This window comes from Micrococcus sp. Alg238-R198 (assembly GCF_900537135.1).
In the GTDB taxonomy this organism is placed as follows: Bacteria; Actinomycetota; Actinomycetes; order Actinomycetales; family Micrococcaceae; genus Micrococcus; species Micrococcus luteus.
Genome location: NZ_UNRH01000006.1, coordinates 57,672 through 173,014 on the forward strand (window position 1 = coordinate 57,672; position 115,343 = coordinate 173,014).

Here is a 115,343-nt window from a genome sequence, read left to right on the forward strand (position 1 = left end):
GTGCAGCTCGGCCAGGGTGCCGAACTGCTCGGCGATCACCAGCGGCGAGTGGTTGGGCAGCATGACGCCGCCGGAGCCGAGGCGGATCGAGTCGGTGTGGGCGGCCACGTGCGCGATGAGTACGGCCGTGGCGGAGGAGGCGATGGAGGGCATGTTGTGGTGCTCCGCGTACCAGACGCGCCGGAAGCCGGCGGCCTCGGCGACGCGGGCCTGCTCCACGGATTCGGCGAAGGCTTCGCCCATCGGGGCGCCGTCGCGGACGAGGGCGAGGTCCAGCAGGGACAGCGGCAGGGGGGTGGGGGCGGTGTGCTCGGTCATGGTGCTCCTGGTCTGCGGGCCGCCCGGCCGGGCGGAGGTCTCCACAGATCCAGCGACCACCGGCCCCGGACTATTCCGCGGCCGGGCACGACGACGGCCGCCCGCCTCCGGCGTGGGAGACGAACGGCCGTCGTCGGGGCCGCGGCGGGCGGATCAGACCGAGTAGTACAGCTCGAACTCGTAGGGGTTCGGGCGCAGGGCCAGCGGGGCGATCTCCATCTCGCGCTTGTACGCGATCCAGGTCTCGATCAGCTCTTCGGTGAACACGTCGCCGGCCAGGAGGAACTCGTGGTCCTCCTCGAGGGCGTTCAGGGCCTCGTCCAGGGTGGCGGGTGCCTTCTGGATGTCGGCGGCCTCCTCCGCCGGCAGCTCGTAGAGGTCCTTGTCGATCGGCTCGGCCGGCTCGATGCGGTTGCGGATGCCGTCCAGGCCGGCCATCAGCTGCGCGGCGAACGCGAGGTACGGGTTGCCCGAGGCGTCCGGGGCGCGGAACTCGATGCGCTTGGCCTTCGGGTTGGAGCCGGTGATCGGGATGCGGATGCCCGCCGAGCGGTTGCCCTGCGAGTAAACCATGTTCACGGGGGCCTCGAAGCCCGGCACCAGGCGGCGGTAGGAGTTCACCGTGGGGTTGGTGAAGGCCAGGACCGCGGAGGCGTGCTTCAGCAGGCCGCCGATGTACCAGCGGGCGGTGTCCGAGAGGTTCGCGTAGCCCTTCTCGTCGAAGAACAGCGGCTCGCCGCCGTTCCACAGGGACTGGTGGCAGTGCATGCCGGAGCCGTTGTCGCCGAAGACGGGCTTGGGCATGAAGGTCGCGGACTTGCCGAACATGTTGGCGACGTTCTTGACGACGTACTTGAACTTCTGCAGGTCGTCCGCCGAGTGGGTCAGCGTGTTGAAGCGGTAGTTGATCTCGGCCTGGCCGGGCGCGCCCACCTCGTGGTGCGAGCGCTCCACGGTGAGCCCGACCTCGGCGAGGACGGCGCAGATCTCGTCGCGCAGGTCGGCCTGCTTGTCCGTGGGGGAGACGGGGAAGTAGCCGCCCTTGAGGCCGGTCTTGTGGCTCAGGTTGCCGCCCTCGTCCTCGCGGGAGGCGTTCCACCAGGCCTCGTCCGAGTCCACGGCGTAGAACGAGCCGCGGGGGGAGGACTCGTAGCGGACGTCCTCGAAGATGAAGAACTCGGCCTCGGGGGCGAAGAACGCCGTGTCGGCGATGCCGGAGGAGCTCAGGTAGGCCTCCGCGCGCTGGGCCACGCCGCGCGGGTCGCGCAGGTAGGGCTCGCCGGTGCGGGGGTTCACGATGGAGAAGTTCATCGTGAGGGTCTTGCGGACCCGGAAGGGGTCCACGAAGGCCGTCGCGACGTCCGGGATGAGCTGCATGTCGGACTCGGCGATGCCGGCGAAGCCCCGGATGGAGGAGCCGTCGAAGAGCTGGCCGGTGACGAAGAAGTCTTCGTCGACACTCGAGGCGGGCACGTTGAAGTGGTGCTGCAGCCCGGGGAGGTCGGTGAAGCGGACGTCGACGAACTCGACCCCCTCTTCCCTGATGTACGTGAGGACTTCCTGGGGGGAGGTGAACATGGTTCGCTCCTGGCCTTCCTGTGTGTGGCGGCGACGCCTGCGACGGCGGACGCCTCTATACTACGCGCCCGGCGTGGCCCCGCCAGACCGGCGCGCGTGCCGTGGTCGCGCACTACGCTGGTGGGGTGGCACGCAGAGCACCCGACCCCCAGGACCGCACCGAGACGACCGGCCGAGCGGAGCCGCTGATCACGCGCCGCGATCTGGCCGGCTGGGTGGACGGTCCCGGCGGGGGGCGCGCCGGCGGCCGCTGGCCGGGGGACCTGCTCGGCCTGCCGGAGCGCGGTCCGGCCTCCATGGCGACGGCGGCCCGCCGCATGGGCGCCCTCGTCCTCGACTGGTTCATCGCCCTGGGCATCTCGTGGCTGGCCTTCGACGCCGACGCGATCGCCACCCTCCTCGTGTTCGCCGCGATGCACGTGATCGGTCTCACCCTGCTGGCCACCACGGTGGGCAAGGCCGTGTGCCGCATCCAGGTCGTCCGCGTCGGCGGCCGCCCGGCCGGCCTGCTCCGGATCCTGCTGCGCACGGCCCTGCTGTGCCTCGTGCTGCCGGCCGTCGTCGTCGGGCCGGACGGGCGCGGCATGCACGACAAGCTCGCGGACACCGTCGAGATCCGCATGTGACCGTCCCGCCCGCACACGACAGGGGCGCCCCGCCGTGCGTCGGCGGGGCGCCCCTGTCGTCTGCGGCCGGTTCAGCGGCCGCGCATCGCGCGGCGGCTCGGGCGCACCTTGTTCGGGTCGACGCCCTTGGGGATGGGCAGTCGGTTGGTGTTGAGCGCGGTCAGGCGCTTGTCCACGGCCTGGACCTCCTGTGCCGTGAGGGCCTTCTTCATGCCCTTGAGCGTGCCGGGCAGCTCGTGCAGCGGGACCTGGCCCTGGCCGTTGCCGGACTCCACCACGGTGACGGGCACGCCGGGCAGGAAGCGGCGCATGGCCTTCTCCTCCTTGACCACCAGCGCGGCGACGCGGGGGGAGGGGCCCTCCGTCACCAGCACGACGCCCGGCCGGCCCACGGCGCGGTAGACGAGGTCCTGGGTCTTCGGATTCACGGCGGCCGGCTGCTCGGACACGATCCAGCCGCGGCCCAGCGTGGAGAGCGCGGCGCCGGCGGCGCCGGGGCGGCCCTCGAGCTGGGCGAACCCGGCGCGGCGCGCCTTCCGGTTCAGGATGACGACGGCGGCGAGCACACCGAACGGGATCGCGATGAGCAGCCACGTGATCCAGTTGTCCAGGAGGAAGCCGATGACGAGGCCGACGACCAGGGCGCCCAGGAAGGCCAGCAGCATCCACAGTCCGACCTTGGGGTCGTGCGCCTTGGTCATGGCGTAGGCCTGCTTGAGCTGGGAGATCACGCCCGGGCCCTTCGTGGCGCGCTTGTCCCGGCGCTGGGCCTTCGCCTGCTCCTTCTCGCGGAGGCGACGCTCGCGCTGCATGGCCTTGACCTCCTTGAGCGTGGCGGAGGTGGAGCCGGAGGAGGACGCGGGGGGCTGGCTGTTCTTCGTCATGACGGGGTCCAGTCTAGTCGGGCGGCTCAGGACATCTGGGCGACGACGGCGGAGGCCTCCTGGCGGGCGGTCTTCTCCCCGGCCAGGTGCGCCAGGTTCTCCGGCAGGGTCCGGCCGAGGCGCTGCATGGCCTGCGCGTAGAGCTTGCCCGCGCGGTACGACGAGCGCACCAGCGGGCCCGCCATGACGCCCTGGAAGCCGATCTCCTCGGCGCGCTGGGACCACTGGACGAACTCCTGCGGCTTCACCCAGCGGTCGATGGGGTGGTGCAGCTTCGAGGGCCGCACGTACTGCGTGATGGTGATGATGTCGCAGCCGGCCTCGTGCAGGTCCACCAGGGCCTGGTCGATCTCGTGGTCCTCCTCGCCCATGCCCAGGATGAGGTTGGACTTGGTGACGAGCCCGTCGGCCTTGGCCATCGTGAGCACCTTGAGGGACTTCTCGTATGTGAAGGCCGGGCGGATGCGCTTGAAGATGCGCGGCACCGTCTCCAGGTTGTGCGCGAACACCTCGGGCCGCGCGTCGAACACCTGCTGGACGAGCTCCGGCACCGCGCCGAAGTCCGGCGGCAGGATCTCGACGCCGGTCCCCGGGTTGAGCGCGTGGATGCGGCGGATGGTCTCCGCGTAGAGCCACGCCGCGCCGTCCTTCTGGTCGTCACGGGCCACGCCCGTGACGGTGGCGTACCGCAGGTCCATCTCGCGGATGTTCTCGGCGACCTTCTGCGGCTCCTCCATGTCCAGGGGACGCGGCTTGCCGGAGGTGATGTCGCAGAAGTCGCACCGGCGGGTGCAGATGTCGCCGCCGATGAGGAACGTGGCCTCGCGGTCCTCCCAGCACTCGAAGATGTTGGGGCAGCCGGCCTCCTCGCACACGGTGTGCAGGCCGGCGGACTTGACCTTGTTCTTCAGGCCGATGTACTCGGGGCCCATGTGGACCTTGGCCTTGATCCACTCGGGCTTGCGCTCGACGGGCACCTCGGCGTTGCGCGCCTCCACGCGCAGCAGGCGGCGGCCTTCGGGGGCGAGGCTCATGCGGGGATTCCTTCCGTGGGGGTGACGGCGATGTACGCCGGCCCGAGCTCGTCCAGATGACGGGTGAGCACCGGGACGACGTCGGCCGGCGTGATGGTCCGGCCCGTCTCGACCGACAGGGTGGTGGTGGCGGCGTCCGTGATGCCGCACGCGATGATCCCCTCGTAGGGGGCCAGGGAGTTGGAGCAGTTCAGCGCGAAGCCGTGCATGGAGACGCCGTCGTGGATGGACAGGCCGATGGCGCCGACCTTGCGGTCCGGGCGGGCCGTGCCGTCGTCGTCCCGGTCCGCGAGGACCCAGATGCCTGCCCGCCCGTCCACGCGGACGGCCGTGACGCCGAACTCGGCGGCGGTGCGGATCAGCAGCTCCTCGAGGAACCAGACGTAGTCCTTGACGTGGGCACGGTCGCGCAGCCGGACCACGGGGTAGCCGACCAGCTGGCCCGGCCCGTGCCATGTGATCTTGCCGCCGCGGTCCACGTCCACGACGGGGGCGCCGTCCGTGGGGCGCTCGGCGTCCTCGGTGCGACGACCGGCCGTGTAGACGGCTTCGTGCTCCAGGAGGAGGAATTCGCCGTCGGAGCGGCCGGCGACGACGTCCGCGTGCAGGGCGCGCTGGGCGTCCCAGGCGGCGTGGTAGTCCACCAGGTCGGGCGCCAGGCCGAGCACGCGCAGGGGCGGCAGGGGTGTCTCGGGCATGACGTCCACTGTAGTCCTCGGGCCCGGACCTGTGGACAACCGCCGTGACGCTCGGGGACATGCGGCACCCTGGGCTGGAACGGACGGCGCGGCGGAGAGGGGAGACCGATGCGGGACTGGGACGAGGCGGACGGCGGCGCGGCCGGACGCGTCGGCGGCGGGCCGGAGACCGAACCGGAGAGGTCGTCGGAGCCGGGCACGGCTGCGCCGCGCGCCCCGGGCTGGGAACCCGTCCGGCTGCTCGGCGCGGGCGCCCAGGCGGAGGTCTGGCTCGTCGAGGACGGTCGGGGCGTCCGGGCCGCCCTGAAGGTGCCCCGTGCCGGCGCGGCGCCGGACGCCCTGGCGGCGGAGGCGCAGGCCGGACGGGTCGCGCATCCCCATCTGCTGCGCGTGCTCGGCGTGGTGGAGACGGACCGGGGCCTCGGGGTCCTCACCGAGCACCGCGCGGCCGGCACGCTGCAGGACATGGTGCAGCGGGTCGGACCCCTGAGCCCGGGGCAGGCCGTCACCGTGCTCGTCCCGATCGCCCAGGCTCTCGCGTGCCTGCACCGCGAGGGGGTGGTGCACGGCGACGTGTCCCCGGCGAACGTCCTGTTCGGCGTCGACGGCAGCCCGGCCCTCGCCGACCTCGGCGTCGCCCGGGTGGTCGGCGGGGCGTCGGGGGCCGGGGCGACGCCGGGCTTCGCGGCCCCCGAGGCGCTCGCCGCGGTGGAGGGGGCCGGGGCGGAACCGGGGGCGTCTCCGGCGGTGGGGGCGCCGAGTGACGTCCATGCGTGGGCCGCCCTGGGCTGGTACGCGCTCACCGGTCGGGCGCCGGGCGCCGCCGGGCATCGGGCGCCGCTGCCCGTCCTGGTCCCCGAAGCGTCCCCCGAGCTCGCGCTGCTGCTCGATGCGGCGCTCTCCCCGGACCCGGCGGCGCGGCCGAGCGCGGAGGAGGCCGCCGCAGCCGTATACGCGACGGCCCGGCCCGAGCCGGTCCCGCTGGGAGAGGCCGCCCCCGCCGAGGTGGCGCACCTGCTGCCCACGGTGCTGCCGGGCTCCGGGCCCACGCGGCGACGCCGGGGACGACGCGCGGCTCCGAGACGGCGCGCGCTCGCGCGCCGACGGGGGGCGGCGCCACGCCGGGGCGTCCTCGTGGCCGCCGGGCTGGCCACCGCGCTGGCCGTCGGCGGCGGCACCGCCGGGCTGTGGTGGCCGGCGTCCCTGGGCGACGCGACGGAGGGGGCGCCGGAGCCGGCGGGCGCGGTGCCGGCCGGCACCTCGGTGGACGCGGCGCGCCCGGCGGACGGGACGCCGGAGAGCGGGACGCCGGCGAGGGTGCCGGACGCGGGTGCCCCCGGGGAGGACGCCGCCGGGGAGGACGCCGTCGACGTGGGCGAGGCGCTGGCCGCGGTCGGCCACGCCCGGACTGCCGCGCTCATCGACCCGGAGCCTGCGCGACTGGACGCCTACGCCGTGCCCGGGGGACCGGCGTGGGAGAACGACCGGGATCTGCTGCGCCGGCTGACGGACGAGGGGTTCGCCTTCTCCGGCCTCGAGGTGACGGTGGAGCAGGCCGGACCCGCCCGGCGGGCCGGGGACGACGCGCTGCGTGTCGACGCCGTGCTCCGGACGTCGGCCCACACCGTGCTGGACCGCGCGGGACGCGTGGCGGCGCATCGGGAGGCGACGGCCGAGGAGGTCGTGCTGGTCCTGCGCAGCGGCCACGGAGAGGGCCCCGAGGGGCGGGACGGCGGCGCGGCGGGTCGGACGTGGCGGGTCGAGACCGTCGATCCGCGCTGACCCCGGGCCCGGATCCAGCGCCGGAGGCCGGCGGTCCAGACGGGGGGACGCCGCGGGCCCCGGGGAGAAGCTCCCCGGGGCCCGCGGCGTGGTGCGGCGTCAGCCGCCTGGGCTGATCACTGCCAGAGGACGGCGACCAGGATGTTCACCAGGCCCAGACCGCCCACCGCGTGGGCCAGGCCCGTGGGCACGACCTCCCCGCGGTTGGACTTGCGGCGGCCGATCAGGGCGGCCACGAAGACGATGACGCCGATCAGGAACTTGACGCCCAGCTTCATGTGGTTCGGCTCCCCGCTCATGGCGAGGCCGAAAAGCACCACGCCGGAGACGATCATGCCCACGGAGCCCCACCACTGCGAGGTGGTGACGGTCGGGTTGCGGAAGTGCGCGAACCAACCGCCCACGATCGCTGCGGCGGACACGATGTGCACGGCCACCAGGATGCTGTGCAGGATATCCACAGTCCTTCTCCCTTTCCGTCAGAGACCCAGCTCGTTGGCGAACTCGCCGCCCTCGAGACGCTGACGCAGCGTCGTCAGGAAGCGGCCCGCGTCGGCCCCGTCCACCAGGCGGTGGTCGTAGGTCAGGGACAGGTACATCATGTGGCGGATGGCGATCGAGTCGTTGCCGTCCGCGTCGGTCACCACCATGGGGCGCTTCACGATCGCACCGGTGCCCAGGATCGCGACCTGCGGCTGGTTGATGATCGGCGTGTCGAACAGCGCGCCCACGGAGCCGATGTTCGTGATCGAGAACGTGCCGCCCGAGAGCTCGTCCGGCGAGATCTTGTTCGTGCGGGTGCGCTCGGCCACGTCGGCGATCTTCTGGGCGAGGCCCGTCAGGTTCAGGGAGCCGGCGTCCTTGATGACGGGAACCAGCAGCCCCTTCTCCGTGTCCACGGCGATCGCGATGTCCTCGGACGCGTGGTAGGTGATCTCCTCGTTGTCCTCGGAGAACGACGCGTTCAGCTTGGGGTGCTGCTTGAGGGCCTCGGCGACCGCCTTGGTGATGAACGGCAGGTACGTCAGGTTCACGCCGGCCTGCTGCTGGAAGGAGGCCTTGGCCTTCTTGCGCAGCTGCACGATGCGGGTGACGTCCACCTCGTGCACCTGGGTGAGCTGGGTGGACAGGTCGAGGGACTCGCGCATGCGCTGGGCGATGACCTGGCGGATGCGCGGCGCCTTCTCCACCTCGCCGCGGACCGAGGGGTCCACGGAGGAGCTCGCGGCCGGGGCGGACGCAGCGGCCGGGGCCGACGACGGGGCGGCAGCCTCGGAGGCCTGCTCGGCCGGAGCCTCGGACCCGCCCGCGGCGGCCTGCGAGGCCAGCGCGGCGGCGAGCACGTCCTGCTTGCGGATGCGGCCGCCGACGCCCGTGCCGCGGACCGTGGACAGGTCCACGTTGTTCTGGTGGGCCAGGCGGCGCACCAGCGGGGTCACGTAGCCCTGGCCGGGCTCGGTGGCGGAGGGCGCCTCGGCGGACTCGGCCTGCGCGGAGTCGCGCTCAGCGGACTCGCGCCGGGAGGCCTCCTCGGACGGGGACGCCTCGGGCGTCTTCTCCGACTTCTCGGCGCCGGCGGCCTCGGCGGCCTCCTCGGTCTCCTCGGGGGCCTCGGCCTCGGTCGCCTTGTCCTCGATCTCCTCGGCGGACGCCTCGTCCTGACCGGAGGAGCCCTCCGACGGGGCGGAGCCGCCGCCGGCGGAGCCGGAGCCGACGAGCGCGAGGACGGCGCCCACCTCGACGGTGTCGTCCTCCTCCGCACGGATCTCCAGGAGGGTGCCCGCCACGGGGGAGGGGATCTCGGTGTCGACCTTGTCGGTGGAGACCTCGAGCAGCGGCTCGTCGACCTCGACCTCGTCGCCGACGGACTTCAGCCAGCGGGTCACGGTGCCCTCGGTCACGGACTCGCCCAGCGCGGGCAGGGTGACCTCGGAGGCCTCGCCGCCGGCCGACGGGGCCTCGTCCGAGCCCTGGTCGGTGGAGGCGCGCTCCTCCGGGGCCGGCTCGCCTGAGGGCTCCTGCTGGGCGTCGTCCTGCTGCGCCTCCTCGACGGCGGGCTCCTCGGCCGCGGCGTCGTCCTCCGACGCGTCGGCGGAGCCGCCGCCGGAGCCGTCGCCGATCGTGGCCAGCGGGGCGCCGACCTCGACCGTGTCGTCCTCCTCGACCAGGATCTCCTCGAGCACGCCGGCCACGGGGGACGGGATCTCGGTGTCGACCTTGTCGGTGGAGACCTCCACCAGGGGCTCGTCGACGGCGACCTCGTCGCCGACGGCCTTGAGCCAGCGGGTCACGGTGCCCTCGGTGACGGATTCGCCCAGGGCGGGCAGGTTCACGGTTTCAGACATGGTTCCGATGCTCCTCATGAGGGGTGGGCGCCGGGGGCGCCCACCCGGGGTTGCGAGGTGGGCCCGACGCACGGGCCCGGGATGGTCAGTGCGGTGGGTCAGCTGTGCAGCGGGTGGCCGAACAGGGCCATGGCGGCCTCGCCCAGGGCCTCGTTCTGCGTGGGGTGCGCGTGCACGAACTGGGCGACGTCCTCGGGGTAGGCCTCCCAGTTCACGATGAGCTGCGCCTCGCCGATCTGCTCGCCGATGCGCTTGCCGATGCCGTGCACGCCCACGATCGGGCCGTTCTTCTGGCGGATCATCTTGATGATGCCGCCGGTGCCGAGGATCGAGGACTTGCCGTTGCCGGCCAGGTTGTACTCGGCGACCTCGACGTTGTCCTTGCCGAACTTCTCCTCCGCCTTGGGCTGGGTGTAGCCCACGGACATGATCTCCGGCTCGGTGAAGGTGACCTTCGGGATGTTGATGTCCTCGACGACCATCGGCTTGTTGCCGGCGATCTCCTCGGCCACGAAGATGCCCTGCTGGAAGCCGCGGTGCGCCAGCTGCAGACCGGGAACGATGTCGCCCACGGCGTAGATGCTGCCGACGCCGGTGTGCAGACGCTCGTCGGTGAGGACGAAGCCGCGGTCCATCTTGACGCCCTGCTCCTCGTAGCCGAGGCCCTCGGTGTTCGGGCCGCGGCCGACGGCGACGAGGCAGACCTCGGCCTCGAACTCCTTGCCGTCCGCGAGGGTCACCTTGACGCCCGAGTCGGTCTCCTCGACCTTGTCGAAGAACGTGCCCAGGTTGGTCTTGATGCCCTTCTTCTTGAACTCGCGCTCGAGGACCTTGATGATCGCCGGGTCCTCGTTGGGGACCAGGGTCTTCAGGCCCTCGATGATGGTGACGTCGACGCCGAAGGAGTTCCACAGGGACGCGAACTCGGAGCCGATGACACCGCCGCCGAGCACGATGGCCGACTTCGGGGTGTAGTCCAGCTCGAGGGCCTCCGTGGAGGTCATGATCTTCTTGGAGATGGGCAGGCCCATGGTCTTGGCCACGGAGCCGGAGGCCAGCACGATGTTCTCCGCCGTGTAACGGGTGCCGTCGACCTCGACCTCGTTCTTCGAGACGAGCTTGCCCTCGCCCTCGATGACCTGGACCTTGCGCATCTTCAGCAGGCCGGCCAGGCCCTTGTGCTTGCCGGCGACGATGCCGTCCTTGTAGTCGCGCACCTTCGCCATGTCCACGGACTCGAGGGTCGCGTTGACGCCGAACTTGGCGGCGTTGCGGGTCTCATCGGCCACCTCGGCGGCGTGCAGGTAGGCCTTCGTGGGGATGCAGCCCCAGTGCAGGCAGGTGCCGCCGACCTTGGACTTCTCCACGAGGGCGACGGACTTGCCGTACTGCACGGAACGCAGGGCTGCGGCGTACCCGGCGGAGCCACCGCCGAGGACGAGGACGTCGAATTCCTGAGCGGTTGCCTTGTCGGCCACGGTGTTGCTCCTTGGTGCTGGGGTCGGTGGATCGTGGTGGTGGTGCGTCACCGCCACCCCCGGCCGTCGGCGGCGGGCCGCGCGGCCGGGGACGCGGTGGACATCGGGACCAACCTTACCGGGCACGCCCCTCGATGAGACCCACCAGGGTCCGCACCATCACGCCGGTGGCGTCCTGCGGGGTGTAGCCGTACGCGGCCGACTCGTTGAAGGAGGGGCCGGCGATGTCGAGGTGGGCCCAGGGGGTCCGTGCGGCGGCGTCGCCCTCCGACCGTCCGGCGTCGACGAATTCGCGCAGGAAGGTGGCGGCGGTCATCATGCCGCCGAAGCGGTCGCCCATGTTGGAGATGTCCGCGACGCGCGAAGTGAGCGAGGCGCGCAGCTGCTCCGGCAGGGGCATGCCCCACGCGAGCTCCCCGGCCGCGTCGGCCGCGGCGACGACCTCGTCGCGCAGCGCGTCGTCACCCATGACGCCCGTGTGGCGCACGCCGAGGGCGACCAGCTGGGCACCGGTGAGGGTGGCCACGTCGAGCACCGCGTCGGGTCGCTCGTCGGTGGCCGCCACGAGGGCGTCGGCCATGACGACGCGGCCCTCGGCGTCCGTGTTCATGACCTCCACGGTCTTGCCGCCGTACATCGTGATGACGTCGGACGGGCGGATGGCGGTGCCCGAGGGCATGTTCTCGGCCAGCGCCAGCCAGCCGGTCACCTTCACAGGGACGTCCAGGGCCGCGGCGGCGCGCACGACGGCGAAGACGGTGGCGGCGCCGGCCATGTCCGACTTCATCGTCATCATCGAGGCGGCGGGCTTCAGCGAGATGCCGCCCGTGTCGAAGGTGATGCCCTTGCCCACCAGCGCGATGTGCGCGGCGGCGTCGGCCGGCGCGTGCTCGATGCGCACGAGCCGCGGCGGGCGGGAGGAGCCCTGGCCGATCGCGAGGATGCCGCCGAAGCCCTCGGCGCGCAGGCGGTCCTCGTCCCACACGTCCACGCTCACGGACGAGTCCGCGAGGTCCTCCGCGACGGCGTCCGCGAACGTGGCCGGGTAGAGGTGCGAGGGGGCCGTGTTCACCAGGTCGCGCACGGCGCAGACCGCGTCGCCCACGACGGCGGCCCGGCGCAGCACGGGGTCGGCGTCCGCGGCGGCGAGCGGGGTGACGACCTCGACCTCGCGGACGGGACGGGACGTGTCCGTCTCGGCGCGGGCGCGCTCGGACTTCTGGGCGGTGAAGGCGTACGCGCCCAGGACGGCGCCCTCGGCGACGGCGGCCAGTCGGGCCGGGGTGTCGGCCGGCAGGGCCAGGGCCACGGCGTCGGTGCCGGCCAGGGAGCGCACGGCAGCCCCGGCGGCGCGGCGCAGGGACTCGTCCGCGGCCTCGCCGTCGTCGTCCAGACCGCCGACGCCGGCCAGGACCAGCAGCGGCACCGGCACGCCGCCCAGGCCCGGCAGGCGATGGACCTCGTCCTCGGCGCCCCGCACGCCCAGCAGCTCGAACGAGGCCTCGAGGGCGGTGGCCGCCTCGGCCGGCAGCGCGTCCGTCAGGAGCACGGGGCCGTCCGGGCCGGTGCCCACCCCCACCACGAGGGCGGAGGCGGTCAAGTCCTCCAGGGCGCGGGCGGTCAGGGTCGGGCGGTCCAGGGTGATCACGGACGGGCCTCTCTTCCGGGGGTGGGGGATGCGCCCGGCGGGGTGGGCCGGGCCGTCCCGCGTCATCCTAGCCAGAGGGCTCGCGCGCCCGTCCAGGGCGCGCGGGCGCGGAATAGGAGGGTGCCGTGCCGTGGTTGACTGACGCCAGAGGACAGGGAGGGATCCGCGTCCGCCGCCATCCGGGCGGCGGGGACGGCTCTCCCGCAGACGGACCACCGGAAGGGGAACGAGACGTGCAGGACGCCGCGCCGCTGTACACCCGTCATGAGGGGGCGCCCGTGCCCCCCGGCCTGGGCATGCTCGTGGCCCTGACCGGGCACATGGACGCGGGCCGGGTCGCTCGGCAGGTGCGGGCCGCGCTGCACGAGCACCTGACCCATCGGACCGTCGTCTCCTTCGACGTCGACTCGATGTTCGACTACCGCGCCCGGCGTCCCCGGCTCCGGTTCGACCGGGACCGCTACCGTGATCTGCGCCTGCCCGCGCTCGAGGTGCAGCTGGTCGAGGACCTGCTCGGCCACCCCTTCCTGCTGCTGTCCGGCCCCGAGCCGGACTTCCGGTGGCAGGCGGTGACGGAGGCCGTGCTCGGCCTCGCGCAGGAGTGGGAGGTGGACTCGCTCACCTTCCTCGACGCGGCCCCGCTGCCCGTGCCGCACACGCGGCGGCTCGGGGTCACGACCCACGGGTCCCGCGCCGACGCCGTCGAGGGGCTGTCCACCTGGAGCCCGGAGGCGGACATCGTCGCGGGGCTGCTGCAGATGCTCGAGCTGCGCGCCGAGGAGGCGGACCTGCCGACGGCGGGCTACACCGTCCATGTGCCGCACTACGTGGCCGAGGCGTCCTTCCCCCAGGCGGCCGTGGCCGCGCTCGAGTACGCGGGGGCCGCCATGGGGCTCATGCTGCCCTCGGACGACCTGCGAGACGCCTCGCGGGACATCGAGGCCGAGCTGGAGCGCCAGGTCTCCGGGTCCGGGGAGATCCAGCAGATGATCGCCGGCCTGGAGCGCAACTACGACCAGAACGCCGAGGACCAGGAGCGGTCGTTGCTCGAGACCGAGCAGGGCCTGCCCGACGGCGACGAACTCGCCTCCGCCGTCGAGGCGTACCTCGCCGCGCGGGACGCCGGCGGCGGGTCCGCTCCTGCACAGGAGGACGGACCCGGCCGTCCGTCCACCGGCGACGGGGACTGATCCCACCGCGGGCGCCCGGTCGGCCAGGGTGGCGGCATGGAAGCCCCCACCTCACTCGACGTCCCCGTCCTGCCGGCCCGCGGCCCGGAGGACCTGCTCGCCCACGTCGGCCACGCCCTCGGGCGGTTGCCCGAGGGCAGCCTGGTCCTCCTCACCCTGCGCGACGGGCGCCTGCGCGCCGTGGTGCGGGTCGACCTGCCTCCCGAGGAGGTCGACGTCGGCGCCTGGGCCTGCGCCGTGGCCGAGGTGTGCCGGCGGGACGCAGCCGCGGACGCGACGCTCTGCCTCGCGCTGCCGGACGGCGCCCGGGCCACGCTCGCCCGTCCCGGCTGGGCCGCGGCGCTCGACGACGCCCTGGCGTCCGCGGGTCGCCCCCTGACCGCGGCCTGGACGTGCGCGCGGGGACGGGCGCGCCCCTGGTGGGGGAGCGGCGTCGCCGAGGAGGGCCCGCTCGACCCCCGAGCCGCGCCGCTGTCCCTGCACCTGATGACCCGCGGTTCGGTCTGGGACCGTGCAGCAGTGCCCGACCCGGTCCCGCGCCGCGGTCCCGCGGCGGCCCGGGCCGACGACGCGCGGTGGCGGCCTCCCGAGCAGGACGCGCCCGCGGCACGCCGCGCGTGGCTGGCGCAGTGGGAGTCGGTGCTGACCGGCGCGGCTCGTGACCGCGGCGCGCCCGCACCGGCCGTGCTGGGCTCGCCGCTGACGCGTCCGGCCTGGCGCGACGGCCTGCTGCTCCATGCCGCCGCGCCGTCCGGCGCGGCCACGGGGGATCCGGGGGACGAGGAACGGATCCTCACCGCGGCCTCGGGCCGGGCGCCGGCCTGGGATCGGCTGGACGCCCTGCGGGCGGGGCTGCGCGCGCTCGTGCCCGTCGCGACGCCGGCTGTGGCGGCGCAGGCCCTGGCGCTGGCCGGGTGGGTCGGCTGGGCCCGCGGCCACGGCTCCGACGCGGACGCCCACCTGACCGCGGCGGCGGCGCTGAGTCCCGGCGACCCGTTCGTCTCCGTCCTGCGACGCATCGTGGCCGCGGGGTGCGTCGCAGGCTGGGCGACCGACCCGGCCACCGCGTGGCGGCCCGACGGTGGCCGCCCATGAGAGAATGATGCGGCTTCACGACGGCACGGCCGACCGCAGCCCGTTTCCCGGGTGCGGAATAGATCGGTCTCAGCCGTCGTTGGCACTCACGGACCCTGCAGTCGGCGGGCCCGGACGACGTCGGTCGTCCGAGGCCGCGACTTGACAGGGTCACGTGTCTATGGACTGCAAGGATCCGCGGGTGGCCGCGGACGAGACGGAAAGGCCTCGAGTGACCACTTCGACGACCAGCGGTGTGCAGGACGGCAAGGAGACCACTGCCTCCGAGGCCACGACCACGCGCACCCGCTCCACGGCAGCCAAGAAGTCGGCAGCCAAGAAGTCGGCAGCCACGAAGAGCGCCACGACCAAGGGCGCCACGACGCGGACGACCGCGACGAAGTCGGCGGCGACCAAGACCGCTGCCACGCCGACGGCCAAGAAGAAGGCGCCCCGGAAGCCCACCGCGGCCAAGACCACCGCCACGGCCAAGACCACCGCCGCGAAGAAGACCGCCACGACCGGGGGCAAGAAGGCCACCGCGTCCGCCGCCTCCGCCGAGCAGGCCGAGGACGACGAGGAGCTCGTCCAGGCGCGCGAGCGCACCGAGGCCGCGGACGCCGTCGAGGAGGACGTGGTGGCGGACGAGACCGCCACCGAAGACTCTGATGATGAGGACGCGGACGGCTCGGACGCTCCGGAGCGTCCGGCGATGGACGCGGAGGCCGTGACCGGCACGACGGCCGCCACAGGCCAGAAGGTGGCCCAGTCCAAGGGCGCGTTCGTCATGGACGACTCCGAGGACGACGCCCCGGTGCAGCAGGTGGTCGTGGCGGGCGCCACGGCGGACCCGGTGAAGGACTACCTGAAGCAGATCGGCAAGGTCGCCCTGCTCAACGCCGAGCAGGAGGTGGACCTGGCCATGCGCATCGAGGCCGGCCTCTACGCCGAGCACGTCGTGCAGCACGAGGCCTCCGACGACTACCGCGAGCGCCGGGACATCCAGCTGATCATCGCGGACGGGCGCAAGGCCAAGAACCACCTGCTCGAGGCCAACCTGCGTCTGGTGGTCTCCCTGGCCAAGCGCTACACCGGTCGCGGCATGCTGTTCCTGGACCTCATCCAGGAGGGCAACCTCGGCCTGATCCGCGCCGTCGAGAAGTTCGACTACACCAAGGGCTTCAAGTTCTCCACGTATGCCACGTGGTGGATCCGTCAGGCCATCACCCGCGCCATGGCGGACCAGGCCCGCACCATCCGCATCCCGGTGCACATGGTGGAGGTCATCAACAAGCTGGCCCGCGTGCAACGGCAGATGCTCCAGGACCTCGGCCGCGAGCCCACCCCGGAGGAGCTGGCCAAGGAGCTGGACATGACCCCGGAGAAGGTCGTGGAGGTGCAGAAGTACGGCCGCGAGCCCATCTCCCTGCACACCCCGCTCGGCGAGGACGGCGACTCCGAGTTCGGCGACCTGATCGAGGACTCCGAGGCCGTCGTGCCCGCGGACGCCGTCTCCTTCACGCTGCTCCAGGAGCAGCTGCACTCGGTGCTGGACACGCTCTCCGAGCGCGAGGCCGGTGTCGTCGCCATGCGCTTTGGCCTGACCGACGGCCAGCCCAAGACGCTGGACGAGATCGGCAAGGTCTACGGAGTGACACGAGAGCGCATCCGCCAGATCGAGTCGAAGACCATGTCCAAGCTGCGTCACCCCTCCCGCTCGCAGGTGCTCCGGGACTACCTGGACTGAGTCGCAGCGGCATGACGAAGGGCCGGACCCCCGCGGGGGTCCGGCCCTTCGTCATGCCGGGCGCGTCAGGCGCCGGCGGTGAGGCGGTCCGTCTCGTCCTGCCACAGCGCGGCCTGGGGACGCAGCGCGTCCTCGACGGCGCGGGCGTGGTGGGCGCAGAACTGGAGGGCGCCGCCCGAGTGCAGCACGGCGCGGACGTAGGCCTGCGCGCCGCAGCGGTCGCAGCGGTCGGAACGGGTGAGGGCGGCCGGCTCGGCCACGGCGGTGATGGACATGGTGTCCTCCTCGGGTCTCTCGGGGCTGGAGGGCGACGACGCCGGTGGGGCGGGTCGGTCCTCCTCTTGTCCCATGGAACAGCAAGGATGGCAGGGAACTTCCCCGCGCGCCCGCCCTCCACCCGCGTTTCGCCACCCGCGTACGCGAGGAGCCCAGCCGGGCGGCCCGCGACGTCCGGCGCGGAGCCCGGCGTGTCCGGCCCGCGGAGTAGGCTGGACCGGCCGCTGTCGTCCACCGAAAGGCCCGCCCCCGTGCCCGCGAACACCGAGTACAACGCCCGCCACCTCTCCGTGCTGGAGGGGCTCGAGGCCGTCCGCAAGCGGCCGGGCATGTACATCGGCTCCACCGATTCCCGCGGCCTCATGCACTGCCTCTGGGAGATCATCGACAACTCGGTGGACGAGGCCCTGGCCGGCTTCGGGCAGTCGATCGAGATCACCCTGCATCCGGACGGCTCCGTCGAGGTCGAGGACAACGGGCGCGGCATCCCCGTGGACGTGGAGCCGCGCACCGGCCTGTCCGGCGTCGAGGTGGTGTTCACCAAGCTCCACGCCGGCGGCAAGTTCGGCGGCGGTTCCTACGCCGCCTCGGGTGGCCTGCACGGCGTGGGCGCGTCGGTGGTCAACGCCCTGTCCTCGCGCCTGGACGTGCAGGTGCTGCGCGGGGGCAAGGTCCATCAGATGTCGTTCCGGCGCGGGGAGCCGGGCCGCTTCCAGGACGGGTCGCGCCCGTCGCCGGACGCCCCGTTCGAGCCGTCCACGGACGCCTCGCCGCTGGACGTCGTCGGGAAGGCCAAACGTGGGCAGACCGGCACGCGCGTGCGCTACTGGGCGGACGAGCAGATCTTCGTGAAGGACGCGACGTTCTCCGCCGAGGAGCTCCAGGCGCGGGCGCGCCAGACCGCCTACCTGATCCCGGGCCTGCGGATCACGGTCAAGGACCTGCGCCGCCGACCCGGCACGCCCGGCGCCGACGGCCCGGTCGAGGAGGTCTTCCAGTACGACGGCGGCATCTCCGAGTTCGTGGAGCACCTCACGCCCGCCACCCCGGTGACGGACGTGTGGCGGATCCAGGGCTCCGGCACCTTCAAGGAGCGGGTCCCGGTGCTCGGCGAGGACGGGCGCACCTCCATGCAGGATGTGCAGCGCACGTGCGAGGTGGACGTCGCCCTGCGCTGGGACGTCGGCTACGGCACCGTCTTCCGGTCCTTCGTGAACATCATCGCCACGCCCAAGGGGGGCACCCACCAGTCCGGGTTCGAGGCGGCACTGCTGAAGGTGTTCCGCGCCCAGGTCGAGGCCAACGCGCGCCGGCTCAAGGCCGGGTCGGACAAGGTGGAGAAGGACGACGTGCTGGCCGGCATGACCGCTGTCCTGACGGTGCGGCTCGCCGAGCCGCAGTTCGAGGGACAGACCAAGGAGATCCTCGGCACCTCCGCGGTGCGGCGGATCGTCTCCCAGGTGGTGGAGAAGCAGCTGACCGCCCGCCTCACCTCCACGGCCCGCGCCCAGAAGCAGCAGGTGCACACGCTGCTGGAGAAGGTCGTCGCGGAGATGAAGTCGCGCATCTCCGCGCGCACCCACAAGGAGAACCAGCGGCGCAAGAACGCCCTGGAGACCTCGACGATGCCGGCCAAGCTGGCGGACTGCCGCAGCAACGACGTCGCCTCCTCGGAGCTGTTCATCGTCGAGGGCGACTCGGCGCTCGGCACCGCCAAGCTGGCCCGGTCCTCCGACTTCCAGGCCCTGCTGCCGATCCGGGGCAAGATCCTGAACGTGCAGAAGGCCTCCGTCTCGGACATCCTGGCCAATGCCGAGTGCGCGGCGCTGATCCAGGTCGTCGGGGGCGGCGCGGGGCGCAGCTTCGACCTGGACGCGGCCCGCTACGGCAAGGTCGTGCTGATGACGGACGCGGACGTGGACGGTGCCCACATCCGCACCCTCCTGCTGACGCTCTTCTTCCGCTACATGCGGCCCATGGTCGAGGCCGGGCGCGTGTACGCGGCCGTCCCGCCGCTGCACCGGATCGAGGCGGTGACCCGCGGCGTGAAGGAACGCGAGGTCATCTACACGTACTCGGAGCAGGAGCTGCACGCGACGCTCGCCCGCCTGGAGCGGGAGGGTCGCTCGTACCGCGAGCCGATCCAGCGCTACAAGGGCCTGGGCGAGATGGACGCCGACCAGCTGGCCGAGACCACGATGGACCCGCGCCACCGCATGCTCCGCCGCGTGAACATCGCCGAGGTGGAGGCCGCCGAGCGCGTCTTCGACCTGCTCATGGGCTCCGCGGTGGCCCCGCGCAAGGACTTCATCGTCTCCCATGCCGACGAGCTGGACCGCGAGCGCATCGACGCCTGACCCCCCACTTTCGTTCGGGAAACGGCGGCCCCAGGAGCGTCGTCGTTCGGGAAACGGCGGGCACCGAGACGACGGCGCCGCAGGCCCCCGGCACGACGCTGCGGCCGCCGCCGTTCTCCGAACGAAAGCGGCGTGACCCGCGCCGTTTCCCGAACGAAAGCGGCGTGACCCGCGCCGTTTCCCGAACGAAAGCCCTGGGCGGGCGCCCGTGCCGACCGCGGCGGACGTCAGCGGTCGCGGTAGTACGCCGCGACGCGGTGCAGGCCCTCGTCGATGCTCACGGTCGGCGTCCACGCGAGGACCTCACGGGTGCGACGCTGGTCGAACCAGTGGGCGGTCGAGAGCTGCTCGGCGAGGAACTCGGTCAGCGGCGGCTCGCCGTCGTCGGAGCCCACGCCCCGGGACCGCAGCCCGAACAGGTCACGCTCCCACGCCCGCTCGATCAGGGCGCCGGCGCGCCGGGCCAGGCCCGCCGGGACGCGGCGCTCGGGCTCCGTGGCGCCGCCCGCCAGCGCGATCTGGCGGATCAGCTCGCCGACCGGTCGCGGCTCGCCGTTGGTCACCACGAGGGCCTCGCCGTGGTGCACGTCCGCCGCGGACACGGCCGCCACCACGGCTTCGACGGCGTTGGCCGTGTACAGCGTGTCGACCAGGGGAGCGCCCGTGCCGAGCACGGGCATCCGCCCGGCCCGCGCGCGCTGCACGATCCGGTCGGTGAGCTGCAGGTCCCCGGGCCCCCACATCAGGTGGGGGCGCAGCACGAGGACGCGGAAGTCGTCGCGGTCGGCGGCCAGGGCCAGACGCTCGCCGGCCGCCTTCGTGCGGGCGTAGGGTCCGCGCGCGTGCTCGGGGCTGGCGGCTCCGGCGCCCTCGCCGACGATGGAGTCGCCGGCGTGCGCCACGGAGGGGGAGGAGACGTGGACGAAGCGTCGCACGCCGTGCCGCTGCGCGGCGTGCAGGAGGATGCGCGTGCCCTCGACGTTCACGGCCTCGTACTCGTGCTTGGGGCCGGACACGGACACCTTCGCGGCCACGTGCACCACGGTGTCCGCGCCGGTCAGGGCCTCCTCGACGGCGGCCGGGTCGGTCACCGACCCGCGCACGTCCCGCGCACCGGGCACGCCCGAGGGACGCCGCTGCAGGGTGGTCACGTCGTTGTCGGCATCGGCGAGCACCCGGGCGACGCCCGCGCCCAGCAGCCCCGAGGCGCCGGTCACCAGGACGCGGCGCGACTCGAGGCGCTCGACGAGGTCGGGCATGCCGGCGGCATCGAGGCCGACGTCGTAGCCGAAGCCGCTCACAGCGCACCCACCTTCCCGCCGGCGAGCACGGCCTCCGCCCAGTCGGCCACCCGGGCGCGGTCGATCTTGGAGTTGTGCCGGATGTCCGTGGGGATCTCATCGGCCACGAGCACCGCGGCCACCGGCAGCGGCTCGAGGGCCGCGCGCACGGCGGAGGCCAGCGCGGTCGGGGCGAGGCCCTGCTTGGGCCGGCCGTCCCGGTGGTGACCCGGGCGCCGCGCCGGGCGCGTGGCCGGCACGGCCGCCTCCACGACGACGACCACGGCCTGCGTGCCCCGGGGCCCGACGCCGACGACGGCGCTGCGCCGCACCGGCCCGAGGGCGTCGACGGTCTTCTCGGGCCCGCCCGGACCGACCGGGCCCTCGGGCGTTGTGATCACGTGCTGGAGCCGACCCTCGAGCCAGACGCGGCCCTCGGCGTCGAAGTGGCCGACGTCCGCGGTGCGGTGCCAGACCCGGCCGTCCCGCCGCCACAGCCCGTCGCGCTTGCTCTGCTGGTCGGTGTGCCAGAGCGCGTCGTAGCGGTCCTTCAGGTGGGGGGCGCTGACCACGATCTCGCCGAGGACGCCGTGGCCCCGCGCGGGGTCGAGGATGACGTCCTCGGCGCTGCCGTCCTCGAGCAGCGGCGCGATGGCCAGGGACACCGTGGGCAGCGCGGAGCCCACGCAGACGCCCTCGTCGTCGGCGGCGCGCAGGCGCTGCACTTCGGCGCCGTCGATGTCCGTGAGCAGCAGCCCCTCGGTCATGCCCCACGGCGTGTGGACCCGGGCGTTCGGCATCAGGTCCGAGACCTGCCGCATCAGCTGCGGGTGCACGGGGGCGCCGGCCGAGAGCACGAGGCGCACGGCGTCGAGGGCCTCGCGCCGGGGCGCGTCGAGGCCGTCGGCGGTCGCGACCACGTTCGCCAGGGCGGCGGGGGAGGCGAACAGCACGCTCGACTGCCCGGCGATCGCGGCGTCGGCCAGCTTCTGCGCGGTGAGGGTGGCCGGCTGGGTGACGTCCATGTCCGGGGAGACGGACGCGGCGCCGAGGGCGGGTCCGAGCAGCGCGAACGGGGCGAAGCCGGCGAGCAGGGAGCCGCCCGGGCGGATGCCCAGGGTGCGGGAGATCAGCGCCACGAGGCGGCCCAGCCGCTCGTGCGTGTACACGACGCCCTTGGCCGGGCCCGTGGAGCCGGAGGTGAACAGCACCGCGGCGTCCGCGTCCAGGGCGGGCTCGGGCAGCACGGTGCCGTGCTCGTCGACGGCGTCGCCCGCGGCCGGGTCGCGGTGGCGGTCGACCATCGCGTAGAGCGAGTCGGAGACGTCGAGCAGGCGGCGCTGGGCGGCGCCCGGCTCGGTCACGGAGATCCGGGTGCCCGGCCAGGACTGGGCGCGGGCCAGCGTCAGCCCGGGGGTGCGGCCGATGATCCAGCGGGGGCGGGCCGACTTCATCGCCCGGGTCATGCCCTTGACGCCGAGGCCCTGGTCCGCCACCACGGCGACGGCGCCCACGCGCAGCACGGCGTACAGGGCCGCCGACAGGTCCCGGCCCGGCGGCACGAGCATGGCGACCCGGTCGCCCGGCCGCATGCCCGCGGCCCACAGCCCGGTGGCGATGGCCGAGACCATCTCCTGCAGCTCGCCCCAGGTGACGGCCACGGGTCGGCGGGCGGTGCCCACGAGCGAGCGGCCGGCCTGGGCGCCGGCCATGTCCACCAGCGCGGTGTACTCGCGGTGGTCCGAGCCGGGGGCGCCCCAGTCGCGGAGGTGGTCCCAGAGTCGGACCACGCCGGGCTCGCGGGCTCCGGGCTCCTCCCCGAGGTCCACCTCCAGGCCCGGGTCGGCGGCCGCGTCGGCGGTGGCGTGCGGGACGGGGCCCGGCAGCCCCGAGGCGGGGTCGGAGAGCTGGCCGCCGCGCAGCAGCTGGGCCCACTGCAGCAGGGGCGCGGTGATGTCGCGGTCGTCCACGAGCAGGTGCCCCGCCTGCTCGTAGCGGTGCACGCGCGCGTGGGGCAGGCGGTCGCGGAGGTCGTCGAGGTAGCGGTCCAGGAAGACCGGGTCGTCGGCGCCCCACAGGATGAGGGCGGGCACGTCGGTGCGACCCAGGGCGGCGAGGTCCTCGCCCACCCGCTGCAGTTCGGGATGGCTGCCGTGGCCGGGGTCGGCCGGGATGTCCGCGACGAAGCCGCCGACGCCGCCGCGTCGGGCCGCCGTGTCGTAGGGCAGGTGGTAGGCGGCCCGGGTCTCGCGGTCGAGGGCCGGGGTGGCGAGGGAGGTCGTCACGGACAGGAAGGCGTCCGTGGTGACGGTGGAGGCCGGCAGGACGGGCCCGGCGAGGGCGGCCTGCAGCGGGGCGGGGATCGGCGCCCCCTCGGGCTGGTGGACCGCGGTGTTCAGGGTCGCGACGCCGGCCACCAGCTCCGGATGACGCGCCGCCCAGCCGAGGGACACGACGCCGCCCCAGTCGTGGCCGAGCGTGATCAGCGGGTGGCCGGTGGCTGCCAGGTCGCGCAGCCCGAGAGCCGCCAGCAGGGCGTCCAGGTCGGCGATGCGGCCGCCCAGCGTGCGGTAGGTGTCGCCGGCACGGCCCATCGACGCGGCGGACGGGGAGCCCGCGTGCGCGAGGCGCTCGGAGAAGCCCATGTCTAGCTGGTCCGGCGCCACGACGCGCCACGCGGCCATGCCCCGGCGTGCCCGGCGCACGGTCTCCGCGAGCAGGGACCGCCACAGCCAGGACCACGTCGGGTTGCCGTGCAACGCCACGATCGTGCCGACGATCTCCGCCCCGGCCGCCGCGAGCACGGGACCGGTGTCCGCCACGTGCAGCGTCCGCACGGTCCCCTCCGGGTCCGCGGCGGAGCGGATCTCCACGAGGCGGGACCACGCCGGGTCCCAGCCGGGCAGTCGGTCGGCCGGCGGCAGGGCGGCGGGGGCGGCGGGGATCTGGGGCATGGCTCTGGCTCCTTCAGCTCACCATTCGATCTCGAGCATCGCGGTGTTCAGACCCGAGCCCACGCCCAGGCAGACCACCGTGTCCCCGTCCTCCAGGGCGTCCATCTCCCGCACGAGGGTGATGGGCAGCGACGCCGGGCCGACGTTGCCCAGCGTGGGGAACGTCGTCGGGATGCGCGCCGGGTCCAGGTGGGCGGACTCCGCGATCGCGTCGGTGTGCATCTGCGAGACCTGGTGGGTGATGAACCGGTCGGCCTCCGGCCACGCCCACTCCGCCGGGACGTCGTGCCACGCGTCCATCACGAGCTCGAGACCGTCCTTGAGCAGGGCGGTGGAGTCGGTGTACATGCCGTGGTGGTCGCCCACGCACAGGCCGTGGTGGTCGGTGCCGGCGCGGGTGATCCCGCGGACGATCCGGTGGGCGTCCGGATGGTCCTCGATGCGGCCGACGACGGCGGCGGCGGCCCCGGAGCCCAGCGTCAGGGACGCGAACTGCTCCATGAAGTTGCCGCGGTGCGTGGTCTCGGCGTGCAGGTTGGCCACGGTGGCGGCCTGCACCTTCGAGGCGTCCTCGGCGGCGACCACGACCGCGTAGTCGATCTGGCCGGCGTCCACCAGGGTGGAGGCGAGCATGAGGCCGTTGACGAACCCGAGGCACGCGTTCGTGATGTCGAAGTTGGTGGCCGAGGTCGGCAGCCCCATGAGGTGGTGGATCCGCACGGCCACGGAGGGCTCGAGCGTGGCCCGGGTGACCGACGTGTTCACGAGCAGGCCCACCCGCTCCCGGGGGACGCCGGCCTGCTCCAGGGCCGCGACGCCGGCGCGGGCGGCGGCCTCCTGGAAGTCCTCGGTCTCGTCCCAGTTCCGTCGGCTGCGCACACCGGCCACCCGCTCCAGGAGGGAGCCGGGCAGGCGCAGGCGGGTGAGCACCTCCGCCAGCTGGTCGTCGAGGTCCTGCGAGGTGACTTCGACGGGGGCCTCCACCTCGGTGACCGCCAGGAGGGCGGCGCGGGAGTACTCGTAGCTGGCGTTGCCGGACACGTTCGTCACCAGGACCAATCTGCGGGGGGTCGGGGAGGGGGCGCTCACCTGCGGTGAGACGACAGCCCACTGTATCGGAGGGGTCGGGCGGGGCGCCCATCGGGGGCGTCGATCGGCCCGAGGCGAACAGGGTCGCCCCGGGCCGGGCCAGTCCGCGGACACGGTCAGGGCGTCGTCGGCCCGGCGCCGTCCGGCGATGTCACGACGTCCGACTGAGACGTCCGACTGACTAGGGTGGTGGTATCCAGCGACCGCGTTGTCGCGGTCGAACGCCTGTCTCAGGAGCGCAGCCTCGTGGATCCCCTCGAACTCGCACGGTGGCAGTTCGGCATCACCACCGTCTACCACTTCCTCATGGTCCCGCTGACCATCGGACTCGGCCTCGTCGTCGCCGTCCTGCAGACCCTCTGGGTCGCCACGGGCAAGGACCACTACCTGCGGATGACGAAGTTCTGGGGAAAGCTGTTCCTGATCAACTTCATCATGGGCGTGGCCACCGGGCTGGTGCAGGAGTTCCAGTTCGGCATGGCCTGGTCGGAGTACTCCCGGTTCGTCGGGGACGTCTTCGGGGCGCCGCTGGCCCTCGAGGCGCTCATCGCGTTCTTCCTGGAATCGGTGTTCCTGGGCATCTGGATCTTCGGCTGGGACCGGATCCCGCGCAGACTCCACCTGGCCGCCCTGTGGTGCGCGGTGCTGGGGATCAACCTCTCGGCCTACTTCATCATGGTGGCCAACGGCTTCATGCAGCACCCGGTGGGCTATGAGGTCGTCGACGGCCGCCCGGTGCTCAACGACCTCGGCGCCGTGCTGACCAACCCGATCGTCCTCACCCACTACCCGCACACCATCTTCGGCTCCTGGGCCGTGGCCGGCGGCTTCCTCGTGGGGATCGCCTGGTACCACCTGTGGAAGCGCCGCCGGGACGGCATCGACGTCGTGGACGAGGCGGGCCTGGTCGTCGTCGGCGACGCCGGCACCGCCGCCCGGGACCGCACCGACCACCGCGTCTGGCTCACCTCGCTGCGCGCCGGGGCGGCCGTCGCCCTGATCGGCTTCGTCGGCACCGCATTCTCCGGCCATGCCCAGGCCCAGCAGATGATCCACTTCCAGCCCACCAAGATGGCCGCCGCGGAGGCCGCCTGCCACGACGGCACCGCGTTCTCCGTGCTCACCCTCGGCGATGTGCGCTCGGGTGGAGCGACCACCTGCGAGGACGTCCAGGGCGTGATCGAGGTGCCGGGCCTGCTCTCCTACCTCGCGTACGAGGACTTCACCACGCCGGTGCGCGGCATCAACACCCTGCTGCCGGAGTTCGAGCAGAAGTACGGCACGCACCTGCCCGACTCCGAGCTCTACGGCGACCGCGCCGGCAGCGAGATCTCCTATCTGCCGCTGATGGAGGTCACCTACTGGGGCTTCCGGCTCATGATCCTCTTCGGCGGACTCGGTGCGCTCGCGGCACTGGGCGCGCTGTGGTTCTCCCGCCGCGGCACCGTCCCGGCCTCCCGCGGCTGGATGCGCCTGGCCGTGGCCTCGATCGGCGCGCCGTTCGCGGCGAACATGACCGGCTGGGTGTTCACCGAGATGGGCCGGCAGCCGTTCGTGGTGTACCCGAACCCGGCGATGGGCGTGGATCAGGTGTACATGTTCACCGCCGCCGCCGTCTCGCCCGGGGTCACGGGTGAGGAGGTCCTGGTGTCCCTGATCGTCCTGGTCGGGATCTACGCGGTGCTGCTGGGCGTCGAGGTCTTCCTGCTGACCCGGTTCGTCCGCGGCGGCGTCCCGGCCGCCATGCCGGAGCTCACCGCCGCCGAGCACTCCGACGAGCAGGAGCGCGACCGCGACGACGTGCTCGCGTTCGCCTACTGACCCGCCCGCAGAGAGGACAGCACGACCATGGCTGAGATCCTTCCCGTCTACTGGTACGTCATCATCGCCGTGCTCTGGCTCGGCTACCTGGCCCTCGAGGGCTTCGACCTCGGGGTCGGCATGCTCGTGCGCTTCTGGGCGCGGGACGAGCCACGACGCCGGGTGCTGCTGAACATCATCGGCCCCGTCTGGGAGGGCAACGAGGTGTGGCTGATCACCGCCGTCGGAGCCATGTTCGCGGCCTTCCCGTTCTGGTACGCGGCGGTGTTCTCCACCCTGTACCTGCCGATGCTCGTGATGCTGTTCGGTCTGATCCTGCGGGCGGTGTCCATCGAGTACCGCGGCAAGGCCGCCACCGACGCCGGCCGGGAGATCTGGACCTGGACCCTGGGCATCGGCTCCTTCCTGGCGGCCTTCATGGCCGGCGTGCTGCTCGTGCTGACCACGACCGGCCTGCCGCTGGATGCCAACGGGGACCGGGTGGGCGGCCCCTTCGTGTGGGTCACCGGCCCGGCCCTGCTCGGTGGTCTGGCCGTGGTGGGCTTCTCCCTCGCGCAGGCGTGGGCGTTCATCGGTCTGAAGACCGACGGCGTCCCCCGCCGGTCGGCGGCCCGCTTCCTGTCCACGTGGACCCCGCTGGCCGTGCTGCCGCTGCTGGTCTGGGCCGGGCTCGTGGTGGCCCGCGGCGACCGGCCGTGGACCTGGGCGCTGCTGGTGCTGGCCGTCGTGGCGGTGGCCGCGTCGGTGGTGGCCGCCCGGGCCGGCCGCGAGGGCCTGGCCTTCACGTCCCTGACGCTCTTTCTGGTGCTGGCGTGGACGGCGCTCATGGTCACCCAGTACCCGGTGGTGCTGCCCTCCACGGTGGACCCGCAGTTCAGCCTCACCGCTCAGCTGGCCTCCTCCGGTCCCTACACCCTGGGCCTGATGGCCGTGATCTCCCTGATCTTCGTGCCCATCGTGCTGGCCTACACGGGGTGGTCCTACTGGATGTTCCGCCGCCGTCTGGCCGACACCCACATCCCGGAGGCCCACCTGGTGGAGCCGCTGTGAGCCCCAGCCGCCCCGCCGCCCCGGCCGTCGAGCGCTCCGCCTCGGCGGCCGGGCCGCATCCGGGCAGGACCCGTCGGGCCCGGCCCCCGATGACCCCGGCGGCACGTCGCGCCCTGCCGGCCCTGCTGGCCCTTGCCGTGCTGCGCGCGCTCGGCTGGATCCTGCTCGCCGAATCCCTGGCCCGGCTGATCACCGGCCTGGCGATGACCCTGGACCCCGAGGACTCCGCCCGGCTGCTGGAGCTGCTGTTCCACCCGCCGGCCCCCGTGGGCCCTGTGCCCGCCGCGCAGACCCTGAGTGGCCCCGTGCTGCTCGGGGCGGCCGGGGTGGCCCTGCGTGCCCTGGCGGAGGCGGGGCAGCGCGTGGTGGGCCGCCGTGCCGCGCTGGGGGCCCAGCAGCAGGTGCGGGCCGCCGTCGTCGCCCAACGGCTGGCCGCCGCCGACGGCGGACGCCCCCGTTCCGGCGCCGATGCCGTCCTGGTCACCCACGGCCTGAAGAGCCTGGACGACCACTACACCGAAGCCCTGCCCGCGCTGGCCGCCACCGCCGTGGTCCCGGCGGCCCTGGGCGTGTGGATCCTCACCCACGACCTCGTCTCCGCCGTGGTGGCCGCCATCACCCTGCCACTGGTTCCCCTGTTCATGATCCTGGTGGGCCGCCACACCCAGGAGCGCATCGACGCAGCCCAGGACGGGCTCAACCGGCTGGCCGGGCACCTGCTGGAGCTCGCCCGCGGCCTGCCGGTGCTCGTCGGACTCCACCGGGCCGGCGTCCAGCGCCGCGCTCTGCAGGAGGTCTCCCAGCGGCACCACGCGGCCACGATGGTCACGCTGCGCACCGCATTCCTCTCCGGCCTCGCCCTCGAGCTGATCGCCTCCCTGTCCGTGGCCGTCATGGCGGTGTTCATCGGACTGCGCCTGGTGAACGGGCAGATGACGCTTCTCGACGGCCTGGTGGTCCTCATCCTCGCCGCCGAGGTCTACCTGCCGCTGCGCGAGGTCGGCGCGGCCTACCACGCCTCCGAGGACGGCCGCGAGGCCGAGTCCCGCGCCCGGGCCGCGGCCGACGCCCCCGTCCCGGCTCCCGTGCTCGAGACGCTCGCGCCGGCCTCCGGGCCGGACCGGGACGGCGGCGTCGTGATTCGGGACCTGAGCGTTCGGCTGGCCGGACGGCAGGTGCTCGGGGGGCTCGACCTCAGCGCGCTCCCGGGTCGCCTGACCGCGCTGGCCGGGCCCTCCGGCACCGGCAAGTCCACCGTCCTGCGTCTGCTGGCCGGCCTGCTGCGCCAGGACGCCGCCGAGGCCACCGGCCGGGTCGCCGGAGTCGACACGGAACGCACCCTCTGGATCGGGCAGCACCCCGTGCTGACCGAGCGCACGGTCGCCGGCGAACTGGACCTGGCCGCCGGGGGTGCGCTGCCCGGTCCCGTTCGCTCCGCCGTGCTGGCCGCCGTGGCGCTCGAGGGTCTCCAGGAGCGGGACCCGGCCGATCTGAGTCCGGGGGAGTGCCGGCGGGTCGCGGTCGCCCGCCTCCTGGCCCGCCTGCACGCCGCGGACGGGACCGGCCCGTGGCTCGTACTCCTGGACGAGCCCACCGCCCACCTGGACGGCGCCGTCGCCGCCGTCGTCGTCGAGACCCTCGCGGCCTTGCCCTCCGGTGCGGTGCCCGGGCTGAGCACGCCGCAGTGCACCGTGCTGGCCGCCTCCCACGATCCCACCCTGCTGACGGCCGCCGACGCCCTCGTCCGGCTGGCCCCCGGCGCCGGTCCGACCGCCGGATCCCCGGCCACGGCTATGCCGGTCGCCGCCGCCCAGGGGCGTGCGCGGCCGGAGCCGGTCACCCCGCGACAGGTCTCGCTGCGGGCCGGACTGCGGCTGCTGCCGTGGCGGCAACCGAAGCTCTGGGCCGGCATCGGCTGGGCCGCCGGGACCCACGTGTCCGCGGCACTGCTGGCGGCACTGTCCGGCTGGCTGATCGTCACCGCCTCGACGCGGCCGCCGGTGCTCTACCTGCTGGCCGTGATCGTGCTGGTGCGCGGGTTCGGCCTGTCCCGGGCCGTGTTCCGCTACCTGGACCGGCTGACCACCCACGACGCCGTGTTCGGCTGGGCCACGGAGCTGCGGCTGCGCCTGTGGGACGCGCTGGGCCGTCAACCCCGGCTGTGGGGGCGGGTGGGCCGGACCGACGGCGCCCTGTCCCTGTTGGTCTCGGACGTGGACGCCTTTCGGGACGCGGTGCCCCGGGTGCTCGTGCCTGCCCCGGCGGCCCTGCTCGCCTGGCTGGCCACCGCCGCCCTGACCTGGGCGTTGGCCCCGGAGCTGGCGGTCGTGGCCCTGGTGCCCGGGGCGGTCGCCCTGGTGGTGATCCCCGCGCTGGTCGCCGTCCTGGACCGCCGCCAGACCGCGGCCCAGGTGCGCGGGCAGGGCGCGCTCGTCGACCGTGTGGCCGCCGTGCTGAACGCGGCCGGGGACCTGCGCGGGCTGGGGCTGACCGAGCCTGCGCTGAGGGGACTGGCGGTGCTGGACGACCGGCTGCAGCGTCCCCGCCGTCGGGCCGCGTGGGCCGCCGGCGGGGGCCGGGCGCTGGCGGTCGCGGCCTCCGGGGGGATCGCGGTGGCCGCGGCGGCCGCGGCGGCCCACACCGGCACCTCAGCGCCGGTCGCGGCCCTGGTGGTGCTGCTCGCACTCTCCTGGGCCGAGCCCTATGGGGCGCTGGCCGCCGCCGCCCAGCACTGGGGCACCCTGGCGGATCGGGCGCGGGCGACCGGCGAGCTGCTCGGCCCGGAGGAGGGCGGAGCTGCCGCGGCGCCGCCTGAGCCGGCGGAGGCCGCAGAATCGGCGGCGCCGCCGGAGGGGCCGGTGTGTCGCCTGCGTCTGTCGGAGGCCGCCTTCGCCCACCCCGGTGCGGCCCCGCTGTGGACCGACCTGGAGCTCGACCTGGCCCCCGGGGACGTCGCCGTCGTCACCGGGCCCTCCGGGTCCGGGAAGTCGACCCTGCTGGCCGTGCTGCTGGGCTTCCTGCCCCTGACCGCCGGCCGGTACACGCTCGGGACCTCGCCCCCGACGCCCCAGTCGGACCCGGCCCGCCCGGACGCGACGGCGCTGGCCCGGGTCGCCTGGACCCCGCAGGACGCCCTGATCTTCGACTCCACGGCGCGCGGCAATCTCGCCCTGGCCCGCGGCGTCGCGGACGCCCCGTCCGACGCAGAGCTCACCGCCGTGCTCGAGCTGGTGGGACTGGGTCCGTGGCTGGCCGCCGCACCGCAGGGCCTGGACACGCGCGTCGGCCCAGGCGGGCAGCGGCTCTCAGGCGGGCAGCGTCAACGCCTGGCCGTGGCCCGGGCACTCGTGGCCCGCGCCGATGTCGTGCTGCTGGACGAGCCGACCGCACACGTGGACGCCGACGAGGCACGCGCCCTCATGAGGGATCTGCGCCAGGCCCTGACGGACAGGATCGTCGTGGTCGTCACCCATGACGGCAGGCTGTTGGAGGACGGCGACGTCCCGGTGCGGATCGGCCGCTAAGGCCCCTGATCAGTCCGCGGACACGGCCACGGCGTCGTCCTCGGCGGGCGGGGCCGAGACGAGTTCGGGGGAGGCGCCGGCGCCGACGGCCTCGATGCGCTGGTCCACGGGCACGCCCGAGCCGTCCCGGCGCCCATACTCGATCGGCAGCGCGCGGGCCACGCCGGCCCGGGAGGCCGCGAGCGCGGGCGCGGCGCCGATCCAGCCGAGCTCGAGGCCGCTCTCGCCCTTGAGCAGCCGGTGGGCGCGCACGCCGCCGGTGCCGCGGCCCTTGGCCGGATACTCCCCGAGCGGGGTGACCTTGACGGAGCCCGGGGCGGAGCCGAGCACGTCCGCCTCGCCGTCCGTCACGGTCACCACGACGGCGGGCCGCGGGTGGGCCGCGGCGTCCGCACCGGTCTCGGTGAGGGAGGCGGCGGGGGCCACCCCGAACGCGAGCACCGTGTCCCCGGCGGCCAGCCGGATGCCCGCGACACCGCCGCCGGCCGGGCCCTGGGGGCGCACGGCGGAGGCGGCGTAGCGCAGCAGCTGGCCGGTGCGGGTGAGGAAGACGAGCTGGTCGGCCTCGTCCGGGGCGGGGGCGGCGCCGACCACCGCGTCGCCGTCCTTCAGGGCGACGGCGTCGACGACCTGGCGGTTCAGGGGCCATTCCGGCCGGACGCGCTTGACGACCCCGTGGGCGGTGCCCAGCGCCAGGACGGCGTCCAGGGGGACCAGGGCCACGAGCGTCTCGCCCTTGGCCAGGGGCACCAGCTCCGCGACGGGGACGGCCGCGGTCATCGCGGGGGCCGCGGACGGCTCGCCGGCCGCCGGCAGGTCGACCGCCTGGAGGCGGTGCAGCGCGCCGGCGGAGGTGAGGGCCCCGATCTCGCCGCGGGCCGTCGTCGGGACCACGGAGGTGAAGGCGTCGTGCTTGCGGCGCCGGCCCTGCGGGGCGATCGGCGTGCGGTCCGCGGTGCGCAGCAGGCGTCCGGAGGTGGAGAGCAGGGCCCAGCACGCCGTGTCGGGGACCATCAGGTCCGCCCCGGCCTCCGCGGCGCCGGCGGGGGTGGGCCCGGACGGTGCGGGCCCGGCGGCGGGGGCCGCGGCGGTCTCGGCCTCGAGCAGGACCGTGCGCCGGTCGTCGCCGTGCTCGTCGGCCACGGCCTGCAGCTCGGCCGAGACCACCTCGCGCAGCCGCGCGTCGGAGGCGAGGATCGCCTCGAGCTCGGCGATCGCGGCCTGCAGCTCGTCGCGCTCGGCCTCCAGCTCGATGCGGGAGAACTTCGTCAGCTGGCGCAGCCGCAGCTCCAGGATGTGGTCGGCCTGCACCTGGGTGAGGTCGAAGACGCCCATGAGGCGGGTGCGCGCGGCCGCGGTGTCGTCCGAGGAACGGATGATCTCGATGACCTCGTCGATGTCCACGAGCGCCAGCAGCAGGCCCTCGACGAGGTGGAGACGATCGCGGTGCTTGCCGAGGCGGTGCCCCGTGCGGCGCCGCACCACGTCCAGACGGTGGTCCACGTAGACCCGCAGCAGGGGCAGCAGGCCCAGGGTCTGCGGCTGCCCGTCGACGAGCGCGACGTTGTTGATCCCGAACGTCTCCTCGAGCGGGGTGTGCCGGTACAGGGCGGCCAGCACGGCCTGGGGGTTGAACCCGGACTTGAGCTCGATCTGCAGGCGCAGCCCGTTCTTGCGGTCCGTCAGGTCCACGACGTCGGCGATGCCGCTGAGCTTCTTCGCGTCGACGCCGGCCTTGATCCGCTCGATGACCTTCTCGGGGCCCACGCCGTACGGCAGCTCGGTGACGACCAGGCCGGTGCGACGCGCGGAGACCTGCTCCACGGCGACAGCGGCTCGCATGCGGAACGTGCCGCGGCCGGTCGCGTAGGCGTCGCGGACGCCGTCGAGCCCCACGATCCGGCCGCCCGAGGGGAGGTCGGGGCCGGGGATGTGGGCCATGATCGCCTCGAGGTCCGCCTCGGGGTCCGCGAGCAGGTGGCGCGCGCCCGCCACGACCTCGCGCAGGTTGTGCGGGGCCATGTTCGTGGCCATGCCGACGGCGATGCCGGTGGTGCCGTTGACAAGCAGGTTGGGGTAGGCGGCGGGCAGCACGGCCGGCTGCTGGAGCTGGTTGTCGTAGTTGGGGACGAAGTCCACGGTGCCCTCGTCGAGGTCCGCGGTGAGCGCCAGGGCGGCCGGGGCCATGCGGGCCTCCGTGTAGCGCGGGGCCGCGGGGCCGTCGTCGAGCGAGCCGAAGTTGCCGTGCCCGTCCACCACGGGCAGACGCAGGGAGAACGGCTGGGCGAGGCGGACCATCGCGTCGTAGATCGCGGCGTCGCCGTGGGGGTGCAGCTTGCCCATCACCTCGCCTACCACCCGGGCGGACTTCACATGGCCGCGGTCCGGGCGCAGGCCCATGCGGGCCATCATGTAGAGGATGCGCCGCTGCACCGGCTTGAGGCCGTCGCGCGCGTCCGGCAGGGCGCGCGAGTAGATCACCGAGTAGGCGTACTCGAGGAAGGACGCCTCCATCTCCTCGGAGACGTCGACGTCGACGATGTTCTCCTGCTCCAGCGGCAGCGGGCGCGGGGCGTCCTGCTCGGCGGGGCGGGAACGGGATGAACGGGCCATCATGGTGGTCGGGGAGTCCTCACGGCGTCGGGGATTGTCTACAGTGATCCTATGGGTGAGACCGAAGCCGTCCGCGGATATCCCTCCCACTGGGAGGCCGATGTGGTGCTCCGTGACGGTGCGACGGCCCACCTGCGGCCCATCTCGCCCGAGGACGCCGCCGAGCTGCAGCGCATGCACGCCGGGCAGTCCGAGAACTCCATCTACCTGCGCTACTTCACGTACAAGTCCGAGCTGAGCGCCAAGGACCTGGACCGGTTCACCCACGTGGACCACCGGGACCGGGTGGCGTTCGTGATCACCCGGGGCGGCCGCCTGCTGGGCGTGGGCCGCTACGACCGCTACGGGGACTCCGACGCCGCGGAGGTCGCCTTCAACATCTCCGACGCCGCGCAGGGCCGCGGGCTGGGCTCCATCCTCATGGAGCACCTGGCCGTGGCCGCCCGCGAGAACGGCATCCGCCGCTTCACCGCCGAGGTCCTGCCCGAGAACCGCAAGATGCTCTCGGTGTTCCAGGAGTCCGGCTTCGAGGTGACCCGCCGGTTCGAGGACGGCGTCGTGGCCGTCGAGTTCCCCATCGACCCCACCGCCCGGTGGCGCGCCGTCGTCGAGTCCCGCGAGCACCGCGCCGAGTCCCGCAGCGTCGCCGAGCTGGTCGAGCCCGCGTCCGTGGCCGTCGTCGGCGCCTCCCGCGATCCGCAGGCCGTCGGCTCGCTCGTGCTGCGCCACGTCCTCGAGGCGGGCTTCACGGGAGCCGTCCACGCCGTGAACCGCGCCGCCGAGGACGTCCAGGGCCTCACCGCCCACCGCTCCCTGGCCGACATCGGCGAGCCGGTCGACCTCGTCGTCGTCGCCGTGCCCGCCGACGAGGTCGAGGCCCTCATCCCCGAGGCCGCCGCGGCCGGGGCCCAGGGCCTCGTGGTCCTCACCTCGGGCTACGCCGACGCCGGCGCCGAGGGGCTCGAGGCCCAGCGCCGCCTGGTCTCCCGCGCCCGCGCCCACGGCATGCGTGTGATCGGCCCGGCCTCGGCCGGCCTGGTCCGCACCGACCCCGCGATCCGCCTCAACGCCTCCCCGTCCCCGGGCCTGGCCCAGCGCGGCCCCGTCGGCCTGTTCAGCCAGTCCGGCGCCGTCGGCGCCATGGTCTCCGCCGGCGTCAAGCGCCGCGGGGTGGGGATCTCCACCTCGATCAGCGCCGGCAACCGTGCGGACGTCTCGGGCAACGACGCCATGCAGTTCTTCGAGGCGGACCCCCACACCGCCGCCGTCGGCGTGTACCTCGAGTCGTTCGGCAACCCGCGCAAGTTCTCCCGCATCGCCCGGCGGCTCTCCCGCACCAAGCCCGTCGTGGTGGTCCGCTCCGACGTCACCGGGCGCTTCCTGCCCCCGGGCCACGAGACCCGCACCACCCAGGCCCCCGAGGGCGCCGTGGACTCGATGCTCGACCAGACCGGCGTGCTCGAGGCCCACACGCACGAGGCCATGCTCGACATCCTCATGGCCGTGGCCAGCCAGCCGCTGCCCACGGGCCACCGCGTCGTCCTCGTGGCCGACTCGCTCGCCCTGGACCGGCTGGGCCGCGACGCCGCGGCCGAGGCCGGGCTGGAGGTCACGGCCACCGTCGGCCTCGTCGGCAGCGAACAGGGCATCGCCCCGCCCGCCGAGACGCTGGTCTCCGCCGTCCGGGACGCCGTCCGCCACGAGCAGGCCGACGCCGTCGTGGTGCTGGCCCGCCTCGGCCTGCACCAGGCGGACGACGAGCCGGAGCGGCTGGCCCACGCCCTCGCGGACGCGACCCGGGACGCCCGCATCCCCGTGCTCGGCTGCCTGACCGACGTCGTCTCCCCGCGCTACCGCGGCGCCACGCTCGGCGCCACCGGGCCCGTGGGTGACGACGCCGAGCCCGGCTCCCTGCAGCCCGGCCTGCCCTTCTACCCGTCGCCGCAGCAGGCCATGACCGTGCTCGGCGCGCTCGCGGACTACGTCCACTGGCGCCGCCAGGAGGTCGGCGAGCCGCTCGAGCCGACCGGCCTGCACCCGCACGAGGCCGAGGAGCTCGTGGAGGCGGCCGCCGCGCTTGCCGAGGGCACCGAACTCGTCCGGCTCTCCGACGAGGAGACCGAGACGCTGCTGGGCCACTACGGGATCACCGTGCTGCCCTCGGCCCGGTTCGAGACCGCCGACGAGGCCGTGGCGGCCGCCGAGCGGCTCGGCTTCCCCGTGGCGCTCAAGGCCGTGGACCCCCACCTGCGGCACCGACTCGACCTGGGCGGCGTCCGCCTGAACGTGGTGGACGCCGATTCCCTGCGCCGCAACGTCGAGCACATGCGCCGTCTGCTCGCGCCGTTCGGCGTGCGCGAGCTCGAGGTCCAGGCCATGGCCCCCGCCGGCCAGGCCTGCATGCTCACGGCGCTCGAGGACCCGCTGCTGGGCCCCGTGGTCTCCTTCGGCATCGCCGGCGACGCCACGGACCTGCTGGGGGACTGGGTGCACCGCGTGCCCCCGCTCACGGACCGGGACGTGGCCCGCATGGTCCGCGCCCCCCGCGCCGCCGTGAAGCTGCGCGGCACCGGCGGGGTGCCCTCCGTCGACCTCGCCGCGCTGGAGGACCTCGTGGGCCGCGTCAGCGTCCTCAAGGACGACCTGCCGCAGGTCGCCCGCCTGCGCTTCGCGCCCGTGCTGGCCGCCCCCGAGGGCGTGACGGTGCTGCAGGCCGAGGTGCACGTCGCCAACGCGGCCCGCCGCACCGACTCGGCCCGGCGCGCGTTGCGCGGCCGCTGACCGGGCCGTCCACAGCGGGCCCGGACGGCCCGGCGCCGGACCCGTAGCATGGGGGACATGAGCCCGTTCCGCAGGAGTCACGAGCCAGGCCGTCCCGACCACCGCCCCGACGCCCCCGAGGCCGAGGGCCGGCAGCGCGAGGCCCGCACCCTGGACGGCAGCGGCGGCCTCGACGCCTCACTCGTCCGCGCCGGCTTCTACCCGGACCTCGTGGCGCACGCCATCGCCCTCGAGCTCGAAGGCCGCACCCCGGACGCGCACCTCGTCCACGTGGACACGCACTTCGACTACGAGGAGATCCACCGGCACATCACGGCCCTCGTGCTCGCCGGGGACACCCTGCTGGCCGTCCACCTCGACGACCACGCCGCCGACCCGGCCGGCCAGGCGGTCCTCGCCCAGGTCTCCACCGAGATGGTCCCGGTCCGCGCCCTCGGCTCCGTGGTCCTGACCACCGGCCACGCCGACCCCGCCCGCTTCCGGCCGTCCGACCCCGTGGCCGAGATGACCCTCGGGCTGATGTGGGCCGGAGGCCAGCGACTGGACCTGCAGCCCGCCGGCTGCGCCGACCCCCAGTGCGACCTCGACCACGGCTACACCGGCACCGCCACCCGCGAGGACCTCGTGATCCGCGTCGCCGCCGACGCCGACGGGCAGGGGGCCGTCGACGGCGCCCTGGCCTTCGCCCGGGCCCTGCGCCGCGCCCACCTGGCGGCCACCACGTGACGGGGCCCGCCCTCCCCGACGGCGTGGTCCCCGCCGACCGTGCCCTGCGCTCCGTCCTGACCTCCGCCGCGGCCGCCCTCGGTGTCCCGGGCTGTGAGAACGCGCTCGCGGTCCCGGCGGGCCGCCGCGTGGTCGTCGCCCTGGTGGACGGCCTCGGACGGTCCCTCCTGAAGCGCTTCGGCGGCCACGCCCCCACGCTGCGCTCGGCGATGGCCGACGGCGGCCGCGTCCTCGAGGCGGCCGTGCCCACCACGACGGCCGCGTCCCTCACGAGCCTGGGCACCGGGCTGGACGTCGGGGAGCACGGCGTGGCCGGCTACGACGTGCTCGACCCGGACCGGGACGTGGTGATCAACCAGCTGGGCGGCTGGGACGAGGCCACCGACCCGGTGGGGTGGCAGCCGAAGCCCACCGTGTTCGAGCGCGCCGCCGCGGCCGGCGTGGACGCCGTCACGGTCTCGCTGCCCGCCTTCGAGCGTTCGGCCCTGACACGGGCGGGGCTGCGTGGCGGCCGGTTCGTGGCCGGCCGCGCCCTGATCGCCCGCGCCCAGGCCGTCGAACGCGTGCTGAAGGACGCCCGCGTGCCCACGCTCGTCTACTTCTACGTCAACGAGCTGGACAAGGCCGGCCACCGGGACGGCGTGGGCTCGGACCGGTGGCTGCACGCCCTCGAGGAGATCGACGCGGCGGTGCGGCGCCTGGTGGACCGCGTGCCCGCCGGGACGGTGGTGCTCGCCACCGGCGACCACGGCATGGTCGACGTGCCGCCGTCGCGCCGCGTGGACTACGCCGCCCTGGACGAGGCCGGGGAGCTCGCCGACCCCGCGCTGCTCGAGGGGATCGCGCACACCGCGGGGGAGCCCCGCCTCGTGCAGCTGCACTTCCGATCCGACGCGGGTCCGGACGTGCGCGAGAGGGTGCGGCGCACCTGGGCCGAGCGCTACGGGGCGCACGCGTGGGTGCTCACGCGGGACGAGGCCGTCGACGCCGGCTGGTTCGGCGCCGTCGTCGAGGACCGGGTCCGTGCCCGCATCGGGGATCTGCTCGTCGCCGTGCACGGGGATCTTGCCCTCTACGACGGCCGGCGGGTGCCCCCGCACGCCTTCGAGATGGTGGGCCAGCACGGCGCGCCCACGCGCGCCGAGCGGGAGGTCCCGCTGCTCACCTGGCACCGCTGAGCCCGCCCCGCGGCCGGGGCCGGGCCGGGGTCAGTCGCCCTTGCGGCCGAAGACGATCTCGTCCCAGCTGGGCACGGACGCGCGGCGAGCGGCCGAGCGGGCCCGGGGGCGCGGCGTGACGGCCGGCATGGCAGGGCGCGCGGCACGCTCGCGAGGCGCGGGCTCCGCCCCCTCGTCCTCGACACCCGCGTCCGCGACCTCCGCGTCCGCGACGTCTGCGGCAGTGTCCTCGGCGCGGTCGGTCTCGGCGGCCGGTTCCGGCTCGTCGATGCCCGGGGCGTCGTCGGCGGTCGTCAGGGCCCCCTCGGCGTCGACCGGGGCGAGCGGCTCGGGCGCCTGGGCGGCCTCGCGCCGACTCCGGTCCTGGTGCTCGCGGGCGATCAGGTGCGCGAGCGTGTCGTCCGACTCCAGGTCCGCGCCCACACGCTGACCCCGGCGCACCCGCAGGATCTCCAGCAGATCGGCGTCGCGGTCGGCGGCCGGGGAGTGCGCACCCGCGGGGGTCACGGCGTCCTCGGCGTCCACGTCGTCCGTCACCGGTTCGGCCGCGGGGGCGCGGGGGACCAGGTCCCAGGCCTCCGCCTCGGACAGGGCGCGGGCCCAGGCGTTCTCGGGTTCGAGGTGGCGTCCGGCCGGGCGGAACGTCCAGAGCGCCGGCGGCTCCTCGCGGGTGGGCAGACTCCCCGCACCGGACACGGCGAACCGGGCGGCCACGGTCCAGCCGGCCTGGTCCTCGCGCCACGCGTCCCACTCGAGGCTCGCCTCGTCCACGCCCAGCTCGGCGAGCCGGTGCGCGGCGAGCTCACCGAGCGTCGTGGGGCCGCCGTCCTGGACGAGGTCCGAGTAGAGGTCGGGCCCGCCGACCCAGACCTCGACGGCGCGGGCCTGCCGGGCGATCCAGTCGCGCTCGGCCAAGACGGGGTGACCGTAGGTGCGGATGCGCGAGAACGCGTTCCCGCTCTCCCGGGCCACCTGCTCCACGGAGGCGCCCGCACGGATGCGCTGCTGGATCTCCCGGGGGGTGAGGGGCACGGCCTCCTGGGTCGCGGCGGCCTTGACGGACTCCTGGTCGGTCAGCGGCGCCGGGGTCGGTCCGTCCGCGGTCGAGTCGTCGGCCACGGGCCGCGGGTCGATCCGCGGGGTGAGCGCGAGGTCCTCGTCCGGCCGGGCCGGGCCGGAGGGCGCCTCGGGAGCCCGCTCGTCCTCCTCCGCGGCATCGTCGGCGTGCGTCGCCGCGTCCACCGGTCCCTCGGCGTCCTCGTCGTCCGCCCCGGGGACGTCCATCTCCGTCATGTCGTGCCAGGCCGCGGGGCCGTCCTCGGCCGGTCGCCCGTCCTCGGGCGCGGCGCCCTCGATGACCAGCCGGCGCAGATAGGGGGAGAGGGGGAGCGTGTGCTCCTCGCCCTCGGGCCCCGACAAACGCAGCGCGTCGCCGTCCTCGGTGGGTCCGGTCAGTCGCAGCTCTGCCATGGCGGTGGTCCCTCCCACATCGTGTTCTGGTCACCGGGCATGCGGACGCCCGGCCGGGCATGCCCCGATCCTAGCCGCCGGGCCGCAGACCACGGCCCGGGCGAGGGGCGCGCGCCCGCGCGAATCCGCCCTGGGCGAGCATGCCGGTCAACATTTGGCACGGGTTCGGCCATGGTGCACAATCTACGCGCAACGGCGCAGGCCGGTGATGCGTGGCCCGCCCACGACGCCGCCTGCGCAGTGCCGGCACCGGTCCCGGTGCCGTCCCCCACCAGCGGAGCGTGAAACCCCATGGCCACTGACTACGACGCCCCTCGCAAGAACGAGGAAGAGCTGAGCCAGAACTCCATCGAGGAGCTGAAGGCACGGCGCACGGACACCCAGTCCGCCGTCGTGGACGAGGACGAAGCGGAGGCCGCCGAGGGGTTCGAGCTGCCCGGCGCCGACCTCTCGGGTGAAGAGCTGATGGTGCGGGTGCTGCCCGCCCAGTCGGATGAGTTCACCTGCGCCTCCTGCTTCCTGGTCCGCCATCGCTCGCAGGCCGCGCGTGAGAAGAACGGCCTGATCTACTGCACCGACTGCGAGGGCTGAGCCCCCGCCGCCGGGGCGGTCAGCGGCCCTCGGCCGTCCCCTCCTGCCGGGCCATGGTCCCGCCGAGGGCCGCGACCAGCTCCTCCGGACGCCGGGTGCTGGTCAGCCAGTAGGGTGTGCGGTCGCGCTCGTCGGTCAGCTGGATCCGCACGACGGGCGCGATCCAGCCGCGCACGTTCACGAAGGCCAGCCCGTGCAGCAGCGGGCCGCGCTGGGCCCGGGCGTCCTCGCCGCGATACCCCGTGACCTGACCGACGTGGTGCCGTTCGATGCTGGCGCGGCCCACCTGGAGGGTGCGTTCGCGCACCACGATGCGCGGGGTGGTGGCCACCAGGATCAGGACCTCGACGGCGAAGAACGCGACGGCGGCCGCGATGCCCACCCCGAGGTCGATCGGCGCGAACACGAGTATCGTCAGCGCCGCCAGCATGAGCGCCACGGCCCAGACCCCCGGGGAGGGCGTCAACCGCTCCTCGAACAGGACCGGATCGGGTCCCGCCGCAGCGCCCTCGGGGGCGCGGCGGGAGGCATCGGCGACGGGGTGCTGCTGGGGATCACGCATGGGTCCCAGCTTCCCACATCCGGACTCCGGTCCCGCCGCGCGGCACCGGTGAGGGCGCCCGCCCGGCCGCCTCGACGCGGCCCCGGGCCGACGGGTGCTCGTGTAGGGTCGGGCCTCGTGACCGACTCCGCCGAGCTGCCCGTGCCCCTGCACGCCCTCGATCCGGGCCTGGCCCCGCCCGCCTACGCGCAGCCGGGCGACGCGGGCGCGGACCTGCGCACCGCCGTCGACGTGACCCTGGCCCCGGGTGAGCGTGCCCTCGTGCCGACCGGCGTGGCGCTGGCCATCCCGGAGGGCCACGCGGGGTTCGTGCACCCCCGCTCGGGCCTCGCGGTCCGCCACGGCCTGAGCGTCGTCAACGCCCCCGGCACCATCGACGCCGGCTACCGCGGCGAGATCAAGGTGCCCCTGATCAACCTGGACCCGACCGAGCCGATCGTGCTGCGCCGCGGCGACCGGATCGCCCAGCTCGTGCTGCAGCCGGTCGTGCGGGCCCGCTTCGAGCCCGTGGACGCGCTGCCCGACTCCGAACGCGGGGCCGGCGGCTTCGGCTCGACCGGCGGCTTCACCGCCGACACCACCCCTGGGAGGACGTCGTGATCTTCGGACGCAACCGCACCGTGCGCCACGAGCAGGTCAGCCTGCCGGCCGAGCTGCTGGAGGAGCGCGACCTCGAGATCGCCGCCGCGCCGGAGGCAGCCGACGTCGGTCCGCACGACGTCGCCACCCGCCCGGATCCCGCCGGCATGATCGACCTGGGGTCGCTGCGCCTGCGGGCGGTCCAGGGCATGAAGCTGCGCCTCGACGTCGAGGACGCGACGAAGCGGATCGTCGCCGCCACCGTCAGCCTCGGCCGCTCGGCGCTGCAGGTCCAGGCGTTCAGCGCCCCGCGCCGCACGGGCCTGTGGGACGACCTGCGCGCCGAGCTGCACGACTCCCTGTCGACCACCGCCCACGCGACCGTGCAGGAGCAGACCGGCCGCTTCGGCATCGAGATCCTCACGCGCGTGCCGGCGGCGCTGCCGGACGGCTCGCCGGGGTGGAACGTCGCCCGGTTCGTGGGCGTGGACGGTCCGCGCTGGTTCGTCCGCGGCGTGTTCCACGGCGAGGCCGCCTTCCAGCCGGAGGCCGCCGAGCCGCTGGAACAGGTGTTCTCCGACCTGGTCGTGGTGCGGGGCGACGAGCCGCTCCCGCCGCGCGAGCTGCTGCCCCTGCGTCCGCCTCCCAACGCGCGCCCGCTGCAGCGTCGCCGCCCGGCCCCGGACGAGGGCCGGGACGTGCTCGCGGACACCGCCGCCGGCCCGGGGGACGGCGCGGCACCGGAGGCCACCGCGCTGCCCGAGCGCGGTCCGGAGATCACGGAGACCCGGTGAGCCCCGCCGTCGCAGCCCGCCCGACCGGCGCCGCGGGCCGCATCGAGCGCCGCGGCGTCATCGCCTCCGTCACACTGCCCGGCGCGGACGAGGCGACCGTCTTCCGCGCGGTCTTGGCCGACCGCCTGCCCGCGCCCGGGAGCATGGCGCCCGCGGAGACGCTGCAGCTGGTCTGGCACGGGCGGCGCCGCGTGCCCGGTGTCATGCCGGGGGAGTGGCTGACGGTCCGCGGCCGCGTCACCCAGATGGATGGCGTGCCCACCCTGCACAACCCCGAGTTCGACCTGGTCGACGCGCCCGAGGCCACGCTCTGAGCACGGCCCCGAGAGGAGAGCCCATGACCGAGCCGCGTGGCCCCGTCACCGCCGCCCCGGACGGGGCCGGCCCCCTGCCGTCTCGAGCCCGCCTGGACGAGCGCGGCCGCCTCGACGCGCTGGGCAGCGTCGGTGGCTGGCGCGGCATCGTCGAGGCCTCCCTGCCCACCCTCGTCTACATGGTCGGCTACGTCGCCACCCAGCAGGTGTGGCCCTCCGGCGTGGCGGCCGTCGCGGTCGCACTCGTGCTGGGCGTCGCGCGCCTCGTCCAGCGCCAGTCGCCGGTCCAGGTGCTGGCCGGCCTCGCCGTCGTCGTCCTGTCCGTCGTGGTCTCCCTGACCACCGGCCAGGCCCGCGACTACTACCTGTGGGGCTTCGTCACCAACGCCGCCTACGGCCTCGCGTTCGCGGTGTCCGTCCTCGTGGGCTGGCCCGCGGCGGGCCTGGTGCTCGGCCTCGTGCGCGCCGAGGGCACCCGCTGGCGGGCCCACCGGCGTCGGCGCCGCGCCTACGCCGCGGCCACCTGGATCCTCGTGGCCGTGTTCGCGCTGCGCCTGGCGGTGCAGGTGCCCCTCTACCTCGGGGACGCCGTCACCGCGCTCGGGGTGGCCCGCCTGGTGATGGGCCTGCCGCTCTATGCCCTGGGGCTCTGGCTCGCCTGGTCCGTCAGCTCGCCCGGTCAGGACGACGGCGTGCCGGCGGACTCCGCCGCCTCCGAGCGTCCCTGAGCGCGGCCCTCGCCGACGAGGAGGCGACGCAGGGCCGGCTCGGCGGAGCCGGCGGCCAGGAAGAAGAGCTCGTCGCCCACCTCCAGGACCTCGTCCGCCGACGCCTGCCGGGGGGCGCCGTCGCGCACGACCGCCACGAGCGGAGCCTCCTGCGGCCAGGACACGGTGCCGATGCGCCGGCCCTCGAGCCAGTGCTCCGCCGGGACCCGGAACTCGGACAGCGCCGCGCCGCCGGCCTCCAGTCTGAGCAGGCGCACGAGGTCCCCGGTCTCCACGGCCTCCTCCACGAGCGCCGTCATGATCGAGGGGGTGGACACGGCCACGTCCACGCCCCACGACTCGTCGAAGAGCCAGTCGTTGAGCGGGTTGTTGACGCGGGCCACGGTGCGGCCGACGCCGAACTCCGAGCGGCTCAGCAGGGAGCACACGAGGTTGACCCGGTCGTCGCCGGTCGCCGCGACGAGCACGTCCGCCTCCAGGGCGCCGCACTGCTCGAGCACGGTCAGGTCGCACGCATCCCCGAGGACGAGGCGTGCGCCGCCGACGTCGGCCTTGCGGGCCGCGTCCGTGCGCGCCTCGACGACGACCACCTCGTGGCCGTGCGCGTGCAGCTCCCGCGCGATGGAGGCGCCCACGGCGCCGGCTCCGGCGATGACGGCCCTCATGCCCGTCCCTCCTCGTCCTCGTCCGTGCCGTCCGGCACGCGTGCCTCGCCCTGCAGGGCGGCCTCCACCTGGTCCCGGCGGTCCACCGGGTAGACGGCGTGCAGCACGTCGCCCTCCTGCAGGCGGTCGCCCGGCCGGGGCAGCTGGCCGTCGCCGAGCCGGGTGAGGTAGGCGATGCGCATCCCCACCGTGGACTCGACGTCGGTCAGCCGACGGCCCCACCACGAAGAGTGGGGGACCAGCTCGGTCACGAGCAGCCGGCCGGAGGCGTCGCGGTGCTCCGCGTCGGCGGTGCCGGCCGGCAGCAGCCGGTGCAGCACCTGGTCGGCCGTCCACTGGATCGAGGCGACCGTGGGGATGCCGAGGCGCTGGTACAGCCGGGCCCGGTCGGCGTCGTAGATGCGCGCCACCACGTGGTCCACGTGGAAGGTCTCGCGGGCCACGCGGGCGGCGATGATGTTCGTGTTGTCGTCCGCGGTCACGGCCGCCAGGCCCTGCGCGCGGTCGATGCCGGCGGCGAGCAGCGCGGAGCGGTCGAAGCCCACGCCGGCCACGAGCTCGCCGGAGAAGCCGGGGGCCAGCCCCTCCACGGTCCGCGGGTCGCGGTCCACGAGGGCGACGCCGTGACCGGCCGCGTCCAGCGCGGCCGCCAACCGGGTGCCCACCCGTCCGCCGCCGACGATCACGTAGTGGGCCATGCCCGTCCCTGCCTCTCGTGCGGTGCTCCGTGCGCCGGGGAGCCGACGCGCGCTCCATCCTCGCATCCGGCGGGCACGTCCGGGAGCATCCGCGTCGCCGCGGCGTCCGGGCCCGGCGGGGGTACCGTGGTGCGGTGGCCACGCTGTCCTCCCTCCTGCGCCGCGGCCTCCTCGGTCGCCCCGTGACGTCGCACGCCGCCGACGAGCCCCGCATGAACCGGTGGCGGGCGCTGCCCGTGACGTCGTCGAACGCCCTGTCCTCCCTCGCCTACGCCCCGGACGAGGTCATCCTCACCCTGGTCGCGGCCGGCACGTCCGCGCTCGCGCTCGGACCCGCCGTCGGCTGGGCCGTCGTCGCGGTGATGCTGCTCATCGTCGTGTCCTTCCGCGCCGCGGTCGCCGCCGTTCCGCACGGCGGCATCTATCACATGGCCGGCATGAAGCTGGGCCCGAGGGCCGGCGTCGTCGCCTCGGCCGCGCTCCTGCTGGACTTCGTGTTCACCGCCGCGGTCTCCGTGGCCGCCTTCGCCCACTTCGTGGCGGCGCTGGCCCCCGGACTCACCGTCGGCAGCCGCGTGCTGGTGGCCTCGGCCGCGCTCGTGGGCGTACTGCTGGCCGCGCTCCGCGGGGTGCGGCTGTCCCGGTGGGTGCTGCCCGTGCTCGTGAGCGTGTTCGTCGCCCTGACCGCGCTGCTCGTCCTGGCGGGCCTGTGGCAGGAGGGCCGTGGGCTGCTCGGCGCGGCGCCGACGGCCGGCTGGACGCAGGAGGGCGCCGGGGTCGGCGGGACCGTCAGCACCGTGGCGACGGCGCTGCTCGCCCTGCGCGCGTTCAGCGCGGGATCGGTGCTGCTCACCGGCGTCGAGGTGCCGGTCTCGAGCACCCGCCTGATGGCCCGGCCGGCCGTGCCCACGGTGCGGTGGGTGCTCACCGTGATGGCCCTCACCCTCGGCGCGCTGACCGTGGGCGTCATGCACCTGGCTCAGCGCACCGGCGTCGTCGTCGGGCTGGAGCTGGAGAACCTCCGGGACGCCGCGGGTGCCGAGGTCACGCCCGACCGCGCCCCCGCCCCCGTGCTCGCCCAGCTCGCGGACACCGTGTACGGCCCGGGCAGCATCCTGTCCGTCGCCACCATCGCGGCCACCGCCCTGCTCCTGCTGTTCGCGGCCAAGTCGGCGTTCCGCTCGTTCCCCGCCCTGGCCGCGCGCGTGGCCGAGGACGGCTACCTGCCCCGGCAGCTGAGGGTCCGCAGCGACCGGCTGGTGCACACGTGGAGCGTCCTCGGGATGGGGGCCGTGGCCCTCTCGCTCGTGCTGTTCTTCGAGGCCCGGACCGCCCTGCTCGTGCAGCTTTACGTCATCGGCGTGCTGCTGGCCTTCACGCTCGCGCAGGCCGGCATGCTGCGGCTGTGGCGCCGCCGGCTCGTGCACACACCGGGCGCCCGGGCCCGCGCGGCCGTCCGGCTGCGCCTGATCATCACGGCGGTGGCCTGGGTGGTCACGGCGCTGGCGGGCGTCGTCGTCCTGGTCACCCGCTTCACGCAGGGCGCGTGGGTGGCGCTGCTGGCGATCGTGCTCGGCTCGCTGGTGATGGGGCGGATCCGCCGCCACTACGCGGACGTGGACCGCGAGCTCGCACCGGACCCCCAGGACGACGCGCGGGCCCTGCCCTCGCGGGTCCACGTGGTGGTCGTCGTGACCACGCTGGACCGGCCGGCGCTGCGGGCGCTGGCCTACGCCCGCGCGTCGCGGCCGTCCTCCCTCGAGGCCGTCGTCGTGGACGCCGAGCGCGCCGCCACCCTGGAGGTGATCGACGCCTGGGAGCGTGCCGGCCTGCCGATGTCGCTCACCGTGATCGCCTCGCCCTACCGCGACACGGTGGCCCCCCTGGTGCGGCATGTGCGCGAGCACCGACGCCGCTCCCCGCGGGACCTGACCATGGTGTTCATCCCGGAGTACGTGGTCCGGCCGGGCTGGCGCACGCTCCTGCACAACCGGACCGCCACCCGCCAGACGCGGCGACTGCAGCGGGAGCCGGGCGTGATGGTGGGCTCGGTGCCGTGGCAGGTCCACGAGGGCCAGGGCTCTTGACCGCCCCGGCGCCCCCGGGGAGCGGCGGATGACGCCGTCCGACGGCGCGCCCACGATCGAGGCGACACAGCCGCATCGGTCTGCAAGGATGATGATGATCTGACCAGTCGATGCTCAGGGCAAGACCTGAAGCGCGCTGCGATGCGAGAGGAGCCAGACATGGCAGTCGTCGACACGTCCACAGACGTCACCGGGATCGGGAGGACCATCGAGGTGGAGGTCGGGGCCATGGCCCACGGCGGCCACTGCGTGGCCCGGCACGAGGGGCGGGTCGTCTTCGTGCGCCACGCCGTGCCCGGCGAGAAGGTCCGGGTGGCCCTGACCGAGGCCGAGGACGGGGCCCGCTTCTGGCGCGGCGACGTCGTGGAGGTGCTGCGGCCCTCCGAGTTCCGCCGCATCCACCAGTGGAAGCTCGCGGACATGCTGCGCGCCCACGCCTCGGGTCGCCCGCCCGTGGGCGGCGCCGAGTTCGGCCACATCGTGGTCCCGCACCAGCGCCGGCTCAAGGCCCAGGTCTTCCGGGACACGGTGCACCGCATCGCCGACCTCGCGGTGGAGCCGGAGGTGTGCTTCGCCGGCTCCGAGGACGAGCCCACCGGCCAGCGCTGGCGGACCCGGAACGCGTTCGCGGTGACCCCCCAGGGGCACATCGCGATGCACGCCTACCGTTCGGCGACCCTCCTACCCGTGCGCAACATGCCGCTCGGCGTGCCGGCCCTCGATGCGCTCGCCCTGTGGGACTGGGACTTCACCGGAGCCGCCCGCGTGGACGTCGCGACGCCGGCCTCCGGCTCCCGCCCCCTCGTGCTGGTGACGCCCACCCCGCAGACGCGGGCGGACGAGGTCAAGCTCGGCCGGCTGCGCACCCGGATCCGCCAGGCGGCCAATGCGTGCGGCGTGGACGTCTCCACCGGCCTGGCCCTGCCCGGCCCGAAGCAGTTCCAGCCGGTCAAGGTCGAGCGCATCACCGGCAAGACCTGGGTCGAGGAGACCGTGGAGTCCGAGCGCGGCGGCACCAAGCGCTTCCGCGTCACGGGTGACGGCTTCTGGCAGGTCCACCAGCACGCCCCGGCCACCCTCGTGGACGCGGTGCTCGAGGACGCGCGCGTCGAGCCGGGCCAGGTCGTGGCCGACCTCTACGGCGGCGCCGGCCTGTTCAGCGCGTACCTGGCGGACGCCGTGGGACCCGAGGGCCGCGTGTACTCGGTGGAGGCCTCCCGCCAGGCCTCGAAGGACGCCCGCCGCAACCTGCACGACCAGCCGCAGGCCTCGGTGCTCAACGGCCCCACGGACAAGGTGCTCGGCAGCTGGCTGAAGTACCCCGAGCGTCCCGTGGCGGACGGCGGCCTCGGCGGTGCCGCGCTGGACACCGTCGTCCTGGACCCGCCGCGGGCGGGCGCGGGGCGGCGGGCGATCGAGCGCATCCTCGCGCTCGAGCCGGGCCGCATCGTGTACGTCTCGTGCGACCCCGCCTCGTTCGCCCGCGACCTGGCGTGGCTGCGCGACGGCGGCTACGAGGTGGAGCGCGCCCGCGTGTTCGACCTCTACCCGGACACCCACCACCTCGAGTCGGTGACCGTGCTGGTGCCGGCCGCCCAGAGCGCCCCGGCCGCGGCCGTCGTCGAGATCTGACCCGGCATCCGCGTGGCGGCCTGCGGGCCGCCGCGCGCCATGCCCGCGTCACACGGGACCGGCGCGGTACCCTGGGACGCAGTGCGGCACCTGTGACGCAGACGACGCCCGTCCCGGACGGGGCGCGGTCCGCGGCCGCGGGTGACCACCCCCCACTGGACGAGCGCCCGGAGGAAACCGGGCGGGAAGAGGAGTCCTCTCGTGACCACCGTCGACAGCTTCGGCTCCAAGGGCGTCCTGGACGTCAAGGGCGCCGAGTATGAGATTTTCCGTCTGAACAAGGTCGAGGGGGCGCAGAAGCTGCCCTACTCCTTGAAGGTGCTGCTGGAGAACCTGCTGCGCACCGAGGACGGCGCCAACGTGACCGCCGACCAGATCAAGGCCCTGGCCGCCTGGGACCCGAACGCCCAGCCGGACACCGAGATCCAGTTCACGCCGGCGCGCGTGATCATGCAGGACTTCACCGGCGTGCCCTGCGTCGTGGACCTGGCCACCATGCGTGAGGCCATCCAGGACCTGGGCGGCGACCCGGAGCGCGTGAACCCGCTCTCCCCGGCCGAGCTCGTGATCGACCACTCCGTGCAGATCGACTCCTTCGGCAACGACGCCGCCATCGAGCGGAACATGGAGATCGAGTACGAGCGCAACGGCGAGCGCTACAAGTTCCTGCGCTGGGGCCAGACCGCCTTCGACGACTTCAAGGTCGTCCCCCCGGGCATGGGCATCGTCCACCAGGTCAACATCGAGAACCTGGCCCGCACCGTGATGACCCGCGAGGTCGACGGCGTGCTGCGCGCCTACCCGGACTCCTGCGTCGGCACCGACTCGCACACCACCATGGTCAACGGCCTGGGCGTGCTCGGCTGGGGCGTCGGCGGCATCGAGGCCGAGGCCGCGATGCTCGGCCAGCCCGTGTCCATGCTGATCCCGCGGGTCGTGGGCTTCAAGCTGACCGGCAGCATCCCGTCCGGCGCCACCGCGACCGACGTGGTGCTGACCATCACCGAGATGCTCCGCCAGCACGGCGTGGTCGGCAAGTTCGTCGAGTTCTACGGCGAGGGCGTCGGCTCCGTGCCCCTGGCCAACCGCGCCACCATCGGCAACATGTCGCCCGAGTTCGGCTCCACCGCCGCGATCTTCCCGATCGACGAGGTCACCCTCGACTACCTGCGCCTGACCGGCCGCTCCGAGGAGCAGGTCGCCCTCGTGGAGGCGTACACCAAGGAGCAGGGGATGTGGCACGACCCGTCCTCCGAGGTCGCCTACTCCGAGTACCTCGAGCTGGACCTGTCCACCGTGGTGCCCTCCATCTCCGGCCCGAAGCGTCCCCAGGACCGCATCGAGCTCACCGACTCCAAGGACCAGTTCCGCAAGGACCTGCACAACTACGCCACGCAGGACGAGGCCGGCGAGGGCCGCCCGTCCAAGCTCGTGGACGTGGCCATGCCGGACGGCCGCCAGTTCCAGCTGGACCACGGTGCCGTGTCCATCGCCTCGATCACCTCGTGCACCAACACGTCAAACCCCTCCGTGATGATGGCGGCCGGCGTGCTGGCCCGCAACGCGGTCGCCAAGGGCCTGAAGTCCAAGCCGTGGGTGAAGACCTCCGTGGCCCCGGGCTCCCGCGTGGTGACCGACTACTACGAGAAGTCCGGGCTGCGCGAGTCCCTCAACGACCTCGGCTTCAACGTGGTCGGCTACGGCTGCACCACCTGCATCGGCAACTCCGGCCCGCTGGAGTCCGAGATCTCCGAGGCCATCCAGGAGAACGACCTGTCCGTGACCGCGGTGCTCTCCGGCAACCGCAACTTCGAGGGCCGCATCAACCCGGACGTGAAGATGAACTACCTGGCCTCCCCGCCGCTGGTGGTCGCCTATGCCCTGGCCGGCACCATGGACTTCGACTTCGAGAACGAGGCCCTGGGCCAGGACACGGAGGGCAACGACGTCTTCCTCAAGGACATCTGGCCGGACCCGACCGAGGTCCAGCAGATCATCGACGCGTCGATCGACACCGAGATGTTCACCTCGCAGTACGCCACGATCTTCGACGGCGACGAGCGCTGGCAGTCCCTGGAGACCCCCTCGGGCTCCACCTTCGAGTGGGACGAGAAGTCCACCTACGTGCGCAAGCCCCCGTACTTCGAGGGCATGACCATGCAGCCGGACCCGGTGTCGGACATCTCCGGCGCCCGCGTCCTGCTCAAGCTGGGTGACTCCGTGACCACGGACCACATCTCCCCGGCCGGCTCCTTCAAGTCGGACACCCCGGCGGGCCGCTACCTGCTGGAGAACGGCGTGCAGCGCAAGGACTTCAACTCCTACGGATCCCGTCGTGGCAACCACGAGGTCATGATCCGCGGCACGTTCGCGAACATCCGCATCAAGAACCAGCTGCTCGACGGCGTGGAGGGCGGCTTCACGCGCGACTTCACCCAGGAGGGCGCCCCGCAGGCCTACGTGTACGACGCGGCGCAGAACTACGCCGAGCAGGGCACCCCGCTGGTGGTCCTGGGCGGCAAGGAGTACGGCTCCGGCTCCTCCCGTGACTGGGCGGCCAAGGGCACCGCGCTCCTGGGCGTCAAGGCCGTGATCACGGAGTCCTTCGAGCGCATCCACCGCTCGAACCTCATCGGCATGGGCGTGCTGCCGCTGCAGTTCCCGGAGGGTGAGAACGCCGACTCGCTGGGCCTGACCGGCACCGAGACCTTCGACATCTCCGGCATCACCGCCCTCAACGAGGGCACCACGCCGAAGACCGTGAAGGTCACGGCCACCGGTGAGGACGGCAGGGTCACCGAGTTCGACGCGGTCGTCCGCATCGACACCCCCGGTGAGGCCGAGTACTACCGCAACGGCGGCATCCTGCAGTACGTGCTCCGTCAGATCGCCGCGAAGGCCTGATCCACGGGACACCGCCCGCGCGCGGGCACCACGACGACGGCGGCCCGCCGCCCTCCGCACGGAGGGCGGCGGGCCGCCGTCGTCGTGGCCGCTGGGGCCGACCCCGGTGCACGACCGCTCTTCATCCCCCAGTTCAGAGTCCGGCTCACCCTCGGGCCAGACGGGCCTAGGGCGTGTCTGACAATGAATCCAGGGTCGGCTGGCGCCCTCGAAGACACGTCCCGGTTCCAGATGCTCCCCGCCTGCACGGGCCGGCAGGGGCGGCCGTTCGCCGATGACCGCACGAGGGTCGAAGCCATCATCCACCGGGACAGGTGCTTCGATCCCGTGGCGGGACCTGCCCGAGGTCTCCGGGCCCTGGCTGAGTAGTGTGGACCTGGCACGGCCGCATGGCCGAAGAGGGCACCTGGGACACGGTGCTGGCAACACGGACCACCTGCAGCGGATGCCGAAATCCTGATCGATTGGTCGGTCTCGGTCGACTCCACGATCGCCCGCGCCCATCAGCACGCGAGGAACACCACCCGGCTCAGAGGGGCTGGATCGAACGACAAGGAATCCGCGTGAAGAGCCCGCCGATCACGGCCTCGGGCGCTCACGGAGCGGGCTGAGCACGAAGACCCATCAGCTGGTCGACGGTGCTGGGCGAGAGGGCGTACTCATCGCGGGCGATCGGCACCCATCTGCGCGCCGGTGGCATCAAGGCCGTTCTCCCCAACCGGCTGACCAGCAGGGCCACCGCAGACGCCGCGGCTCGGCCGGCGGCCGACCCGTGGGCCTGGACTCGGAGGCTTACACGGGCCGGAACGTGATCGAGCGCCAGGACGCGCACCTGAAGCAATGGCCGGGCCTGGCGAGCAGGTACGACGAGTACGCGATCGTGTACTGGGCTGCCGTGGTCCTGAATGCTGTGCTCGCGTGGTCGACGGCATTGTCGGACACGCCCGAGTGGCGTGTTCGAACTGATCGACGATCCAGGTCAAGTGCTCGAGAAGCTCGGCGAGGCTCAGCACCGGCAGGTATGAGCGTGAGGACCTGGACAGAGAGGATCCCCCGAAATGCACATCGTGAAACAGAGTGAGCGATGTAGTGCTCTTCAGTTGGCACTGGTTGATATTGGTCGACGAGGCTTCAGCCCGGTCTGGTGATGCCCTGCGATGACTCTGAAGCCGGCTCTCGGGCGAATCCTCACATCGGGACGCCGAGACCCTGTGGGAGTCCAAGGATGGGACGTCTCGACGCCTGATCTGTCGGCGCTGCAGAGGAGCATGAGACCTGGGCCTTAAACCAGCTGAAGACCGGTCAAGCAGGTGGGGTCGTCGGGGCGGGTCGAGATGGCCTTTTTCGCGGTGCGGCCTTCAGCTGAGACAGTGAGAGTAGCGTCAATTCCACGCGGCAGCCAGACCCCGACGAATCCGTTGTCGTACGTCGTCAGCGTTTCATCGAGGAGGGTCTCCCCGGACGTCGCCTCGACCACGGTGACGTGGACGTCAGTATTGGCGAGTTCGCCGGTGCAGGTCGTGAGGCTGTGGAAGTAGCATTCGTGAGTCTGGCTGCGATACGGGGCGATAGAGACGTAGAATTCGTCTTCTGGCATCGGCAGGGTGGTCTGATTGTTCTGGTCGTCGGTCAGTACAAGCTGGTCCGGTTCAATCGACGCGATGAATTCAGACGAGCGATCTGTCACCTTCGTTGAGTCGAGGCGCTTGATGATCTCGCGAGCATTCAATCCGTCTAGATTGTGCTCGACCACCAGTGAGTGATCGGATCCTGCATCAGCGGACGGTCCCGCATCAGCACAGCCGCTGAGCAGGAGGACGGCGCTGGTCGCCAGACCGGTCAAGGCCGCGCAGATCCTCAGGCGGCTCCTGGAGGACTGGATCGGAGCAACAATGGCAAGTGGCATGCCCAACTCTTTTCTCAGGTGAACGTGTTCATGTCGTCAGGTTAGACAGAAGGCATCCCGAGTTCGCCGGTGCCAAGGGCGCGACGACGTGCAAAGCACGCCTGCCCGGAGACATCAAGAGCCTTGTCCTGATCTGGGGCCCACCGGTCCGAGGCACCCTGTGTTGACGAAATCGGATGGTGTCAGGAGCGCACGAGGCGATTGATGGCGTCGGTGGCCTCCTGGATCTTGGCGATGGCCGCGTCTTCATCGCCTTTCTTGGCGGCGTCGAGCACGCAGTGCTTGAGGTGGTCATCGAGCAGACCGGTCGCCACTCCCTGCAGGGCGCGGGTGAGGGCCGAGACCTGGGTGAGGATGTCGATGCAGTACTTTTCGTCGTCGATCATCTTCGTGATGCCGCGGGCTTGGCCTTCGATGCGCTTCATGCGGTTGCGGTAACGGTCCTTGTCACTGATGTAGCCGTGCCGATGGGCTCCGGTGTCGGCACCGGTCTCATCGGCTGCAGTTTCAGTGGTCACGAGTGCGTCCTTCACTTCTGGTGCTCCAGGACGGAGCGGGTGCTGGCATCTGGGGCGAGGTCGATGCGACGCAGCAGCTGGGCGTTGAGCGCGACGACGACGGTGGAGATCGACATCAGGATCGCGCCTACTGACATCGGCATGACGAAGCCGACGGGTGCGAGCACGCCAGCCGCGAGCGGCACAGAGAGCAAGTTGTACCCTGCGGCCCACCACAGGTTTTGCCTCATTTTACGGTATGCGGCACGGGAGAGCTGGATGACCGAGAGGACGCTACGCGGGTCGGAGCTGGCGAGGATGACACCTGCAGAGGCGATGGCGACGTCGGTGCCGGCCCCGATGGCGATGCCGACGTCGGCCTGGGCCAGGGCAGGGGCGTCGTTGACGCCGTCGCCGACCATGGCGACCTTCTTGCCCTCCTTCTGCAGCTGGTCGACCTTGGCGGATTTGTCCTCGGGGCGGACGCCGGCGAAGACCCGGTCGATGCCGAGCTCTCTTCCCACCTCGTTCGCCACGGCTTCCGCGTCGCCGGTGATCATGACGACCTCGACGCCGAGCTGATGGAGCGCATCGACGGCGTCGCGGGACTCTGGGCGAACCTCGTCGGCGAGCTTGAGACCGCCGATGACCTTGCCGTCGCGGAGGACGTGCAGGATGATCGCACCCTCTGCCCGCCATTCGTCGGCGACACCGATCTCGTCCTGGCCGGTCTCCTCGAGCAGACGGGGTCCGCCGACGCGGATCTCATGGTCGGCCACCGTCGCGGTGACGCCGACCGCCGGGGAGGAGGTGAACCCGCTGGCCGGTTCGACGGCGAGGCCCTTCTCCTTGGCGGCGGTGACGATGGACCGGGCGAGGGGGTGCTCACTGTCGGCCTCGGCGGAGGCGGCCAGGGCGAGGAGCTGTTCGGCATTCAGGCCGCCGGTCGGCTCCACGCCGGTGACGGTGGGCTCGCCCTTGGTCAGGGTGCCGGTCTTGTCGAAGAGCACCGCGTCGACCTGGCGCATGGACTCCAGGGCGAGGCGGTCCTTGATCAGGACGCCGCCGCGGGCGGCGCGCTCGGTGGCGATGGACACGACCAGAGGGATCGCCAGACCCAGCGCATGGGGGCAGGCGATGACGAGGACAGTGATGGTGCGAACGACCGCGTCGTCGGGGAGCCCGAAGAGCGTCCAGACGACGGCGGTGATCAGCGCAGCTCCGAGGGCGAACCAGAACAGCAGGGCCGCAGCCCGGTCGGCGATGCGCTGGGCACGGGAGGATGAGCCCTGCGCCTCGGCGACGAGCCTGTTGATGCCCGCCAGAGCCGTGTCGTCGCCGGTGGCGGTGATCTCTACGCGCAGGCCGGAGTCGGTGGCCACGGTGCCGGCGGTGACGTTCTCGCCCTCGCCGCGGGCGACGGGGTGTGATTCGCCGGTGATCATGGACTCGTCCATGTCGGCGCGGCCGTCGACGATGGTGCCGTCGGCGGGGACGCTGCCGCCAGGCCGGACGATGACGACGTCGCCGACGCGCAGCTCTGCCGGGTCGACCTTGACGACGTCGTCTCCCTCTATACGCTCAGCCTCGTCAGGGAGCAGCGCGGCGAGGGAGTCCAACGCCGAGGTGGTCTGGGCCAGTGAGCGCATCTCGATCCAGTGGCCCAGCAGCATGATGACGATCAGCAGCGCCAACTCCCACCAGAACTCGAGCTCGGGGTGGACGAGACCGACAGTGGCGGCCCAGGAGGCGAGGAACGCTACGGTGATGCCGAGCGCGATGAGCAGCATCATCCCCGGCTGGCGGCTTTTCAGCTCGCTGACAGCACCGGTGAGGAACGGGGTGCCGCCCCAGGCGTACATGACGGAGCCGAGGACTGCGGCGACCCAGCCCGCCCAGCTGGGGACCGAGTAGCCCAGGAGCATGGCGAACATGGGGGAGAACGCGACCACCGGGATGGCGATGATCAGGTTGATCCAGAACAGCCGCCGGAACTGGCCGACGTGGTCGCCGTGGCCCGCGTGACCACCGCCGTGATGACCGTGCCCGGCGTGGTCACCGTGTTCCATGGTGTGGTCTTCGTTCTCGGCGCGCGAGTCGTCACGGTGGCCGGACTCGGTGGTCGCGACGCCGGCGTGGTCATGGTGATGCGTGGTCGGGTCCGTCATGCTCTTCGCTTCCCCTCGTCATTCCCCGATCTTTCCTTCGATCGGGTCGTATTTCGCCGCGGACCTTCAGCGCGCCCGCGGCGATCGGCTCAGGAGGCCGGCTTGAGCTCGCTCTCGACGACCCACTTGTGGTTGGTCATCGTCATGCCGTCGGACTCGTAATCGACCATGTAGACGGTCTCCTCGGTGGAGGAGGCGATGGTCGCCTTCGCGCCCTTCATGCCTTCCATGTGTTCGGCCTCGAGAGTGACCTCGGTGCCGTCAGCCAGACGTTCATCTCCGGCGTCCTTGATCTCCTGCTGGACGACCCACTTGTGATCCTTGACCGGCTCCCCGCCTGCGGACGGCGTGAAGTCCACCGCATAGGTGTACGTGTCGTACGCGCCGGCGATCGTCGCGTTCGCACCGTCCATGCCCTCCATGTGGTCGGCGGTGAGCGTGACCTCGGTGCCGACCGGGTATGTGGGCGACGCAGCCGTCTCGATGCCCTCGGGGGCGGGGCCGCCGTCCATCGGATGCTCCATCCCGCCGCTGTCAGAGCTGCTGTCGTGGCCCTCGTGCTGGCTGGTCGTCGAGGGGGTCCCTTGGTCCTGGCCGCCGCCGGTGCTGCAGCCGGTGAACACGAGCGCTCCTCCGAGCACTCCTGCGGCGACGGTGGTCATGAGGTGCTTGCGCATGAAGTCTCCTGTTCGTTCTGGTCCAGTCAACGCTATACCCCTCCCGGGTATCAAGTCGATGTCGATCGGCGGGCGTGGAATCGCCCGGCCAAGATCCAATCGACCCGGGGTGGCAGCGCTGAGGCTGCGATGGAGAACATCGGCTCGGCGGCTCTGGTCGCAGATGGAATCGAGGCCCGAACGGACGGGCTCACCTCGCTCGCCGTCGTGACGGGATCGGCTGCGTCGTCTCGTGAACATCACCGTGGTGAGAAGACGATCCCAGTACCGCCGATCACCCAAGAGAAATTGGTCTTGTCCGGTTGCATCGTCGGGCGTCCCATCGAGACAGGGATCCTGAGAGCCGACGGAAGCTGTGCGACTATCGCCAGGCAGAGCGAAGCATGTCTCAGTACGTGCTCCGTCAGATCGCCGCGAAGGCCTGATCCACGGGGCCCGCCCGCGCGGGCCGCCGCCCGCGTCCCGCCCGGGTGCGGAGCCGCGGAGTAGGCTGGTCGCACCATGGAACATCTGCCCCCCACGAGCCCCGGCGCCCCGCTGCTGCCGCAGATCGCCCGCCCGGCGGACCTGTCGGCCCTCACGGAGGACCAGTTGACCGCGCTGGCGGCGGAGATCCGCGCCTACCTGATCGCCCACGTCTCCAAGACGGGCGGCCACCTCGGACCGAACCTGGGCGTCGTCGAGCTGACGCTGGCCGTGCACCGCGTGTTCGAGTCGCCCAAGGACGCGGTCATCTTCGACACGGGCCACCAGTCGTACGTGCACAAGCTGCTCACCGGACGCCAGGACTTCACGACGCTCCGCCAGGAGGGGGGTCTGTCCGGCTACGGCGACCGCACCGAGTCCGAGCACGACGTGGTGGAGTCCTCGCACGCCTCCAGCTCGCTCTCCTGGGCGGACGGCATCGCGCGGGCCTGGGCGCAGACCGGGCAGGGGGACCGCACCGTGGTGGCCGTGATCGGCGACGGTGCGCTCACGGGGGGCATGGCCTGGGAGGCCGTCAACAACATCGCCGCCGGCCGGGACCGGCGCGTGGTGATCGTCGTCAACGACAACGGCCGCTCGTACGCGCCCACCGTGGGCGGCGTCGCCGAGCACCTGGGCGGACTGCGCCGCGGGGTGCTGGACAAGGTGCGCACCCACCACCGCTACGAGCAGACCCTCGACTACCTCAAGCGCCGCCTCCAGGAGGCTGGCCTCGCGGGTGAGCTGGTGTACCGGCCACTGCACGCGGCGAAGAAGGGCCTCAAGGACCTCTGGGCGCCGCAGGGCCTGTTCGAGGACCTGGGCATGAAGTACATCGGCCCGGTGGACGGTCACGACCTCATCGCCATGGAGGAGGCCCTCGAGGACGCGCGGGCGTACGGCGGGCCCGTGATCGTCCACGCGATGACCGAGAAGGGGCACGGCTATCCGCCGGCGGTCGCGCACGAGGCGGACCAGTTCCACGCGATCGGCGTGATCGACCCCTCCACGGGCGAGCCCATCACCTCGTCGACGGCCCAGTCCTGGACCTCCGTGTTCGGCGAAGAGATGGTCGCGATCGCGGACGAGCGGCCGGACGTCGTGGCCATCACCGCCGCCATGCAGAACCCCGTGGGCCTGGCCCCGATGGCGCTGGCCCACCCGGACCGGGTGTTCGACGTCGGCATCGCCGAGCAGCACGCGGTCACGTCGGCCGCCGGCATGGCCTTCGGCGGCCTGCACCCCGTGGTGGCCGTCTACGCGACCTTCCTCAACCGCGCCTACGACCAGGTGCTCATGGACGTGGGCCTGCACCGTGCGGGCGTGACGTTCGTGCTGGACCGCGCGGGCGTCACCGGGCCGGACGGCCCGAGCCACCACGGCATGTGGGACCTGGCCCTGCTGCAGTCGGTCCCGGGGCTGCGGATCTCCGCGCCCCGCGACGCGGACACGCTCCGGGAGGAGCTGCGCGAGGCCGTCGCCGTCGAGGACGCGCCCACCGTGGTGCGGTTCGCGAAGGGCTCGGTCGGCGAGCCGGTGCGCGCCCTGGAGCGGCTGTCGGACGGCACGGACGTGCTCGCCCGGCGCGGCGAGGCCGGCGGACGCGACGGCGCCGAGCGGGACGTGCTGATCGTGGCGGTGGGCGCGATGGCCGAGCTCGGCCTCGACGTCGCCGAACGGCTCGAGCGGCACGGCATCAGCGCCACGGTGATCGACCCGCGGTGGGTCCTGCCCGTGGCCCGGTCCGTGATCGACACGGCCGCCCGCCACCGGATCGTCGTGTGCCTCGAGGACGGGGTGCGGGCCGGCGGCGTCGGCTCGCGGATCCGGCAGGAGATGCGCGCGGCCGGCGTGGACACCGCCCTGAACGAGGTCGGCCTGCCGGTCGAGTTCCTCGCCCACGGCAGCCGCGAGCAGGTGCTGGCCCGCGTGGGCCTCACCGCGCAGCGCATCACCCAGGACACCGTCGCCCAGGTCCTCGGCGCCAAGGTCCCGTACGCCCGGCCCGTCCCCGAGGACGCGGCCGCCCCCCACCACCAGGAGCAGGCATGAGCATCGTCCGGCTGTACCGTGAGACCGTCGGCGACGACGGCACCCGGCTCTTCGAGTACCGCGAGGCATGGGCCGACGCGGAGGCCGGGGAGTTCGTGGTCCACCACGGCCGGGTCGGCCAGCCCGGCACCGTCGGGGAGCAGCCCCTGGCCGACCAGGTCGAGGGTGATCAGCTGCTGGCCGCGTTCGTGGCGCAGGGCGCGGAGGAGGGCTTCGCCGAGGCGGACCCCGCGACCTTCGCCGTGCTGCCGGTGGCCTACCGGCTCCGCGGCCGGGAGGCCACGGTGATCGAGCGGCGCACCGTGGAACGGCTGCGCGTCGAGGTGACCCACCAGCTGGCCTGGCGCGGTCTTGGCGAGGTCGAGGACGTCGTCGAGGAGGCCGGTGCCCTCGTGCTGCGCGTCCGGACCCCCCACGCCCGCAAGGCCGCCGCCGAGATCCCGGCGGCCGCCAAGCGCGCCGACGGCGTGCAGCCGAACAAGGTGGACGTCCGCACCGCAGAGCAGGAGGGCTGACCCGTGCGCCACACCCGTCTCGGCCGCTCCGGGCTGACCGTCTCCGTCGTCGGCCTGGGCTGCAACAACCTCGGCCGCCCCGGCACCGCCACGCTGGAGCAGGCCGGCACCGACGCCGTCGTCCACGCCGCGCTCGACGCCGGCATCACCTTCTTCGACGTCGCCGACGTCTACGGCGCCGAGCCCGGCCTGTCCGAGGAGCGGCTCGGCCGCGCCCTGGGCGCCCGCCGCGACGAGGTGGTGATCGGCACCAAGTTCGGCATGGACATGGGCGGTGTCGCCGGCGACGACGGCGGCGCGCGGGGCTCCCGCCGGTACATCGTGCGCGCCGTCGAGGACTCCCTGCGCCGCCTCGGCACCGACTGGATCGACCTCTACCAGTTCCACACCCCGGACCCGGCCACGCCCATCGAGGAGACCCTCCGCGCGCTCGACGACCTCGTGCGCGCCGGCAAGGTCCGCTACGTGGGCCACTCGAACCGGGCCGGGTGGCAGATCGCCCAGGCCGAGTACGTGGCCCGCGAGCTGGGCGTGGAGCGCTTCGTGTCCGCGCAGAACCACTACAACCTGCTGGACCGCCGGGCCGAGCTCGAGGTGGTCCCGGCGGCGGCCGAGTTCGGGCTCGGCGTCCTGCCGTACTTCCCGCTGGCCAACGGGCTGCTCACGGGCAAGTACTCGCAGGGCGACGCCCCCGAGGGCTCGCGCCTGTCCCACGTGCGCCAGCACATGGTGGCCGACGCCGACCTGGAGCAGCTGGCCGCGTTCGGCCGGTTCGCCCGGGAGCGGGGGATCACCGAGGTCCAGGCCGCGATCGGGTGGCTGGCGGCGCAGGGACCGGTGTCCTCCGTGATCGCCGGCGCCACCCGTGCCGAGCAGGTCGTGGAGAACGCGGCGGCGGCCGACTGGCTCGCCACCGCGGAGGACCTGGCCGAGCTGGACGCCCTGTTCCCGGGCCCGGAGAAGGTCGCGCTCTTCTGATGGCCGGCGCGCTGACCGGCGCGGCCGCCGCGACCCCGCTCGTGCCGACGCCGGGGGAGGCCGCCCTGGGCTGGACCGTGTCCGTCGTGGCCGGTGCGCTGTGGGTGGCCGGCTTCGTCTCGCTGGGCCGCAGCCCCCTGGACGCCCGGGCGCGCCTGCCGTGGGTCGGCCTCATGCTGCTGCTGCCGGTGCTGGGGGCGCTCATCTGGTTCTGGTGGCGGCACCGCTACTACCCGGCGCGGCGGCGCGAGCAGCCGGCGTGGGACCCCAACGACCGCTCCGCCGTCGTGGTGCCCCCGCGCCGGCGCTACGGCGCGCCGGAGGAATGAGCCGGGCTCAGAGCTTGACGACGATGCGGTCGTCGACGACGGCCGCGTCGTAGTCCATGAGGGCCTTGCGGGCCGGGCCGCCGAACGGCTTCCCCGAGGTGACGTCGAAGTGCGAGCCGTGGCAGGGGCAGGCGTAGGCCGGGCCCTCCTGCCGGTCCACGACCTGGAGCAGGCAGCCCTGATGCGTGCACACGTTGGTGAAGGCGGTCACCGTGGTCTCGTCCACGCGATGCATCATCAGCGTCCTACCCTGCACCTGCACCTCCCGGGAGGCGCCCACGGGCAGCTCGGCGGCGGGCAGCGCGTCGACGGCGTCGGAGCCGGTGTAGTGGTCCTGCGCGGTGTCCTTCTCACGCAGCCGGTCCGTGCAGCCGGCCAGCGCGAGTGTGCCGGCACCCGCGGCGGCGACGGCGGCGCCGCGGCCCAGGACGGTGCGGCGGGAGGTGTCCGGGCGGGCGTGGTCGTCGCAGCAGCCGGACCGGGAGGAGTTCGGGGTGAGGGGGGAGTCCTGCGTGGTCATCGACCCATTATCGCCCGTGGCGAGGGCGGATGCGACCGGGCCCGACGGGTGCGAGGATCGGGGGGACGGACCCCCGAGCCCCAGGAGCACCGCCGTGACCCACCCCGCCCCGCGCCCCACCGGCGCCGCCCGTTTCGACCTCACTCCCTTCGAGCGGTGGGAGGCCGTGACCCTCGACGACGTGCACGTCGGCTTCCTGCACCGGGTGCTGGAGGACGGCGTGCTGACCACCCGCATGGGCTTCGCCCCCACGCCCGCCCAGCGCGCCGCCCGCGGTGGACTGCCCGAGCGCTACCTCGCCCAGACGCAGGTCGGCTTCACGCCCGACGGGGACGGCTGGGCATGGACGACCCACGAGGACTCCGCCGGAGCCCAGCGGGTGCGCATCGACCGTGAGCGGGCCGGCATCGACGCCGCGGTGCTGCCCTCGTACGCGGAGTACCTCCTCCTCGCGCGGGTGGCCGCCGAAGGCCCGCTCGCCGTGGACCGGCTCGAGGAGGCCTCGCCCCTGCAGGGCGGGCTGCGCGTGCCCCGCGCCGAGCTGCGCCCGGCGGACGCGGGCGGGTCGGACGTGCGGGTGGCCGTCGTCGCGGACGGCGTGGAGCTGGGGGCGCACCTCGTGCGCGAGGGCGCCGTGGTCGCCTCCGACTGGGGCGGGGGCACCGCCTCGACCCCCGTGGCCGACCAGGCCGCGGCGACCGCCGGGCTCGACGCGCACGTGGTGACGTTCGCCGGGCTGCCGATCGCCTGAGCCGTGGGCCGGGCCGTCGCGGACGGCCCGGCCGGGGCCGGTCAGGCCTGCGCGGCCGGGTGGAAGCGCCGCCCGTTCACCCGCTCGGCGGCCCCGCAGTCGTCCAGGTACGGCGTGATGCCGCCCAGGTGCAGGGGCCAGTTGGCGCCGAGGATCATGCACAGGTCCACGTCCTCGGGGGCCGCGACGACGTGCTCGTCCAGGAGCAGGCCGATCTCCTCGGCCAGCGCGTCCTCGACCCGGCGCAGCAGCTCCTCGGAGGTCTGCGGGGTCGAGCCCTGCTCCAGCAGGGCCGCGGTCGCCTCCGGGATCTGCTCGCCGGTCGCGCCGGCGGCCTCCTCGTCGCGCCGGTCGGGGCGGACGTCCTTGGCCCAGATCGCGGTCTTGCCGGCGTCGATCAGGCGCTGCAGGTTCGCCGAGACCGGGAAGCGCTCCGCGCCGAAGGACGCGGAGAGGGACTCGGACACGTGCTGGGCCACGGGGATGCCGACCATGGCCAGGAGGGTGAACGGCGTCATCGGCAGGGCCAGCGGGTCCAGCGCGTGGTCGGCCTCGTGCGCGTCGGTGCCCTCGTCGAAGGAGTTCTGCACCTCGCCCATCATGCGCAGCAGGACGCGGTTGACCACGAACGCGGTGGCGTCGTGGACGAGCACGCCGGTCTTGCGGAGCCGGCGGGTCAGTTCGAACGCGGTGGCCACGACCTCGTCCGTCGTCGCCTCGGTCCGCACGATCTCCACGAGCGGCATGACCGCCACCGGGTTGAAGAAGTGGAAGCCCACGAGGCGCTCGGGATGCTCGAGGACCTCGGCCATGGCGGCCACGGACAGGCTCGAGGTGTTGGTCATCAGGATGGCGTCCTCACGCACGATGCCCTCGAGCTCGCGGAAGACGGTGCGCTTGACCTCGAGCTCCTCGAAGACGGCCTCGATGACGATGTCGGCGTCCGCGTACACCGCCTTGTCCGTGTCCGCGGTGATCAACCCGGCCAGGGCCTCGCCGTCCTCGGCGGAGAGCCGTCCACGGGAGACCATCTTCTCGACCTGCGCGCGCACGCCCGCCAGGCCGCGCTCGACACGCTCGGCGTCGATGTCCGTCATCACGACGGGCACCCGCAGGTGCCGGGCGAAGACGAGGGCGAGCTGGCCGGCCATCAGGCCCGCACCGACGATGCCGACCTTGCGGACCTCGCGGGCGAGCTCGCGGCCCGGGTCGCCGGCGGGGCGCTTGGCGCGGCCCTGGACGAGGCCGAGGAACGCGTACACGGTGCGCCGGAACTCGGGGGAGTGCAGCAGCGTCCCGAGGGCGTCCGCCTCGGCCTGGGCGGACTCGGCGCGGGTGCGCGTGCGGGCGCCGGTGAACAGGTCCTCCAGGTGACGGCGCGCCGGCAGGTGGCGTCCGGGGCGAGCGGCCTGCAGCCGCTCCAGCGCCGCCAGGGCGCGGTCCCAGGCGGCGTCGGACACGTCGCGGTCGCGGTGGGCGGCCAGTTCGGCCGCCACGGACTCGTCCCCGGCGACCAGGGCGGCGGCGAGCTCGAGGCCCGCGTCGAGGAGGTCCCCCTCCACGATCCGGTCCATCAGGCCGAGCCCGTGCGCCGCGCGGGCGTCGAGCATGCGGTTGTCGTCGAGGGGGTTCTTCAGCACGACGTCGACGGCGGCCTCCGGGCCGATCAGATGGGGCACGCGCCACACGCCGGACCAGCCGGGGATCAGGCCGAGCCGGACCTCGGGCAGGCCGAAGCCCTTCGCATCGGCGGCCACCACGCGGTGTCCGGCGGCCAGGGCCAGCTCGAGGCCGCCGCCGAGGGCGAGGCCGTTCACGAGCGCGACCGTGGGGATCTCGAGGGCCGCGAGCCGGTCGTAGACGGCGTGGCCGAGCAGGGCCAGGTCGCGGCCGACGTCGTCGGTGAGGCCCGCGATCAGGGACAGGTCCGCCCCGGCCGCGAAGGTCCCCTCCACACCGGTCACGGCCAGGGCCTGGATCGCGCCCGCGGCGGCCCGGGCGGCCTGCTCGTCGAGCACCCGGCCGAGGCCGAGGAGCGTGGCCGGGCCCAGGGTGGCGGGCCGGCGGGGTCCCTGCCCGTTGTCCAGCGTGAGCAGCGCGAGCGTGCCCGCGCCATCGGGCAGGGCGTGGTCGGTCACGGTGACGGTGGTGACGACCTCATCCGGGGCCAGGGCGGGCAGGTGGTCGAAGGAAGCAAGAGAAACGGATGTCATGCGGGTCACACTACCGGCGAGTAGCCTCGGCGTCGACGCGACGCGACGGACCGATCCGGCCGGCCGCGTCGGGGGCTCAGGCGCCGGCGGGATCGGGGTCGAGGAGCGCGACCGTGACGATCGCGCCGACGTTCTCCACCTGCCACGGGCGCGCGCCCCGCTCCGTCAGGAACGCGTCGACGGTCTCGGGGGTGATCGGGGCGGGCGGGGTCCAGCAGATCCGCCGAAGGGTGTCCGGGGTGAGGAGGTTCTCGGTGGGCATCCCCAGCTGCTCGGCCCGTCGGGCGACGCGGGCCTTGGCCGTGCGCAGGCGGCGGTCCGCCACCGGGTCCCGGTCCTTCCAGGCCCGGGGTGGGGGCGGGCCGTCCCCGGTGCGGATCTGCGCCGCGGGGGCGTCGTCCCGCTCGGCGTCCTCGACGCCGGCCCGGATCGCGGCGATCCAGCGCGGGGCCTCGCGGCTCGCGGCGCGGCCGTGGAAGCCGGAGGTCTGGCGCAGGGCGGGGACGGTGCGCGGCTGGGCGGCCGCGGCGGCGACGATCGACCGGTCCGGGATGAGCCGGCCGGGGGCGACGTCGCGGTGGCGGGCGAGGTCCTCGCGGGCCTCCCACAGGCGCTTGAGGACCGCGCGCTGCACGGGGCGGCGCAGCGTCTGGGAGCCCGAGGTGCCGCGCCAGGGGTCCTTCTTCGGCGTGGGCGGCGGGGCCGTGCGCACGTGCTCGAACTCCTGCTCGGCCCACGCGAGCTTGCCGTCGGCCTCGAGGCGCGCGATCAGGGCCTCGCGCAGCGGGACGAGCAGCTCGACGTCGAGCGCCGCGTAGGTGAGCATCGCCTCGGGCAGCGGACGCACCGACCAGTCGGCGGCCGAATGCTCCTTGGCGAGGGTGACCCCCAGCAGCTCCTCCAGGACCGCGGCCAGGCCGACGCGCGGCAGGCCGGACACCCGGGCCGCGAGCTCGGTGTCGAACAGCCGATCGGGGCGCAGCCCCTGCTCGGCCAGGCAGGGCAGGTCCTGGCTGGCCGCGTGCAGGATCCACTCGACGCCCGCGAGGGCCTCCTGCAGCGGGGCCAGCCCGTCGAGGGCTTCGGGATCGACGAGCCAGATGCCGGCGCCCTCGCGCTTGAGCTGGACGAGCATAGCCCGCTGGCCGTACCGGATCCCGGAGGCGCGCTCCGCGTCGACGGCGACGGGCCCGGTCCCCGCGGCGAGCGCCGCGGCGCAGGCCTCCAGGCCCGCGCGGGTGTCGGTGAGCCGGGGGACTCCACCGGCCGGTGTGGCGATCAGCCGCGGGGGCGCGTCCGGGGCGGCCGTCTCGGGGGCGTCGGTCATGCTGCTCCTGTTCGGGGAGGTCGGGGCGGGGACGGGCCGGGGCCCGGTGTGTCGGAGGCGCGGGCGCGCGGTCAGGGGCCGGCCGTGTGGACGTCCGCGGCGTGCTCGGGCGGCAGACCGGCGAACGCGCAGATCATGTCCGACCACGCCTCGAGATGCGAGCCGAGGTCCCGCGGGGCCGGGGTCCACGAGGCGCGCAGCTCGATGTCGGTGGTGTCCGGGGCCGCACTGAGCGTCCCGAAGCCCTCCGCGATGCTGCGCGTCGCGGTGCCGCCGGCGTGGGAGTGCTCGGCGTGGCGGCGCTCGAGCGCCTCCACGAGCCACGTCCACGCGACGGCGCCGGCCAGCTGGTCCAGTGCGACGTCCGGTTCCAGGCTCGCACGGATCCATGTCACCGCCCGGAAGCCTCCCGGCCACCGGGCGTCCGGGGCCGGGTCGTGCAGGAGGACGAACCGCCCCGTGGCCAGCACGCCGCCGGTCGCGCCCGGCCCGTCGCACACGTCGGCGGCGAGGGCGACGGCGAAGGGCGCCTGCCCCTCGGGTGCCGGGATCTCCCGCAGCCGCACCTCGGTCCGTGGCCGCGCATCGCGCAGGTCCGCCAGGGCACGCCGGAACACCCCCGGCGGCACGGGCGCCTCGACCGCCCCGGGGGCGGCGGAGAGGCGACGGGGCCCGATCACGCTCATGCCCGTCAGCCTAGGCTGCGGGGCCCAGCGGGCCGCGGGGGCGCGCCGTGGACGCCACGGCGCTCCCGCACCGGATCAGCGCGCCCCGTCCGGGGCCGCCGCGTCGTCGGCGGGGGCCAGGCGCAGCGAGATCGAGTTGATGCAGTAGCGCAGGTCCGTGGGGGTGTCATAGCCCTCGCCCGCGAAGACGTGACCCATGTGGGAGCCGCACGCCGCGCACCGCACCTCGATCCGCTCCATGCCCAGGGTGGTGTCCTTCAGGTACTCCACCCGGTCCTCCGCGAGCGGTGCGAAGAACGAGGGCCAGCCGCAGTGCGCGTCGAACTTCTCGTCCGAGCGGAACAGCTCGGATCCGCACGCCCGGCACGCGTACACGCCCTTCACGTGCGAGTCCCAGTACTCGCCCGTGAAGGGCCGTTCCGTGCCGGCCCGGCGCAGCACCTGGAACTCCTCGGGCGTGAGCCGTCGGGCCCACTCCTCGTCCGTCAGGCGGGCGCCGCCCGGGGCGGCCAGGGTCTGCTCGGGAGCGGGGACGTCCCGCGCGGGGTCGGGGGTGGGGCCGTCATGGGGGGTGTGGGGAGTCTCGGTCATGCCCGGTGCAACGGTCCGGAGCGCCGTCGTGTTCCCGACCGGCGTCGCATTGGCGGGCGCGCCCGCCCGTGGAGGACAATGGCGCGCATGGCCGCACGACCCCGCCGTCCCCGTCCCCACCCCGCCGACCTGCCGCCCGCCCTGGCCGCCGCCGTCACCGTGGCAGCCCGGCGGGCCGGGGGTCGCGACTCCCGCGTCCGCCGAGCGGGCCGCCTGGTCCGCCGCGGAGTCACCGGATCGGTGCGCGGCGGCGTGGCCGTGGCCTCCCCGGTGGCCTCCCCGGTGGCCCGCTGGGCCCCGCCCGTGCTCAGCGTCGCCGCGGCCTCCGCCTTCGTGCTGGCCGGGGCGAGCTCGGCGCTCGCAGGCGTGTTCGCCCGCACCGTGGTGACCCCCGTGCGCCGCCACGCCGAGTCCACGCCGATCCTCGCCGTCGTCGACACGCCCGCCGGGCAGGACGTGATCCTGCAGGCCGACGAGTACACCACCGTGCCCGGCCAGTACTCCCTCACGTTCGACGACGGCGCCGGATGCGCCCGCATCGGGGAGATCACCTCCTTCGACCCCCGGGACGGCACGGTGCAGCGCGCGGTCGAGGAGGTCTTCTCCGGCGATCTGACGACGGCGACCCGGGGCCGGTTCACCGGCTTCGTCTACCCGACCCCCGCCGACGCCGGGCTCGACGCCGAGGACGTGCAGGTGCCGGTGCCCGGCGGCCACGCCCGCGCATGGCGCATCGAGCCGGACCCCAGCGAGGACGGCGAACCCCGTCCCGCGGAGGGGCTGTGGGCGGTGATGGTCCACGGCCGCGGCGCGCGCCGCAACGAGGGCATCCGCGCCGTGCCGACCGCCCGCCGCCTGGGCATGACGTCGCTGCTGATCTCCTACCGCAACGACGGCGACGCCCCGGACGCCGCCGACGCCCGCTACGGGCTCGGCACCACCGAATGGGAGGACGTCGAGGCGGCCATCCGCTACGCCCTCGACCACGGCGCCCGGGACGTCGTCCTCTTCGGCTGGTCCATGGGCGGGGCCGTGGTGCTGCAGACCGTGGACCGCTCCCCGCTGGCCCCGCACGTGCGCGGCGTGGTCCTGACGGGCCCCGTCATCGACTGGGTGGACGTGCTGCGCCACCAGGCCCGGCTCAACCGGATCCCCGAAGCCGTGGGCCTGCTCGGCCAGTGGCTGCTGGCCAACCGGGCCGGCCGGTTCATCACGGGCCTGGCCGCCCCCGTGGACCTCAAGGCCCTGGACTGGGTGACCCGCGCCGACCACGTGCGTGTGCCCACGCTGATCCTGCACTCCGAGGACGACGAGTACGTGCCCGTCGGCCCCTCGCAGGACCTGGCCGAGCGCAACCCGGACCTCGTGCGGTTCGTCCGCTTCCACCAGGCCCGCCACACCCGCGAGCAGAACGTGGACCCGCGCAAGTGGGACACCACCGTGCGCGGCTGGCTGCGCGCCGTGCTCAGCGCCCCCCGCCCCGGCGGCCGGGGGCGCTGACCGCGCTCAGGCCGCGGCGTCCGCCAGCCCCCGACGGCGCAGCAGCGGCTCGAGCTCGGCGTCCCGGCCACGGAACGCGCGGTAGGACTCCAGCAGGTCACGCGTATCGCCCCGCGAGAGCAGCTCGTCCGCGAACCGGCGGCCGTTCTCCCGCGTCATCCCGCCGTGCTCGCGGAACCACTCCACGGCGTCCGCGTCCAGCACCTCGGCCCACACGTAGGAGTAGTACCCGGCCGCGTAGCCGCCGCCGAAGATGTGCTTGAAGTAGCCGGTGCCGTAGCGCGGAGGCACCAGGTCCGGGTCGATGCCCGCCTCGGTCAGCACCCGGCGCTCGAACGCGGCCGGGTCGGCCGTGGCGGCGTCCACCGTCTCCTCCGTCAGCGAGTGCCAGGCCCAGTCCACGAGCGCCGCGCCCAAATACTCGACCGTGCGGTGCCCCTCGCCCCACAGGTCCGCCGCCTCGAGCCGCTCCAGCGTCCCCGCCGGCAGCGGCTCGCCCGACTCCACGTGCCGCGCGTACGCGGCCAGCAGGGACGGCTCGCGCAGCCACACCTCGTTGACCTGCGACGGGAACTCGACGACGTCGCGCGGCACGTTCGTCCCGGTGAGCGAGGCGTACTCGCCCCGGGCCAGCAGCCCGTGCAGGGCGTGGCCGAACTCGTGGAACAGCGTCGTGGCCTCATCCAGCGTCAGCAGGGCCGGACGCCCCGCCGCCGGGGCCGGCACATTCATCGTGGTGAACACCACCGGGCGCTCGCCCAGGGCGTCCGCCATGTCCCGCACCGTGTGCATCCAGGCACCGCCCGACTTGGTCGGCCGCGCGAACAGGTCCGCGACGAACAGACCCACCCCGGCACCGTCCTCACCCGTCACCTCGAACACCCGGATCCCGGGGCGGTACAGGTGCCGCGCCAGCTCCGGGCGCTCGGCGAACGTGAGCCCGTACAGCGCCGTCGCCGCCGCGAACACGCCCTCGGTCAGCACCCGGTCCAGCTCGAAGTACGGGCGCAGGGCGTCCGCGTCCACCGCGAACTCCTCCCGCGCGTACGCCGCGGACAGCGCCGGCCAGTCCCATGGGGCCACCTCGGCGTCCGTCCGGCCCGCGTGCGCCGCCGCCGTCGCCGCGTCCGCCCGCGCGTTGGCCATCGCCCGCGGCGCCATCGCGGCCAGCAGCTCCTCCACGGCCGCCGTCGACGGCGCCGCCCGGTCCTTCAGCGCCTGCTCGGCCCAGCTCTGCGCCCCCAGCAGCCGCGCCTTGCGCAGCCGCAGCCGCACCATCGCCATCGCCGTCGTCAGCGTCTCGTGCTCCCCGGACCCGCCCCGGCCCGTCGACGCCTCGAACACCTCGCGCCGCATCCCCTCGTCCTGCAGGGACGCCAGCCACGGCTGCGACGTGAACAGGGACAGCGTCAGCAGCCACGGGCCCGCCGCCGCGTCCCCGTCCCCGTGCCCCGCCTCGGCGGCCGCCCCCGCCGCCGCGGCCAGGTCGTCCTCGCTCAGACCGGCCAGGCGCTCGCGGTCCGTGACGAGCACGGCGCGGGCGGCGGTGTCCGCGACGAGGCGGCGCGTGTAGGCGGCCGAGAGGGACGCCAGCTCCGTGTTGATCCCGCGCAGCTCCTCGCGCGCGGCCTCGTCCAGGTCCGCCCCCGCCAGGGAGAGGCGCAGGCGCAGCGTCTCCAGCAGGCGGGCGTCCTCGCCCGTGAGGCCGCCGTCGTCGATCGAAGCGGCGCGCGCCGCCAGCCGCGGGTCCAGCAGGATCGCGTCCTCGTGGGCCGCGAGCTCGGGGGAGAGCTCCTCGGCCAGGGCCTGCCGCGCATCCGTGCCGTCCGAGCCGACGAGCGTGAAGAACATCGCGGCGGAGCGGCGCAGCAGCTGGCCGGACAGCTCGAGCGCACGGACGGTGTTCTCGAAGGTCGGCGCCGTGGCCGCCCCGAGGATCTGGTCGACCTCGGCGCGCTGGGCCGCCATCCCCGCGCGCACGGCCTCGGCCAGCTGCGCGTCGGAGACGGCGGAGAAGTCGGGCAGCCCGTAGGGCAGGTCGGAGGGGGTCGCCAGCGGGTGGTCGGCGGGCAGGACGGAGGGCGCGGAGGTGTGGGTCATGGGCGCGAGTGTAGTCAGCCGTGATCCGCGCCACCCCACCGGGCGTCGCTAGACTGGGCGGTCGAGCCAGCAGACGAGATCCAGACCTGAGGAGGCGTGATGGCAGGACATTCCAAGTGGGCGACCACCAAGCACAAGAAGGCCGTCATCGACGCGCGGCGCGCCAAGGCGTTCGCGAAGTACATCAAGAACATCGAGGTCGCGGCACGTGCCGGCGGACCCGACGTCGCCGGCAACCCCGCCCTCGACCTGGCCGTGTCCAAGGCCAAGAAGGCCTCGGTGCCCAACGACAACATCGACCGCGCCGTCAAGCGCGGCGCCGGCCTCACCGGCGAGGTCATCGACTACGCCGAGATCATGTACGAGGTCCGCGGCCCCCAGGGCTCGGCGCTGCTGGTCGAGTGCCTGACCGACAACAAGAACCGCGCCGCCGCGGACGTGCGCGCGGCCGTCACCCGCAACGGCGGCACCATGGCCGACTCCGGCTCCGTCTCCTTCCTCTTCGAGCGCAAGGGCCTCGTGCGCCTGCCCGCCGAGGGCAACACCGAGGACGGCCTGCTCGAGGCCGTGCTCGAGGGCGGCGCCGACGCCGAGGAGGTCGTCGTCTCCGGCGACTCCTTCGAGATCCTCTCGGACCCCTCCGACCTGCAGTCCGTGGCCAAGGCCCTCGACGAGGCGGGCGTGGAGTACGAGTCCGACGAGCTCGAGTTCGTCCCCACCATGAAGGTGGACCTGGACGCGTCGGGCGCCCGCACCTTCCTCAAGCTGGCCGATGCCCTCGAGGACCTCGACGACGTCCAGAACGTCTTCTCGAACGTGGACATCGCCCCCGAGGTCCTCGCCGAGCTCGACGAGGACTGATCGCGCTGAGCGCGCGCCGGCCCGCCGACGTCGTCCGGATCCTCGGGGTGGACCCGGGGCTCACCCGCTGCGGGATCGCCGTGGTGGACGTGGACGCGCGACGGCGGGCCGCGCTCGTCCACGTCGAGGTCACGGGCACCCCGCCCACCGCCCCCCTGGACCAGCGCCTCCTGCGCATCGACGAGGCCGTCTCCGCGGTCCTCGCCGCGCACCGGCCCGATCGCGCCGCCGTCGAGCGCATGTTCGCGAACACGAACACGCCGACCGTGCTGGGCACGGCCCAGGCCGCGGGCGTGGCGATCGCCGCGGCCGCGCGCGCCGGCGTCCCCGTGGGCCTGCACACCCCCTCCGAGGTCAAGGCCGCCGTCACCGGACACGGCGATGCGGGCAAGGAGCAGGTCACCACGATGGTCACCCGGATCCTCCGCCTCGACGCCCCGCCGCGCCCGGCCGACGCGGCCGACGCCCTCGCCTTGGCCATCGCCCACGGCTGGCGCGGCACCGCCCTCGGCGCGGCCGCCGGCCAGACCGGCCTCGACACCGCGGACCTCGCCTCCCGGGCGGGGCGCTCGCAGTTCGCCGCCAAGGCGCCCGCGCGCGCCCGCCCGCGGGGCCAGCTCACCGCCGCGCAGCGGGCCTGGCTCGACGCCGAGCGCTCGGCGGGCGGCGGGCGACGCCGGTAGGCCGCTGCCGGGCCGGCGTTCGATGATATGTTCGAATCCGCGCCGACCGGCGTCCGTCCGTCCCGACAGGAGGGCCCCTCATGATCGCCTCGCTCAGCGGCACCGTCGAGCACGTGGCCCTCGACCGGGCGGTCATCGCCGTCGGCGGCCTGGGTGTGCAGTTCTCCGCCACCCCGCAGACGCTGGCCACCCTGCACGAGGGCCGGCCGGGGGCGGTGCAGACCCACCTCGTGGTCAAGGAGGACGCCCTGACCCTCTACGGCTTCGCGGACCGCGACGAGCGCGAGGTGTTCGAGGTGCTCATCACGGCCAACGGCGTGGGTCCCCGCCTCGCCCTGGCGATCCTCTCCGTCCACCACCCCGAGACCGTGCGCCGGGCGGTCACCGAGGAGGACGAGAAGACCCTCACCCGCGTGCCCGGCATCGGGCCGAAGATGGCGCGCAAGATCATCGTCGAGCTCTCCGGCCGCCTCGCGCCCACCGGGGAGCCGGTGCCCGAGGCGGAGGCCGAGGCGAGCGCCGAGCCGACCGTCGAGGCGCTCTGGCACGCCGACGTCGTGCAGGCGATGGCCGGCCTGGGCTGGTCCGAGAAGGAGGCGCTCAAGGCCGTCGAGGCCACCGTGGCGGCCCGCCCGGAGCTGGACGAGGGCCGCGACGTCGCCGCGCTGCTGCGTGCCACCCTGCGCGACGTCGGCATGGCCGGCTCTGTGCGAGGCGGGCGATGAGCGCGGAGTCCTCGCCGCTGTCCGCGGCGGCCGTCGACCCGGAGGAGCGTCGGCTCGAGGCCGCGCTGCGCCCCAAGCACCTGGACGAGTTCGTGGGCCAGATGCGCGTGCGCGAGCAGCTGGACCTCATGCTCGCCTCCGCCCGGCTGCGCGACCGCGCCGCGGACCACGTCCTGCTCTCCGGTCCGCCCGGGCTCGGCAAGACCACGCTGGCGATGATCGTGGCCGCGGAGATGAACGCCCCCCTGCGGCTGTCCTCCGGCCCCGCGATCCAGCATGCGGGCGACCTCGCGGCCATCCTGTCCTCGCTCACCGAGGGCGAGGTGCTCTTCCTCGACGAGATCCACCGGATGTCCCGCCCGGCCGAGGAGATGCTCTACATGGCCATGGAGGACTTCCGGGTGGACATCGTGGTGGGCAAGGGCGCCGGCGCCACCTCGATCCCGCTCGAGCTGCCGCCCTTCACGCTCGTCGGCGCCACCACGCGGGCCGGCCTCCTGCCGGGGCCGCTGCGCGACCGCTTCGGCTTCACGGGCCATCTGGACTTCTACACCGAGGTGGAGCTCGAGCGCGTCCTGCGCCGCTCCGCCCTGCTGCTGGACATGCGGCTGGCCACGGAGGGGTACCGGCAGATCGCCCGGCGCTCGCGCGGCACCCCGCGCATCGCCAACCGCTTGCTGCGCCGCGTGCGGGACTGGGCGCTCGTGAAGGGGCTGGCCGAGGTCGGCGCGCACGACGCCGCCGCCGCCCTGGACATGTACGAGGTCGACGGGCGCGGCCTGGACCGGCTCGACCGGTCCGTGCTCACGGCCCTGTGCACCACGTTCGGCGGCGGGCCCGTGGGGCTCAGCACGCTGGCCACCGCCGTGGGGGAGGAGGCCGAGACCGTGGAGACCGTGGCCGAGCCCTTCCTCATCCGCGAGGGCATGGTGGCGCGGACCCCCCGTGGCCGCGTCGCGCTGCCGGGGGCCTGGGAGCACCTGGGCCTCGCCGCTCCGGAGGCCACGCCGGGGCCGTGACGCCCAGGGCGGGCCCCTACACTGGACAGGCCCGCCCACCCCGAGCATCAGGAGTCCCCCATGCCCGTCGCCACCGCCGCGACCCTGCCCGTGATCGCCCAGCAGGCCCAGGGGGGTGGCGGCAGCCTGCTCATGCTCATCGCCTTCGCCCTGCTCGCGGTGATGCTCTTCCTCTCCTTCCGCAAGGGCAAGAAGATGCAGCAGCAGCAGGCGCAGATGCGCAGCACCCTCGCCCCAGGCGTCGAGGTCATGACGGGCGCCGGCATCTTCGGCACCGTCGTGGCCGTGGACACCGAGGGCCAGCGGGTGACGCTGGAGACCGCCCCGGGCACCCGCATGGACGTGCACCTGCAGGGCGTCACCACCGTCGTGGAGCCGGAGACGGCCGCCGCGCCCACCACGGACCCGTCGCGTCTGGATGACGCCCCCGGCACCGAGTACCGCGCCGACGACGCCGACGACCCGCGTCCGCGCCGCGACGACCTGGCCTGAGGCCCACCCACCCCTGCACACGCGGCCCCGCCTGGCGGGGCCGCTCGAATGTGACGGAAGCACCTGAGCAATGGCGAAGAGAACACCCACCGGCTCCGCCGGGCGCACCCTGGCCTGGCTGGCCGCCCTCCTCGTGGTCCTGGCCGCGATCCTCGGCGGGGGCGTGGCCTCCGGCGCGGCCTCCTGGGCTCCCAAGCTCGCCCTCGACCTCGAGGGCGGCACGCAGATGGTGCTGGCCCCCCAGACCTCGACGGGCGAGTCCGTCACCCCCGAGCAGCTGGACCAGGCCGTGGAGATCATCCGCCAGCGTGTGGACGGCTCCGGCGTGGCCGAGGCGGAGGTCGCCACGCAGGGCTCCCAGAACGTGGTCGTCTCCCTGCCCGGGGTCCCGGACGAGGAGACCCGCCGCCTGATCCAGGCGTCCGCGGACATGCAGTTCCGCCCCGTGCTGCAGTCCGGCCCGGGGGAGGCCACCCCCGAGGACCAGCGCCTGCCAGAAGACCAGCTGCCGAAGCCCGACGGGGAGCCGGCGGACGCCTACGACCCGAACTGGGTCACCCCGGCCCTGCTGGCCGAGTTCCAGGCCACGGACTGCACCGCCCCGCGGGACCCGGCCGCGCCCCCGCCGCCGTCCGACCGGGCGATCGTCGCCTGCCAGCCCTCCGAGGAGCTCGCCGACGGCGCCGTCACGCCGGCCCAGAAGTACATCCTGGGCCCCGTGGTCATCCCGGGCACCCAGATCAAGGGCGCGTCCAACGGCATGGCCCAGGCCCAGGGCGGCGTCTCCACCAACCAGTGGGTCGTCAACATCGAGTTCGACGAGGAGGGCACCAAGGCCTTCACGGAGGTCACCCAGAAGCTCACCCCGTACCCCGAGGGCGACCCGCGCAAGCAGTTCGCGATCCTGCTGGACGGGGACGTGATCTCCGCGCCGCAGTCCAACGTGGTCATCACCAACGGCAGCGCGCAGATCAGCGGCCCCACCCTGAACGAGCAGACGACGGCGCAGTTGGCCGAGCAGCTCAACTACGGCTCCCTGCCGATCTCCTTCTCGATCGAGTCCGAGCAGCAGATCTCCGCCACGCTCGGCCGGGACCAGCTCTTCTGGGGCCTGATCGCCGGCCTGATCGGCCTCGGCCTCGTGGCCGTGTACCAGTTCTTCCAGTATCGGGCCCTGGGCCTGCTGACCTTCGCCTCGATCATCGTGGCGGGCGTGCTGACGTGGCTGACCATCGCGATCCTGGGCTGGACGGACAACTACCGCCTGTCCCTCGCGGGCATCGCCGGGCTCATCGTGGCGATCGGTCTGACGGCGGACTCGTTCATCGTCTACTTCGAACGCATCAAGGACGAGCTGCGCGCGGGCCACACCGTGCCCGTCGCCGTGCACGAGGGCTGGAAGCGCGCCCGGCGGACGATCACCGCGTCCAAGGCCGTGAACCTGCTGGCCGCCGTCGTGCTGTACTTCGTGGCCGTCGGCAACGTGCGCGGCTTCGCGTTCACCCTCGGCCTCACCGCGATCGCCGACCTGATCGTGGTGTTCATGTTCACCCACCCGCTCATGGTGCTGTTGGCCCAGACCCGCTTCGTGGGCGAGGGACACCCGATGTCCGGACTGGACCCGTCGCTGCTGGGCGGGCCGTCCCTGTATCAGGGCGCCGGCCGCTTCCGCGAGCCCGCCCACGCCCCCCGCACCGGGCTCCCGGCGGAGGACTCCGACGAGCCGGCCGACGCCGACGACGCGGCGGCCGCCGACGCCCCGCGCCCGCTCGCCGCGACGGGCGCCCCCCGCGCGGGCACGTCCGCCCGGGGCGGCCGCCGCTCGCGCACCGCGCCGCCCATGACGATCGCCGAGCGACGCCGCGCCGAGCGCCGCCGCCAGGAGGAGGACCAGTGAACCGCTTCGCCGACTGGGGCAACGCCCTCTACTCGGGCCGCATCTCCTACCCGTTCATCCAGCGCTGGCGGTGGTGGTTCGCCCTCGCCGCCCTGCTGCTCGTCCTCGCCGGCGGCCTGACCGCCCTGCGCGGCGGCTTCAACCTCGGCATCGAGTTCCGGGGCGGCTCCGAGTTCACCGTCTCGCAGACGGCCTCCACCGACGTGGCCGCGGGCGAGCGCGCCGTGACCGACGTGCTGGCCGACGGCCACGCCACCGTCACGAACGTCGCCCCGGGCACCGTGCGCGTCCAGACCGAGCAGCTCGACGACGCCCAGACCCGAGCCGTGGCCGCGAACCTGCAGGAGGCCTACGGCGTCGGCCAGGACCAGGTGACCTCGACCTTCGTGGGGCCGACCTGGGGCGCCGCGGTGTCGCAGCAGGCCCTGATCGGCCTGGTGATCTTCGTGGTGCTCGTGACCCTGTTCATGGCCGTGTACTTCCGCACCTGGAAGATGTCCCTGGCCGCCGTGCTCGGCATGCTCTACGTGGTCGCGCTGACCGCCGGCATCTACGGCGCCACCGGCTTCGAGATCACGCCGTCGGCCATCATCGGCTTCCTCACGATCCTGTCGTACGCGCTCTACGACACCGTGGTGGTCTTCGACAAGATCCGCGAGAACACGATCGGGGCCGAGGAGGACCCGGAGCGCTCCTTCGTCGAGAACGTGAACCTCGCGGTGAACCAGACGCTCGTCCGGTCCATCACGACCTCCGTCGTCGGCATCCTGCCGGTCGGCTCGATCCTGTTCATCGGCGCGGGGCTGCTCGGTGCCGGCACGCTGCGGGACATCGCGCTCGCGCTGTTCGTGGGCATCATCGTGGGCACCCTGTCCACCCTGTTCCTCCAGGCGCCGCTGTACGCCCTGCTGCGCCGCAACGACCCGGACGTGCGCGACCACGACGCCCGGGCCGCGGCCCGCGCCGCCCGGGAGCGTGCCTCAGAGGCGGTCACCGATCCCGACGTCGCCCCCTGGGACGACGGCGCACGGCTCTGACGGAGCCGCTGCGGCCCCGGTGGTCTTCCTGGGGCGGGGTGGGACGGGCGCGGGTAGACTCGCCGATCATCCCGGCCGGAGCGGTCGGGGCCGCACGAGTCAGGAGGCGTGGCCCATGAGCGAGCAGGACCCCACTCCCGCCCCGGCCCGTCCCGTCCCGGTCCGGCCCCGCGGCCGGATCGCACGCCTGACCGGCCGGCACGCCACCGAGTACTCGCCCCTGCTCGAGCCGCTGATGCGCACGGTGCGGCAGCGAGCCACCAAGACCGAGCTGGCCGACATCGTCCGCGCCTTCGAGGTCGCCCGCGCGGCACACGAGGGGCAGATGCGGCGCTCCGGGGACCCGTACATCACCCACCCCGTCGCGGTCGCCACGATCCTCGCCGAGATCGGCGTGACCGGCCCGACCCTCCTGGCGGCCCTGCTGCACGACACCGTCGAGGACACGGACTACTCCCTGGAGCGCCTGCGCGCCGACTTCGGCTCCGACGTCGCCCTCCTCGTGGACGGCGTGACCAAGCTGGACAAGGTGACCTACGGCGCCGCGGCGCAGGCCGAGACCGTGCGCAAGATGGTCATCGCGATGGCCCAGGACGTGAACGTCCTGCTCATCAAGCTCGCCGACCGGCTGCACAACGCGCGGACGTGGCGGTACGTCTCCCCGGAGTCCAGCGCGCGCAAGGCCCAGGAGACCCTGGACATCTACGCCCCGCTGGCCCACCGGCTCGGCATGAACACCGTCAAGTGGGAGCTCGAGGACCTCTCCTTCGCCGCCCTCAAGCCCAAGATGTACGCGGAGATCGTGCGCCTCGTGGGGGAGCGGAACCCGGAGCGGGAGAAGCACATCGCGGCGCTGCGCACCGTGATCGAGGATCATCTGCGCGAGCACCGGATCCGGGCGACCGTCACCGGACGGCCGAAGCACTACTACTCGATCTACCAGAAGATGGTGACGCGCGGGAAGGACTTCGACGACATCCACGACCTGACGGGCATCCGGGTGCTCGTGGACTCCGTGCGTGACTGCTACGCCGTGCTCGGCGCGATCCACGCCCGCTGGAACCCGGTCCCGGGTCGGTTCAAGGACTACATCGCGGTCCCGAAGCTGAACATGTACCGCTCCCTGCACACCACGGTGATGGTGCCGGGCGGCAAGCCGGTGGAGATCCAGATCCGCACGCAGGAGATGCACCGCCAGGCCGAGTACGGCGTCGCCGCGCACTGGCGGTACAAGGCCCAGGCCGCCGGCCAGGCGCCGGTGCAGGCCACGCCGGCCTGGCTGCGCTCGGTGATGGACTGGCAGGCGGACACCCGGGACCCGGACGAGTTCCTCGCCTCGCTGCGCACCCAGATCGGGGCGGACGAGGTGTACGTCTTCACGCCGAAGGGGGAGATCCGCACCCTGCCGGCCGGCTCCACGCCCGTGGACTTCGCCTACGCCATCCACACCGACGTCGGCCACCGCACCATCGGTGCCCGGGTCAACGGCAAGCTCGTCCCGCTGTCCACGCCGCTGAGCCACGGTGACACCGTGGAGGTCTTCACCTCGCGCGCCGAGGACGCGGGCCCGAGCCGGGACTGGCTGGGCTTCGTGGTCTCGCCGCGGGCCCGGTCCAAGATCCGTCACCACTTCGCCACGCAGCGCCGCGACGAGCAGGCCGACCGGGGACGCGAGTCGCTGACCCGTCAGCTGCGCAAGGCCGGCATGGCCGTGCAGCAGGTGCTCGGCGGCGAGGAGCTGGTGCAGGTGGCCACGGATCTCGGCTACGCGGACCTCGACGGGCTGTTCGTGGCCCTCGGCGACGGCCACGTGTCCGCCCAGTCCGTGCAGGAACGCGTCGCGGAGCGCCTCGCTCCGCCGACGCCGACGCAGGCCGAGCCGGAGGGCGAGCTGACCGTCGGCGAGGTGCACCTGCAGGAGCTGGTCCCGGCCCAGTCGCGGCGCGCCCCCGCGCGGGCCACCAACGACGCCGGCGTGCTCGTGGACGGCGACGGCGGCGTCATGGCCAAGCTGGCACGGTGCTGCAACCCGGTGCCGCCGGACGCCATCGACGGGTTCGTCACCCGCGGCTCCGGGGTCTCCGTGCACCGGGTCGACTGTCCCAACCTGGCGACCCTGCTCGCGCAGGAGCCGGAGCGCCGCACCCCGGTCAGCTGGGCGCCGTCGCGGGACACCGTCTACCTGGTGGAGATCCAGATCGAGGCGCTGGACCGCAAGTCGCTGCTCTCCGACGTCACACGGGTCCTCTCCGAGAACCACGTGTACATCCTCTCGGCCTCCGTGAACACCACCCGCGACCGCGTGGCGATGAGCCGGTTCGTCTTCGAGATGGGCGACCCCCGGTTCCTCGGCCACGTGATCGACGCGGTGCGCCGCATCGACGGCGTCTTCGACGTGCACCGCACCTGAGCCTCCCGGCCTCAGTCGGGGACGTCCAGCGCCGCCAGCAGCGCGCCCAGCCGGCGCCGGGCCGCCACGACGCCGGCACGGCGGGTCCGGCGGGCCAGCCGCTCCCGCAGCCCGGCGGCGCCGTGGGCGCCGATCACGGCGGCCGCGCGCCGCGCCGCATCCGGGTCGGCGCTGAGCAGCAGGTCTTCGACTGTCCGGGCGGGCGTCGTGACCCGCACGGGGCCGAAGCGGAGCACGTCGTGCTCGGCGGGGGCGACGCCCGTGGCATCGGCCGCGACGTCCGACTGCGTGAGCGTCCAGGGCAGCAGGCCCCCGCCGGCGGGGCGCCGGTGGAAGTGCGGCACGGCCGCGTGCAGCCGCCCGGGCGCCGCGCCGCCGGCCAGGATCCAGGCCGCCGACGGGCCGATCGCGGTCCAGCCGGCGGCCAGGAGCGGGCCGCCGAGGGTCCACAGGGCAGCGGCCCGGACCGCGGGATCGTCCGCGGCGTCCGGCCGCGCCCACACCCCGGGCAGCAGCGGCCGCACGGCGCCCCGCGCGCCGAGCGCCTGCAGCTCCGGCTCCGTGAAGGGGTCGCCCGCCAGCACGAGTGCCCCGGTCGGGGCGGTCTCCTCGATCGTCACGGTCGTCATGCCCGGATCCTGCCAGAGACGGGGACGCCCCCGCGGCCGCCTGTGGACAGGCGGGCCGCGGGGGCGTGCTCGAGACGGGTGGGGCTCAGCGGAGCTCGGAGGCCGAGGCCTCGAGGGCCTGCTTCCACTGCAGGCGCGCGTCGAGCGCCTCCTGGGCCTTCTTGACGGCGCGCTGGTCGCCCCGGGCCTGGGCCCGGGCGAGATCCGCCTCGAGCCCCGCGATGGTCTCCTCGAGCTGCGTGAGGGCGGAGTTCGTGCGGGCCTTGGTCTCCGGGTCGGTGCGGCGCCAGTGCTCGTTCTCCGCCTGCTTGAGGGCGTCCTCGAGCTTGCGGAAGCCCTCCTCCATCCGGCGGACGTCCCCGCGGGGCACGCGGCCGGCATCCTCCCACCGCCCGCGCAGCTCGTTGAGCGCGCGCCGTCCGGCCTTGACGTCCGTGAACGGGAGCAGCTTCTGGCCGTCGGCGAGGATCTGCTCCTTCACCTTCAGGTTGGCCCCGTACTCGCGGTCGATCTCCTGGTTCGCGGCCTTGCGGGCGGCGAAGAAGACGTCCTGGGCGGCGCGGAAGCGGGCCCAGAGGGCGTCGTCCTCCTTGCGGGAGGCCCGGGGGGCGCGCTTCCACTCGTCCATCAGGTCGCGGTACTTGCCGGCGGTCACGCCCCAGTCGGTGGAGGTGGACAGCTCCTCGGCACGGGCGATGAGACGCTCCTTGACCTGCTTGGCCTCGGCCGAGGCGGCGTCCAGCCGGGAGAAGTGGGCGCGGCGGGTCTTGTCGAACGCGGTGCGGGCGCCGCGGAAGCGCTTCCACAGGTCGTCCTCGACCGACTTGGCCAGACGCGGACCGGCCTTCTGGGCGGCCTTCCACTCCTCGAACAGCTCCGTCATGCGCTTGGACGCGGTCTTCCAGGGCATCCGCTCGGCCGGGGTCTGGGCGAAGGTCTCGGCCTCGGCGACGATGGCCTCGCGGGTGGCCAGCTGCTCGGCCTGGGCGGCCTGCCGGGCCTCCTGTTCCGCGGCGCGGTAGTCGCCCAGGAGGGTCTCCAGGGCCGCCAGGCGGGTGCGGAGGGCGTCCATGTCGCCGACCATGTGGCGCTCGTTCACCGCGGTCGTCATCTGACCCAGCGCCCGGCCCAGCTCACTCGAGGGGGCGCCGGCGGCGATGCGCTGCTCGAACAGGGCCATCTGGGCGCGCACGTCGTCGTACTTGCGCACGAAGTACGCCAGCGCGTCCTCGGTGCTCGCGTCCGGCACCTGGCCGACCGCGTGCTCCTCCTGCCCGTCCAGCAGCGTGACGTGGCCGTCCTCGCTCACCCGGGCGAACCTGGCGGCCTCCTCCACCGGGGTGGGCGGCACGGTCGGGGCCACGACGGGGGTCGGGGCGGCGGACGCGGCGGCGGGCGTCGCGGGGCGCACGGCGGCCGGGCTGGCCTTCTTCATCGCGGCCGGGGAGGGCACGGCGGGCGCCTCGGCGGGCTGGGAGGAATCACCGTGCGCCGGCGCGTCGGGGACGACCTCGGGGACGGGCCGGGCCTCGGCGGGCACGGTCGGCTCGGCGGCCTCGGCCGACGCGGGGGCGGCCTCGGTGGCGGGGGACTGCTGGTCGTCGGGCTGCATGTGATTGGTCACCGCTGGAACTCTCCCTGACTGCGCCGGCACGCAGTCGTCGAGGGATGCGGCCGGTCGGGATGGACACGAACAGGGCCAGCGTACCGGGCCGGACAGCGCCCGCGCCTAGAATGGGCCGGTGCGCCGGCGGGGGACCGTCGCGCGTCCCCGCCGTCGTCGTCTCGAAGGATCGCCATGTCCCGCAAGGCCTCCCTGTCCGGTTTCCACGAGTGGCTGCCCGCCGAGCGGCTCGTGGAGCAGCACGTGCTCGACACGCTGCGGCGGACCTTCGAGCTGCACGGGTTCGCCGGCATCGAGACCCGTGCCGTGGAGACCCTGGGCCAGCTGCTGCGCAAGGGCGAGGTGGACAAGGAGGTCTACGCGGTCTCCCGCCTGGCCGAGGACGAGGAGGTCGCCGCGGGCCGGCGCGATCCCAAGGACCCGGCCGACCCCAAGCGCCTGGCCCTGCACTTCGACCTCACCGTGCCGTTCGCCCGCTACGTCGTGGAGAACGCCGGCCACCTCGCCTTCCCCTTCCGTCGCTACCAGATGCAGAAGGTCTGGCGCGGGGAGCGCCCTCAGGAGGGCCGCGCCCGCGAGTTCACCCAGGCGGACATCGACGTCGTCGGCGACGGCGCCCTCTCGCCCCGGTACGACGCCGACGTCGCACTCGTGATGGCCGAGGCGCTCGGCGCCCTGCCGATCGGCGACTTCCTCATCCGCGTGAACAACCGCAAGCTCGCCGAGGGCTTCTACCGGGGCATCGGCCTGGAGGACACCGCCGGCGTGCTGCGCAGCATCGACAAGCTGGAGAAGGTCGGCCCGGAGGAGGTCGCGCGGCTGCTCCAGGAGGAGGTCGGCGCGAGCCCCGAGCAGGCTGCGCAGGCGCTGGCCCTGGCGGACATCCGCACGTCGGACGCCTCGTTCGTCGAGCGGGTCCGCGCCCTGGGGGTGACCCACGAGCTGCTCGAGGAGGGGCTGACCGAGCTGGCCGACGTCGTCGCCACCCTGCACCGCCGCGCCCCCGGGCGCGCCGTGGCGGACCTGTCCATCGCGCGCGGCCTGGACTACTACACGGGCACCGTCTACGAGACCGTCCTGGTGGGCCACGAGCAGCTCGGCTCGATCTGCTCGGGCGGCCGCTACGACGCGCTCGCGTCCAAGGGGAACCGCGTGTTCCCCGGTGTCGGGCTGTCCATCGGCGTGACGCGGCTGGTGATGCGCATGCTGTCCCAGCAGATGGCCGTGGCCTCCCGCTCCGTGCCGACCGCGGTGTACGTGGCGCTGACGGCGGACGAGGACTGGTCCGAGGCCCAGGACGTCGCGGCCCTGCTGCGACAGCGCGGCATCCCCGCGGAGGTCGCGGTGTCCGCGGAGAAGTTCGGCAAGCAGATCAAGTACGCGGATCGCCGCGGCATCCCGTTCGTCTGGTTCATGGGCCGGGACGATGCCGGCGCGCGGGTCCACGAGGTCAAGGACATCCGCTCCGGCGAGCAGCACGCCGCGGACCCGGCCGACTGGACCCCGCCGGCCGAGGACCTGCTGCCGCAGGTCGCCCGCGCGCAGGACTGAGCGGGCGGACCGCTGCGCCGGCCCCGGCGCGCGACGCCGACACCCGTCCGCGCGTCGGTTCACCGGCCCCGGCGCCCGGCCCGCACGAACGCGCGCCCGCCCACCCCGATCAGGAACACGCCCGCCATCGCGGCCACGGACATCGGCGGCAGGCTGAGGGCGAGCAGCAGGCACAGGGCCAGGCCGAGGACGTTGACGGCGCGGGGCACGCGCAGCGGGCGCAGCGGGCGCGGCCGGGCCGGGCGGCGGCCGTCGTCGTCCCCGCGCAGGGTCAGGGCGGACAGGTTCGCCACCGCGTAGTAGACGAGCACGCCGAACGAGCTGAAGCCCACCACGGTGAGGATGTCCGTGGTGAGCAGGAGCAGGATCACGGCCGCGGCCACCGTCAGCTGAGCCGTCCACGGCGTGCCGGTCCCCGCATGGACCCGTGCCAGGGGGCGGGGCAGGTCGGACTCGCGGGCCATGGCCAGGGCGGTGCGGGAGATGCCCGTCAGCAGGTTGAGCATGGCCCCGGCCGCGGCGAGGGCGGCGCCGGCCACCGCCACCCAGCCCCAGCCGGAGCCCAGGGCGGTCTCGAGCAGGTCGCGCACGGGCGCCGGGGACCGGGCCAGCCCGGAGGTCCCGAGGCCCGAGATCAGCGCCGTGGCGAGCAGCAGGTACAGCGCCACGGTCACGGCGAGGGCGATCAGGATGGCGCGCGGGATCGTGCGTGCGGGGTCGATGACCTCCTCACCCATGGTGGCCACGCGCGCGTAGCCGGCGAACGCGAAGAACAGGACGCCCGCGCCCATGAGCACGCCCTGCACGGGGGAGTCGACGCCGAGCGCCGCGGCCGAGCCCCCGGGGGCCTCGCGCGCCAGGCCTGCGCCGATGGCCAACACGAGCACGGCGAGCACGGGCACGAGGATCGCCAACGTCGCCTGCGCGGTCCGCGTCACGCCCGCCATCGCCACCCCGGTGAGCACGACGACGGCGGCCACGCCCGTCCACCGGGCCGCGGCGGCGTCGTCGGGGAAGAGGTACAGGCCGAGGGTGGCCGCCATCGCGGCCACCGACGCGGTCTTGCCCGTGACGAAGCCCCAGCCGGCGACGAAGCCGGCCCACGGGTGCAGCTGCCGCCGGCCGTAGACGTAGGCGCCGCCGGACTCGGGGTGGACGGTGGCCAGCTGCGCCGTGGACAGGGCGTTGCACAGGGCCGCGACGGCCGCGACCGCCAGGGCCCCGTACAGCAGGCCGGGGTGGCCGCCGGTGAGCGCGGCCGCCAGGCCGATCGCGGTGAACACGCCCGCGCCGATCATCGAGCCGAGGCCGATCGCGACGGCGTGGAGCAGGGTCAGGCGGCGCTGCAGGGCGGCGGTCATGACGGGGTCCTCCTGGGCTGGGGCAGTGTGGACGGGGCACTAGACTGACGGGAACGGCGCGCGCCCGCCCCGCAGGCGTATCACACGGCGTCGACCATCACATGAACCCCGCACATCGTCCGGCGACCGGACGGAGAGGATCCTCGTGCTGCGCACCCACTCCCTCGGCGAGCTCAACGCCTCGCTCATCGGCCAGACCGTCACCGTCACCGGCTGGGTGGCGCGGCGGCGAGACCACGGCGGCGTGGCCTTCGTGGACCTGCGCGACGCCTCGGGCTTCGCCCAGGTTGTGGTGCGGGACGAGGCGGACTTCGACCCGCTGCGCAACGAGTGGGTTCTGCAGGTCACCGGCACGGTCGAGCGCCGCCCCGAGGGCAACGAGAACCCGAACCTGCCCTCCGGCGAGATCGAGCTGATCGCGGAGACCGTGACGGTGCTCAACACCGCCGCCGCGCTGCCGTTCCAGGTGGACGAGCACGTGGAGGTCGGCGAGGAGGCCCGGCTGCGCCACCGCTACCTGGACCTGCGCCGCCCGCAGCCCTCGCGCATCATGCGCCTGCGCTCCGAGGTCAACCGGACGGCGCGCGAGCTGCTGCACGGCGAGGGCTTCGTGGAGGTCGAGACCCCGACTCTCACGCGCTCGACGCCGGAGGGCGCCCGCGACTTCCTCGTCCCGGCCCGCCTGGCTCCCGGCTCCTGGTACGCCCTGCCGCAGTCGCCGCAGCTGTTCAAGCAGCTGCTGCAGGTGGGCGGGATCGAGAAGTACTACCAGATCGCCCGCTGCTACCGCGACGAGGACTTCCGCGCGGACCGTCAGCCCGAGTTCACCCAGCTGGACATCGAGGCCTCCTTCGTGGAGCAGGATGACGTGATCGCCCTCGGCGAGAAGATCGTCAAGGCCCTGTGGGCCCTCGTGGGCGTGGACGTGCCGACGCCGATCCGCCGCATGACCTACGCCGAGGCGATGGAGAAGTACGGCTCGGACAAGCCGGACCTGCGCTTCGGCCTCGAGCTGACGGACCTGACCGAGTACTTCAAGGACACCCCGTTCCGCGTGTTCCAGAACGAGTACGTGGGCGCCGTCGTGATGCCGGGCGGCGCCTCCCAGGCCCGCCGCACCCTCGACGCGTGGCAGGAGTGGGCCAAGCAGCGCGGCGCCAAGGGCCTGGCCTACGTGCTCATCCAGGAGGACGGCGAGCTGACCGGCCCGGTGTCCAAGAACATCTCCGAGGAGGAGAAGGCCGGGCTGGCCGCCGCCGTGGGCGCGAACCCGGGCGACTGCGTGTTCTTCGCCGCCGGGAAGCCGAAGGAGTCCCGCGCGCTGCTGGGTGCGGCCCGCGTGGAGATCGGCCGTCGCTGCGGGCTGTTCACCGATGCCGGTGACGGCGTGGCCGCGAAGGACGCCGACTGGGCGTTCGTGTGGGTCGTGGACGCGCCGATGTTCGAGCCGGCGGCCGACGCCGTGGCCTCGGGCGACGTCGCCGTGGGTGCGGGCGCCTGGACCGCCGTGCACCACGCGTTCACCTCGCCCAAGCCGGAGTTCGCGGACACCTTCGACACCGACCCGGGCGCGGCCCTGGCGTATGCGTACGACATCGTGTGCAACGGCAACGAGATCGGCGGCGGTTCCATCCGCATCCACCGTCGGGACGTGCAGGAGCGCGTGTTCGAGGTCATGGGCTTGTCCCCGGAGGAGGCGAACGAGAAGTTCGGCTTCCTGCTCGAGGGCTTCAAGTACGGCGCCCCGCCGCACGGCGGCATCGCGTTCGGCTGGGACCGCGTGGTCGCCCTGCTGGCCGGCACCGACTCGATCCGCGAGGTCATCGCGTTCCCGAAGACCGGCGGCGGCTTCGACCCGCTGACGGCCGCACCGGCGCCCATCACCGCCCAGCAGCGCAAGGAGGCCGGCGTCGACGCGCAGCCGGAGCCGAAGCAGGCCGAGGCCGAGCCGGAGGCCTGATCCGGGTCCGCGGCGGGCCCGCCTCAGCCGCGCCGCGGACCGGCCAGCTCGTCCGAGTCCACGATCAGCGTGAACGGCCCGGAGTTGGTGAGGGAGACGTCCATCTTCGCGCCGAACACCCCGCGCTCCACGCGCACGCCGGCGGCCTCGAGCTCGGCCGTGAACCGCTCGTAGAGCGGCTCGGCCTGGTTGCCCTTCGCCGCGCGCGTCCAGGACGGCCGCCGGCCCTTCCGCACGTCGCCGTACAGCGTGAACTGGCTGACGACGAGCGCCGGGGCACCGGCGTCGGTGAGGGACCGCTCGCCGTCGAGCATGCGGAGCCCGGCCACCTTGCGGGCCACCTGGACGGCCTCGGCCTCGGTGTCGTCGACGGTCACGCCGAGCAGGATCACCAGCCCCTCGCCCTCGAAGGAGCCGACGACTTTGCCGTCGACGGTCACGGACGCGGAACGGGCGCGTTGCAGAACGGCTCTCATGCAGCCATTCTGCAACGCGCCCGGAACCGGTCCGCGTCAGCGGATCACTGACGACGGGTCGGATTCACCTCGTACACGGTGGTCGAGCCGGAGACCTCGTTGGCGACGATCAGCAGGGCGGTGCCGGAGGGGGACTCGTCGGCCGGCACGAAGGTCAGGCCCTCGGCGCCCATGTCACCCAGGCCGGCCGTGGCGTCGTCGCCCGCGGCATCCCAGTCACGGTCGTTGACGTAGTCCACGTAGGTGGCGTTCCGCGGGTCGGTGATGTCGAAGACCACCACGCCGCCGATGCGCTCGAGGCCCACGAACGCGTAGGTGCGGCCCTGGATCGTGCCCACCACCACGGACTCGGGCTCGGGGCCCTTGTCATCCGAACGGGAGTCCCCGGACGGGGTCTCGTCGTTGTTCGCGTTGAACGCGTGCTCCGGCAGCTCGCCGGCGGCCACGAGCCGGGCGATCTGCTCCTCGATCATGCCGGCGGAGTCGAACAGGCGGGTGCCGTCCGCGGTGTAGATGGAGAAGGACCGGCCGCCCAGTGTGGTCAGGGAGGAGTGGCACTCGCGCTCAGAGTCGTAGCCGAGGTCGGTGAGCACCTTCAGGCGGCCCAGGGCATCCTTCTTCTGCAGGGCCTTGGCCCCCGGGAACTCGGCGGCGCACAGGTCCAGGTCGCTGACGCGCTCGGAGTCGTTGAAGTCGCCCCACTCCCGCCCGTCACCCTCGTTGGCGGTGACGACCAGGTTCTGACCGCGCCAGCGGTACGTGTCGATGCCGTCGGGCATGGGCAGGCCGTCGACCGGCCAGTGGCCCAGCTCGATGCCGCCGTCCTTGTCCGAGGCGTCCAGCACGCCCTCGGTGGACCAATCGGTGGGCGTCAGCGCCCAGAGGTCCTCCAGCGTGGCGGACTTCAGGTCCACGACGGCGACGGCGTTGGCCTCCTGCACGGACACGTAGGCGGTGCGTCCGGTCGGGTCGACGGTGACGTACTCCGGCTCGAGGTTGCGAGCCACCCGACCGGCGGGCTCGTGACCGGCGGGCACCGCCATATCGGGGCCGGAGACGCGCACGCCGGCGGGCAGGGCGGTGCCGGCGTCGTAGGCGCGGAAGTCCACGGTGCGCACCGCGTCCTGGGTCAGGCGGGAGAACTGCCGGGCGTTCTTCGGTACGGAGACCACGGAGATCGTGCCCTCCGGGTCGACGGAGAAGTCGTCGGCCGGTTCGCCCTCGTTGGCGACCACCACGTACGCCCCGTTCGGGGAGAAGGCCAGCGAGTCCGGCAGGGCACCCACCCGCACGCCGCCGAGGTAGCGCAGGGTGGTGGTGTCGAAGAACACGACCCAGCCGTGGTCGGTCTTCTCGGCGGCCTCGACGGCGACGGCCATCACACCGCCGGAGACAGCGACGGAGTTCACCGTGGCGCCCTTGTCCGTGACGGAGCCGTCCGCGGTGCGCAGGCCCTCGGCGGAGAGGGTCCGCTCGGCCACGGGGGCGGCGTCGGCGCCCAGGCGCATGACGTCGACGGCGCCGCGCTGCGCATTCACCACGAACAGGCGGCCGGAGACCGCGTCGAAGGCCGGGATCTCGGCGGCGGACTCGCCGAACACGCCGGTCTCGTGGGTGCCGGCGCGGGTGAGCTCGATGCTCTTGCCGGACGGGTTGGCGGCGATGGCGGCGCGCTGGGCCGTGGCCGAGTGCGGGGCGGGCGCGCTGAGGGAGGCCGGGGCGAGGAAGGCCGTGGACAGGGTCGCGGCGGTGACGGCCGTGGCGAGGCGTGCGAGGCGAGGCATGGATGCTCCAGTCAGGGCAGGGAGGCGGAGGACGGGGTCACCCCATCGCACGGATGTGAACGGTCCGTGACGTCCCGGCCAGCGCGCGGTGTCCCGCGGGTGTCGACGCCCCGGACGCCCCGCGTGCCGTCCGCCGAGGTCAGTCCTCGCTCGGCAGCCCCGCGAGCACCCGCACCGTCGTGAGGTTCCGGGCCGTGCCGCGCACCCCGAGCGCCCGGTCGAGGCGGGCCGGAGTGAGCGGGGAGTCGGCGACCCCCGCGGCGCAGCGCATCCACAGCAGCCGTCCCTCCAGGGCCGTGCGATCCGGCCCCGCGGGTCGGTCGTCCCCGTGGTCGAGCGCGGCCAGGGCGGCGGCCGCCTCGGGTGCGGGGTCGTCCTCGAGCACGGTGAGCTGCGTGCGTTTCGGCTCGCCGCCGGCCCAGGGGAGCGCGTCGTGCAGCTCCAGGGCGCGCCGGAGCGTGCCCACGTCCACGACGACCACGGGGACGTCGAGGCCGCCCTCCTCACGCGCCCGTCGCGCGAACCCCTGCCGCACGCCCTCCGCGGCCGCGTCGGAGGACGCCCGGAACAGGACGTTGCCGCTGGCCAGGTGGGTGGTGACCGCCTCCCCGCCGGCGGCCTGGGCCCAGCGGATCAGCGTGTCCTTGCCGACACGGTTGCTCCGCCCCACGTTGATCCCGCGCAGCAGCAGGACGTGGGTGTGGTCGGTGCGCGGGGCGGCGGGGCTCATGCGGCCATGATGCCACCCACGCCCCCGCGGGCCGAGGACTACCCTGGACCCGATGGACGACCTCTTCAGCGCCGCCCACAACGGGGCCGACGACGACGGCCCGGCCGGCACCGTGGCCGCCCCGCACCCCGGCGCACCGCTGGCCGTGCGCATGCGCCCGCGCACGCTGGATGACGTGCTGGGCCAGCGGCACCTCATGCGGCCGGGCTCCCCGCTGCGCAAGCTCGCCGAGCCCGATCCGGACTCCGCCGCGGGACCGAGCTCGGTCATCCTCTACGGGCCTCCGGGCATCGGCAAGACGACGCTGGCCCACGTGATCGCCCGCGCCCCCGGGCGCACGTTCACGGAGCTGTCCGCGATCACGGCCGGTGTGAAGGACGTGCGGCAGGTGATGGAGCAGGCCCAGCGCGAACGGGACCTCTACGGGCGCACCACCGTCCTGTTCCTCGATGAGATCCACCGCTTCTCCAAGGCGCAGCAGGACGCGCTGCTGCCGGGCGTCGAGAACCGCTGGGTCGTGCTGGTGGCCGCGACCACGGAGAACCCGTCCTTCTCCGTGATCGCACCCCTGCTCTCCCGGTCGCTGCTGCTCACGCTGCGTCCCCTCACGGACGACGACATCGTCGGGCTGCTGGACCGTGCCGTGACCCAGGAGCGCGGGCTCAACGGCGCCGTGGTGCTCCAGGACGACGCGCGGGACTACCTGGTGCGGATGGCCGGCGGCGACGCGAGGCGGGCGCTCACGGTGCTGGAGGCCGCGGCCGGCGTCGCCCTGGACAAGGCGCGCGAGGCCGGCCGGGCGGGGGAGGGCGCCGTCGCGGTCACGGAGGAGGACGCCGCGCAGGCGATGGACCACCACGTCCAGCGCTACGACAAGGACGGCGACCAGCACTACGACGTGATCAGTGCCTTCATCAAGTCCATCCGCGGCTCGGACGTGGACGCGTCGATGCACTACCTCGCCCGGATGCTGGAGGCGGGGGAGGACCCCCGGTTCATCGCCCGGCGGCTGATCATCTCCGCGTCCGAGGACGTGGGCATGGCCGACCCGACCGCGCTGCAGACCGCCGTGGCCGCCGCCCAGGCCGTGCAGCTGATCGGCATGCCGGAGGGACGCATCATCCTGGCGCAGGCCGTGACGCATCTGGCCACCGCGCCGAAGTCCAACGCGAGCTACACCGCCGTGAACGAGGCGATCGCGGACGTGCGGGCCGGCCACACGGGCGCGGTGCCGGCGCACCTGCGGGACGCGCACTACCCCGGCGCGGCGGCCCTCGGCCACGGCCAGGGCTACGTCTACAGCCACGACGAGCCGCACGCCGTCGCCCGTCAGCAGTACGCGCCGGACCCCCTGGTCGGGAGGGACTATTACCGGCCCAAGCCCATCGGACACGAGAAGCGGCTCACCGAGCAGGTGGCCGCGCTGCGCCGGATCATCCGCGGCGACTGAGCGCGCGCCGGGCCCGAGGGCGGACGCCTCGGGCGGCCGCGCGGAATAAAGACGCCCGGATCACCGGTTGTCCAGGGATGAGCGGGGCGGTCGACGTCGGCCCGCCGACTCCTCGCCCGCTCGCGCCCCCATGCACCACCGACGCACAGAAGGAACAGAAGGAGCCGCCCCCATGACCCAGTCCACTCCGCAGCAGTCCACCCCCCAGCACACCGCCGCGCAGCAGCCGGCCCCGTACGGCCGCCCCGGCGCCGGCGGCCCCGCCCTCCCGCAGGCCGACTACCGCATCCTGCGCTCCGTCCCGGCCTACGCCGAGGCCCAGGCCCTCGTGGACCAGCTCTCCGACGCCGGGTTCCCCGTGGAGCGCGTGCGCATCGTGGGCACCGGGCTGCGCTCCGTGGAGCAGGTCCTGGGCCGGATGACCACCGGCAAGGCCGCCGTCCGCGGCGGGCTGCAGGGCCTGTGGTTCGGCCTCCTGCTCGGCCTGCTCTTCTCGATCTTCGCCCCCGGCTTCGGGTTCCTCTGGATCCTGCTGATCTCCCTGGGCCTGGGCGCCCTGTGGGGGGCGGTCTTCGGGGCGATCGGCCACGCGGCCACCGGCGGCAGGCGCGACTTCACGTCCCTGCAGACCATGGAGGCCGAGTCGTACGACGTGCTGGTCGAGGCCTCCCACCTGGACCAGGCCGGTCAGCTCCTCGGCGCGGACCCCGGCACCGCGGCCACGCCGCGCGCCTGAGCCCCGGCCCGCCCCGTCGTCGTCGCTCTGGTAAGGTGGACCGGTCTGGCAGGCGCTGCGCCCCGGACGCATCCCCCTCGCTCGGATCCCCGCGGACGCCCGCGTGCCCGGGCGAGGGACGCGCAGCGCATCAGTGGATGACGGGCGGCGGCACGCCCCTCAGCTCTCCTCAGGATCGCGGGGAGGCCAGGTTCGAGGCCCCTTGACCCGTGCGCCCCGGCGCCCGGACGAGACCTCGAGACAAACCCGAACCGTGCCGCACGTCAAGGAAAGGCAGGTCCACCATGAGTGGCAACCTTCGCACCCGCCGCACCGTGCGGCACTCCCGCGCCCTGGGCATCGCGCTGACCCCCAAGGCCGAGAAGTACATGGAGCGTCGTCCGTACGGCCCCGGCCAGCACGGCCGTGCCCGCCGCAAGCAGGACTCGGACTACGCGGTGCGCCTCAAGGAGAAGCAGCGTCTGCGCGCCCAGTACAACATCCGCGAGGCCCAGATGCGCCGCTACTTCGAGGAGGCCAAGCGCACCGCCGGCCTGACCGGTGAGAACCTGGTCGAGCTCCTCGAGCAGCGCCTCGACGCCCTCGTGCTGCGTGCCGGCTTCGCCCGCACCATCCAGCAGGCCCGTCAGCTCGTCGTGCACCGCCACATCATGGTGGACGGCAAGCGCGTGGACGTCCCCTCGTTCCGCGTGAAGGAGGGCCAGATGATCCACGTGCACGAGCGCTCGGAGAAGATGGTCCCCTTCCAGCTGGCCGCCGCCGGCGCCCACCAGCAGGTCCTGCCCGCCACCCCGGGCTACCTGACCGTGGAGATCGACAAGCTGCGCGCCACCCTCACCCGTCGCCCGAAGCGCTCCGAGGTCCCCGTGACCTGCGAGGAGCAGCTCGTGGTCGAGTACTACGCGCGCTGATCCGCCGCGGCCGGGTCCGTCCCGGACGACGGCGCCCCGCGCGTCCCGCAGGCCCGGTCACCTCTCGGAGGTGACCGGGCCTGCGGCGTCCCCCGGGCCCGCCGCCGGGGATCGGCGCCGCGCCCGGTAAGGTGGGGCCGGAATCCCTGCCGTCCGAAGGAGGCCCCCGCCATGCTCCGCTCGCTGCTGCTCGTCGGCGCCGGCGCCGCATCCGGCTGGTTCGCACACCGCGCCCTCGGCGACCGTGCCCACCCGGCCACCGACGCGACCGACGCGCCGACGTCTGACCCTGGCTCCGCGGGGGGGCGCGCGGGGTTCTCCGCCCGCCTGGACCCGGAGCGTCTGGCCCGCCAGGCCGGTGAGGCCGCCGCCGACGCCGCGGCGGCCGCCCTGCAGGACGGTGCCCGGCGCCTGGCCGAGCGCGTCCGCGCCGAGGCCCCCTGGGCCGCGCCCTACCTGCCCCACACGGGGCCGATCATCTCCGGGGAGACCGTGGAGCCGCCGTCGCACGGCGCCGCCCGCCCCCAGACCACCACCACGCAGAAGGACACCCCCGCATGAAGTCCCAGGAGATCGCCCGCCGCTGGACCGCCTTCTTTGAGTCCAGGGGGCACCGCGTGGTGCCGTCGGCGTCGCTCGTCTCGCCGGATCCGTCGCTGCTGTTCACGGTGGCCGGCATGGTCCCGTTCATCCCGTACTTCCTGGGGGAGCAGACCCCGCCGAGCCCGCGCGTCGTCTCGGTGCAGAAGTGCATCCGCACCGCGGACATCGAGGAGGTCGGCAAGACCGTCCGCCACGGCACCTTCTTCCAGATGTGCGGCAACTTCTCCTTCGGCGACTACTTCAAGGAGACGGCCATCCCGATGGCCTGGGAGCTGCTGACGTCCTCGGTCGAGGACGGCGGCTTCGGCCTGGACCCCGAGCGCCTCTGGGTCACCGTGTACCGCGAGGACGACGAGGCCGAGCGCATCTGGCGCGAGGACGTGGGCGTCCGTCCCGAGCGCATCCAGCGCATGGGCAAGGACGACAACTACTGGAACACCGGCCAGCCCGGCCCGGGCGGCCCCTGCTCGGAGATCTTCTACGACCGCGGCCCCGCGTACGGCGTCGACGGCGGCCCGGCCGCGGACGACACCCGCTACATCGAGATCTGGAACCTCGTGTTCATGCAGTACCGCCTCTCCGCGGTGCGCTCGAAGGACGACTTCGACATCGCCGGCGAGCTCGAGCACAAGAACATCGACACCGGTCTCGGCCTCGAGCGGCTCGCCATGATCCTCCAGGGTGTGGAGAACATGTACGAGACGGACCAGGTCCGCCCCGTGCTCGACCGCGCCGCGCAGCTGGCCGGCCGCTCCTACACCTCCACCGAGGACCCGGCCGACCCGCACTACGACGACGACGTCCGCCTGCGCATGGTGGCCGACCACGTGCGCTCGGCCCTGATGCTGATCAGCGACGGCGTGCGCCCCGGCAACGAGGGCCGCGGCTACGTGCTGCGCCGCCTCATCCGCCGCGTCGTCCGCGCCCTGCGCCTGATGGGCGTCACCGAGCCCGTTTTCCCTGAGCTGCTGCCGGTCTCCCGGGACGCGATGAAGGGCACCTACCCGGTGGTCGCGGACGAGTTCGAGCGCATCGCCCGGATCGCCTACGCCGAGGAGAAGGCGTTCCTGCGGACCATCGCCGCGGGCACGGCCCGCCTCGACGCCGCGGTGGGCCAGGCCCGCTCGGCGGGCGGCGGCATCGCGGGCCCGGACGCGTTCGAGCTGCACGACACCTACGGCTTCCCGATCGAGCTGACGCTGGAGATCGCGGAGGAGGCCGGCGTCGCCGTGGACGAGGCCGGGTTCCGCGCCCTCATGGCCGAGCAGCGCGACCGCGCCCGCGCGGACGCCAAGGCCAAGAAGGCCGGCCACACGGACACCGCCGTGTACCAGCGCCTGCGCGCCGAGGGCCAGACCCACTTCACCGGCTACACCGAGCACACCACCGAGTCCGTGGTGCGCGGCCTGCTGCAGAACGGCGAGGAGGTCGCGTCCGCCGGCGCCGGCACGGAGCTCGAGCTCGTCCTGGACGCCACGCCGTTCTACGCGGAGTCCGGCGGCCAGGCCGCGGACACCGGCCTGATCACCGGCGACGGCTTCCGCCTCGAGGTGCTCGACGTGCAGGCCCCCGTGAAGGGGCTGTCCGTGCACAGGGTCAAGGTCCTCGACGGCGAGGTCGCCGCCGGCGCGCAGGCCCTCGGCGCGATCGACCTGCAGCGCCGCCTCGACGGCGAGAAGGCCCACTCCGGCACCCACCTGGTGCACGCCGCACTGCACCAGATCCTCGGCCCCGAGGCCACCCAGTCCGGCTCCTTCAACAAGGAGGGCTACCTGCGCTTCGACTTCCGCTGGGCCGAGGCGCTCTCGGCCGGGGCCCGCTCCGAGGTCGAGGACGTGGTGAACATCGCCATCCGCGACGACCACGCCGTGCTCACCCAGGAGATGAGCCTCGAGGAGGCGCGCGCACTCGGCGCGATGAGCCTGTTCGGCGAGAAGTACGGCGACCGGGTGCGCGTCGTGGAGATCGACGGCGCCTGGTCCCGCGAGCTGTGCGGCGGCACCCACGTGGGCCGCACCGCGCAGATCGGCTCGCTGACCCTGCTCGGCGAGCAGTCCGTGGGCTCGGGCAACCGCCGCGTCGAGGCGCTCGTCGGCCTGGACTCGTTCCGCCACCTCGCCGCGGAGCGCACCCTCGTCTCCGAGCTCTCGGAGATGTTCAAGGCCCCGGCCGAGGAGCTCAAGGACCGCATCGGCGCCACCCTGGACCGGCTCAAGGCGGCCGAGAAGCAGGTCGCGGAGCTGCGGGCCCAGGCGCTGCAGGCCCAGGCCGGGCAGCTCGCCGGGCAGGCCCAGGACGTCACGACGTCCGCCGGGACGTCGGTGCGGGTGCTGGCGCACCACGTCGGCGACGTGGCCGGGGACCAGCTGCGTTCCCTCGTGCTGGACCTGCGCGCCCGGATCGAGTCGGCCGGCGGCAACGCGGCGGGCACGCCCGTGCTCGTGGCCCTCACGGCCGAGGCCAAGGGCCGGCCCCTCGTGGTCGTGGCGACCAACGAGGCCGCCCGCGCGGCCGGCCTCAAGGCGGGCGCCATGGTCAAGACCGCCACCGGCGTGCTCGGCGGCGGGGGCGGAGGCAAGGACGACGTCGCCCAGGGCGGCGGCCAGGACGTCACGCGCGTCGGGGACGCGCTCGAGGCCGTCGTCGCCGCGGTGCGCGCGGCCTGAGGCGGACGTGAGCGCAGGTCAGGACGGGGCCAACGCGGCAACCGACGCCGTGCGCCGGGGGCGCACCCTCGGCGTCGACGTCGGACGTGCCCGCGTGGGCGTCGCGTCGGCCGACCCCGACGGCCTGATCGCCACCCCCGTGGCCACCCTGCGGCGGGATGCGCGTCGACGTCGTGACGTGGACGAGCTCGTCGCCCACGCACGCGAGCTCGACGTCGTCGCCGTGTACGTCGGCCTGCCGGTGAATCTGCGGGGCGAGCACACGCCGTCCACGCAGGACGCCCTCGACTACGCGGACGCCGTCGCCGCCGCCCTGGTCGAGGCGGGCCACCCCGTGCCGGTCCGGCTCGTCGACGAGCGGCTCAGCACGGTCTCCGCGCAGGCCGGACTGCGGGCCGCGGGCCGGTCCGTCAAGGACAGCCGCGGCGTGATCGACCAGGCGGCCGCCGTCGCGATCCTGCAGGCCGCCGTGGACGAGCAGCGCCGCACCGGCCGCTGGGCCGGCCAGGACCGGGAGCAGATCCGGTGACCGGCGACCACCAGCACGCGCGGCGTGAGGACCACTGGGACGATCTGCTCGGCGACGAGGCCGACGTCCACGACGACCTCGACGTGTTCGGCTTCGCCCACGGCGAGGCGGACGAGGCCGATCTCGGCGCCCCGTCCCAGCCGGTCGACGCGGCCGGCCCATGCCGGCCCCGCACGTTCCTGCGTCGCCGGGGCTCCGGGTCCCACCCGGCCCCGCGGGTCGATCGCGGCGCCGGCCGGCGGCGGACCGCGCTGGTGCTGGGCACGGTGCTCGTGGCGTTCGCCGTCGTGGTCGGGCTGATCGTGCGCGGGTTCCTGGGCGGCCCCGACCACACGGCCGTCGAGGGCGACGAGGTGACGTTCTCGGTGGAGCCGGGCGAGGACCTGGGCTCCGTGGCGGCCCGCCTGGACCGGGCCGGCATCGTGGCCTCCGCCCGTGCGTTCGAGCGCGCCGCCAGGGACGCGGACAGCGGTCTCGTGCGCTCGGGGGACTTCGTGCTGCGCGAGCGGATGCCCGCGGCCGAGGCCCTCGCGGTGCTCCAGGGCGCCGCGGACGGGGCCGTGCACTACGTGCTCGTGGAGCGCGGCCGGCGACTCACCGAGGTGCTGGACGCCGTCGCCGAGGCCACGGGGCTGCCCCGCGAGGAGCTCGAGGCCGCCGCCCACGACCCGACCCGCTACGGCGTCCCCGGGGAGGCGGGCACGCTCGAGGGCTGGCTCGACGCGGGGGAGTACCGCCTCCCCGTCGACGCCACCGCCGAGCAGGTGCTCGACTCCCTGATCCGGCCCACCCTCGCCGAGCTCGACGCCCTCGACGTCCGCGACCCGGCCGAGCAGCAGCGCCTGCTCACGATCGCCTCCATCCTCGAGGCGGAGGCCCTGCCCCAGGACTACCGGCAGGTCGCCGGCGCCATCGAGAACCGCCTCGCCCCGGACAACACCGAGACGCGCGGGCTCCTGCAGATCGACGCCACCGTCACGTACGGCCTCGGCGTGCGCAGCCTCAGCTTCACCTCGGGCCAGCGCCAGGACGCGTCGAACCCCTACAACACGTACGTGCACCCGGGCCTGCCGCCGGGTCCGATCGGCATGCCCTCCGACGCGGCCGTCGAGGCCGCCCTCGACCCGGCCGAGACGGACGCCTACTACTGGGTGACCACGGACATCGGCACCGGCCACACCGAGTTCTCCCGCACCTATGAGGAGCACCAGCAGCACGTGCGCACCCTGCAGCGCTACTGCGCCTCCAATCCGGGGGTGTGCTGATGCGCCCCACGCTGCGCGCGGCGGTCCTGGGCCGGCCGATCGCCCACTCGCTCTCCCCGGTGCTGCACGCGGCCGGCTACCGGGTCCTGGGCCTCGACGTCGACTACGGCCGCCGAGACCTGGGCGAGGACGAGGTGCTCGCCTTCGCGGCCGAGCACCTCGGCGCCCCGGGCACGGCCGACGGCGGCGCGGCCGCGGCCCGCGGGCAGGACTGGCTCGGCTGCTCCGTCACCATGCCGCTGAAGCGGGCGGTCGTCGCCGCCGCCGGGCACGTCAGCGACCGCGTCCGCCTCCTGGGCACCGCGAACACCCTCGTGCGCGACCACCCCTCCGCCCCCGGGGTCGTCCACGCCGAGAACACGGACGTGGACGGCATCCTCGGCGCCCTCGCCGCGGCCGGCCTCGACCGTGCCGCCCGGGGCGGGACCGTCGGCGTCCTCGGGAACGGGGGGACCGCGACGGCGGCCGTCCTCGCCGCCGCCACGCTCGGCGCGGACGCGGTGCTCTTCGGCGTCCGCGACGCCGCCCGCGCCGCCGAGGTGACGGCCCTGGCCGACGCGCTCGGGCTGCGCTGGGCAACCCTCGGCCAGCCGGATCTGCTCCGGCGGGCACCGGGGCTGCGTGCCGTCGTCGCCACCCTGCCGCCGCGCGCCGCGGACGCCCTGGCCGCACACGTGCCGGCTGGCGCCGCCCTGCCGCCCCTGCTGGACGCGGCCTACGACCCGTGGCCCTCCGTGCTGGCGTCCGCCTGGTCCCGGGAGGTCGGTCCGGTGGCGTCCGGGCTGTCCATGCTGCTGCACCAGGGCATCGAGCAGGTCCGGCTGTTCACGGCCCGGCCCCGCGCCGCGGCCGGGATGCCCGAGCCGGACTGGGCGGCGGTGACGCGCGCCGCGGCGGACGCCCTGGGACCGGCCGCCGGCTGAGCGTCGAACGCCGGATCCGGTGCGTCCCGTCCGGTCACACGTGGCGGCGCGGTGCCCCGTGCGTGAGAGACTGCACGCCATGGTGCGCTGGTTGACAGCGGGGGAGTCTCACGGCCCCGCGCTCACAGGAATCGTTGAGGGACTGCCGGCCGGGATCCCGGTCACGACGCAGGACGTGCAGGACGCGCTCGCGCGCCGCCGCCTGGGGTACGGGCGCGGCGCGCGCATGAAGTTCGAGCAGGACGCGGTGACGATCCTCGGCGGCGTCCGCCACGGCCGCACCCTCGGCTCGCCCGTGGCGATCCAGGTGGGCAACACGGAATGGCCCAAGTGGGAGAAGGTGATGGCCGCCGATCCCGTCCCCGCGGAGGAGCTCGACGGTCTGGCCCGCAACGCGGCGCTCACCCGCCCGCGGCCCGGCCACGCCGACCTGACCGGCATGCAGAAGTACGGCTTCGACGAGGCCCGCCCCCTCCTCGAGCGCGCCTCCGCCCGTGAGACCGCCGCCCGTGTGGCCCTGGGCACCGTCGCCCGCGCCTTCCTCGGCGAGCTCGGCGTGCGGATCGTCTCCCACACCGTGGCCTTCGGGGAGGCCGCCCTGCCGGAGGGCCACCCGTTCCCCGTCCCCGAGGACGAGGCCCGCCTCGACGCCGACCCGGTCCGCTGCCTCGACCCGCAGACCTCGGCGGCGATGGTCGCCGAGGTCGACGACGCCCACCGCGCCGGGGAGACCCTCGGCGGCGTCGTGGAGGTGCTGGCGTACGGCGTGCCGATCGGCCTGGGCTCCCACGTGCACTGGGACCGCCGCCTCGACGCGCGGCTGGCGGGGGCGCTCATGGGCATCCAGGCGATCAAGGGCGTGCAGGTCGGCGACGGGTTCGCCACGGCCGCCCGACGCGGCTCCGCCGCCCACGACGGGATCGCCCGCGGCGCGGACGGTCGCCCCCGGCGCACGAGCGACCGGGCCGGCGGCATCGAGGCCGGCATGTCGACGGGCGAGCTGCTGCGCGTGAGTGCCGCGATGAAGCCGATCGCCACGGTGCCGCGCGCGCTGCCCACGGTCGACGTCGCCACGGGCGCGGAGACCACGGCCCACCATCAGCGCTCCGACGTGGCGGCCGTGCCCGCCGCGGGCATCGTCGCCGAGGCCATGGTCGCCCTCGTCCTGGCCGACGCGATGCTCGAGAAGTTCGGCGGCGACTCCGTGGCCGAGACGCGCCGCAACCTCGAAGCGTTCCAGGCCGCGGTCCCCGCCCTGCCGGAGCCGGGCGCCGACGTCGTGGCGGACGGCCCGATGGGCGACCCCCTGCCGTGACCGACACCCCCGGGACCGCGCCGGCCCCGGGACCGGACCCGAGCACGCGTCCCGTCCCCGGGCCCGTCACCGTGTGCCCGTGGGAGGGCATGACCGGTGCCCTCGAGGCGCGCCTGACGGCCGCGGCCACGGTGGCCGCCGCGGCCGACGAGGACCCGGCCGCGCGCCCGGCCCGCCGGATCGTCCTCGTCGGCCCGATGGGGGCCGGGAAGACGACGGTCGGCCGGGCCCTGGCCGCCGTGACCGGGCTGCCCTTCGTGGACTCCGACGAGCTGTTCACCCAGGTGCACGGCCCGATCCCGGAGTTCTTCGCCGAGCACGGCGAGGCCGCGTTCCGGGCGGAGGAGGCGCGCGTCATCGGCCATGTGCTCGGCCGACCCGCCCCGTGCGTCCTCTCGTGCGGCGGCGGCGCCGTCCTGCATCCGGGCACCCGCCGCGCGCTGGCCGGGCCGGACTCCGACGTCGTCTACCTCGCTGTCGGAGAGGAGGAGGCGCTGCGCCGCGTGGGCGGCGGCGCGGGCCGCCCCGTCCTGGCCGGAGACCCCGCCGGGACCTGGCGGCGCATCCTCGCCGAACGCGAGGGGCTGTACCGCGAGGTCGCCGACCTCGTCCTCGACACCACAGGCCTGACGGCCGCCGAGGCGGCCTGGCGTATCGTGGGGGACGCCCACCGCCCCCGAAGGAGTGAGTCACACCCATGACCGACCGTGAGCCGGACATCACCGAGCAGGAGACCCCGGGGGCGGCGCCCGCGGCCGCTCCGGCCGCACCCGAGGACGTGACGGTCATCCCCGTGGCCGGCGGCCACGAGGCGGCCGTGCACGGCGGCTACGACGTGGTGGTGGGCCGGGGCCTGCTCGCGCGCCTGCCGGACATGCTCGGCCCGACCGTCCGACGCGTGCTGGTCATCCATCCGCGCGCCCTCCGGGCCACCGGCGACGTCGTCAAGAACGACCTCGAGGCCGTGGGCCTGACCGCACTGACCGCCGAGATCCCGGACGCCGAGGAGGGCAAGCACCTGCAGGTGGCCGGGTTCTGCTGGCAGGTGCTCGGCCAGAACGACTTCACCCGGTCGGACGCGATCGTCTCCGTGGGCGGCGGCGCCGTGTCCGACCTGGCCGGCTTCGTGGCGGCCACGTGGCTGCGCGGCGTCCGCGTCGTGCACATGCCCACCACCCTGCTGGGCATGGTGGACGCGGCGGTGGGCGGCAAGACCGGCATCAACACCGCCGAGGGCAAGAACCTGGTGGGGGCGTTCCACAATCCGGCCGGCGTGCTGGCGGACCTGGACACGCTGCTCACCCTGCCGGCCAACGAGCTGATCTCCGGCCTGGCCGAGGTCGTGAAGTGCGGCTTCATCGCCGACCCCGCGATCCTCGACCTCATCGAGGAGGACCCGGCCCAGGCCCAGAACCCGCACTCCGCGCGGCTGCGCGAGCTGATCGAGCGTTCGATCCGGGTCAAGGCGGACGTCGTCTCCCGCGACCCCCGCGAGTCGGGCGCCCGCGAGGCGCTGAACTACGGCCACACGATGGCGCACGCGATCGAGCTCGCCGAGCGCTACCAGTGGCGCCACGGCGCCGCGGTGTCCGTGGGGCTGGTCTTCGCGGCCGAGCTGGCCCGCTCCCTCGGCCGGCTCGACGACGCCACCGCGGACCGCCACTGGTCGGTGCTGACGGCCCTGGGCCTGCCCGTCTCCTACCGCGGGGACCGGTGGCAGACCCTGCTCGAGGGCATCCGCCGGGACAAGAAGAACCGCGGCGACCAGCTGCGCTTCGTCCTGCTGGACGGGCTCGCGCAGCCCACCACCGTGGACATCCCGGACGCGTCCCTGCTCTTCGCGGCGTACCAGGAGATCGCAGAGTGAGCCGCCGCTGACCCCGGCCCCGCGCGGGGCCTCCCGTAGACTGGCCCGCGCACATCCAAGACCCCACCCACTGCAGGCGGACCCGTGACGGTCCGCGAGACCGATCGGGAGCACACACGTGGCAACGAGCAACGACATCAAGAACGGCGCCGTCCTGAAACTGGAGGGCCAGCTCTGGAACGTCACCGAGTTCCAGCACGTCAAGCCGGGCAAGGGCGGCGCGTTCGTCCGCACCAAGATGAAGAACATCACCACGGGCAAGGTCGTGGACAAGACCTTCAACGCCGGCGCCAAGGTCGAGTTCGCCACCGTCGACCGCTCCGACTACCAGTACCTCTACCAGGACGGCGCGGACTACGTGTTCATGGACGTCAAGGACTACGACCAGATCACCGTGCCCGGGGCCGTGGTCGGCGACGCCGCGAAGTACATGCTCGAGAACACCCAGGTGGTCATCGCCCTGCACGAGGGCACGCCGCTGTACCTCGAGATGCCGGCGTCCGTGGTCCTGGAGATCACCTACACCGAGCCGGGCCTGCAGGGGGACCGCTCGTCCGCCGGCACCAAGCCCGCCACCGTGGAGACCGGCGCCGAGATCCAGGTGCCGCTCTTCGTCGAGCAGGGCACCCGCGTCAAGGTCGACACCCGCACCGGCGACTACCTCGGCCGCGTCAATGACTGAGCGGGCCTCCGCCGGCTCCGCTGCCAAGCGGGGGACCACGGCGCGCAGCCGCTCCCGGCAGCGTGCGGTGGAGATCCTGTTCGAGGCCGAGCAGCGCGGATCCACCGTGCTGGAGGGCATCCGCACCCGCCGCGAGAGCACCGACCTGCAGGTGAACGCCTACACCCAGCGGCTCGTGGAAGGCGTCATCGCGGACCAGGAGCGGCTCGACGAGGCCCTGAGCTCCTACTCCCGCGGCTGGTCCCTGGACCGCATGCCCGCCGTCGACCGGGCGATCCTGCGCGTGGGGGCCTGGGAGCTGCTGTTCCAGGACGACGTGCCGGACGCCGTCGCCATCTCGGAGGCCGTCGCCCTGGCCGCCCAGCTGTCCACGGACGACTCGCCCGAGTTCGTCAACGGTCTGCTCGGCCGCCTGCAGCAGGTCAAGCCGACGCTGCTCGCCTGAGCGGCCGAGAGCTCCGTCACGAGGCCCGTCCCGCACCGCGTCATCCGCGCCGTGGGGCGGGCCTCGCTGGTAGAGTCGGCGACGTCCCGCGCGGGGGCCCACCGGCGCCCCGGGACGAACCACGCATCCTTTAAGAGCCGTCCTGTGAGGCGGGGAAGGAGGCGCCGGCATGGGAACTGACCCCGCCGCACCTCGTGCTGCCCGGACCGTGCTGTCCACGTCCGAGATCGACCGGGCGCTGACCCGGATCGCCCACGAGATCCTCGAGTCCAACAAGGGCGCCGAGGGTCTCGTCCTGATGGGGATCCCGCGCCGCGGGGCCCCCCTGGCCCGGCGGCTCGGCGCCCTGCTGGCCCGCATCGAGCCGGCCTTCGACCCCACCGCCGCCGTCGGTGAGGTGGACGTGACGCTCTACCGGGACGACCTCCGCCGCGGCACGGCCCGCACCCCGATGCCCACCCGCCTGCCCGAGGTCCCCCTCGACGGCGCCGTCGTCGTGCTCGTGGACGACGTCCTCTTCTCCGGCCGCACCGTCCGGGCCGCCCTCGACGCGATCGCCGACCTGGGCCGCCCCGCCGCCGTGCGCCTGGCCGTCCTCGTGGACCGCGGGCACCGCGAGCTGCCCGTCCGGGCCGACTTCGTGGGCAAGAACCTGCCGACCTCCACCGCCGAGCGCGTCCAGGTCCGGCTCATGGAGGTCGACGGCCCCGAGGGCACCGGCGAGGTCACTGAGGACGCCGTGAGCATCGTCGACCGTGTCGCGACCCGGGAGGGTTGAGCCGTGCGCCACCTGCTGTCCACCGCCGACCTCTCCCGCGCCGACGCCCTCGCCGTCCTCGACACCGCCGAGGAGATGGCCGCCGTCAACCAGCGCGAGGTCAAGAAGCTGCCCGCCCTGCGCGGCCGCACCGTGGTGAACCTCTTCCTCGAGGACTCCACCCGCACCCGCATCTCCTTCGAGGCCGCCGCCAAGCGGCTCTCTGCGGACGTGATCAACTTCTCCGCGAAGGGATCGTCCGTCTCCAAGGGGGAGTCGCTCAAGGACACCGTCCAGACGCTCGAGGCCATCGGCGCGGACGCCATCGTGATGCGCCACTGGTCCTCGGGCGCGGCCCGCCAGCTGGCCGACTCCGGCTGGGTGCGCTCCGCCGTCGTGAACGCCGGCGACGGCACCCACGAGCACCCCACCCAGGCCCTCCTGGACGCCTTCACCCTGCGCCGGCGCCTCGCCGCGGCGACGGGAGAGGACCTGGTCGGCCGGGACCTGACCGGCATGCGCGTGGTGATCGTGGGGGACATCCTGCACTCGCGCGTGGCCCGGTCCAACGTGTGGCTGCTCAGCACGCTGGGCGCACAGGTCACCCTGGCCGCGCCGCCCACCCTGCTGCCCGTGGGCGTGGCCGCGTGGCCGTGCCAGGTCACCTACTCGCTGGACGAGGCCCTCGACGCCGGCCCCGACGCCGTCATGATGCTCCGCGTCCAGGCCGAGCGGATGGGCGGCGCCTTCTTCCCGTCCGCGGGGGAGTACACCCGGACCTGGGGGCTGACCGACGACCGCTTCGCCCGCCTCACCGCCGGCCGCGGCGCCCTGCTCGACGAGCCCGTGGTCATGCACCCCGGCCCGATGAACCGCGGCCTGGAGATCAGCCCGGCGGCGGCGGACTCGCCCCGCAACACCGCCCTCGAGCAGGTCGCCAACGGCGTGTCTGTCCGCATGGCGGTCCTGCACCTCGTCCTCAACCACGACCAGGAGGTCCGCCCGTGAGCGCCCCCAGCCCCGCCCCCCTGCTGCTGCGCAGTGCGCGCCTGACCACGGGTGAGACCGCCGACGTGCTCGTCGCCGAGGGCCGGATCGCCGCCCTCGGCCCGGACGCCGCGGCCCACGCCGCCGGCCTCGACCCGGCCCCCGAGGAGGTCGACTGCGCCGGCCTGGTGCTGCTGCCCGGGCTCGTCGACCTGCACACCCATCTGCGCCAGCCCGGCAAGGAGGATGCAGAGACGGTCGAGACCGGCACCCGCGCCGCCGCGATGGGCGGCTTCACCTCGGTCCACGCGATGGCCAACTCGACGCCGACGGCGGACACCGCCGGCGTGGTGGAGCAGGTGTGGCGGCTGGGCCGGGACGCGGGCTGGTGCGATGTGCACCCCGTGGGCGCGGTGACCGTGGGCCTGGCCGGCGAGGCCCTGGCCGACCTCGGCGCGATGGCCGACTCGCAGGCCCGCGTGCGGATGTTCTCCGACGACGGCATGTGCGTCCACGACGCCGTGCTGATGCGCCGTGCGCTCGAGTACGTGAAGTCCTTCGGCGGCTTCGTGGCCCAGCACGCGCAGGAGCCGAACCTCACCGCCGGCGCCCAGATGAACGAGTCCGAGCTCTCCGGCGTCCTCGGCCTGGCCGGCTGGCCCGCCGTGGCGGAGGAGGCCATCATCGCCCGTGACGTGCTGCTGGCCCAGCACGTGGACTCCCGCCTGCACGTGTGCCACGTCTCCACGGCCGGCTCCGTCGAGCTGATCCGCTGGGCCAAGGCCCAGGGCGTGGCCGTGACCGCCGAGGTCACCCCGCACCACCTGCTGCTCACCGAGGAGCTCGTCCGCTCCTACGACCCCGTGTTCAAGGTCAATCCGCCGCTGCGCCGCGAGTCCGACGTGATGGCCCTGCGCGCCGGGCTGGCCGACGGCACCATCGACACCGTGGGCACCGACCACGCCCCACACACCGCCGAGACCAAGCAGTGCGAGTGGACGGTCGCGGCGATGGGCATGACGGGCCTCGAGACCGCCCTGTCCGTGGTGCAGCAGGCGATGGTGGACACCGGCCTGATGGACTGGGCCGGCGTCGCCCGCGTGATGTCCACGGCGCCGGCCCGGATCGCCGGCCTGACCGACCAGGGCCAGGCCGACGAGCGCGGCGTCCCGCGCGTCGGCGCGGTGGCCAACCTCGTGCTCGTGGACGCGCAGGCCCGCCGCACCGTGGACCCCGAGCAGCACCTGACCAAGTCCCGCAACAGCCCGTACCGGGGCATGGAGCTGCCGGGCGCGGTGCGCCACACGGTCTATCGCGGTGCCCGCGTCGTCGCCGACGGCGCCCCCGCCCGGCCGTACCGCCACCCGGCCCTGACGGAGACGGGGGAGCGCGCGTGAGCATCACCTCCCTGGCCGCCGCCCTGGCGGCCCGTCCCGTCCCGCCGCGGACCCCGACGAAGGACTACGCGGACGTGTGGCTGCCGGTGACCCTGGGCACCCTGGCCGTCGTCCTCGTGCTGCTCGGCCTGCTGGCCCTCGGGTGGCGGGCCCGCCGCCGGGCGCAGGCCGGGATCCCGGCCCCGGCCCCCGTGCCGACGGCCCTCTACGACGCCGAGCCGACGCTGTCCGCGGAGGGCATGCACGTGGGCACGGTGCGCGGCGAGGACCGACTGGACCGCGTGGCGGTGCACGGCCTGGGCCTGCGCTCGCGCGCCGTCCTCGAGGTCCACGACGCCGGCACCCACCGCGGCCTGCTCGTGCTCCGCCCCGGGGCCGCCAACCTGTTCATCCCCGCGGACGACCTCGTCGAGGCCGGCCTGTCCGCGGGGATCGCCGGCAAGTTCGTCGAGCCGGGCGGGCTCGTCGCCTGGGGCTGGCGCCTCGGCGACGTGGAACTCACCTCCGCCTTCCGCCCCGACCGCCCCGAGGACCGCGACCGGCTCCTCGCCGCCCTGCAGACCATCATCGACCCCGCCCCGGCCGACCCGGCCGGCCGCGCAGGAGAAGGAGACCCCCGATGAGCACCCCCACCGACGACCTGGCCCTGCTCGTCCTCGAGGACGGCACCGTCCACCGCGGCCGGGCCTACGGCGCCCGCGGCCGCACCCTGGGCGAGGCCGTGTTCACCACGGGCATGACCGGCTACCAGGAGACCCTCACCGACCCGTCCTACGCGGGGCAGATCATCGTGCAGACCTCCCCGCACATCGGCAACACCGGGGTCAACGACGCCGACCGCGAGTCGCGGGCGATCTTCGCCGCCGGCTACGTGGTCCGCGACGCGGCCCGGCGTCCGTCCAACTGGCGCGCCGAGCGCACCCTCGACGAGGATCTCGAGGCGTTCGGCGTCGTCGGGATCCGCGAGGTCGACACCCGGGCCGTCACCCGCCGCCTGCGCACCGAGGGCTCGATGCGCGCCGGCGTGTTCTCCGGCGAGCTCGCCGCCCGCCCGGAGGCCGAGCTGCTGGCGGAGGTGCGCGCCCAGCCGTCGATGGCCGGCGCCCGCCTCGCGGAGTCCGTCACCACGGAGGAGCCGTACGTCGTCGAGCCGGCCGAGCACGGCTGGGAGGGCGAGCCGATCGCCGAGATCGCCGCCCTCGACCTCGGCATCAAGGCCGCCACGCCGCGGCACCTGGCCTCCCGCGGCATCCGCGTGCACGTGCTGCCCGCGGCCACGGACCTGGCCGGCATCCGCGCCGTGGACCCGGACGGCGTCTTCCTGTCCAACGGCCCCGGCGACCCGGCCACGGCAGACGCCCAGGTGGAGCTGCTGCGCGAGGTCCTCGACGCCGGCCTGCCGTTCTTCGGCATCTGCTTCGGCAACCAGATCTTCGGCCGCGCGCTCGGCTTCGACACCTACAAGCTGAAGTTCGGCCACCGCGGCCCGAACCAGCCGGTGCTGGACAAGGCCACGGGCCGCGTGGCCATCACCTCCCAGAACCACGGCTTCGCCGTGGACGCCCCCCTCGGCGAGCCGATCGAGGCGCCGGAGTCGCGCTTCGGCCGCGTCGAGGTCTCCCACTGGTCCCTGAACGACCAGGTCGTCGAGGGCCTGCGCCTGCTCGACCGGCCCGCCTTCTCCGTGCAGTTCCACCCGGAGTCCGCGGCCGGCCCCAACGACACCCTCGACCTGTTCGACCGCTTCGTGCAGCTGCTCACCGAGCACCGCGCCGCCACCACCCCCGCCACCGAAGGAGCCTGATCCATGCCCAAGCGCACCGACCTGAAGTCCGTCCTGGTCATCGGCTCCGGCCCCATCGTGATCGGCCAGGCCGCCGAGTTCGACTACTCCGGCACCCAGGCCATCCGCGTCCTCAAGGAGGAGGGCGTCCGCGTCGTCCTCGTCAACTCCAACCCGGCCACGATCATGACCGACCCGGAGCTGGCCGACGCCACCTACGTCGAGCCCATCACCCCGGCCGTGGTCGCCAAGATCATCGAGAAGGAGCGCCCGGACGCCCTGCTGCCCACCCTGGGCGGCCAGACGGCGCTGAACACCGCCATCGCCCTCGACAAGGACGGGGTGCTCGAGCGCTTCGGCGTCGAGCTGATCGGCGCGAACATCGAGGCCATCGAGCTCGGCGAGAACCGCGAGCTGTTCAAGGGCGTCGTGGAGCGTGCCGGCGGCGAGTCCGCCCGGTCCCACATCGTGCACACGATGGAGGAGGCCCTGGCCGCCGTCGAGGACCTGAAGTACCCCGTGGTGGTGCGCCCCTCGTTCACGATGGGCGGCCTCGGCTCCGGCATGGCCTACGACGAGGCCGACCTGTACCGCATCTGCGGCGCCGGCCTGCAGTACAGCCCGACCTCCGAGGTCCTGCTCGAGGAGTCCATCCTCGGCTGGAAGGAGTACGAGCTGGAGATGATGCGGGACAAGAACGACAACGTCGTCGTCGTCTGCTCCATCGAGAACGTGGACCCCGTGGGCGTGCACACCGGCGACTCCATCACCGTGGCCCCGGCCATGACGCTGACGGACCGCGAGTACCAGAAGCTGCGGGACATCTCGATCAACGTCATCCGCGAGGTCGGCGTGGACACCGGCGGCTGCAACATCCAGTTCGCGGTGAACCCCGTGGACGGGCGCGTCGTCGTCATCGAGATGAACCCGCGCGTCTCCCGCTCCTCGGCGCTGGCCTCGAAGGCCACCGGCTTCGCGATCGCCAAGATCGCCACCAAGCTGGCCCTGGGCTACACGATGGACGAGATCCCCAACGACATCACCCAGAAGACCCCGGCGTCCTTCGAGCCGGTCCTGGACTACGTGGTCGTGAAGGTCCCGCGCTTCGCGTTCGAGAAGTTCCCGGCGGCGGATCCCACGCTGACCACCACCATGAAGTCGGTCGGCGAGGCCATGGCCATCGGCCGCAACTTCACGGAGGCCCTGCAGAAGGCCCTGCGCTCGCTCGAGCAGAAGGGCTCGGAGCTCGCGTTCCCGCAGGACGCCGACCCGCAGGCCCTGCTCGCGGCGGCGAGCACGGCCACCACCGACCGGCTCTCCCAGACCCAGCAGGCGCTCTACGCCGGCGCCACGATCGAGGAGGCCTTCGAGGCCACCGCGATCGACCCGTGGTTCCTGGACCAGTTCGTGCTCATCAACGAGGTCGCGGACGAGATCCGCGACGCCGAGGTCCTCGACGAGGCCCTGCTGCGCCGCGCCAAGCGGCACGGGTTCTCCGACGCCCAGATCGGCTCGCTGCGGCACATGGACGCCGCGGTCGTGCGCGGCGTGCGTCACGCCCTGGGCGTGCGCCCCGTCTACAAGACCGTGGACACCTGTGCCGCCGAGTTCGAGGCCTTCACCCCGTACCGGTACTCCAGCTACGACCTCGAGACCGAGGTCGCCCCGCACGAGGGCGAGTCGGTGATCATCCTCGGCTCGGGCCCGAACCGGATCGGCCAGGGCATCGAGTTCGACTACTCGTGCGTGCACGCCACCATGGCGCTGCGCGAGGCCGGCTACGAGACCGTGATGGTCAACTGCAACCCGGAGACGGTATCCACGGACTACGACATCTCCGATCGCCTCTACTTCGAGCCGCTCACGCTCGAGGACGTCCTGGAGGTCATCGCGGCAGAGGAGGCCTCCGGCGGCGTGCGCGGCGTCTTCGTGCAGCTCGGCGGCCAGACCCCGCTCAAGCTGGCCCAGCAGCTCGCCGACGCCGGCGTGCCGATCCTGGGCACCTCGCCCGCGGCCATCGACCTGGCCGAGCACCGCGGTGAGTTCGCGCTCGTGCTCGAGCGCGCGGGCCTGGTGGCGCCGAAGAACGGCACGGCCGTCTCCTTCGACGACGCCAAGCGCGTGGCGGACGAGATCGGCTACCCCGTGCTCGTGCGCCCCTCCTACGTGCTCGGCGGCCGCGGCATGGAGATCGTGTACTCCGAGGAGGCGCTGGCCCACTACGTGGCGCACGCGACGGAGATCACCCCCGACCAGCCGATGCTCGTGGACCGCTTCCTCGAGGACGCGATCGAGATCGACGTCGACGCCCTCTACGACGGCACCGAGCTGTACCTCGGCGGCGTCATGGAGCACATCGAGGAGGCGGGCATCCACTCGGGCGACTCCGCGTGCGTGCTGCCCCCCGTCACCCTGGGCCCGGACGTGCTCGAGCGCGTGCACCGCGCCACCGAGCGGATCGCGGCCGGCGTCGGCGTGCGCGGCCTGATCAACATCCAGTTCGCGCTCGCCTCGGACGTGCTGTACGTGATCGAGGCGAACCCGCGCGCCTCGCGGACCGTGCCGTTCGTCTCGAAGGCCACGGGCGTCCAGCTGGCCAAGGCGGCCGCGCGGATCGGCGTCGGCGAGAGCATCGCCGACCTGCGCGCGGCCGGCATGCTGCCCACGGCGTACGACGGCGGCACCCTGCCGATCGGCGCGCCCGTGGCGGTCAAGGAGGCGGTGCTGCCGTTCACCCGCTTCCGCACCGCGGAGGGCCGCGTGGTCGACTCGCTGCTGGGCCCGGAGATGCGCTCGACGGGCGAGGTCATGGGCATCGACAAGCACTTCGACACCGCGTTCGCCAAGTCCCAGTCCGCCGCCGGCGGCCCGCTGCCCACCTCGGGGCGCGTGTTCGTGTCGGTCGCGAACCGGGACAAGCGCACCCTCGTGGGCCAGGCCAAGCGCCTCGTCGACCTCGGCTTCCAGGTGGTCTCCACCGGCGGCACCGCCGAGGTGCTGCGGCGCAACGGCATCCCCGCGGAGGTCGTGGCGAAGATCGCCGACGCCGGGCACGAGGACGGCGCGGGCACCGTGCTGGAGCAGCTGCACGCCGGCACCGTCGATCTCGTGCTGAACACGCCCTCCGGCGGCGACGCCCGCACGGACGGCTACGAGATCCGCGCGGCCGCGACGTCGCTCGGCGTGCCGGTGATCACGACCACGGCCGAGTTCGGGGCGTGCCTGCAGGCCATCGAGGCCATGCGGTCCTACGAGTGGTCCGTCACCTCACTGCAGGAGCACGACGCGCGCCTGCAGCAGGCTGTCGCCGGTCCGGAGGCCGCGGCGTGACCACGACGGCGACGGGCGGCGCGGGGCCCCGCGCCCCCTTCGGGCGGCGGCTGGCCCACGCCATGGAGACGGCCGGTCCGCTGTGCCTCGGCGTGGACCCCCATCCGGGCCTGCTGCGGCAGTGGGGCCTGAGCGACACCCCGGCGGGCCTCGAGGCGTTCTCCCTAACCGCCCTCGAGGCGGCGGTGGGTCCCGAGGGGCCCCGCGTGGCGGCGATCAAGCCCCAGGTGGCGCTGTACGAGCGCCACGGATCGGCCGGCCTGGCGGCCCTGGAGCGGCTGCTCGCGGCCGCCCGGGACGCCGGGGTGCTCACGATCGCGGACGCCAAGCGCGGTGACATCGGCTCCACCATGGACGGCTACGCCGCCGCGTGGATCGCCGACGCCTCGCCCCTGGCCGCGGATGCGGTGACGCTCAGCCCGTACCTGGGTTTCGGCACCCTCGTGCCGACCATCCGCGCCGCCCACGAGGCCGGCCGCGGCGTGTTCGTCCTCGCGCTGACCTCCAATCCGGAGGGCCGCGAGGTCCAGCACGTGGGCGAGGGGTCGGCCGAGGGATCGGTCGCCCGGCGCATCGCCGCGGCGGCGGCCGCCGAGAACGCGGCCCTGCGCGGCGACGACGCGTGGGGGCCGGTGGGACTCGTCTTGGGCGCCACGGTGGCCGCCGAGGCGGACCGCCTCGGCCTGGACCTGCCGGCCCTCGGCGGGCCCCTGCTGGCGCCCGGGTTCGGTGCCCAGGGCGCCACGGCCCGGGGCATGCGGGCCGACTTCGGGACGGCCTGGCCGCAGGTCTTGGCGACCTCGTCCCGCGGCATCCTGAGCGCGGGCCCGTCGGTGGCCTCGCTGGTGGACACGATCGAGGAGAATCGCGCCGCCCTGCGGTGACGCCCGCGTCCTCCCGGCGCGCCCGTGCCGTGTGGACGGGATGGTATCTTCCCTTTCGATCGGCTGTGCTCGTCGTCCTTGACCATGGAAGGGTCACGACGGGGCCGGTGGGGAACGAGAGGCATCGAGGTCAGACCCATGGCGTTGCGGCAGCTCAGTGTGCAGGAGAGGGCGGAGGCCCGGAGGAAGGCCCTCCAGGCCCGCCAGGCGCGGGCGGAGCTCAAGGCGGCCTTCGCCGCCGGTGAGGTCGGCCTGGCCGACATTTTCGCGCGCGCGGACGCCGACGACGCCGTCGCCCGTCTGCGGACCGTGGACCTGCTGCTGGCCCTGCCGGGCGTGGGCGAGGTCCGGGCCCGGGAGGCGATGGCGGGGTGCGGCATCTCGCCGCGGCGTCGGCTGGGCGGCCTGGGCCGTCGTCAGCGCGAGGCGCTGATCGCCTATATTGGCCGGTGACCCCCACATCCCGGCGGGTCGGCGCCGGCCCGGGTGACGGGTCTGCGAGGCCCGTCCCACCAGGAGGATGCGTGACCGACACGTTCGACCCCGGACCCGCCCCCGCCGTCCCGGTGGCCCGCACCGCCGTCCAGGAACGCCCCCCGGGCCCGGGCGTCACCGTCCTGGCCGGCCCCACCGCCGTCGGCAAGGGCACCGTGTCGGCCTATGTCCGCGAGCACTACCCCGAGGCCTGGCTGTCCGTCTCCGCCACCACCCGCCCGGCGCGCCCGGGCGAGGAGGACGGGGTGCACTACTACTTCACGACGCCGGAGGAGTTCGACTCCCTCGTCGAGGCGGACGAGATGCTGGAATGGGCCGTCGTGCACGGCGTCCACCGCTACGGCACGCGGCGCGACCGCGTGATGGAGGCCGTGGCGCAGGGCCGCCACGTCCTGCTGGAGATCGACCTGCAGGGAGCGCGCCAGGTCCGCCGTGCGCTGCCGGAGGCCACCTTCGTGTTCCTGGCGCCGCCGAGCTGGGAGGAACTCGTGTCCCGGCTGCTCGGCCGCGGCACCGAGAGCCCGGAGGAACAGCGCCGCCGGCTCGAAACGGCTAGACTGGAACTCGCCGCGGAACCCGAGTTCGACGCCGTCGTCGTGAACGACCGCGTGGAGCGGGCCGCCGAGGAACTGGTGAGACTCATGGGGCTGGACCCCGAGCGCCGTCCGACCGAGGCCTGAGGACCGGCCGCACCGACGCCGCACCCGGCGCCGACGTGACAGTGAGATGAAGACTTTGGAGACCCCGTGACCGAACAGTACGAAGGCATCGTCAACCCGCCCATCGACTCCCTGCTGGAGCGGGTCGACTCGAAGTACGCGCTGGTGCTCTTCGCCGCCAAGCGGGCCCGGCAGATCAACGCCTACTACTCGCAGCTGCACGAGGGGCTGTTCGAGTACGTCGGCCCGCTCGTGGACACCCAGCTGAACGAGAAGCCGCTGTCCATCGCCCTGCGCGAGATCGAGGCCGGCCTGCTCGAGTCCCACGAGGCCGTCGAGGCCACCCCGGAGGCCGAGCTGGCCGCCGAGGACTTCGGCGACTTCTCCCTGCCGGGCGAGGACGACCCGTTCGCCACCCTCGAGTCGTCGGACGCCCACCAGCCGACGGGCGATCCCGCCGCCATCGAGGAGGCCGCCGAGACGGTGCGCGCCGAGGAGGGCATCTCCGAGGACGCCCCGGAGGCCTGAGCCCGTCATGGAGATCGTCCTCGGGGTCGGCGGTGGCATCGCGGCCTACAAGGCGGCGCTGCTGTTGCGCCTGATGACCGAGGCCGGCCACGGCGTGACCGTGGTGCCCACCGCCAACGCCCTCGAGTTCGTGGGCGCGGCCACGTGGGAGGCCCTCTCCGGTCGCCCGGTCCGCACGGACACGTTCGAGGCGGTCGACGAGGTGAACCACGTCCGGCTCGGCCGGCATGCGGACCTCGTGGTGGTCGCGCCGGCCACGGCCGACCTGCTCGCGCGCACCGCCGCGGGGATGGCGCCCGACCTGCTGGGCAACGTGCTGCTCACCGCCACGTGCCCCGTCGTCCTGGCCCCCGCCATGCACACCGAGATGTGGCACCACCCCGCCACGGCCGCCAACGTCGCCCTCCTGCGCGAGCGCGGCGTCACGGTCGTGGATCCCGCCGTGGGCCGCCTCACCGGGGCCGACTCCGGCGCCGGACGTCTGCCCGAGCCCGCCGAGATCTGGGAGCGCGCGCAGGCCGCCGCGGCCGCGGGCGCCCCGCGCCGTCCCCGGGCCTCCGGTTCCGGTACCGAGCCGACGCCCGGCCCGCTGGCCGGTCGCACCGTGGTGATCACGGCCGGGGGCACTCGCGAGGCCCTGGACCCGGTCCGCTACCTGGGCAACCGCTCCTCCGGCAAGCAGGGGGCCGCCCTGGCGCGCGCCGCCCTCGACGCCGGCGCCATCGTGCGGTTCATCGCCGGGTCCATGTCCGTCCCGGCACCCGAGGGCGTCGAGCGCGTCGTGCAGGTGGAGTCCACGCAGGACCTGCTCGAGGCCGTGCTGGCGGAGGCCGCCGACGCCGACGTCCTCGTGATGGCGGCGGCCGTCGCGGACTTCCGGCCGGCTGAGGTCTCCGACGCCAAGATGAAGAAGGGCGACGACGGCGGCGCGCCCGTCATCGTGCTCGAGCGCACCCCGGACGTGCTCGCCACGGCCGTGCGGACCCGCTCCGAGGGCGGGCCCATGGCCCCGCTCATCGTCGGCTTCGCCGCGGAGACCGGCGACCCGACGTCCTCCGTGCTCGAATACGGCCGGGCCAAACTGGCGCGCAAGGGCTGCGAGATGCTCGTGGTCAACGAGGTCGGCACGGACAAGGTGTTCGGCCGGGACGAGACCGCCGTGACCATCCTTTTCGCCGACGGCCGCCCCGCCGTGGAGGCGGCGGGCTCCAAGGACCAGGCGGCGGCCGCCGTCGTGCAGGCGATCGTGGATGACCTCGCCGGTCGCGACCCCGCAGGCGCGTCGGGCCGCTGACCTAGACTGTGCGGCATGACCGATGCCGCCTCGCTGAGCCCCGCCCGCCACGCCGACCCGTATTCGGGGGTGGGCGGCGGAGAGCTCCGTCTCTTCACCTCCGAGTCCGTCACGGCGGGCCACCCCGACAAGATCTGCGACCAGATCTCCGACGCCATCCTGGACGCGATCCTCGCCGCCGACCCGTCGGCGAAGGTGGCCGTGGAGACCCTGACCACCACGGGCCTGGTGCAGGTGGCCGGCGAGGT

At 73.9% G+C, this 115,343-nt stretch carries 95 protein-coding genes and 1 pseudogene (2 of these 96 cut by a window edge); 62 read left to right on the forward strand and 34 right to left on the reverse strand.

Features of this window, described 5'->3' with window-relative positions:
- Both G6R13_RS07305 and glnA read right to left on the reverse strand, forming a co-directional pair.
- Positions 1–318 carry the start of an LLM class flavin-dependent oxidoreductase gene (locus G6R13_RS07305; RefSeq protein WP_036314199.1) on the reverse strand. It extends 687 nt beyond the left edge of the window, so the window shows 318 of its 1,005 coding nt (coding positions 1–318); its start codon is at positions 316–318; its stop codon lies beyond the left edge, outside the window.
- Positions 319–471: 153 nt separating this feature from the next.
- Positions 472–1,896 carry a type I glutamate--ammonia ligase gene (glnA, locus tag G6R13_RS07310; RefSeq protein ID WP_095694673.1) on the reverse strand — a complete coding sequence of 475 codons (1,425 nt, stop codon included), beginning with the start codon at positions 1,894–1,896 and terminating at the stop codon, positions 472–474.
- A 125-nt stretch (positions 1,897–2,021) separates the two neighbouring features.
- Here glnA and G6R13_RS07315 point away from each other — a divergent pair, with 125 nt between their 5' ends.
- Positions 2,022–2,522: an RDD family protein gene (locus tag G6R13_RS07315; RefSeq protein WP_134416827.1), complete on the forward strand. Its 501-nt coding sequence runs from the start codon at positions 2,022–2,024 to the stop codon at positions 2,520–2,522.
- Between the two features lie 71 nt (positions 2,523–2,593).
- On the opposite strand, the gene G6R13_RS07320 is transcribed toward G6R13_RS07315, so the two are convergent.
- The 3 genes from G6R13_RS07320 to lipB are packed head-to-tail and all read right to left on the reverse strand — an operon-like array spanning position 2,594 to position 5,138.
- Positions 2,594–3,406, reverse strand: coding sequence for a DUF4191 domain-containing protein (locus G6R13_RS07320; RefSeq protein ID WP_095694671.1), 813 nt, complete (start codon positions 3,404–3,406; stop codon positions 2,594–2,596).
- A 26-nt stretch (positions 3,407–3,432) separates the two neighbouring features.
- The gene (lipA, locus tag G6R13_RS07325; RefSeq protein WP_002857341.1) at positions 3,433–4,440 is read right to left on the reverse strand and encodes a lipoyl synthase; all 1,008 of its coding nucleotides are present in this window, start codon (positions 4,438–4,440) and stop codon (positions 3,433–3,435) included.
- On the reverse strand, positions 4,437–5,138 hold the full coding sequence (gene lipB, locus G6R13_RS07330) for a lipoyl(octanoyl) transferase LipB (RefSeq protein ID WP_036314221.1): 702 nt from the start codon (positions 5,136–5,138) through the stop codon (positions 4,437–4,439). The genes lipA and lipB overlap by 4 nt, the downstream gene beginning before the upstream one ends.
- A gap of 108 nt (positions 5,139–5,246) precedes the next feature.
- On the opposite strand from lipB, the gene G6R13_RS07335 reads away from it, so the two are divergent.
- Positions 5,247–6,920: a protein kinase gene (locus G6R13_RS07335; RefSeq protein WP_049146952.1), complete on the forward strand. Its 1,674-nt coding sequence runs from the start codon at positions 5,247–5,249 to the stop codon at positions 6,918–6,920.
- A 116-nt stretch (positions 6,921–7,036) separates the two neighbouring features.
- Here the strand turns inward: G6R13_RS07335 and G6R13_RS07340 are convergent, their stop codons facing one another.
- From G6R13_RS07340 to G6R13_RS07355, 4 genes are all read right to left on the reverse strand, one after another.
- A complete protein-coding gene (locus G6R13_RS07340) occupies positions 7,037–7,381 on the reverse strand; it encodes a hypothetical protein (protein ID WP_010078527.1) in 345 nt (114 codons plus the stop codon).
- 18 nt (positions 7,382–7,399) lie between these two features.
- Positions 7,400–9,265, reverse strand: a complete 1,866-nt coding sequence (gene sucB / locus G6R13_RS07345; RefSeq protein ID WP_163721314.1) for a 2-oxoglutarate dehydrogenase, E2 component, dihydrolipoamide succinyltransferase — start codon at positions 9,263–9,265, stop codon at positions 7,400–7,402.
- Positions 9,266–9,363: 98 nt separating this feature from the next.
- A complete protein-coding gene (gene lpdA / locus G6R13_RS07350; protein ID WP_060973495.1) occupies positions 9,364–10,743 on the reverse strand; it encodes a dihydrolipoyl dehydrogenase in 1,380 nt (459 codons plus the stop codon).
- 115 nt (positions 10,744–10,858) lie between these two features.
- Positions 10,859–12,391 (reverse strand): leucyl aminopeptidase, encoded by a 1,533-nt coding sequence (locus G6R13_RS07355; protein ID WP_044659535.1) that lies wholly within the window; start codon positions 12,389–12,391, stop codon positions 10,859–10,861.
- A 233-nt stretch (positions 12,392–12,624) separates the two neighbouring features.
- On the opposite strand from G6R13_RS07355, the gene G6R13_RS07360 reads away from it, so the two are divergent.
- The 3 genes from G6R13_RS07360 to G6R13_RS07370 all read left to right on the forward strand — a co-directional run bounded on the left by G6R13_RS07360 (position 12,625) and on the right by G6R13_RS07370 (position 16,402).
- A complete protein-coding gene (locus tag G6R13_RS07360) occupies positions 12,625–13,581 on the forward strand; it encodes a PAC2 family protein (protein WP_044659523.1) in 957 nt (318 codons plus the stop codon).
- A gap of 36 nt (positions 13,582–13,617) precedes the next feature.
- A complete protein-coding gene (locus G6R13_RS07365) occupies positions 13,618–14,676 on the forward strand; it encodes a DUF4192 family protein (protein ID WP_163721316.1) in 1,059 nt (352 codons plus the stop codon).
- Between the two features lie 160 nt (positions 14,677–14,836).
- A complete protein-coding gene (locus G6R13_RS07370; protein ID WP_275898398.1) occupies positions 14,837–16,402 on the forward strand; it encodes an RNA polymerase sigma factor in 1,566 nt (521 codons plus the stop codon).
- Positions 16,403–16,467: 65 nt separating this feature from the next.
- Here the strand turns inward: G6R13_RS07370 and G6R13_RS07375 are convergent, their stop codons facing one another.
- Complete coding sequence (locus G6R13_RS07375) at positions 16,468–16,677, reverse strand: hypothetical protein (RefSeq protein WP_002858172.1); 210 nt, start codon at positions 16,675–16,677, stop codon at positions 16,468–16,470.
- 252 nt (positions 16,678–16,929) lie between these two features.
- Here G6R13_RS07375 and G6R13_RS07380 point away from each other — a divergent pair, with 252 nt between their 5' ends.
- Complete coding sequence (locus G6R13_RS07380; RefSeq protein WP_073116530.1) at positions 16,930–19,035, forward strand: DNA topoisomerase IV subunit B; 2,106 nt, start codon at positions 16,930–16,932, stop codon at positions 19,033–19,035.
- A gap of 227 nt (positions 19,036–19,262) precedes the next feature.
- Here the strand turns inward: G6R13_RS07380 and G6R13_RS07385 are convergent, their stop codons facing one another.
- Genes G6R13_RS07385 through G6R13_RS07395 form a run of 3 tightly spaced genes read right to left on the reverse strand, consistent with a single transcriptional unit; the run spans position 19,263 to position 24,319 of the window.
- A complete protein-coding gene (locus G6R13_RS07385) occupies positions 19,263–20,336 on the reverse strand; it encodes an NAD-dependent epimerase/dehydratase family protein (protein WP_073116527.1) in 1,074 nt (357 codons plus the stop codon).
- Positions 20,333–23,269, reverse strand: coding sequence for an alpha/beta fold hydrolase (locus tag G6R13_RS07390; protein ID WP_073116525.1), 2,937 nt, complete (start codon positions 23,267–23,269; stop codon positions 20,333–20,335). The genes G6R13_RS07385 and G6R13_RS07390 overlap by 4 nt, the downstream gene beginning before the upstream one ends.
- A gap of 18 nt (positions 23,270–23,287) precedes the next feature.
- Complete coding sequence (locus G6R13_RS07395) at positions 23,288–24,319, reverse strand: 3-oxoacyl-ACP synthase III (protein WP_002858168.1); 1,032 nt, start codon at positions 24,317–24,319, stop codon at positions 23,288–23,290.
- Between the two features lie 285 nt (positions 24,320–24,604).
- Between G6R13_RS07395 and G6R13_RS07400 the strand changes: the two genes are divergently transcribed.
- The 3 genes from G6R13_RS07400 to cydC are packed head-to-tail and all read left to right on the forward strand — an operon-like array spanning position 24,605 to position 30,753.
- Complete coding sequence (locus G6R13_RS07400; protein WP_069941359.1) at positions 24,605–26,179, forward strand: cytochrome ubiquinol oxidase subunit I; 1,575 nt, start codon at positions 24,605–24,607, stop codon at positions 26,177–26,179.
- A gap of 27 nt (positions 26,180–26,206) precedes the next feature.
- Complete coding sequence (cydB, locus tag G6R13_RS07405; RefSeq protein ID WP_069941358.1) at positions 26,207–27,229, forward strand: cytochrome d ubiquinol oxidase subunit II; 1,023 nt, start codon at positions 26,207–26,209, stop codon at positions 27,227–27,229.
- A complete protein-coding gene (gene cydC / locus G6R13_RS07410; protein ID WP_144820219.1) occupies positions 27,226–30,753 on the forward strand; it encodes a thiol reductant ABC exporter subunit CydC in 3,528 nt (1,175 codons plus the stop codon). Before cydB ends, cydC begins: the two co-directional genes overlap by 4 nt.
- A 9-nt stretch (positions 30,754–30,762) precedes the next feature.
- Here the strand turns inward: cydC and G6R13_RS07415 are convergent, their stop codons facing one another.
- A complete protein-coding gene (locus G6R13_RS07415; RefSeq protein WP_102708619.1) occupies positions 30,763–33,369 on the reverse strand; it encodes a DNA topoisomerase (ATP-hydrolyzing) in 2,607 nt (868 codons plus the stop codon).
- 48 nt (positions 33,370–33,417) lie between these two features.
- Between G6R13_RS07415 and G6R13_RS07420 the strand changes: the two genes are divergently transcribed.
- From G6R13_RS07420 to G6R13_RS07430, 3 genes are read left to right on the forward strand one after another with little or no spacing between them, the layout of a single operon-like run.
- Entirely contained in the window at positions 33,418–36,147 is a 2,730-nt protein-coding gene (locus G6R13_RS07420) for a GNAT family N-acetyltransferase (protein ID WP_163721320.1), read from the forward strand.
- Positions 36,148–36,204: 57 nt separating this feature from the next.
- Complete coding sequence (locus tag G6R13_RS07425; RefSeq protein ID WP_044659536.1) at positions 36,205–36,873, forward strand: DUF5998 family protein; 669 nt, start codon at positions 36,205–36,207, stop codon at positions 36,871–36,873.
- Positions 36,870–38,051: a nucleotide pyrophosphatase/phosphodiesterase family protein gene (locus G6R13_RS07430; RefSeq protein ID WP_044659532.1), complete on the forward strand. Its 1,182-nt coding sequence runs from the start codon at positions 36,870–36,872 to the stop codon at positions 38,049–38,051. Before G6R13_RS07425 ends, G6R13_RS07430 begins: the two co-directional genes overlap by 4 nt.
- Positions 38,052–38,081: 30 nt before the next feature.
- On the opposite strand, the gene sepH is transcribed toward G6R13_RS07430, so the two are convergent.
- A complete protein-coding gene (gene sepH / locus G6R13_RS07435; protein ID WP_044659533.1) occupies positions 38,082–39,521 on the reverse strand; it encodes a septation protein SepH in 1,440 nt (479 codons plus the stop codon).
- 291 nt (positions 39,522–39,812) lie between these two features.
- On the opposite strand from sepH, the gene G6R13_RS07440 reads away from it, so the two are divergent.
- Positions 39,813–40,112 (forward strand): DUF4193 domain-containing protein, encoded by a 300-nt coding sequence (locus G6R13_RS07440; RefSeq protein WP_002858157.1) that lies wholly within the window; start codon positions 39,813–39,815, stop codon positions 40,110–40,112.
- Between the two features lie 19 nt (positions 40,113–40,131).
- On the opposite strand, the gene G6R13_RS07445 is transcribed toward G6R13_RS07440, so the two are convergent.
- Positions 40,132–40,674 (reverse strand): DUF3093 domain-containing protein, encoded by a 543-nt coding sequence (locus G6R13_RS07445; protein WP_036382817.1) that lies wholly within the window; start codon positions 40,672–40,674, stop codon positions 40,132–40,134.
- Positions 40,675–40,791: 117 nt separating this feature from the next.
- Here G6R13_RS07445 and dut point away from each other — a divergent pair, with 117 nt between their 5' ends.
- The 4 genes from dut to G6R13_RS07465 are packed head-to-tail and all read left to right on the forward strand — an operon-like array spanning position 40,792 to position 43,089.
- Positions 40,792–41,274 carry a dUTP diphosphatase gene (gene dut / locus G6R13_RS07450; RefSeq protein ID WP_036382821.1) on the forward strand — a complete coding sequence of 161 codons (483 nt, stop codon included), beginning with the start codon at positions 40,792–40,794 and terminating at the stop codon, positions 41,272–41,274.
- Positions 41,271–42,047: a DUF3710 domain-containing protein gene (locus tag G6R13_RS07455; RefSeq protein ID WP_044659534.1), complete on the forward strand. Its 777-nt coding sequence runs from the start codon at positions 41,271–41,273 to the stop codon at positions 42,045–42,047. Before dut ends, G6R13_RS07455 begins: the two co-directional genes overlap by 4 nt.
- Positions 42,044–42,361: an OB-fold nucleic acid binding domain-containing protein gene (locus G6R13_RS07460; protein WP_049147125.1), complete on the forward strand. Its 318-nt coding sequence runs from the start codon at positions 42,044–42,046 to the stop codon at positions 42,359–42,361. Before G6R13_RS07455 ends, G6R13_RS07460 begins: the two co-directional genes overlap by 4 nt.
- A gap of 23 nt (positions 42,362–42,384) precedes the next feature.
- The gene (locus G6R13_RS07465; RefSeq protein WP_020625079.1) at positions 42,385–43,089 is read left to right on the forward strand and encodes a DUF3159 domain-containing protein; all 705 of its coding nucleotides are present in this window, start codon (positions 42,385–42,387) and stop codon (positions 43,087–43,089) included.
- On the opposite strand, the gene G6R13_RS07470 is transcribed toward G6R13_RS07465, so the two are convergent.
- Together G6R13_RS07470 and G6R13_RS07475 are read right to left on the reverse strand one after the other, a co-directional pair.
- On the reverse strand, positions 43,041–43,754 hold the full coding sequence (locus G6R13_RS07470) for a TrkA family potassium uptake protein (protein WP_036382825.1): 714 nt from the start codon (positions 43,752–43,754) through the stop codon (positions 43,041–43,043). The two genes, G6R13_RS07465 and G6R13_RS07470, sit on opposite strands and share 49 nt — an antisense overlap.
- Positions 43,751–44,452 carry a TrkA family potassium uptake protein gene (locus G6R13_RS07475; protein ID WP_020625081.1) on the reverse strand — a complete coding sequence of 234 codons (702 nt, stop codon included), beginning with the start codon at positions 44,450–44,452 and terminating at the stop codon, positions 43,751–43,753. The genes G6R13_RS07470 and G6R13_RS07475 overlap by 4 nt, the downstream gene beginning before the upstream one ends.
- Before the next feature lie 134 nt (positions 44,453–44,586).
- Here G6R13_RS07475 and G6R13_RS07480 point away from each other — a divergent pair, with 134 nt between their 5' ends.
- The 4 genes and pseudogenes from G6R13_RS07480 to G6R13_RS12300 all read left to right on the forward strand — a co-directional run.
- On the forward strand, positions 44,587–46,539 hold the full coding sequence (locus G6R13_RS07480) for an APC family permease (protein ID WP_020625082.1): 1,953 nt from the start codon (positions 44,587–44,589) through the stop codon (positions 46,537–46,539).
- A gap of 159 nt (positions 46,540–46,698) precedes the next feature.
- On the forward strand, positions 46,699–48,171 hold the full coding sequence (locus G6R13_RS07485) for a TRAM domain-containing protein (protein WP_020625083.1): 1,473 nt from the start codon (positions 46,699–46,701) through the stop codon (positions 48,169–48,171).
- A 201-nt stretch (positions 48,172–48,372) separates the two neighbouring features.
- A complete protein-coding gene (gene acnA / locus G6R13_RS07490; protein ID WP_020625084.1) occupies positions 48,373–51,075 on the forward strand; it encodes an aconitate hydratase AcnA in 2,703 nt (900 codons plus the stop codon).
- A gap of 471 nt (positions 51,076–51,546) precedes the next feature.
- Positions 51,547–51,724: pseudogene (locus tag G6R13_RS12300) on the forward strand (IS5/IS1182 family transposase); the annotation flags it as partial.
- 633 nt (positions 51,725–52,357) lie between these two features.
- Here the strand turns inward: G6R13_RS12300 and G6R13_RS07500 are convergent.
- From G6R13_RS07500 to G6R13_RS07515, 4 genes are all read right to left on the reverse strand, one after another.
- On the reverse strand, positions 52,358–52,981 hold the full coding sequence (locus G6R13_RS07500; protein ID WP_044659994.1) for a CueP family metal-binding protein: 624 nt from the start codon (positions 52,979–52,981) through the stop codon (positions 52,358–52,360).
- Between the two features lie 182 nt (positions 52,982–53,163).
- Positions 53,164–53,499, reverse strand: coding sequence for a metal-sensitive transcriptional regulator (locus G6R13_RS07505; protein WP_270618289.1), 336 nt, complete (start codon positions 53,497–53,499; stop codon positions 53,164–53,166).
- 11 nt (positions 53,500–53,510) lie between these two features.
- Positions 53,511–55,646, reverse strand: coding sequence for a heavy metal translocating P-type ATPase (locus tag G6R13_RS07510; RefSeq protein ID WP_036382829.1), 2,136 nt, complete (start codon positions 55,644–55,646; stop codon positions 53,511–53,513).
- A gap of 89 nt (positions 55,647–55,735) precedes the next feature.
- Positions 55,736–56,323: a YdhK family protein gene (locus G6R13_RS07515; protein ID WP_163721322.1), complete on the reverse strand. Its 588-nt coding sequence runs from the start codon at positions 56,321–56,323 to the stop codon at positions 55,736–55,738.
- A gap of 501 nt (positions 56,324–56,824) precedes the next feature.
- On the opposite strand from G6R13_RS07515, the gene dxs reads away from it, so the two are divergent.
- The 4 genes from dxs to G6R13_RS07535 are packed head-to-tail and all read left to right on the forward strand — an operon-like array spanning position 56,825 to position 60,662.
- Positions 56,825–58,840, forward strand: coding sequence for a 1-deoxy-D-xylulose-5-phosphate synthase (gene dxs, locus G6R13_RS07520; RefSeq protein ID WP_044659995.1), 2,016 nt, complete (start codon positions 56,825–56,827; stop codon positions 58,838–58,840).
- Positions 58,837–59,355, forward strand: a complete 519-nt coding sequence (locus G6R13_RS07525) for a hypothetical protein (RefSeq protein WP_036317662.1) — start codon at positions 58,837–58,839, stop codon at positions 59,353–59,355. Before dxs ends, G6R13_RS07525 begins: the two co-directional genes overlap by 4 nt.
- A 3-nt stretch (positions 59,356–59,358) precedes the next feature.
- On the forward strand, positions 59,359–60,333 hold the full coding sequence (locus tag G6R13_RS07530; RefSeq protein WP_020627855.1) for an aldo/keto reductase: 975 nt from the start codon (positions 59,359–59,361) through the stop codon (positions 60,331–60,333).
- Positions 60,333–60,662, forward strand: coding sequence for a PLD nuclease N-terminal domain-containing protein (locus G6R13_RS07535; protein ID WP_020627854.1), 330 nt, complete (start codon positions 60,333–60,335; stop codon positions 60,660–60,662). Before G6R13_RS07530 ends, G6R13_RS07535 begins: the two co-directional genes overlap by 1 nt.
- Positions 60,663–60,669: 7 nt before the next feature.
- Here G6R13_RS07535 and G6R13_RS07540 read toward each other — a convergent pair whose 3' ends face one another.
- Positions 60,670–61,182 carry a Rieske (2Fe-2S) protein gene (locus tag G6R13_RS07540; RefSeq protein WP_020627853.1) on the reverse strand — a complete coding sequence of 171 codons (513 nt, stop codon included), beginning with the start codon at positions 61,180–61,182 and terminating at the stop codon, positions 60,670–60,672.
- A 94-nt stretch (positions 61,183–61,276) separates the two neighbouring features.
- On the opposite strand from G6R13_RS07540, the gene G6R13_RS07545 reads away from it, so the two are divergent.
- Positions 61,277–61,933, forward strand: coding sequence for a hypothetical protein (locus G6R13_RS07545; RefSeq protein ID WP_036382836.1), 657 nt, complete (start codon positions 61,277–61,279; stop codon positions 61,931–61,933).
- A 41-nt stretch (positions 61,934–61,974) separates the two neighbouring features.
- Here the strand turns inward: G6R13_RS07545 and G6R13_RS07550 are convergent, their stop codons facing one another.
- The 4 genes from G6R13_RS07550 to msrB form a co-directional block, all read right to left on the reverse strand.
- The gene (locus G6R13_RS07550; protein ID WP_205521342.1) at positions 61,975–64,146 is read right to left on the reverse strand and encodes a 3-hydroxyacyl-CoA dehydrogenase NAD-binding domain-containing protein; all 2,172 of its coding nucleotides are present in this window, start codon (positions 64,144–64,146) and stop codon (positions 61,975–61,977) included.
- A gap of 76 nt (positions 64,147–64,222) precedes the next feature.
- On the reverse strand, positions 64,223–65,473 hold the full coding sequence (locus G6R13_RS07555) for an HRDC domain-containing protein (protein ID WP_036382839.1): 1,251 nt from the start codon (positions 65,471–65,473) through the stop codon (positions 64,223–64,225).
- Positions 65,474–65,544: 71 nt separating this feature from the next.
- Positions 65,545–66,159 (reverse strand): DUF3000 domain-containing protein, encoded by a 615-nt coding sequence (locus tag G6R13_RS07560; RefSeq protein ID WP_020627849.1) that lies wholly within the window; start codon positions 66,157–66,159, stop codon positions 65,545–65,547.
- 75 nt (positions 66,160–66,234) lie between these two features.
- Positions 66,235–66,750 (reverse strand): peptide-methionine (R)-S-oxide reductase MsrB, encoded by a 516-nt coding sequence (msrB, locus tag G6R13_RS07565; protein ID WP_020627848.1) that lies wholly within the window; start codon positions 66,748–66,750, stop codon positions 66,235–66,237.
- Between the two features lie 87 nt (positions 66,751–66,837).
- On the opposite strand from msrB, the gene G6R13_RS07570 reads away from it, so the two are divergent.
- The gene (locus G6R13_RS07570; RefSeq protein WP_163721326.1) at positions 66,838–68,250 is read left to right on the forward strand and encodes an alpha/beta fold hydrolase; all 1,413 of its coding nucleotides are present in this window, start codon (positions 66,838–66,840) and stop codon (positions 68,248–68,250) included.
- A 6-nt stretch (positions 68,251–68,256) separates the two neighbouring features.
- Here the strand turns inward: G6R13_RS07570 and G6R13_RS07575 are convergent, their stop codons facing one another.
- The gene (locus G6R13_RS07575; RefSeq protein WP_036380983.1) at positions 68,257–70,350 is read right to left on the reverse strand and encodes a M3 family metallopeptidase; all 2,094 of its coding nucleotides are present in this window, start codon (positions 70,348–70,350) and stop codon (positions 68,257–68,259) included.
- Between the two features lie 99 nt (positions 70,351–70,449).
- Here G6R13_RS07575 and G6R13_RS07580 point away from each other — a divergent pair, with 99 nt between their 5' ends.
- The 8 genes from G6R13_RS07580 (at position 70,450) to G6R13_RS07615 (ending at position 79,474) form a co-directional block, all read left to right on the forward strand.
- Positions 70,450–71,211: a YebC/PmpR family DNA-binding transcriptional regulator gene (locus G6R13_RS07580; protein WP_036317934.1), complete on the forward strand. Its 762-nt coding sequence runs from the start codon at positions 70,450–70,452 to the stop codon at positions 71,209–71,211.
- Between the two features lie 47 nt (positions 71,212–71,258).
- Entirely contained in the window at positions 71,259–71,894 is a 636-nt protein-coding gene (gene ruvC, locus G6R13_RS07585) for a crossover junction endodeoxyribonuclease RuvC (RefSeq protein ID WP_036317938.1), read from the forward strand.
- An 80-nt stretch (positions 71,895–71,974) separates the two neighbouring features.
- Positions 71,975–72,619: a Holliday junction branch migration protein RuvA gene (ruvA, locus tag G6R13_RS07590; protein ID WP_036317942.1), complete on the forward strand. Its 645-nt coding sequence runs from the start codon at positions 71,975–71,977 to the stop codon at positions 72,617–72,619.
- Complete coding sequence (ruvB, locus tag G6R13_RS07595) at positions 72,616–73,638, forward strand: Holliday junction branch migration DNA helicase RuvB (RefSeq protein WP_036317944.1); 1,023 nt, start codon at positions 72,616–72,618, stop codon at positions 73,636–73,638. The genes ruvA and ruvB overlap by 4 nt, the downstream gene beginning before the upstream one ends.
- Positions 73,639–73,698: 60 nt before the next feature.
- The gene (locus G6R13_RS07600) at positions 73,699–74,130 is read left to right on the forward strand and encodes a preprotein translocase subunit YajC (protein ID WP_036317946.1); all 432 of its coding nucleotides are present in this window, start codon (positions 73,699–73,701) and stop codon (positions 74,128–74,130) included.
- A 70-nt stretch (positions 74,131–74,200) separates the two neighbouring features.
- Positions 74,201–76,027 (forward strand): protein translocase subunit SecD, encoded by a 1,827-nt coding sequence (gene secD / locus G6R13_RS07605; RefSeq protein ID WP_163721329.1) that lies wholly within the window; start codon positions 74,201–74,203, stop codon positions 76,025–76,027.
- Entirely contained in the window at positions 76,024–77,064 is a 1,041-nt protein-coding gene (gene secF / locus G6R13_RS07610; RefSeq protein ID WP_095353338.1) for a protein translocase subunit SecF, read from the forward strand. The genes secD and secF overlap by 4 nt, the downstream gene beginning before the upstream one ends.
- 115 nt (positions 77,065–77,179) lie before the next feature.
- Positions 77,180–79,474, forward strand: coding sequence for a bifunctional (p)ppGpp synthetase/guanosine-3',5'-bis(diphosphate) 3'-pyrophosphohydrolase (locus tag G6R13_RS07615; protein ID WP_095353339.1), 2,295 nt, complete (start codon positions 77,180–77,182; stop codon positions 79,472–79,474).
- 11 nt (positions 79,475–79,485) lie between these two features.
- Here G6R13_RS07615 and G6R13_RS07620 read toward each other — a convergent pair whose 3' ends face one another.
- A complete protein-coding gene (locus G6R13_RS07620) occupies positions 79,486–80,103 on the reverse strand; it encodes a hypothetical protein (RefSeq protein WP_036380977.1) in 618 nt (205 codons plus the stop codon).
- A gap of 85 nt (positions 80,104–80,188) precedes the next feature.
- Complete coding sequence (locus G6R13_RS07625; RefSeq protein WP_095694637.1) at positions 80,189–81,727, reverse strand: DUF349 domain-containing protein; 1,539 nt, start codon at positions 81,725–81,727, stop codon at positions 80,189–80,191.
- A 174-nt stretch (positions 81,728–81,901) separates the two neighbouring features.
- Between G6R13_RS07625 and hisS the strand changes: the two genes are divergently transcribed.
- Positions 81,902–83,278 carry a histidine--tRNA ligase gene (gene hisS, locus G6R13_RS07630; protein WP_095694636.1) on the forward strand — a complete coding sequence of 459 codons (1,377 nt, stop codon included), beginning with the start codon at positions 81,902–81,904 and terminating at the stop codon, positions 83,276–83,278.
- 59 nt (positions 83,279–83,337) lie between these two features.
- Here the strand turns inward: hisS and G6R13_RS07635 are convergent, their stop codons facing one another.
- A complete protein-coding gene (locus tag G6R13_RS07635; RefSeq protein ID WP_060973791.1) occupies positions 83,338–84,639 on the reverse strand; it encodes an APC family permease in 1,302 nt (433 codons plus the stop codon).
- Positions 84,640–84,784: 145 nt separating this feature from the next.
- Here G6R13_RS07635 and aspS point away from each other — a divergent pair, with 145 nt between their 5' ends.
- Positions 84,785–86,599 carry an aspartate--tRNA ligase gene (gene aspS / locus G6R13_RS07640; RefSeq protein ID WP_136939975.1) on the forward strand — a complete coding sequence of 605 codons (1,815 nt, stop codon included), beginning with the start codon at positions 84,785–84,787 and terminating at the stop codon, positions 86,597–86,599.
- Positions 86,600–86,622: 23 nt separating this feature from the next.
- On the opposite strand, the gene dtd is transcribed toward aspS, so the two are convergent.
- The 3 genes from dtd to G6R13_RS07655 all read right to left on the reverse strand — a co-directional run bounded on the left by dtd (position 86,623) and on the right by G6R13_RS07655 (position 89,589).
- Entirely contained in the window at positions 86,623–87,075 is a 453-nt protein-coding gene (dtd, locus tag G6R13_RS07645) for a D-aminoacyl-tRNA deacylase (protein ID WP_044659818.1), read from the reverse strand.
- A gap of 44 nt (positions 87,076–87,119) precedes the next feature.
- Positions 87,120–88,859, reverse strand: coding sequence for a choice-of-anchor I family protein (locus G6R13_RS07650; RefSeq protein WP_044659817.1), 1,740 nt, complete (start codon positions 88,857–88,859; stop codon positions 87,120–87,122).
- Between the two features lie 139 nt (positions 88,860–88,998).
- Positions 88,999–89,589, reverse strand: coding sequence for a DUF1697 domain-containing protein (locus G6R13_RS07655; protein ID WP_144879623.1), 591 nt, complete (start codon positions 89,587–89,589; stop codon positions 88,999–89,001).
- Between the two features lie 52 nt (positions 89,590–89,641).
- Between G6R13_RS07655 and G6R13_RS07660 the strand changes: the two genes are divergently transcribed.
- The 25 genes from G6R13_RS07660 to metK all read left to right on the forward strand — a co-directional run.
- Complete coding sequence (locus tag G6R13_RS07660; RefSeq protein WP_041103678.1) at positions 89,642–91,039, forward strand: replication-associated recombination protein A; 1,398 nt, start codon at positions 89,642–89,644, stop codon at positions 91,037–91,039.
- 172 nt (positions 91,040–91,211) lie between these two features.
- Complete coding sequence (locus tag G6R13_RS07665) at positions 91,212–91,775, forward strand: general stress protein (protein ID WP_020621560.1); 564 nt, start codon at positions 91,212–91,214, stop codon at positions 91,773–91,775.
- A 284-nt stretch (positions 91,776–92,059) separates the two neighbouring features.
- Entirely contained in the window at positions 92,060–92,686 is a 627-nt protein-coding gene (rpsD, locus tag G6R13_RS07670; RefSeq protein WP_036313685.1) for a 30S ribosomal protein S4, read from the forward strand.
- Positions 92,687–92,857: 171 nt separating this feature from the next.
- Positions 92,858–93,247 (forward strand): hypothetical protein, encoded by a 390-nt coding sequence (locus G6R13_RS07675; RefSeq protein WP_020621562.1) that lies wholly within the window; start codon positions 92,858–92,860, stop codon positions 93,245–93,247.
- Positions 93,244–95,955, forward strand: a complete 2,712-nt coding sequence (gene alaS, locus G6R13_RS07680) for an alanine--tRNA ligase (protein ID WP_144879625.1) — start codon at positions 93,244–93,246, stop codon at positions 95,953–95,955. The genes G6R13_RS07675 and alaS overlap by 4 nt, the downstream gene beginning before the upstream one ends.
- Before the next feature lie 7 nt (positions 95,956–95,962).
- Positions 95,963–96,484, forward strand: coding sequence for a Holliday junction resolvase RuvX (gene ruvX, locus G6R13_RS07685; RefSeq protein WP_163721330.1), 522 nt, complete (start codon positions 95,963–95,965; stop codon positions 96,482–96,484).
- Entirely contained in the window at positions 96,481–97,749 is a 1,269-nt protein-coding gene (gene mltG, locus G6R13_RS07690; RefSeq protein ID WP_144786522.1) for an endolytic transglycosylase MltG, read from the forward strand. The genes ruvX and mltG overlap by 4 nt, the downstream gene beginning before the upstream one ends.
- A complete protein-coding gene (locus tag G6R13_RS07695) occupies positions 97,749–98,672 on the forward strand; it encodes a shikimate dehydrogenase (protein ID WP_101966036.1) in 924 nt (307 codons plus the stop codon). The genes mltG and G6R13_RS07695 overlap by 1 nt, the downstream gene beginning before the upstream one ends.
- A 79-nt stretch (positions 98,673–98,751) precedes the next feature.
- Positions 98,752–99,987 (forward strand): chorismate synthase, encoded by a 1,236-nt coding sequence (gene aroC, locus G6R13_RS07700; RefSeq protein ID WP_036313697.1) that lies wholly within the window; start codon positions 98,752–98,754, stop codon positions 99,985–99,987.
- A gap of 89 nt (positions 99,988–100,076) precedes the next feature.
- Positions 100,077–100,688: a shikimate kinase gene (locus tag G6R13_RS07705; protein ID WP_227717889.1), complete on the forward strand. Its 612-nt coding sequence runs from the start codon at positions 100,077–100,079 to the stop codon at positions 100,686–100,688.
- Positions 100,685–101,854, forward strand: coding sequence for a 3-dehydroquinate synthase (gene aroB / locus G6R13_RS07710; RefSeq protein ID WP_080981681.1), 1,170 nt, complete (start codon positions 100,685–100,687; stop codon positions 101,852–101,854). Before G6R13_RS07705 ends, aroB begins: the two co-directional genes overlap by 4 nt.
- Positions 101,855–101,972: 118 nt before the next feature.
- The gene (efp, locus tag G6R13_RS07715; RefSeq protein WP_002857030.1) at positions 101,973–102,536 is read left to right on the forward strand and encodes an elongation factor P; all 564 of its coding nucleotides are present in this window, start codon (positions 101,973–101,975) and stop codon (positions 102,534–102,536) included.
- Positions 102,529–102,981, forward strand: a complete 453-nt coding sequence (nusB, locus tag G6R13_RS07720) for a transcription antitermination factor NusB (RefSeq protein WP_049145306.1) — start codon at positions 102,529–102,531, stop codon at positions 102,979–102,981. The genes efp and nusB overlap by 8 nt, the downstream gene beginning before the upstream one ends.
- 169 nt (positions 102,982–103,150) lie before the next feature.
- Entirely contained in the window at positions 103,151–103,759 is a 609-nt protein-coding gene (gene pyrR / locus G6R13_RS07725; protein WP_036313707.1) for a bifunctional pyr operon transcriptional regulator/uracil phosphoribosyltransferase PyrR, read from the forward strand.
- A gap of 3 nt (positions 103,760–103,762) precedes the next feature.
- Entirely contained in the window at positions 103,763–104,746 is a 984-nt protein-coding gene (locus G6R13_RS07730; RefSeq protein WP_036313715.1) for an aspartate carbamoyltransferase catalytic subunit, read from the forward strand.
- On the forward strand, positions 104,743–106,122 hold the full coding sequence (locus G6R13_RS07735; RefSeq protein WP_113914218.1) for a dihydroorotase: 1,380 nt from the start codon (positions 104,743–104,745) through the stop codon (positions 106,120–106,122). The genes G6R13_RS07730 and G6R13_RS07735 overlap by 4 nt, the downstream gene beginning before the upstream one ends.
- Positions 106,119–106,745: a hypothetical protein gene (locus G6R13_RS07740; RefSeq protein WP_113914217.1), complete on the forward strand. Its 627-nt coding sequence runs from the start codon at positions 106,119–106,121 to the stop codon at positions 106,743–106,745. The genes G6R13_RS07735 and G6R13_RS07740 overlap by 4 nt, the downstream gene beginning before the upstream one ends.
- On the forward strand, positions 106,742–107,926 hold the full coding sequence (gene carA / locus G6R13_RS07745; protein WP_113914216.1) for a glutamine-hydrolyzing carbamoyl-phosphate synthase small subunit: 1,185 nt from the start codon (positions 106,742–106,744) through the stop codon (positions 107,924–107,926). The genes G6R13_RS07740 and carA overlap by 4 nt, the downstream gene beginning before the upstream one ends.
- A 3-nt stretch (positions 107,927–107,929) precedes the next feature.
- The gene (gene carB / locus G6R13_RS07750) at positions 107,930–111,235 is read left to right on the forward strand and encodes a carbamoyl-phosphate synthase large subunit (protein WP_010078599.1); all 3,306 of its coding nucleotides are present in this window, start codon (positions 107,930–107,932) and stop codon (positions 111,233–111,235) included.
- Positions 111,232–112,119: an orotidine-5'-phosphate decarboxylase gene (gene pyrF / locus G6R13_RS07755; RefSeq protein WP_036336596.1), complete on the forward strand. Its 888-nt coding sequence runs from the start codon at positions 111,232–111,234 to the stop codon at positions 112,117–112,119. The genes carB and pyrF overlap by 4 nt, the downstream gene beginning before the upstream one ends.
- 138 nt (positions 112,120–112,257) lie before the next feature.
- On the forward strand, positions 112,258–112,572 hold the full coding sequence (gene mihF, locus G6R13_RS07760) for an integration host factor, actinobacterial type (protein WP_010078601.1): 315 nt from the start codon (positions 112,258–112,260) through the stop codon (positions 112,570–112,572).
- A 71-nt stretch (positions 112,573–112,643) separates the two neighbouring features.
- On the forward strand, positions 112,644–113,294 hold the full coding sequence (gene gmk, locus G6R13_RS07765) for a guanylate kinase (protein WP_010078602.1): 651 nt from the start codon (positions 112,644–112,646) through the stop codon (positions 113,292–113,294).
- 66 nt (positions 113,295–113,360) lie between these two features.
- The gene (gene rpoZ / locus G6R13_RS12445) at positions 113,361–113,801 is read left to right on the forward strand and encodes a DNA-directed RNA polymerase subunit omega (protein ID WP_078025472.1); all 441 of its coding nucleotides are present in this window, start codon (positions 113,361–113,363) and stop codon (positions 113,799–113,801) included.
- A 7-nt stretch (positions 113,802–113,808) separates the two neighbouring features.
- Entirely contained in the window at positions 113,809–115,095 is a 1,287-nt protein-coding gene (gene coaBC / locus G6R13_RS07775) for a bifunctional phosphopantothenoylcysteine decarboxylase/phosphopantothenate--cysteine ligase CoaBC (RefSeq protein WP_078025471.1), read from the forward strand.
- A gap of 15 nt (positions 115,096–115,110) precedes the next feature.
- Positions 115,111–115,343: the 5' portion of a methionine adenosyltransferase gene (metK, locus tag G6R13_RS07780; RefSeq protein WP_078025470.1), read on the forward strand. 1,030 nt of this gene lie beyond the right edge of the window; the window shows 233 of its 1,263 coding nt (coding positions 1–233); its start codon is at positions 115,111–115,113; its stop codon lies off the right edge, out of view.

What these genes read in the sequence shown, in the direction of transcription:
- glnA (WP_095694673.1), bottom strand. Translation starts at nt 1,896, where the DNA reads ATGTTCACCTCCCCCCAGGAAGTCCTCACGTACATCAGGGAAGAGGGG.
- G6R13_RS07320 (WP_095694671.1), bottom strand. Translation starts at nt 3,406, where the DNA reads ATGACGAAGAACAGCCAGCCCCCCGCGTCCTCCTCCGGCTCCACCTCC.
- lipA (WP_002857341.1), bottom strand. Translation starts at nt 4,440, where the DNA reads ATGAGCCTCGCCCCCGAAGGCCGCCGCCTGCTGCGCGTGGAGGCGCGC.
- lipB (WP_036314221.1), bottom strand. Translation starts at nt 5,138, where the DNA reads ATGCCCGAGACACCCCTGCCGCCCCTGCGCGTGCTCGGCCTGGCGCCC.
- G6R13_RS07335 (WP_049146952.1), top strand. Translation starts at nt 5,247, where the DNA reads ATGCGGGACTGGGACGAGGCGGACGGCGGCGCGGCCGGACGCGTCGGC.
- sucB (WP_163721314.1), bottom strand. Translation starts at nt 9,265, where the DNA reads ATGTCTGAAACCGTGAACCTGCCCGCCCTGGGCGAATCCGTCACCGAG.
- G6R13_RS07365 (WP_163721316.1), top strand. Translation starts at nt 13,618, where the DNA reads ATGGAAGCCCCCACCTCACTCGACGTCCCCGTCCTGCCGGCCCGCGGC.
- G6R13_RS07370 (WP_275898398.1), top strand. Translation starts at nt 14,837, where the DNA reads ATGGACTGCAAGGATCCGCGGGTGGCCGCGGACGAGACGGAAAGGCCT.
- G6R13_RS07375 (WP_002858172.1), bottom strand. Translation starts at nt 16,677, where the DNA reads ATGTCCATCACCGCCGTGGCCGAGCCGGCCGCCCTCACCCGTTCCGAC.
- G6R13_RS07390 (WP_073116525.1), bottom strand. Translation starts at nt 23,269, where the DNA reads ATGCCCCAGATCCCCGCCGCCCCCGCCGCCCTGCCGCCGGCCGACCGA.
- cydB (WP_069941358.1), top strand. Translation starts at nt 26,207, where the DNA reads ATGGCTGAGATCCTTCCCGTCTACTGGTACGTCATCATCGCCGTGCTC.
- G6R13_RS07415 (WP_102708619.1), bottom strand. Translation starts at nt 33,369, where the DNA reads ATGATGGCCCGTTCATCCCGTTCCCGCCCCGCCGAGCAGGACGCCCCG.
- G6R13_RS07420 (WP_163721320.1), top strand. Translation starts at nt 33,418, where the DNA reads ATGGGTGAGACCGAAGCCGTCCGCGGATATCCCTCCCACTGGGAGGCC.
- G6R13_RS07425 (WP_044659536.1), top strand. Translation starts at nt 36,205, where the DNA reads ATGAGCCCGTTCCGCAGGAGTCACGAGCCAGGCCGTCCCGACCACCGC.
- sepH (WP_044659533.1), bottom strand. Translation starts at nt 39,521, where the DNA reads ATGGCAGAGCTGCGACTGACCGGACCCACCGAGGACGGCGACGCGCTG.
- G6R13_RS07440 (WP_002858157.1), top strand. Translation starts at nt 39,813, where the DNA reads ATGGCCACTGACTACGACGCCCCTCGCAAGAACGAGGAAGAGCTGAGC.
- G6R13_RS07445 (WP_036382817.1), bottom strand. Translation starts at nt 40,674, where the DNA reads ATGCGTGATCCCCAGCAGCACCCCGTCGCCGATGCCTCCCGCCGCGCC.
- G6R13_RS07465 (WP_020625079.1), top strand. Translation starts at nt 42,385, where the DNA reads ATGACCGAGCCGCGTGGCCCCGTCACCGCCGCCCCGGACGGGGCCGGC.
- G6R13_RS07470 (WP_036382825.1), bottom strand. Translation starts at nt 43,754, where the DNA reads ATGAGGGCCGTCATCGCCGGAGCCGGCGCCGTGGGCGCCTCCATCGCG.
- G6R13_RS07475 (WP_020625081.1), bottom strand. Translation starts at nt 44,452, where the DNA reads ATGGCCCACTACGTGATCGTCGGCGGCGGACGGGTGGGCACCCGGTTG.
- G6R13_RS07485 (WP_020625083.1), top strand. Translation starts at nt 46,699, where the DNA reads ATGGCAGTCGTCGACACGTCCACAGACGTCACCGGGATCGGGAGGACC.
- G6R13_RS07500 (WP_044659994.1), bottom strand. Translation starts at nt 52,981, where the DNA reads ATGCCACTTGCCATTGTTGCTCCGATCCAGTCCTCCAGGAGCCGCCTG.
- G6R13_RS07510 (WP_036382829.1), bottom strand. Translation starts at nt 55,646, where the DNA reads ATGACGGACCCGACCACGCATCACCATGACCACGCCGGCGTCGCGACC.
- G6R13_RS07515 (WP_163721322.1), bottom strand. Translation starts at nt 56,323, where the DNA reads ATGCGCAAGCACCTCATGACCACCGTCGCCGCAGGAGTGCTCGGAGGA.
- dxs (WP_044659995.1), top strand. Translation starts at nt 56,825, where the DNA reads ATGGAACATCTGCCCCCCACGAGCCCCGGCGCCCCGCTGCTGCCGCAG.
- G6R13_RS07525 (WP_036317662.1), top strand. Translation starts at nt 58,837, where the DNA reads ATGAGCATCGTCCGGCTGTACCGTGAGACCGTCGGCGACGACGGCACC.
- G6R13_RS07535 (WP_020627854.1), top strand. Translation starts at nt 60,333, where the DNA reads ATGGCCGGCGCGCTGACCGGCGCGGCCGCCGCGACCCCGCTCGTGCCG.
- G6R13_RS07540 (WP_020627853.1), bottom strand. Translation starts at nt 61,182, where the DNA reads ATGACCACGCAGGACTCCCCCCTCACCCCGAACTCCTCCCGGTCCGGC.
- G6R13_RS07550 (WP_205521342.1), bottom strand. Translation starts at nt 64,146, where the DNA reads ATGACATCCGTTTCTCTTGCTTCCTTCGACCACCTGCCCGCCCTGGCC.
- G6R13_RS07555 (WP_036382839.1), bottom strand. Translation starts at nt 65,473, where the DNA reads ATGACCGACGCCCCCGAGACGGCCGCCCCGGACGCGCCCCCGCGGCTG.
- G6R13_RS07560 (WP_020627849.1), bottom strand. Translation starts at nt 66,159, where the DNA reads ATGAGCGTGATCGGGCCCCGTCGCCTCTCCGCCGCCCCCGGGGCGGTC.
- msrB (WP_020627848.1), bottom strand. Translation starts at nt 66,750, where the DNA reads ATGACCGAGACTCCCCACACCCCCCATGACGGCCCCACCCCCGACCCC.
- G6R13_RS07570 (WP_163721326.1), top strand. Translation starts at nt 66,838, where the DNA reads ATGGCCGCACGACCCCGCCGTCCCCGTCCCCACCCCGCCGACCTGCCG.
- G6R13_RS07575 (WP_036380983.1), bottom strand. Translation starts at nt 70,350, where the DNA reads ATGACCCACACCTCCGCGCCCTCCGTCCTGCCCGCCGACCACCCGCTG.
- G6R13_RS07580 (WP_036317934.1), top strand. Translation starts at nt 70,450, where the DNA reads ATGGCAGGACATTCCAAGTGGGCGACCACCAAGCACAAGAAGGCCGTC.
- ruvA (WP_036317942.1), top strand. Translation starts at nt 71,975, where the DNA reads ATGATCGCCTCGCTCAGCGGCACCGTCGAGCACGTGGCCCTCGACCGG.
- ruvB (WP_036317944.1), top strand. Translation starts at nt 72,616, where the DNA reads ATGAGCGCGGAGTCCTCGCCGCTGTCCGCGGCGGCCGTCGACCCGGAG.
- G6R13_RS07600 (WP_036317946.1), top strand. Translation starts at nt 73,699, where the DNA reads ATGCCCGTCGCCACCGCCGCGACCCTGCCCGTGATCGCCCAGCAGGCC.
- secD (WP_163721329.1), top strand. Translation starts at nt 74,201, where the DNA reads ATGGCGAAGAGAACACCCACCGGCTCCGCCGGGCGCACCCTGGCCTGG.
- G6R13_RS07615 (WP_095353339.1), top strand. Translation starts at nt 77,180, where the DNA reads ATGAGCGAGCAGGACCCCACTCCCGCCCCGGCCCGTCCCGTCCCGGTC.
- G6R13_RS07620 (WP_036380977.1), bottom strand. Translation starts at nt 80,103, where the DNA reads ATGACGACCGTGACGATCGAGGAGACCGCCCCGACCGGGGCACTCGTG.
- hisS (WP_095694636.1), top strand. Translation starts at nt 81,902, where the DNA reads ATGTCCCGCAAGGCCTCCCTGTCCGGTTTCCACGAGTGGCTGCCCGCC.
- G6R13_RS07635 (WP_060973791.1), bottom strand. Translation starts at nt 84,639, where the DNA reads ATGACCGCCGCCCTGCAGCGCCGCCTGACCCTGCTCCACGCCGTCGCG.
- dtd (WP_044659818.1), bottom strand. Translation starts at nt 87,075, where the DNA reads ATGAGAGCCGTTCTGCAACGCGCCCGTTCCGCGTCCGTGACCGTCGAC.
- G6R13_RS07650 (WP_044659817.1), bottom strand. Translation starts at nt 88,859, where the DNA reads ATGCCTCGCCTCGCACGCCTCGCCACGGCCGTCACCGCCGCGACCCTG.
- G6R13_RS07655 (WP_144879623.1), bottom strand. Translation starts at nt 89,589, where the DNA reads ATGAGCCCCGCCGCCCCGCGCACCGACCACACCCACGTCCTGCTGCTG.
- G6R13_RS07660 (WP_041103678.1), top strand. Translation starts at nt 89,642, where the DNA reads ATGGACGACCTCTTCAGCGCCGCCCACAACGGGGCCGACGACGACGGC.
- G6R13_RS07665 (WP_020621560.1), top strand. Translation starts at nt 91,212, where the DNA reads ATGACCCAGTCCACTCCGCAGCAGTCCACCCCCCAGCACACCGCCGCG.
- rpsD (WP_036313685.1), top strand. Translation starts at nt 92,060, where the DNA reads ATGAGTGGCAACCTTCGCACCCGCCGCACCGTGCGGCACTCCCGCGCC.
- G6R13_RS07675 (WP_020621562.1), top strand. Translation starts at nt 92,858, where the DNA reads ATGCTCCGCTCGCTGCTGCTCGTCGGCGCCGGCGCCGCATCCGGCTGG.
- alaS (WP_144879625.1), top strand. Translation starts at nt 93,244, where the DNA reads ATGAAGTCCCAGGAGATCGCCCGCCGCTGGACCGCCTTCTTTGAGTCC.
- G6R13_RS07695 (WP_101966036.1), top strand. Translation starts at nt 97,749, where the DNA reads ATGCGCCCCACGCTGCGCGCGGCGGTCCTGGGCCGGCCGATCGCCCAC.
- aroC (WP_036313697.1), top strand. Translation starts at nt 98,752, where the DNA reads ATGGTGCGCTGGTTGACAGCGGGGGAGTCTCACGGCCCCGCGCTCACA.
- G6R13_RS07705 (WP_227717889.1), top strand. Translation starts at nt 100,077, where the DNA reads ATGACCGGTGCCCTCGAGGCGCGCCTGACGGCCGCGGCCACGGTGGCC.
- aroB (WP_080981681.1), top strand. Translation starts at nt 100,685, where the DNA reads ATGACCGACCGTGAGCCGGACATCACCGAGCAGGAGACCCCGGGGGCG.
- nusB (WP_049145306.1), top strand. Translation starts at nt 102,529, where the DNA reads ATGACTGAGCGGGCCTCCGCCGGCTCCGCTGCCAAGCGGGGGACCACG.
- pyrR (WP_036313707.1), top strand. Translation starts at nt 103,151, where the DNA reads ATGGGAACTGACCCCGCCGCACCTCGTGCTGCCCGGACCGTGCTGTCC.
- carA (WP_113914216.1), top strand. Translation starts at nt 106,742, where the DNA reads ATGAGCACCCCCACCGACGACCTGGCCCTGCTCGTCCTCGAGGACGGC.
- carB (WP_010078599.1), top strand. Translation starts at nt 107,930, where the DNA reads ATGCCCAAGCGCACCGACCTGAAGTCCGTCCTGGTCATCGGCTCCGGC.
- mihF (WP_010078601.1), top strand. Translation starts at nt 112,258, where the DNA reads ATGGCGTTGCGGCAGCTCAGTGTGCAGGAGAGGGCGGAGGCCCGGAGG.
- coaBC (WP_078025471.1), top strand. Translation starts at nt 113,809, where the DNA reads ATGGAGATCGTCCTCGGGGTCGGCGGTGGCATCGCGGCCTACAAGGCG.